We start from the raw sequence: 115,343 nt of genomic DNA on the forward strand, positions 1-115,343 counted from the left end.
GACGACGCCGATCAGAGTCGAGGCCAGCTGGGTTCGAATCTGGTCTTGAAGGTTGCCGGGGAACGCATCGATGATCCGGTTGACGGTTCCTTGAGCGCTGTTGGTGTGCAGGGTGCCGAACACCACGTGACCGGTTTCCGCAGCACTGATCGCCGCTTCAATGGTTTCGAGATCCCGCAGCTCGCCAACGAGGATCACATCGGGATCCTGACGCAGGGCCCGGCGGATCGCCTCAGAGAAGCTGGGGACGTCGACACCCACCTCCCGCTGGTTGATCGTCGACTCTTTGTGTTCATGGTAAAACTCGATCGGATCCTCGATCGTGATGATGTGGTGATCGACCGTCTCATTGAGCAGATTGATCAGGCTGGCGAGCGTCGTCGATTTCCCCGATCCAGTAGGTCCCGTGACCAAGAACAGCCCGCGGGGGCGGTGGACCAGCTTGACGACCACCTCGGGCAGGCCGAGCTGCTCGGGGGTGAGTTTGTCATTGGGAATCTGACGCAGCACCATCGAGATGAAACCACGCTGTTTAAACACTGACACTCGGAATCGGGCCAATTCGCCGAACGCGAACCCAAAGTCAGTTGATCCTGTCTCCTGTAGTTCCCGCTGGCAACGCTCGGGCGTGATGCTCTTCATCAGCCCCACGGCGTCTTCGGCATCGAGTGTTTTGGTATCGAGCTTCCGCATCCGGCCGCTCAAACGGAACACGGGCGGCTGTCCGACGACAATATGGATATCGCTCACGCCCTGCTTCACAGCAGCTTGCAGCAGTTTGTCGATCAGAACTTGAGCCATGGTGCGGAGCTTTTAGCGTCTAGCGATTAGCGGATAGCTACTCGAGGGGGGATGGGACAGTACACATACAACGGGCACGCAACAGCGCAGCCAGTGGGCATGCTCGCGAAACATGAAAGCTGGCGGTCACAGAAGTTGTCAGTGATCATCAGCATCAGGCCGATCGGAAGATAAGGATGAAAGGTTCGATCGAGCACTGAAGATAAATGTCGGCTCGCGTGCCAACTGCAAGCATTATCGTGAAACACAAGTGAAAAGGCAACGATTTTCCCGCTAAAGCGATCGCTACCTGCCGCGATTCCCCTCAGCGGGTTCCGATTTCGCAGGCTCTGACGTGTGAATTCCGCCATTGGAGGGGGGTTGAGGCGGCAGTGCTGGCGAGACGAAAGGGATCGAGGCGTGGAATGACGGCCCATGGGTCGCGCCGCTGGCCGGCCTATCGGTTGGCGGGCCAGTCGGTTGCGACCGCGATCCTGCTCGCCCGCCGGCCTCTACGATGACCTGGGCGTGCAAGTGGCCTGGCCCGGCAGCGAGAGGTGCGTGAGCCCTGCGAGGCGCTCTATAGCGACGCCAGTTCCTTGGTGATATGAGCGAGTGCGACGTGCTCTTGCTCGGTCTGCTTGGCGACGCGGTAAACCTCGTCAAACGTGGTGATTCCGCGGATAACCTTGAGCATCCCATCGGCGTAAAGCGTTGACATGCCGTTTTTGATCGCCTCTTCGCGGATCGTGTTCGTGGTCGTTCCTTTGAACATGAGTTCACGTAATCGGTTGTTGATCAGCATCAGTTCATAGATCCCGATCCGGCCGCGATACCCCGAACGACCGCAATAGGTGCAGCCCTTGCCCTTGCTGAACTCGGCCTGGGCGAGCATCTCGGGCGGGATCATGGAGTCCTTGATCACGCTCTCGGGTGGCTGGTAACGGACCTTGCAGCGAGGGCAAATCGTCCGCACCAGACGCTGGGCCAAGACCGCGATGACGGAACTCGCCACCATATAGGATGGTACACCAATGTCCACCATTCGTGATATGGCGCTGGGCGCATCGTTCGTGTGTAGGGTGCTGAATACCAAGTGTCCAGTTAATGAGGCCTGGATTCCCATCGATGCTGTCTCGTGATCTCGCATTTCACCGACGAGAATGATGTTCGGGGCCTGGCGGAGCATGGCTCGAATGATGCGTGAGAAGTCGAGGCCGATATTGTGTCGCACCTCGACTTGGTTGATCCCCGGCAGGTAGTACTCGACCGGGTCTTCGGCGGTAATGATCTTGCGGTCGGGTCGGTTCAGCGCGTTCAGGGAGGCGTAGAGGGTGGTGGTCTTGCCGGAACCTGTGGGGCCGGTGACGAGGATGATGCCGTTGGGCCGTTTGATTAGCGAGTTGAAGTTTCGGAAATCGCGTTCGGAGAGACCGAGCTGGCGGGTGCCGACCTTGATATTGTCCTTGTCGAGCAACCGCATCACGCAGGATTGACCGTGATTGGTGGGGATGATGCTGACCCGCAGGTCGAGCTGTTTGTCCCCCACGGTGATCTTGATCCGCCCATCGGTGGGGCGTCGCTTTTCGGAGATATCGATCTTTGAGAGGATTTTGATACGGGCGATGAGCGCGGCGAGCATCCGTCGGGGGGCTGCCTCCCGCTCGACGCAGACACCATCGATGCGATAGCGGATCCGCACGCGGTCCTCAAACGGCTCGACATGGATATCGCTGGCCCGCAACTGGACCGCTTCGGCGATCATCAGATTGACCAGGCGGATGACGGGAGCGGAATCGTCATCGTCGCCGCCGTCGTCGATACCGTCGCTGCCGCCATCGGTCTCGGTGAAGTCGATGGCCGTGTCGGTGAACTCTTGCAGCATCGAGTCAGCCGATTCCCCTTCGACCTGCCCATAGTATTGGTTGATGGCCCCATTGATGGCTTCTTTAGGGGCTAGGGCGGTTTCGATCTTGCGGTTGAGGATAAACCGCAGCTTTTCGATGGTTTCGAGGTCAAAGGGGTTAGCGATGAGGATCGTCAGGGCCCCATCTTCGTCTTTGTAGGGCAGGACCATGTTTTCGCGGGCGACCGATTCAGGCACCAGTTCGATGACGGATTCGTTGATCCGGATGCTCCGCAGGTCCACGTAGGGGATTTTGTGGAACTTGGCCGTCGCCTGGGCCACTTCCTCGGGGGTCGCGTATTCGAGCTTGATCAGCACATCGCCGATTTCGGCTTTTGTATTGCGGGCGATCTCTTCGGCTTCGGAGAGTTGATCGAGACCGATGACGCCGTCTTGGAGCAGGAGGTCGGTGAAGTCTTGGATGGTTTTGCTCATGGCGAGCTCCTTCGTCAGAAAAGATGCGGATACGCTTGCATGCAGTAGGATATCACGCCGAAACACAGAAAGGGCGAGAATCAGATATTTCCACCTATTGGTTTAGAAAAAATGCGGGACTTGCGTCGAGATGGCACAGAAATATTTCAAGCCAGCATTGAGGCGGTGCGAGGCGACGCGCTGATTGCCAGTGCGGTGAGTATTGACCGTCACTGCCTACGGCTCGGCCCGATCAGTGTGGACCGGTCCACGTTCGACCGCGTGGTGGTCGTTGGCGCGGGCAAGGCGTCCGGTGCGATGGCCGTGGGGCTGGTGCGAGCCCTTGGTCGCGGCAGAGACGGTAGCAACCCCTGCTGCGAGATAGCCGGCCAGGTCAACGTGCCCGAGGGCAGTGCGGCGGTGCCGAGTGACATCGCCTGGCCCGCCGATCTAGCGCTGGTTGCTGCTCGGCCTGCTGCGGTCAATGAGCCCACGCCGCAAGCGATCGCAGCGACCGAGCAGATCCTGCAGCACGTGCGGGCCTCGGGGGAGCGTGACCTGATCGTGGTACTGATCTCCGGCGGGGGCAGCGCGCTGTTATGCCAACCCGTTTCGGGCGTGTCTCTCGATGAGAAGCTCGCCGTGACCCGGCACCTCAGCGGCAGTGGCGCTGACATCACGCAGCTCAATACGGTCCGCAAGCACCTCAGTGAGGTCAAAGGCAATGGACTGGCACGCGCCGTCAAGGATGCGGCGATGGTGACGCTGGTGCTCTCAGACGTGCTGGGCGATCCACTCGATTTGATCGCATCGGGGCCGACGGTCCCCGACCGCTCCACACCCGACGAGGCGCTGCAGGTGCTCGCGGAATTCGATCCCGAGCGGCAGTTGCCCGCTTCGATCTATCGCGCGATTGCCGCATCGGCATCGAAATCGAAAGAACCGACGTTTCCGATTGCCGTTCTCGGTAACAATGCGGTGGCCGTCGAAGCTGCGGGCGCCGCAGCGGTGTCACTTGGCTACCACGCGGAGCTGCATTCGGCGGCCCGCAGCGAGGGGTTGGCCGACGCGGTAGGTCGGGAACTGGCTGAGCGGACGCTGTCGATGCTGCGTGTTCCACATGTCGACGCTCAGCAGAACGCATGGGTCAGCGGGGGGGAGCCGGTCGTGCGATTGGCAGACGCAGCGGTGCGCGGACGCGGCGGTCGCAACCAACAGCTTGTACTGGCTGCCTACCAGCGATTGCTCGATGCAGACTTGTCGGACGCCGAGTGGCAGCAGCTGCTGGTTCTCTCCGGTGGCACTGACGGCGAGGATGGCCCGACCGATGCTGCCGGCGCGTTTGTCGACGGGGGCGTCCACGACCGCGCTACCCGGGCCGGGCTGGCGCCCGACGACTTTCTGCGGCGAAACGATGCCTACACTTTCTTTGAGCAGACCGGAGGCTTGCTGGTGACAGGCCCGACAGGCACGAACGTATGCGATGTTCGCGTGGCGCTGGTCAAGGACTAGTGCTGGGCTGCTAGGCAGTTCGTGTTGACGCCCATTTGGTGGCAGCTGCGATTGCTCTGCACCTTCAGCCTGGAGGCTGACACATCCTCTGCCGTTGGCGTCACGGGCTGTCGATTGATTGAGCTGAGACGCGTAAGCGGCCAGGTGGGCGGCGCTACCTGGTGTCTTACCGGCACTCGGCTCACTATTGCAGCGCCAACATCGAACAGATCGACAGCCCGGTCAGCCAACGGCAAGCCGCACGACCCAGCTTTTAGCAGCCCAAGATCAGGCTTAGCGAGTGCGTCTCCGAGAGAGCACCACGGGGGGAGGCACTGGGCGGAGCAATGCGCATGAAAAAAGCCACGATTATCCGTTTCCGGAATCACGTGGCTCTGCAGTGGCATTCTGAGACGTCCCTCTGCGATCAGAGGAGACCAAGAATGGTGTTTAGCGACGCTTTTTCTTAGCTGCCTTCTTTTTGGCTGCCTTCTTCTTGGTCGCTTTCTTGCGAGTGGACTTCTTAGCGGCCTTCTTCTTCGTCGCCTTCTTCTTGGTCGCTTTTTTCTTCGTCGCCTTCTTCTTGGTTGCCTTCTTCTTCGTCGCCTTCTTCTTAGCCGCCTTCTTCGTTGCAGCGCGTTTCTTCACTGACTTCTTGGCTGACTTTTTGGCTGTCCGTTTCTTGGCGCTCTTCTTGACGCCAGTCGCTTTTTTCTTGGCCATGTTTTCCTCCGCGAGAAAGAAAATGGTTGCTGAGTCATTGTGGCTTTCCAAAACACATGACGTGATTTGAAAGCCACCGGCCACGGCTCATCAACACAAATTTGAATGATCACTTCCACGTGCTTCGATGATCCACATCGACCATGCATGCAAAAGCAACCGTTAACACACTTGCGCGTAACTGTACGCGCTTCCTCAGATTCCGCAACATCTTTTTTTGAAAAAAGCGGTTGCGTTAACAAAGATTTTTGCTAAGTCGAGAACGAATTGCAACCATGTGTGTGCGTTTTGAACTCGTCAAAGAGCAACTTTCAACCGTCGATGATGTGAGCATCGACGCAGCGTTGATCAGCACGTCGTTGATCCACAACATCGTTGATCAGCGCGTAGTTGATCAGCACGTTGTTGATCTCCGCATCTTTGCTCAGCACATCGTTGAACTGTGTACCGGCAAATCGTGCGTCGACCAATTATGCACCGATGAAATGCACACCGATCAACTGCACATCGTTCAACCGCGCATCGATCAACCGCATTGGGTGTATGCGGTGTTCCTTACCGATACGGTGTCTGCATCATCTGGTAGTTGCCGAAGGCGAGTGACAAGAACAGCAGTCCCATGATCGGTTGGCCTCCCTGTGTGAGTGCATAGAAGGCCATGCCTCCAGCGCTGATCATGCTGATCCATAGCCAGGTGTCACTGCGATCACCGCTAAGCAACACAAGTGAGCGCATCACGCGACCGCCATCGAGCGGGAACACGGGAACTAAATTCAGTAGCGCCCAGAGGACACTTGGGAAGACATAGAAGAAAACCATGGTCATCAGGGCGATACTCTCGATCGGTTCGCCATCGAAAAAGCGACCGAGTCCGTTCAGCGGCCATGGCATGCTGGCGAAGGCACTGATTCGATACCCGAACGCGTGCACTACGCCCGCCAACACCATGGCCGATCCGAGCTGCGCGACTGGGCCGGCCAGGGCGATCAGAAGGTCGGCGAGATCACTCAATCGCGGTGGCGAGAAAGCGTTCTCAAAGCCATTGCTTCCGCGACTGCGCATACTCGATGGGATAGCCAAGCCTCCGAAGTGATACAGGACGATCGAGCTCTCGGTACCGTAGTAGCGAAACGCAAACGCATGCCCGAGTTCGTGAATCAAGATCGATACGAACAGACAGGCTGTCCATAGAATCAGCAGTGGGAAGATGCCGGGGCTAAGGTCTCGCAATCCTGCATCGAACATCGACGCAAATTGGTGGCCGATCACCACTGCACCGATCCAAAACGTCCAGGCGATGCGGACCGGAAAGCCAAAGATCATGAAATTCAGGTCGTACGGCGATTCGTCGGGTGCTTGCAGGAACATGGAAGAGCAAGATGTCAGTGGGGTGAGGGGCTGATAAGTGCCTGCCCAAGAAGAGGCTGACGCTCTTCAGGCAGGCGTGGAGGAAAATCGAGAAGCGCGGCTCATAGGTTTTCAATGAGGAAGGACCACAGGTCCGCGTACTCATCGATTTTCTTGCTCGTCGGCGTGCCGGCGCCGTGGCCGGCCCGCGTCTCAATCCGGATCAGCACGGGCTGGTCACAGCTTTGAGATGCCTGCAGCGCCGCAGCAAATTTGAAACTGTGTCCAGGGACCACACGGTCATCGCGATCGGCCGTCGTGATCAGGGTGGCGGGATAGCAGGTGCCCGACGCCAAATTGTGCAGTGGGCTGTAGGACAACAGATTATCGATCTGGTCTTCTTCATCGCTGCTGCCAAACTCGTTCGCCCACGCCCAACCGATTGTGAACTTGTGATAGCGGAGCATGTCCATCACGCCCACGGCGGGCAAGCAGGCGGCGAATAGTTCAGGACGCTGGGTCATGACGGCGCCCACCAGCAGACCACCGTTGCTGCCACCGCGGATAGCGAGCTTCTCACGGCGCGTGATCCCGATCTCGATCAAGTGTTCGGCGGCTGCGATAAAGTCATCGAACACATTCTGCTTGTTCAGTCGCATGCCTGCTTCATGCCATGCGCTGCCGTACTCACCACCTCCGCGCAGATTAGCAACGGCGTACACACCGCCATTGTCTAGCCACGCCGCAATGGCTGGCGAGTACGACGGTGTCAACGAGATATTGAAACCACCGTAGGCATAGAGCAGAGTGCGATTGTTCCCGTCGCGAGGTTGGTCGCGATGACGTGTGATCAGGATCGGTACGCGAGTGCCATCCTTGCTCGTGCAGAATACTTGTTCGGTGACGTACTCACTGACATCGAAGGGCACAGCGGGCTGCAGCCATCGTTCGCTCTTTCCGCTCGCGAGATCAACTCGATGCAGACTCGGTGGCGTCACGTAGTTGCTAAAGGAGAAGAACGTTTCGGTCGCGTCTTGCCGCCCGCCGAAGCCGCCGACCGATCCTTGCCCAGGCAACTCGAGATCGCCAATGCGTTGTCCTTCGCGGGTGTACCGTACGACTTTGCTGAGTGCGTCACTGAGGTAGCTGGCGTAAACCGTCTCACCGAGCAGTGAGACACTCTCGAGCGTGTCGTCGGTTTGCCCGATGGTCGCTTGCCACTGCGATCGGTCGCCCTGTTCTTCTTGCTCCGCGACACGGCCGAGGTCTTGCACATCGATGGCGATCACTCGTCGCCGGGGCGCATCGAGATCCGTGAGGAAGTACAACGTTGAGTCGAGCGACGCGAAGAATCGATAATCGGCATCGAACCCGGAGATGATCTTGTGAACCTCCGCATCCTCTTGCTGCAGATCGCGAACGAAGACCTGCGTTTTCGGCTGGGTGCCCTTCCAGTTCTCGATGATCAGATAGCGGCCATCTTCAGTGACCGTCGGTGCAAAGCCCCATTGGGGTTCATCAGGACGCGCATAGACGAGCACATCATCGCTCTGCGGAGTACCCAGTCGGTGCAGATAGAGCATTTGGTTTTCGTTGGTGCCCGTTAGTTCTTCACCTTCGCTCGGTTGAGCGTAGCGGGCGTAGTAAAAACCGTTCCCCTCGGGAGTCCAAGCGATGCCACTGAATTTGGACCAGCGGACCACATCATCGGTGTCTTCGCCGGTGGCGACATCTCGTACTCGCCAGGTTCGCCAATCGCTTCCGCCGTCGGCGATCGAGTACGCGAGCAGGTGACCATCTTCGCTGGGGTGCCACGAACCGAGCGCAATCGTTCCGTCTTCACTCAAGGTGTTTGGGTCGATCAGCACAGAGCGGTTCGACATCACCTCTTCCGCTGAACCGGCAACTGGCGAGGCATACAGAACGCTTTGGTTTTGCAAACCATCGTTGTGGGTGAAGAAGTAGTGCTCGCCGCGTCGCACTGGCAAACCGGTTCGCGTGTAGTCCCAGAGTTCTTCGAGCCGCTCGCGAATCGGTCCGCGGGAGGGCAGTTGGCTGAGGTAGTCCTGCGTCACTTTGTTCTGGGCAGCAACCCAGGCTTCCGTTTCCTCGCTTTCGACGTCCTCAAGCCATCGATAGGGATCGGCAACGATGCGGCCGTGATAGTCGTCGACTGTCTCGCCAGCGTGGCTGGGCGGGTAGGTGATCTTCGAAGTGATAGGCATGGTGTCTGACGAAGGAGTTTGTGCAGTGACAGGATGAGAGAGTCGCCCCACTCCGCACGTCGTGATGAGCAAAGGGAGGATCCGAATCAAGGCAAGTCTGAGCAAGAACGGTTCGCGATGTGTCATGTGGAAGTTGCTCGCAGTGGGAGTGAAACAGTACGCGGACGTTGGGAGCATAAGCGCCAACCCGCCCAGTCGCAACGCGAGTAGCGGCGGAGCAAAGTAGCCAGACGGCTCCGCCCGTCTGAGCTGGGGGAGAGAGTGCGCTCGTACTCGCGACGGTCGGAGCCGTCGGTCGACAAAGTAGCCAGACGGCTCCGCCCGTCTGAGCTGGGGGAGAGAGTGCGCTCGTACTCGCGACGGTCGGAGCCGTCGGTCGACAAAGTAGCCAGACGGCTCCGCCCGTCTGAGCTGGGGGAGAGAGTGCGCTCGTACTCGCGACGGTCGGAGCCGTCGGTCGACAAAGTAGCCAGACGGCTCCGTCCGTCTGAGCTGGAGGAGAGAGTGCGCTCGTACTCGCGACGGTCGGAGCCGTCGGTCGACTATGAAACTACTGCTCCACCAAGCAGCCGTTTTCGATTCGCAGGCAGCGATCGGCCAGCCTCGCGGCTTCGCCTGAGTGGTGGGTCACGTGTAGCGTGGTGACATGTGTGGCATCTTTGACTGACAACAGCAGTGCTAGCATCTCGTCACGGGTCTGCTCATCGAGTGCGCTGAGTGGTTCGTCGAGCAGCAGTACCGCGGGTTCCAAGGCGAGTGCTCGTCCCAATGCTACCCGTTGGGCTTCGCCACCACTGAGCCCGTGCACGGGGCGATCGAGCAGGTGAGTGATCGCGAGCATCTCGGCAGTACGCTCGCGTTGTGCGGTGATGTGTTTCCGCGAAGCGCCACGTACCTTCCACGCAAACTCAAGATGCTCCGCTACGCTCATCGTGGGAAACAGGGCCAAGTCTTGGGGGACGTAACCGATCTGTCGATCGCCGGGGGAGTAATGCGTGACATCGGTACCGCCGATCCATACCGAACCCGACGTCGGCTTACGCAGACCACAGAGTATCTCCAAAAGAGAAGTCTTGCCGCATCCCGTCTTGCCCATCAAAACCACATACTCGCGCGGCTGGATCTCGAGAGACAAGTTAGCCAGCGAAAAGTCGCCAGCCTCGATCGTGATCTCCGATAGCCGAATCATCTGGAACGGGCTCCCGGTGACGCGGCGACTCCGAGTCGCAACGTTCCCAATCCTCGTAGCGCCAACAGAACAGCGATGGCGATCAATACCATCAACAGGGAAATGGCCACAGCGGAATCCAAGTCACCGACGCTGAACTCCAACCACACGGAGGTGGACAGGACCTCCGTCCGCATCCGAGTGGCCCCGGCGAAGACGAGGATCGGGCCAAACTCACCGAGCGCTCGCGCCCACGCGATGGTGAAGGCCGCGACCACGCCACGACCGGCTTGCGGCAACGCGACCTGTGTGAACGCTTGCATGCGTGTGCACCCGAGCGTCCGGGCGACGTCCTCACTGCGTGGGTTGATCTGGTCAAAGGTGACCCCCATCGTCCGGATCGCGAAGGCGCAGGCGACCGTGAATTGTGCCAGGACGATGGCGGGCCAGCGATAGGTGACGGGGAACCCGACGTCCTCACGGAGCCAGGACTCCAGCTCCCATTGGGAGTGACCCAGGGGAAGATGGAACAAAATCAGCAAGCTCAACCCCAGCACCAAGGGTGGCAAGACCAACGGGATGTCCACGAGCGTATCGATAATCACGCGGCCGGGAAAGCGAAACCTTGATAGCAGGTAGGCGAGCGGCACAGCAACGAGGACTGCGAGGATCGCGGACACGCTGCAGGAGAGCACCGTTAGACGGATCGACGATTGAATTTCTGGCTTGGCCATCGCACTGCGGAAATCAGCGAACGAGGTAAACGCGATGTCCGCAGCGAGCAACAGGACGATCAATATCACGAAACAGGAAGAGATCCCACCCATGACTAGGAAGAACGGAACATCGCTGCGGCGCTGGATCGGGGTCATCGATGAGACGGATGCTCGGAGAGAAGACCCCGATGCGGCGTCTTATGGGTTAGTCAACGGACGGTCGTTCGGCAATTCATGGAAACCGTACTCACGGTATCGCACCAACCCATGTTCGGGCGAGGTCACATAGTCCACAAACTGCTTTGCGGCGGCGGGATGGCGAGAAGTCGATAGCAGGCCCACACCGAACTGGGAAACCGCGGTCTTGAGTTCAGGCAGTTCGACGATATCGAGACCAGGATAGTTGTGCTCCATGCAATCGTAAACAATGGCAGCGTCGGCCGACCCTATCACCACATCGGCTGCGGCCTCGGTGACGTTGCCGCGGTAAGCCGCCGTTGCTGCTTCGGCGGCCTTCGATAACCCTAACCGCTGCCAGGTCAGTTCAGTGATTCTGCCGATCGCAGCCGCCTCCGGGTTGGCCTGCACCCAGCGTACGTCGTCTCGCAACAAATCATCAAAAGAGTGAATCGCCTTAGGGTTGCCTCGTTGCACGATCACGACCGCACGCATGGTACCGATGGGAAACATCTCCGAGATGAGTCCTCGGCGCTGCGCCATATGGAGATAGCTGTCGTCGGCCGGCAAAAACAGATCGCCGGTTCGGGAGACTTCGATCTGAGATAGCAAGCCTTGCGAGGGCCCGTAGTTCACAAAAACGTTCCCACCTCGTTGACGCCGATAATCGGCCACGATCGCTTCCATAACAGCCTGGTTGCTGGCGGCGCAATAGATAGTGATTGGCGAGTTGCCCGTCCCCAGTCCGCTCGGGGTGTGGTCTCGGGCTGATTCCGAGCGAGCGAGTAAGTAGAAGAGCACCGGCACAGCGGCGAGCAATCCGGCGAGCAGAATGATGGTACGATTCATATCCGCGAGTTTATCGAGAACCTCCGATGGGCCATAGGTCCATGTCACCTCCAACGGCGGCGGGACACATGCAAACGTGCCGCCTGGATCCAGCAACTTTGAAAGAAGGACATGACATTGCTTTCACGCCGAAAATTTGTCGCCGCATCGGCATCGACCTTGATAGCGTCTCCCCTGACCCGTGCTGAGGATGCCCCCGCCCCGTTCACCCTGACGGGTATCGAGACCATCAGTTTGCAGGAAGATCGGTACCATGGTTGGCCGACGCTATGCCGGCGGGCCAACGGTGAATTGCTGGTCGTTTGTTCGGGCGGTCGCGAATCTCATATCTGTCCGTTCGGCCGCGTCGACTTGATTCGTTCGAGCGACGAGGGAGAGTCATGGAGTTATGAGCGGACCATTCTCGACGGTCCGATTGACGATCGGGATGCAGGGATCTTGGAGACCGACCGTGGCACGTTATTGGTAACAACATTCACTTCGCTAGCGTATGAGCCGCAACTGCGCAAGGCCATCGCGACGGCCGCGACGGACAAGCCGTCGATGTCACCGCCGCAGTTCGCCAAATGGCAGGCAGCTCGCCGCCGGATTCCCGAGGGGCAGCATTCGCAGCACTTGGGATGCTGGATGTTGCGATCGGAGGACGGCGGCCTCCATTGGTCAGCCGCTTATCGTGTGCCGCTGAACAGTCCGCACGGCCCTATCCAGCTCAGTGACGGCAGTCTCTTTTATGCCGGTGTGGCACTCTGGCAACCTGGTCGGGCCGTCGGCACGACCCGCTCCGAAGATGACGGACGCACCTGGTCCGCCCTGAAGAAACTACCTGTGCGTGAAGGCGATGACCCCATGCAGTATCACGAACTGCACGCTGTCGAGGCTGCCGATGGTCGCCTGATCGTTCAAATTCGCAACCATAATTCAGCCAATGCGAGAGAGACTCTGCAAACGCATAGCAGCGATGGTGGCGAGACCTGGGCGACGCCGTATTCGATTGGCGTGTGGGGGCTGCCGTCGCATCTGCTGCGGTTATCCGATGATCGACTTGTGATGACCTATGGACACCGACGCGACCCATTGGGCAATCAAGCTCGAGTTAGCAACGACCACGGTCGCACCTGGTCGGCGCCAATGATCATCGATGGAGACGCCACGTCGGGAGATCTCGGTTACCCGTCCACCGTGGAAGTATCTCCGGGCAAGCTGGTCACGGTTTGGTACGAACGGCTCGCGGGCAATGCCAACGCCCAGCTGCGGATGGCGAAATGGGAACTGTGAAACGCTCCAGGGCCGCGATCAGCGAGGCGCCGTCGATGGAGCCGACGCTTGATGGGTTAGCGGAGATCCTTCCAGCGGCGTGAACTCGGCATAGACAGGCAGGTAACTCGAAACCGTCTGGGCTTGAGCCACGCTGAGATTGTAGATGCGAAGGAAATCGTACACGCCGCCGCGCCCGATCGCTTCGGCAGTCGTGCTCCGATCATAGAGCACATTGCTGGTTTGATGGCGGCCAAAGACATCCGTTGGCGTGCTGGTCACGGAAGCTTGGATGTTGTCGCGAGCGATGACTGGCAATAGGTAGGCGTCGTCGGCTTGGAACAACCCGGCCACGACGACGTCATCTTCACCCCGGCCGTCATCACGGACCGACTTGAGTAGTTGTCCGAGCAACGCGACCTCTTGAGGTGCGTGTGACAAGTCGATGCGCACATTGACCAAGCTAAACGTCCAGGCCTTTTCCACCGCGGGTTCGGCAGCCCGAAACCATGCGACCAGTGGGTCGTAGGTGAGTTGATTGTCGGGGTCAGCCACCGTGTAGGTTTCGGTCCGGTCAACGCGCACGCGAGACGGGTTGAATAAAATCACGAGCAACTCGCTGCGACCGTCGGGGCCCTGGGGGGGGCCGAGCACGTAATCATAGAGCGGAGCCCCGCCACCAAGCGAGCTTTCGTTGAGGGCGTCGACCAACCGTGGTACCAAGTCCATGTGGGTTGAAGAGACCTGTTGCAGGGCGATCACATCGAACTGGCGGATGACCCGCAAGAGGTTGGTACGCGCCAGCTCGCTGGCGAATTTCGTCGGCCCGTATCCGTCGAGGGCCCAGGAAGCGATACGCAATTGATCAGGGGTATGACGCGATCGCCCAAACGCTCCCGCCGGTGGGGCGGGGGCATGCTGGTCGCTGGGGCTGGAGATAATCGGATCCACCTCGTAGCCCATCTTCCCCTTGGCCGTGGAGACCAAGGACTTGATGGAATCGCTAAACCAGCTCCCCTCGCCGCCCGATGCTGGGGTGTCGCCTTGTGCGTCCTTGGGTGCGTTATCTGCATCGACCGAGGAGGCGAACGTGAACGGGGCGCCCATCTCCTCGATGGGCGAGGACGTTTGCTGCGCCTGTTTGCGATTCACGGAGATACCGTCGAGTCCGGAGACATCGTAATTTCGTAGGAAATACCACCCACCGCCCGCCAGGCACAGCACGATCAGCCCGGCCTGTATTGGGTGGCCTCCACTGGATTCACTGGACATGAGATTGGATAGGTGGTTAGATCGATGGGGCGAGACCGAGAAGGAAACAGGCTCTTTTCGGTGGAGACGCGACGGGCACATCGCTTTTATCGGCTCAATCGGCCCAGTCCGTGCATCCGAATTTCCGCAAAATACCTCCTTTCGGTCCGGTACACTGGCAGGTCGGGGCGGGATCGTTATCCTAGAGGCGTACCCAAGATCCATCGCAAGTTCCTTATTGGCAAAAGACGATTCTGTGAGCGAAATCATTCCAGTCGAAGTCCCGACCGTCGGCGAATCCATTAGCGAAGTTCAAATTGGAACCTGGCTCAAGAACGACGGCGAGTGGATCGACAGCGGCGAGGATCTCGTCGAGATCGAGACCGAGAAAGCATCCGTGCAGATCCCTGCCCCCGCGAGCGGCTATCTGACGGACATCCTCAAGCAGACCGAAGAGTTTGCCGCCGTCGGCGACCAGATCGCCAGCATCCGTGTGGCTGAGCGTCCGGATTCCGCCGGAGGTGGCTCAGGGGCCTCGCCCTCAGGCTCTTCCCAAGCCACGGGCGAATCCTCCGGCTCCGAAGCCGCCTCGGCCGCTCCGCAATCTTCCCAAACAGGTGGCTCAGCTCCAGCACGCGGGGCATCGGCATCGCGTCCCAGTTCAGGTGGGTTTGTCATGCCAGCGGCTCAGCGACTCCTCGATGAGCATGAACTCAATGCTGCCGACGTGCCCGCGACCGGTCCCGGTGGCCGCTTGCTCAAGGAAGACGTGCTCGCCTTCATCCGCAGTGGCGCATCCCGGCCACAACAGCCCGCGCCGCAACCGCAGCAACCTGCTCCGGCGCAACAACCCGCACGCCAAGAGGTCTCCGCGCCCACTCCCTCCTACGAATCGCACTCGCTCGTTACCGAAGGTGCCTATCGTAGCGAAGAGGTGAAGCCAATGAGCATGCTGCGGCGAACGATCGCCTCACGGCTCGTCCAGGCCCAGCAGACGGCTGCGTTGTTGACCACGTTCAACGAAATCAACATGCAGCCGGTGATGCAGATCCGCAGCAAGTACAAAGAAGCGTTCGCGAAGAAGCACGGTGTCAAACTCGGCTTCATGTCGTTCTTCGCCAAAGCTGCCGTGGAAGCCCTCCGCCGCTTCCCCGCCGTCAATGCCGAGATCCGTGGCGATGCGATGGTCTACCGGAACTATCAAGACGTCGGCATCGCGATCGGCGGCGGCAAGGGACTCGTTGTCCCCGTTCTCCGTAACGTCGAAAGGATGTCGTTCTCGCAAATCGAAGGCTCGATCGCTGAGTACGCTCGTCTGGCCGGTGAAAATCGACTGCAACCGAGCGACCTGATGGGTGGCACGTTCACGATCAGTAACGGTGGCATCTACGGATCGCTGTTGAGCACCCCGATCGTCAACCCACCGCAAAGCGGCATCCTGGGGCTGCACTCCATTCAGGAGCGGCCCGTCGCCGAAGATGGTCAAGTCGTGATTCGGCCGATGATGTACATCGCCCTGACCTACGACCACCGGATCGTCGATGGCCGGGAGGCCGTTGGGTTCTTGGTCGCGATCAAAGAGATGGTCGAAGACCCCTCGCGGTTGTTCCTGGAGGTCTAACCCCGGGCTGCTCAAATTCTGACGTTGCCTCGTCATCGACGACATTCATTACTCCCGCGTTCCTAACTGGAACACCGACTCTTTCAGCGGTCTCCTGCGTCGCTCAGGCCAACGCAATCGCTGCCAGCCACGAGGCGGCGATCAGCAACATCGCGGCGAACCCGGCCGCGAACTGCGCGTTCTCGCTAGCGAGCAGCCGCGAAGGCAGTGCACTGCACAGGCCGCCGACCAGGAGGCCTGCGATGAATCCGGTGACGTGGGCGAGCACATCGGTTCGCTCGCCCTCCAAGCCGAGAGTCGCCAACAGTAAAACGCCTCCGATCAGCGGGCTCCAACGCTTCATCGCGGTTTCCGCTCGCTGAGCCGCGGGGGGCCGCAGGGCCAGTGCGACGAGCACACCGAGGGCAGCAAACACAGCTGTCGATGCGCCGATGGACAAATGAGCTGGATCACGGAGGGCGGCATTGAGGAAGTTGCCCAACCCGCCACCGATGATAATCGCTAGCCAGGCGAAACCGCCGCCGAGAATCCGCCCGGCCAACAATCCAAACACGCTGCCGAAGGCAAGATTGGACAGCAGGTGTTGTAGGTCAGCATGCAGCGTCAGTGCGGTGATCGTTCGCCACAGTTGGCCCGACATCACCCCGCCAGCACGCATTTCGCCCACTGCCATCCAGTCCACGCCGTACGCCGAAACTTGGTTGAGCACTGCTACTGCAATCAAGATCGACACGTAGAACAAGATGCCCACGAATGCGCCACCGAGCCGGGGCGACCCTGTGCCCGGCTCGGGCGGTTCGGCGGCTTTGTCCTGGCCGTATTCGTGAATCTCTGCGTCCGCTGCAGCGGCGTCGCTTTCACGGACGACCACGGCCCAGCCGTGTTCGCTGCGAACCAACTCAGAGCTGATGCCCACGGCTTCGAGCACCATGCTGATCTCTTGGCTCGCAGGACGGCCTGGCGATTGAAAGATGATGACACGCATGTCGGGGGCTTATTTTTCCCAGTCAGCGAGTTTTTGTTCGAGTGCTTCGAGGCGGGTGGAGACGTCTTCGAGCCGTTGTTGGATTTTGTCGATGCGGCTCTCATTGGCAGCTGATGCCGGGGCGGGCGAGGGGGCCGCAGCCGGCGTAGAGGCCGGGGGGCTCGCGGTCGAACCTGTCTGTTTTTCGACCTTCGCCGCCAAGTGCTGTCGCTCGCTGGGGGTGTAGAGAGTGTGAGCAAAGGTTTGACCGCGACCCGGTGGTGTGACTGCGAACACGAGTCCTTGTGAGACAAGTGAATCCACTTCGGCCTGCGTGGCCGATAGGTCGACGAAGGGATGCATCCGCGAGGCGCGTGTCCGCAGCTCGCCGACGGTTTGCGGACCACGCAGCATCAGCTCTGTCATGAGGGCTGCACCGGGGCTGTCGCAATCGAACCATTCGTAGGCGGCATGGCGATACTTCGTCACCCGACCGCTGCCTTGGATCTCACGCACCGCACCGACCTCGCGAAGTTCATCGAGTGCCAGCAGCGCGTCATCCTCGCTGACATTCATCTGCGGGTCGCGATTGGATTTTTGATTACTGCCGGTAACGATCCCCGCGAGGCTGAGCGGATACGAATCCGGTGTTGTCTTGGCTTTCTCGATCAGCACACCGAGACAACGGCGGGCGGTTGCGGATACCGGTTTGGCGAGTGGTTCGGAGCCGGGGGCGGATTCGTCGCTCATGCTAGACAATCGGGCTGGCGGGAAGGAAAGGAAACACGCACAGAAAGATCAGAATCCTATCATTCCAGCCAGCCAAGCGTAGCCCGGGGATGAAAAGCCCAGCCGAACGCGGATCAGTCCAGCGTCACGTCGATCGGTTCGCCGCCGACCTGAGCTTGCTCGGCGATCACGCGTTGGGGAGCGTCCTCGCCAACCTTGATCACAAATGATTTGCCCTTGGGGGCACCAGGCGTGAAGGACTTGCCCGCGACGCGAACGGTGTAGAGCACGTCGTTGCTATCCGCATCGATCAGTTGGACAACAGGGGACTCGACATCAAAGCTGAGTTCACCGAGTTTGCCCCAGGACGGTGGGTTGTAGTTGTCAAACTGTGAGATCGTGCGTGGCCACCCCGGGTACTGTTTCGCGTCTGGATCGGTCACATCCACGTTACGCGGCCAGCACTCCATGGTGATCTCGCGAGTTTTCGTGTTGAAACGGACGATCCCAAATCCAGCTGCACGAGTGTTGAGCAGATTGCCCGCGGGCCGTTTTTCTGGGTTGGCAGCAGCGTAGTTGGTGACTTTGTTGGCGAATCCATCGAGCTGATCGCCGGTGTACTCTGGACTGCCGGGCTCACGATTCGCTCCTGGTTCGATCGGTTCCCACCAACGCAGATAGAGGTTCGCGATCGATGGCACGCAGAACGACCAGACGGCGTCGCGGTACTCATCGATGCCGTGATGAAAGAGGGTGGCCAAGTGTTGGTCCCCGGCATAGTGAAACGCGAAGGCTTTGCGAAGAGCGGCGAGCGCCCGATTGCGGCCCGTTTGCGGCCAACCATTGGAATCCATGTCCGCGTGCAGACGACCGTTAGCACTACCGTGAATGTGGGCGCCCCCACAGAAAATTGTCTGCGAGAGAGCGACCTTCATGTCGGCAGCATGCCAATCTTGAGCCCATGCGTCGAGAAACGCAAGCTGTCGATCACCGAGCAGCACTGCGCCCTCGACATCGACGCTCTTGGGATCATATTCGGGGTTGCGAATGTGGTCGGGACGCGGTCCCTGTTTCGGCACACGGCCAGCAGGACCGGTTTTGAATTTACGGTCTTCGAGAATGGCAAAGTCAATATTGCCCCAATTCAAATTGGTGAAGTAGACACCGATTCCCTGGTCGACTTTACGGGGATCGACCGGATCGGGAAGGTGGCTGGTCTGGGCTCGCTCGACTTCTTTGACGTACACAGCCGGTTTGGAATAGCCACCGTCGGAGGCACCGCTGAGCGTGGAGATTTTGCCGCTCTCACCCCACAGGTTGGGTTGGCCCACGTCATGATCGTCGGGTAGGCAAATGGTGGGGCGATCCTTGATGATGTCGCCAAAATCACGGCCAAACTTCAGCCAAGCGGCGTAGTGTCGATTGTGATCGTAAACCTGGTCACCGGAGAAGTACAGCACGTCCGCGTCGACCTTGTTGACATTGTCAATCAGGTCCTGGCGAGAGATGTCACCACCATGGGCGGGCTGGATCGAATTGCCGGTGAACCCTGCGACGATGATGACATCTTGGTCGGTCGGGTTCTTCCGAATCGTGCCCTCGTAGAATGCGGTATCGCCGTGGGCCACACGGTATCGGTGCTGCTGGGAATCGTCCCAGTCCTTGACTCGAAAGGGGGCAGTCCAGCCAGGTTCGATCACCTTCGTCTGGGCAACCTCCACCCACTCCCCGTCCTTCTCGATCTGCAGTCGAACGATTTTGGGGTCGCCCGCGGACAGCGGATAGAGCTGCGCGGTGAGTTTCAAGGTGTGATCGTTCACCGTGTACAGGGCGAAACAAATCACGTCCTTCTTGGCCACTTTGGGAATGCTCAGGTCGGCGCGTTTCCTCGCTCGCGAACCATTCTGCTGAGCCAGAACGGGGCCGCCGAGCAAGAGTACGGCCAAGCAGCCCAGGACGGTATAGTGCAATGATCTCATGATGTTGTCTCAGTTGAGCATGGGTTCGTGTCGGTACCCGAAGCGGTGTGGGCGATGGCAGGTTCGTCCTCCTGCCGAGGCCTCCATAGGATAACAAGATACAGCGGCAGGAGGAAATGTGGCGCTCGCAGGATGGCTTCGTGGACGAATTGGTCGGCTCCCCAGTAGTTCAAGCTCATCGACATACCGGCGACCGGCCGCGCCAAGGCCGTGAGTAATCCCCAGACAACCGCGTACATCGCGGCCGGTTGACGCAGCCCAGGAATGAACAACGCAAAGCAGACCGCAAAGTCCAGGATACCGAACCCACGCAACAGGATATTCGCGGTCTCGTAGGAGACACCCAAGCAAACGCAGGTCATCCCATAGAAAATACCGGGCGTCGGCCACCATCCGATCGCGTAGCTGCCGTGGCCGGCAAACGTCATCACCACCGCGAGGATGGCCGTGCCAATGGTGATGCGGTGGCGAGGGCCAAGAACCAGGGCCAAAACGAGCACGATCGGGCTGAGGATCTGGCCACCATGCTCGACAAACATCGGCAGTTGACGTTGAGACGCAACGTACTTGGCATAGCTGAGCACGCACAGCAGCAGACTGCCTCCGACCAGGCCCGCCATCTGAACGTAGGATCGAGGGCGGACCGTCACCGTCAACAGGGTGCACGCGAGAAAGAGCCAGCGGATGCGGGCAATCCATTTCTGGAGCCAGCCCTCGTCGTTGTCCGTGCCGACAAACTCGTCCCAGCTAATCCCCAATCGATTTGCGAAATCATACGTGCCGTCTTGCCAGAGCAGGATCCCGTAGGGACCTTCCCAGTAAAAGTGCACCCAGGTCCAGCCTGCAAAGCACAGAAACGCAGCCGCGCGAAGCACAGCGACTAAGCAGGTCGGGAAAAGTTTTTCGGTGGCATGAGCCGACGGCGCTAGCCGCGGGTTCCCGCTGTTACCCGCGGCTAGCGCCGTCGGCTCACAAGAGTTGTGCGGAATCATTTCTCCCGATGTGCTTGAAACATGGTCCATCGCAGCCCGACTACGCGTTGCCGGAGCACCGATATCCTCTTCGCTGTCATGGTTAATCATCGTGGAATCGTTCCAAACGGCCTGGCGACTGACGGGGGTTTTATCATAGTCGGGTTTCTGGCGCACCGACCTCTGCGCCGCGGGCACTCAATTGCTATCATCATGCATCCGACCGATTGTCGCGATTTTTCTGCGCTCGCCCGGATTGGCGAGCACGGGAAGGCCGCTGTGGAGATTTTTCTTTGAACACCTTATTGATTGTCCTGATCGTACTCGCGGTTCTCGTTGCGATTCTTGGCTTGATTGCATGGAAGTTCCCACGGCGATTTGTGCGAGGACTGTTCCGACCCTTCTTGGAGATTTTCTATCGCGGCCGAACCGTCGGTTTAGAAAACTTACCCGCCGAGGGCGGCGTGATGCTAGTCAGCAACCATGTTTCGTGGATCGATGGTATTTTGATTCTGTGGTTGCTGCCACGAAACGTTCGATTTGTCGTCGACGGCGGGAACTTCCACTCGCCGCTGGCAAAATATTTGTCGGGAGCCTTCGATACGATTCTGATGATGGGTGGTCCCAAGTCAATCGGACGGGCACTGCGGTCTGCTCGCGAGGGACTCAATAACGGCGAGGTGATCGGGATTTTCGCAGAGGGGACAATCACGAGAACGGGCCAGCTTCAAGCGTTCAAACCGGGGATGACGAAGATTCTCCAGAGGACCGACGCTCAGGTCCTGCCCGTTCATATCGAAGGGATTTGGGGCAGTATTTTCAGTTTTTCAGGAGGCCGGTTTTTTAAGAAATGGCCCACCCAGTTCCGACGCACGATCACCCTATACATCGGGGAGCCACTGCCGCCGGAAACTCCGATCTCAACCATTCGCTCACGCGTGCAAGCCCTGGGATCACGCGCTCAGATTGACAACCGAGATCAGTTCCCCGTTCTCGCCCAACGCGTCCTGCGATGCTGGCGGCGGCGTGGAAAACGGCTGCAAGCTGCCGATTCCCTGGGCGTCGAAGCGGGCGGCCGGACCCTGTTGATCCGTACTCTGGCGCTGCGCCGATGCCTGCGCCGCGAAGTCTTTTCGGCTGATGAGCAGTTCGTAGGCGTGCTCCTGCCGCCGAGCGTTGGCGCCGTTGCGGTCAACGTCGCATTGGCAGCGGATCGGCGGGTCAGTGCGAATTTGAACTATACCGTCAGCAGCGACGTGATGAATCACTGCATCCGGACCACGGGGGTCAAGCACGTTTTGACAAGCGATCGGTTCCTGGAAAAACTTGACCTCGACCTCGATGCCGAGATCGTTTCTCTCGATGAGCTCAAGGAAAAAGTGTCCCTGGGTGACAAGATCGTTGCCACGTTGCAATCAACGATCGTGCCCGCTTGGTTAACCGATCGTATTCTCGGGCTGCACAAGATCGTCAGCGATGATTTACTCACGGTGATTTTTACGAGCGGTTCGACGGGGATGCCCAAAGGCGTGTTATTGTCTAACGCCAATGTCAGTCACAATGTCGATGCCGTGGGCCGCGCTGTGCGGCTCGATCGAGACGATACCATTCTCGGCGTGCTGCCGTTTTTCCACTCCTTTGGTTACGCCGTCACCCTGTGGGCAGCCCAGACCCTCGGGCCAGCTGGCGTGTATCACTTCAATCCGCTCGACGCCAAACAGATCGGCAAGCTGGTCGAAAAGTACAAAGCCACCGTCTTGCTGGCCACGCCAACGTTCTTGCGTGGTTACCTGCGACGTGTCCCGCCGGAACAGTTCCAAACGCTTGATGTCGTCGTCGTCGGTGCGGAGAAAATGCCGCTGGATCTGTTCGAGAGCTTTGAGAAGAAATTCGGTGTGCGCCCTGTCGAAGGCTACGGCTTGACGGAGATGAGCCCTCTCGTCAGCGTGAATATTCCCATCTCACGATCGATGGCAAAGCATCAACCCGATCGCGCCGAAGGCAGCGTGGGGCGACCGCTGCCGGGGATCTCTGCGAAAGTCCTATCTCCCGACGACCACAGCGAACTCTCGACCGGAGAGGATGGGTTGCTGATGGTGACCGGACCCAACGTGATGTGTGGTTACGCCGGGCAAGATGAGCTAACACGGAAAGCCATTCTGGACGGTTGGTACAGCACCGGAGACATCGCTCACGTCGATGCAGATGGATTCCTGTACATCACAGGACGCTTGAGCCGCTTCTCGAAGATCGGTGGTGAGATGGTGCCGCATCTCAAGGTGGAAGAAGAGATCGCGAAGATTCTCGTCGAGGGCGAAGAAGATGATCAATTGCGAGCCTGCGTCACGGCCGTTCCCGACGAAAAGAAAGGTGAGCGATTGATCGTTCTCTACACAGAAACCGCCAAGACCGTCGACGAGATCCGGGAGAGTCTCCGGGCAGCGGGATTGGCGAACCTGTTCATTCCCGGAAACGATGGGTTCGTCCAAGTGGATGAGATTCCGCTCCTAGGCACCGGCAAACTCGACCTCAAAGCTGCCAAGGATCTGGCGTTAGCGAAAACGTCGACCAAGACGAGTGCGCCCGTGGTTGACTAGCCCAACCACGTCCTCGGTCGTCGCCGCGGAAGTGCCGGAGCAGTCATTCGCGAAAGTGGAGTGGGCGGTGAGTTGTTGATTACCCACGAGTATCCCGAAGGGATACTTCTGGATATGGAGCAGCTCGTTGGTTCGTCCAATACGACACGTATTCCTCCCCCATTCCTAAGCCGTCGCAGCCGACAGGTCGTCAGCCACGAGCGGGTGAATGCGAAGCAACTCAGCCATCGACATGCCGCCACATTTCGTCGCGATCAATCGCGATGGACGGATCGGCCTTCAGCTCTGCGCTGCGGCGTTGGGCTTCTTCTCGCTGCCAAGGCTGGAGCACAATTGGCTCATCGGACGCACCGATGTCGGATGAGCCGATTTTTCTCACAGATGCGGCTGTGCAAGATGCTGTGATTGCAGGCGACGCACCCAGCGATCGAATGATCGACATCTGGGACGAGCCCGCATGGGAGCGGGCTGAATGCTCTATTTTGCTATTCGCAAAACGCGGATTCCCGTTGGACGAGCGGGCAGTCGGTTGAAGCCGAGGCGCGCAAACGAGCGGGTGGGCGGCGCTACCCGGTGCCTTACGGCACTCCGCTCGAGTTTGCTGCAAGCCGACTGGGGCTCCCGTTTCGTGGCTAGCCATCAGGACTGACGTCCTGGGCTAAACCTCGTAACGATGCAAGAAGGGCTGTTCCCAAAGGAGGCCAGTGCCCTTGCTCAGACAGGCTCTCAGTCGTCCAGGCCCGCGTCGGTGGCGGGGAGTTCGTGAGCTTTGATCTTGGCGCCGAAGGCGCGGCCGTCGGTGCTCTTGAGCTCATTGGCCTTTTGGAAGCCGGCGAGAATCTTGGCTTTGGCTTCCTCGGGGTTACTCTTGATGTATTCCTTGGGGAAATCCTCGGCGCTGAGGAATTTTTTGACGGCCTTGCCGTACTCGTTGCGGACATCGTCCTTCTTTTCACCCTTGACGTGGCAAATGTAGCAATTCGCCTTCCTCACGGTTTTCTTGTATTCGTCGGGGAGTTCGGATTCCATGATCTTGGCCTTGAATTGCTTGCCGAATTCGCTAATTGCGAAAGAGGGCGTGGCAAACAAAGCGACGAGTCCGAACATCAGAGCCAAACGTTTCATTGAGGTTTCCTGGGTAACTGGGTGGGATGTTGAAGGTGGGAAGATGAACAGCGGAGCTGATCACGGCACTATTAAAGTCACAGGACGGGGGAAAAGTCAAATGGCAATTTTCAAGAAGCGGCCAATCCGACCGTCCCGCTAGCGTGATTCGGAATCGCGCGTGTCTGGAATAGGCTCCTGGAATGTTCGCTGCATCGGCAGATTGGGCAAGTTCTTTTCACGAAAACCGGCAAATAAAGAGCCGTCTTGTCGAAAATCGGCCGGAATCAGCTGGCTGACGGGAATTGATTCTGGCAAAGGCTCAGACCAACGCACGACCCAGCGTGGTGTTTGGTCATCGGCCCAGTTCGGTGAATTGGCGATATCTGCCAAGGCATTCATGGTTGTCGTGGCGGTTTGCCCTGTTTCATCACGCAGCAGTAGCAAGGGGTCGCTGAGGGTGGTGTCTGTCTCATAGGCGTTCGACGCCCCGCGAATTCGCAGCCAGGATTGGTCGCGATCTTCGCGAGAAATGCCACTGATCTCTACTTGTGGCACGCCGCGATCAATGACGAAGACACTTTCTTCGGCCTGCCGCTCGATCGACACCGGATAGGGGGCGCTGACGCCCAATCGCATCTGCAATAGCCCCCGCGGGATGTCAGCGGTGAGACGTTGCAATGACAGCCGAATCGACCCCGATTTGGGTTGCGGTGGGAAGATCGATCCACCGGTTTCAATCATCCGACCGGACACGGCCAAGAGCCCGTTCTCCCAGAGCAACTGCAATTCAGCGGCGACGTCCATTCTCAGCATCGAGATTTGGCCGCGGATGATCACGTTATACAGTTCGAGGGAAACCAGCGGCATGGATTCGACCCTCTCGCTGGAGGCTCTCGATGGCCGCGGTTCCGTTGCGGGCACGGATTCGGGGTCGGTGATCACACTAAAGGCGTGGATGTCTTCGCGGCGCGACGGATTATCGATTGTGATGGAACAATCGGTCAAGCGAACTCGTCGGTTGTCGTTCATGGCGATCATTGCGCCGCCGTCGGTCTCGCTGGCGGGGACGGTCCAGTACATATGGAGATCGACCAATTCAATCCGGTTGGAGCCAATGGTCAGCATGTCGCTGCGCTGCATATTGATCTCACCTTGGGAGGCAAACACGATGGCAGTGCCTCCAGGTGCAGACGAGGAGATCACTAAGTCGTCCTCGGCAACGATGACAGGGCCCGTGGTGAGGATCGGGGTATCAATTTCGATTCTCCCGACATGGTGTCGCTGCGCCAAATCCAGTGCTTCTTGCAGGGTCGTCGCCAGCACCACGCCTTCCACTTCGGCTTGCCCGGAAAGTGCTGGCACGGATTCAGCCGCAATGATTCGGATCTGATGCGGCGGATCGAGGATGGTCGTGCGATTGAGGCCTTCGGGACCGGTCGGGAGCGACCCCATTTCCATCGACGACGGACTGGACCGAGCCAGGTCGGTGAAGGCTGGGAAAGGCGTCGGAATGGTCAGTGGGACGCCCACCTCTCCGCTGGCCGGGAGTGGGAAGCTACCTAGGCTCGGCGGATCGCTCGGCAAGTGGCTTTGCTCGCTCACGTCAACAGCAGCACTGGTCGCAGAGGGGCTCGTGCTGCTCGCCTCTGGGTCAGCGGTTGTCGAGCCCGGGTCGTGCGTGAACGTGGGCGAAAAATTTTGTTCAGCCAGCGCCCGGCCTGTTGCCGCTCCGACGGCGACCATGGGGAATGTCGACCCCGGCGAGGCACCACCGAGGGCTTCCAAGCCTGCTCTCGAATTGATTTCTGCGAGCGTGGGGCGGGCGGAGTCGCTCAGCGCCTGGCCCGGCACCATGAACTCGGTCGAGTCCGTCTCCGATGCTGCTGCCGAGCTGTCGCTGCTCGGCGTGAGTGGGGCCGATGCCACGGCACGATTCGCGGGCGAACCCGAGCGAAGTGTCGAGGCGTCCGGACGGCTGGCGTCTCCTTCGGCAGTCGCCGATCCCGATGATGTCGATGGTTGAAGGGGGCGAACGGTCGGCGCAAAGAGTGGGGCCGTATCCGGTTCGCTGGCGACGTCGGGCGTTTCAGCAGGTTGGCTCACGGGCGGCGATTCGAATGCCGTTTCGGAAACAGTCGCGGCAACTTGTGAGCTGAACTCACGCCGTTGTTGCGAGGAGAGCACTTCCAGGGCCAGAGCGCTGCTGACCAGTACGACGGCGGCCACGACCCACGGCAGGTGACGCAGGAGTCGCCACAGGAGCGGGTTGTCCCCCGCCACGGTGACCACGTCGACGCCCCGGCTGCGGCGAAGGTTCTCGTGGCGGGCCAATTCCCGTAGGTCCGCGATCAATTGCTGTGAATTCTGGTAGCGTTGCTTCGGCTTTTTAGCCAGCATTTTGCGAATGATCGCCGCGAGCTCGTCACTGGCATCTTCGCGATGGTCGCGCACGTCGGGGATCGCCGCGTTGCCGTGGCTGAGCAGTTTCTGCAACATCGTGCCACCGGGATAGGGTGGCGACCCGGTGAGCATGTAGTAGAAGGTGCAGCCGAGCGAGTACAGGTCGCTGCGGATGTCGGCCAGTCTCGGATCGTGGGCCTGTTCAGGTGAGATGTAGTCGAACGTGCCGAGCGTCACACCGCTCGCCGTCATGTCTTCGCTGGTCTCAAAATTGTCCGAGCGGGCCAAACCCATATCGACGAGCTTGATCGAACTCTCTTCGGTAACGACGACATTGGACGGCTTGATATCGCGATGCACGATCCCTCGCCGCGACGCGTGACCGATCGCTTCAGCGACCTGGGCGGTGTAGAAAACCGCATCGTCGAGCGACAGGGGGCCGTTCTGCGAGACGATATCGCGAATGTTGCGACCATCGATGTATTCGAAAACAATGTAATACCACGGCCCGTCGTTGCCGACTTCGAAGACGCGAGCGATGAGCGGGTGATCCAGCTTCGCGGCGCTTTGAGCTTCATTGCGAAACCGCCGCTGCAAATCGGGGTCACCCTCAGCAAAGGGGACCACTTTCACTGCCACGGTACGTCCCAGCCGATCATCGACGGCGCGGAATACCGCGCCCATTCCGCCGCCACCGATCTGATCGAGCAGCTCGAAATGATTCAAGCGTTGGCCCTGCAGCTCCCGGGTGAGCGAGGCGGGGGTGTGATGTGTCGGTCCACGCAGCGATCCGCTGCCAGAGCCCTCGGCTACCGATCGGCTCGAACCCTGCCCGCCCTGCGGCGCAGCGGATTGACGACGAGAGGAGCCACCGGACAAAGCTCCAAGCGGATCCTGGCGGATGACCGTTTCAGCGGCTTCCAACTGCTCCGCAGCACTGTCAAAATCATCGTTCTGGACGCGCAAACCTTCACCAGTCGATGCGGCGCGATGCACCGTCGAACCGTTAGGTCGGATGATAGACGAGGAATCCATGCAGCCGTGCATCGAGCAAAAGAGTAGAAAAGACGCGGTCCTTCACCACCAGGTAGCCTAATTGGTCCATGGGTCGATGGCAACAATTTTCGGCTCCCAGCAACTATAGAACGCGTAACCCTGGCCGACGTTCTTGCGGGCCTTTCTCTTTTTTCGACAATTGCGCCATTTCTTCCAGTGCATGCCTTCCAGTGTCGCCTAGGTTCACCGTCCAGTCATTGACATAAAGATCAACGTGCTGCATGAGGACTCCGTCGTCCATCGATTGAGCGTACCGCCGCATCGCGGGGAGGGCCGTCTCGGGGGCTTGGCGAGCGACCGCCAGCGAGCGAGAGATCACCTGGCTGACTCGCTGCATCGTCTCGTCGTCGTGCTGCTGACGCATGACGATTCCCCCGAGCGGCAGCGGGCATCCCGTCTCGCGTTCCCAACGCTCGCCCAGGTCGGCGACGCGGTGCAGGCCAGCGGTCTCGTAGGTGAATCGTCCCTCATGGATGCAGACGCCGAAGTCTGCCGTCGCGTCCACCAATCGCGGCATGATGTCCGAAAACACCACGTGTTCGACCGGCGTCGTGTTGGGATAGAACAGATCGAACAACCACTTGGCGGTTGTATGTTCGCCGGGGCAAAGAGTCAGCATGTGGGGCTGGCCAGGAACACATTGCTCGGGCGAGGTGTCCGGCTGGCTGGCTAGCAACAAGGGACCGACGCCGAATCCGAGCGCCGAACCGACCGGTAGCACCACGACTTGGTCCGCCAGCGAGAGGGCCGCGTGGAAACTTGCTTTGGCGAGATCGAATTGCCCCTCGAGCAACCCCCTGTTGAGCTGGTCGATATCGAGTAGCTCGATCTCAAAGGCGAGGCCATCGGTATCGACACGTCCCTCCAGCAGCGCGGCGAACGCAAAGGTATCGTTGGGACAGGTGGAGATACCGAGATGCAGTGCGGATTCGCCGTCGCCGCCCCGAGCGGGGCCGACGCGAACGCGCTGGGGTGCCGGTTCACTCATTTCGCGGCGTCGGCCATGCCGAGGACGTCGAACATGTTGTAGAGCCCGGCGGGCATGGGCTTGCCGTCTTGTCCACGCATCAACCATTTCGCAGCGGCGAGTGCTCCGGCGGCGTAGCAATCGCGATTGCTCGCGGCGACATTCAGTTCGATCCGTTCGCCGAGCATGCCGAAGACGATCGTATGTTCGCCGGGGTTATCGCCCACGCGGATGGCATGGTATCCGATCTCATTTCGCGTTCGTTGGCCGGTATGCCCCTCGCGTCCGTGAACGTGCATGACGGGCGGGGCCTCGTCCATGGCCTCGCCGATCAATTCGCCAAATTTCAGCGCCGTGCCGCTCGGTGCATCGGCTTTGAAACGGTGGTGGCGTTCGAGGATTTCGATGTCCACGCCGCCGGCGACGTCGCGGAGCGCCGACGTGATTTGCTGGGCCATCCGCATCGACAGATTGACTGCCAGAGACATACTCGGTGCCCACACAATTGGAATGGATTGCGCTGCATTGGCGAGCGATTGCTTTTGCGATTCACTCAGACCCGTGGTGGCGACGACGAGTGGGCTGGCGTGGGCGACACAGTGAGCCACGCAGCCGTCGATCGCTTCGGGTAGTGAGAAATCGATGACGATGTCGACATCGCTCGGCCAGTCCGGAGAAATCGAGGCGTCGACAGGAGCGATGCCGGCAACAGTCCCGGCGTCTTGGCCGACTTTGGGGTGGTGGGCATGATCAATTGCCCCCACCACGGTGAAATTTTCACCGTCCTCGGCCGCCAACGCGACTACCCGTTGACCCATCCGTCCGGCAGCCCCATGGACTGCGAGTTTGATTGTATTGCTCATGCCTGACAATCTAACCGGAACCGGTTCAGCCGCCCAGGATGCGTGGCTGTTAATAGCGGGTCGTGTACTGGAAGTAGAAGAAGTCGGCGTCGTTCTTCCCGTCGGCTGGCCCGATCGTCGGCGCGTCGTAGTAGTCGCCCGCGTTGAAGTGCGAGTAGCCCAACACGACGTTGTTGCGTGGATTGATGTTGTAGTTCAGCAACACGTCGATTTCGTGGCCGAGGTCCTTCGATGCCGCGGGTGTCGTGGTGTTGTAGGGGGTCATGACGACGCTGTACGGTGTGGTCGCTTCGACAAGCCGAAAGTAGTGATACCACAAGATCAACGAAACCTTTTCGGTCAACGGTGTTTGCGTGAACACGTTGAAGTCATCCAGGTTGCGGCGACCGAACAAGTCCATGAACCCGAGATACTTGTGAGCGAGCGGATAGAGGTGATCGTAACCACCATCGCCCTGGCCGACTTCGTTGAAGTCCTTTTCGCCCGATGCTCGGTCCCAGCGGCACCACACCACGGGGCTGAAGAAGTCTGTCTCGATGTTGCGACCCAATCCAGCCGAGAAGAAGCCTGCCGAGTGTCGGTCGTCGGTGGCATCGGAACCAAACTGATAGGCGCCTTCGAAATCGTACAGTGTTCCGTTGTCGGTCGCTCCGCTGACGCGGCTGCCGAGGGTTTGTTCGCTAAAGCCGATAAAATGATTGTCCGAACCGAGGTAGTAGGACTCCAGTGTTCCCAGCGACGTGTTTTGCTGGGTCAGGTAGGTTCCATAGAACTGAATGTCGGAACTGACGTCATCGGAACCTTTGGGATCCACCCGCACCAACTCCGTCCAGAACGCATCGATCGACGTGTCGCCCTGTTGATAGTTACCGCGGACACCCTGGAAGGTCCGTCGCGTGTTGGCCCAGTCCAGTGGCGAGACGGTGCGTTGGGCACCGAAGAGTAACTCTTGACGGCCCAGCCGGGCGGTCAAGGTTCCGTCGGGCCCGTCGAGTAGCTTGACGTCCACAAACAGGTTCTGGATGTCGAAATCATTCTCTTCGATCGGCCGGGGGGCGTAGATTTCACCACCCGAGTTCGCGTCGAGCGCTTCTGCGTAGATTCGAAAAGTGTCGTTAATGTGCCAGTCCGCGTACAGGCGGTTCCGGGTCAGCCAGAAGGTGTCATCGTTGCCGGTAATGCCCAGGCCTCGCATGTTGCGTTCGTCGTGATACCGATAGCGAGATTCGCCCCCGAGACTCAACGTGCCGTAGCGAGTCTGGATGTTCTTGAAGCAATCTGAAAAGTAACGAGGCCCGTTGTAGTAAGGGTCATCGAGGTACGAGAAGTTGTTTGCGTAGAACACTCCCGCATAGGCACCTTTCATCTTGGCCATCGCGGCGGCTCGCTTCTCCTGGACGCTTTGGGACGAGGAGGCGGCTTGGGTGCGGGCGGTGGCCGGTGGTGGTGCGGTTGCTGGAGCTACCGGTTCGGTGGATGGGCTCGCGGGCTCAGCACCGTCGTCTCGCCCAGGCTCCTGTAGCTCGGACGGGTTCGCAGACGAATCGGGGTTGGATGATTCGGCAACGCTGTCCACATCCTGTGCATTGGTCTGCACGAAGACGGTTTCCAAGCCGTGGTCGCTAATCGCTTGTGCGTTGACATCCGTGGCCGACCAGGTAATCAGCACAAGCGATGGTATCGTCACCGAAATCCATTGAGTGCAGCGGGGCAATGCGACTTTCATGGGTGCGTCCTTACAGGAGAGCGTATCGTGGCTTAGAAATCTCGCCGCTCAGTAGTAAACACGTCGTCGTTTCGCATCCTGCAAGACGATCCGCTGGTTTTCACTCGAGATAGAATCGCTATCGGCGCATTCGACCCGATAGCAGAGTGAATCTCTCGGTAGCCGATGGCGATCGCCGATAATGCGACGGCGATATCGCGCAAGCCGTGAGAACCGGCAAACTCAATCACCGGTCGAGGGCGAGATGTTCAGAAGCCGTCGGTACACCGCATTCCCGTTGGTAACGTAGAGATACTCATGGTCCGGGCCAGCGAGAATGCAGCTCGTTATGGGCCGGGACGGATTCGGGCTCGGCAATATTCCGCACAATCGCCCGGTGGGATCGAAGATCGCGACACCGACGGCACTGGTAACATAGTATCGCCCGGCCTTGTCCACGGCCGACCCATCGCCGCGTGATGCGGTTTTGTACGGTGGCGGCTCGTTGAAAGCAAATGTGCCGTCTGGATCGATTGGCAGTCGCATGGTCATCGTCGGCATCTTGGCGTCGAGCGTCGCGTCCTGAGCGACTCGAAAAGTCCACGTCCACGGACCGCCATAGTCCGAAACCGCAAGCGTTCCCCCATCGGGTGAGATCACGATGCCGTTGGGCCGCGTGATGCCAGTATCGACCACCGTGGTCTGTCCGGTTTGAGGATCGATACGGGTCACCTGTTGAGCGTTTGTCTCGGTAATCAGGATGTCCCCGTTCGCGGTGATCGCGAGGTCATTGGGGGTGACATTTTCAGCCACGCTGCGGACCTTGCCAGTGGCGGGATCGATCGCAATCACGCGTTTCGATGCACCCTGGCAGCCATAGAGCGTCCCATCGGGACCGAATTCGAGACCGCTGACGGCCAGGGGAGCGATCGATTCCGGTTCGCCTTGATTGTCGGCTCGATGACGGTAGATCGCCGGTGCCCGCATGTCGGAGAAGTAGAAGTTCCCATCCTGATCGCTGCAGGCCGCGTCGGCGAACCCGACTTCCTCGGCAACAACTTCCCAGGATTGCCCGGGGATCAGGAGATTGAGTAGCGTTAAGTCGCCGCGCAAGTCGTCCGACGTATCGATTGGAGGCTCGTGCGTTTGCTCACGCCACAACCATCGCATGGCGTCGGGGAAGCGGGCGCTGCCGTAATCCGCATTGTGCGCATAGCCTTCGGCCCAATCAAAACGCACGTCATACCCCATGTACTTGAGGCTCGATGCCATCCGGCGGTTTGCCCATGGCCAACTGCCAAAGGCATTGTCGATATCGCCGCTCGTATCGGCCATGTACACGCGGATTGGCTTCGGTTCGGTCTTTCGCACCAGGCCAGGATACGCGTTGCCACCGCGGAGGTGGGTGAAGCTGCCGACGCTTGAGTAAACCTTGGAGAACTGTTCGGGCTGTTCCCAAGCGGCGGTGAAGGCGCAGATCGCACCCGAACTCGATCCTCCGATGGCCCGCATCGCCGGGTCTGGTGAGACGTTGTATTGCGATTCGACCGCCGGCAGGATTTCTTCGAGGAGGAATCGCGAGTAGCGATCCCCCAAGCTGTCGTACTCGAAACTGCGGTTGGATGATTTGTTTCGCACTCGCTCGCGATTCTTGTCGTGTCCCGGGTTGATCAGGACGGCGATCGTGGGTGGCATCTCGCCGCGTGCAATGAGGTTGTCAAAGACGATGGGAACACGCCAACGTCCGTCTTTATCGGCAAACCGCTTGCCATCCTGGAACACCATCAACGCCGCTGGATCGCCGGCGTCATACTGCGCCGGCACATACACCCACCAATCGCGCACGGTGTTTTCAAAGATCTCGGATTCCCAGACTGGCATCTTGATCAGTTTGCCTTGCGGGACCCCTTCGCGGGCGACCGCGTCGGCAGCGGGTTCCCAGGCTGGTTTCGTTTCCAGGTTTTCGCGTGGGTCGCTCTCGGCACTATCGTCCCACAACCACCGCAGCGCCGCGGGGAATTCTTCGCCAGCGTATCGGCCGGTATGGCCGCCCTCGGTGATCACGAGTTTGCTGCGGTAGCCCGCGAATCGCAACGCGGCCGCCATGTCCTGATTGGCCAGGGGCCAGTTCCCGAATAGATTATTGAGGTCATCTTCGCCATCCTGCAGATAGACTTTGATGGGTTTCGGGTTGTCTTTCGTTTTTCGGATCAAGCCGGGGTAGGCCCAGCCACCGCGGATATTGGTGAAGCTGCCGATATTGCTGAGCACCTTGCCGAATTGATCTGGTTTCTCCCACGCGGTTGTCCAGGCACAGATGCCGCCTGATGAAATGCCACACACGGCTCGCTGTTTGGGATCGTCTGAAACATGGATGTCTCGGATCGCCACCGGTAAAAGCTCATCGACCAAGAATCGGGCATAGCGATCCGACAGTGAATCGTATTCAAAGGATCGGTTGCTGCGTTTGCGGGCGCCGGGTTGGGTGGCGGGGATCGAGCCAGGATTGACGAACACCGCGACGGTGACCGGCATCGCGCCCTCAGCGATCAGGTTGTCGAAGACGGTGGGAACCCGAAACGCTCCATTGGGTTTGGCATAGTTCAGGCCGTCCATGAACACCATCAAGCTGGCAGGCTTTTCGGGGTCGTATTGAGCGGGTACGTAGACCCGGTAGTCACGCGTCGTGCCCGGAAACACTTCGCTCTGGTCGAAAACTCCCGATGTGACCTCGCCGTGAGGCACGTCGGGCTGCACCCTTCGATCGGCTGCGTCCGGATGCTCGGCGGCAACCAAGTAGCCGGTAGCAGCGAACTGGAGGACGAAGGCGAAGGCGAGCGAAAGCGGTATTTTCATCATGTGACCTGGTGGAGGAAAATCGTATCATCGTCGCTGCAACGGTGACAATCAACAGTCCACCAACGTTTCGATTCTCTAGGGATAACGAACCTGATCGGGTGACAATTGCGACCACTCCAATCTCGCGATCATTTCGGCGTGCCAGCGAGAGAGATTCCAGTCCGCGGTCTCCCCGGGACTGGGGAGGCTATTGAGATCGCTCATCGCGGAGCGGGCAGCCCAGCTGACGATGCTCTCCGGGGCAACGCCTTGATCACGATAATGCGACAAGCGGGTGTCGCCATGACGTTTGGCCAATCGTCGTCCGTCTGCGCCGACAACCAGGGGAACATGGGCGTAGCGTGGTGTCGGTCGATCGAGGTATTCGTAGATTTGCATCTGACGGAACGTGCTCAGTAGCAAGTCATCGCCGCGAACGACTTCGCTCACGCCCGCTTGGATGTCGTCGACAACGACGGCGAGTTGATAGGCGGCTGGGCCTTCTTTCCGCGTCACGGGGAAGTCGCCGATTGCGGTGGCGGGCTGACAGCCTACTGTCCCGACGACCAGGTCAGTGAACGATTGATGCGATGGGTTCGAGCGGAATCGCCAACAGTAGGTGACCTCCTCGGGCAGCGGATCGCCAAGCTGCCACCCGCTGCAGGTGCCCGGGTAGATCGTAGATTCCGCCGGGAGCGATCGCTGGGGCGGGGCTTGGGCGGAGGTGGCATCGCCGGCGGGCGAGTTTGCCTGCGAAGTAGGCCGAGCGGTGGCGCGTCTTTGAGGACCTGAGGATTCGTGAGGCGCCGAGGAGGCGGTTTCGATATCGCTGCGGGAACAGGTGCAGGGGTACACCCGATCGTCGGCGATCATGCGGTCGAGCACGTTTCGATAGAGTTCGGTGCGTTCGGTTTGGATGAGGGGGTCGCCGTCGTACTCGATCCCCAGCCACGTCAGGTCCTCGATGACCTGGTCGGTAGCCCACGGTTTGACTCGCGGCGAATCGATGTCCTCGATGCGGAGAATCAGTTCGGCAGCTTGGGCCCGAGCGCTCCAGTACGCCAGCAAGAAGGTTCGAGCGTTGCCGAGATGTTGGGCTCCGGTCGGTGAGGGGGCCAAGCGGCACACCGGTTTTCTCTTTGCGGGTGTTGTCATGTTGGCAGGGGACCAGCTTCTCGGGAGCAGCGGATTTTAACAATCTACCAGATTTCTCCTAATATAATTGTGCCGGGCGAGTCTTCATGGGTGTGAGGATGGTTATGGCCACAATAACGACGAATATCATGTTGGAACCGACTCCTGAGGTCAATCAGACGAATTGCGAGGATGGGTGCACCCTCAGCCTGCGTGATTTGTTTGATGCTGAGGAGACACCGCTGCTGCGGTATGCGTTTTCGCTGACCGGACGCCGGGCGGTGGCCGAGGAGATTGTGCAGGAAGTGTTCTTGCTGCTGCACGGTCGCTTTGACGAGGTCGAATCCCCCCGGTCGTGGCTATACCGCTGCGTCCGCAACAAAGCATTCGACCATCTTCGCAATCATCGCCGCGAAGTGATGGGGGACACGGCACCCGACCCGCCGGTCGCCAATGAGTCGCCCGAGGTACTGCTCGAACGCATGGAAGCGACGGGGTTGCTGCGTCAGGTCTTGCAGGAACTCAGCGAGCCGGATCAGCGGCTGATACAGCTGAAGTATTTTGAAAATCTCAAGTATAGCGAGATCAGTGCGCAAACAGGATTGGGCATAGGCAATGTCGGTTATCGATTGCATCACATTTTGAAAGAACTATCTCAGAGACTCCAGCACATGGGGGTCGACGCAGCGCTATGAACGAACCATCACTCAAGCCGTCATCCGACAAGGACCTCGAGACACGCATCACTGCGGTCGTCTTGGGGGAAGCGTCCGATTTTGAGCGTGATCAGATCGAACGATTGATCGAGCAACGCCCGGACCTCGTGGCGATGAAAACACGCTTTGAGAGCGTGCACCGACTGCTGCATGGCATCGGCCAGGAACAATGGCCCGGCGATGGCGATAGCGAATGGAAATTGCCGGATCGAAAACGCGAGGCGTTGCTAGCGAAGCTCTCAGCGAAATCCGGCCAAGTCGCAACCGACGAATCGGTATCGGATAGCGGATCGCAAGACGCGAATTCCTCCATGGGGATGCTCAGTAATTTGCATGCTGCCGTTCCGGTTTCGCGTTTTACCAAGATAGCGAGTTTGGTTTGCGCTGCCTGTCTGCTGGTCGCCTTCGGGCTGTGGAAGTTCGCTGTCCCTCCTCAGATGGCAATGGTGGTATCGACACAGCAAGCCGCGAGGGAACGGACAAGCGACTTTCGGAGTGGATACGACATCGCGATTGCGGAACAGCTTTCTGCACCGGAGAGGAGTCGGCCCATGGGCCCTGAGGGCGAAGGCATCTCCAGCGGCATCGCGATGGGCAGCGGCGGCATGAGCGGCAGTGGCGGTATGGGTGGCATGGGGGGCGGCATGGGGATCAGCAGTTCCGCGCGTGATCACGACGAGATGGTTTGGGGAGTGCCAGGGCTGCCGAAAGCTCGCACGGCCACCCGATTCGGCGCCCCCAATGGACGTGTCGCTGGCAGGAAGGCCGTCTCCGCTGGCGAAGTTGACGGGCTTGGAACCGAGCAGGCCGCGCAGCTTCACTGGGGCGAGCCAGCTGATGCAGCGGCGAATCCTAACTTCGCCTACCAGGAGATTGAAGAGCAGTTGGCGGTCCCCCCGGTCGCTGCCGAGCCTCGCGCTGAGGCGGAACTTCGCCTCTTGGAAGAACAAGTGGAGTACGCTCGTGGCGCATCGCCGGAGGATAGCTCCGTGAGGTCGGATGCCTTCGGTGTTCCGACCGATGCCCCGACCAATGCCCCGACCGCGCCCGCCGATGAGGAAGCACTTTTTTCAACCTCCGGGACGGTGCGTTCGAGAGGAGCCCAAACACTGCAGCGAGAAAAATCCCAGTTTTTGAAGGACAGAATGGACATTTCAGCGGCCCAGCCGCAGTTGGGTTTGAGCGAACGGGAGCAGATTGGACTCGCCTTTGGTGATGCTTCGTCGTGGGAGAGTTTGTCGCGGCGCCGGGCCAGCGAATTGGGGCAGCGAATCGAGAACGCGCCCGGTCAGACTGCGGCGACGATGGCGCAGCCTGCGACCGATTCGCGCTTCGAAGGCGCCGAAGTAAAAGGCGTCGATAGCTTTTTCAAACACGAACGGTTCAGTGAGTTAGCGCCTCAGGAGAAACAGCTCAAAGCGAAACCGAGGAAACCCTCCTCGGACCCGCAGCCAAGCAAGCCACAGGCGGATCGGGAGAGCATTGCGCCTGAATCCAACGCAGCAGAGGATCCGTTTTCAACCTTCTCGTTGCACGTCGGTGACGTGTCCTTCAAGCTCGCTGCGGCGGCACTGGCCCAAGGCCAATGGCCCGATGCGGACAAGGTTCGCATGGAAGAATTCGTTAACGCGTTGGACTATGGCGATCCCCTGCCCCGCCAGTCCGAGAAGGTGGCATGCCAGATCGAGCAATGCATCGATCCGTTTGTCCAACAGCGGAATCTGCTGCGTGTTTCGCTGCGAACCGCTGCGGCGGGACGCGCCCCAGCGACCCCTTTGCGACTGACCTTGCTGCTCGATAACTCCGGATCGATGTCGCGAATCGATCGCCAGCAAACGGTTGTCCGCGCCTGGGAAACATTGCTGCAACAGCTTCAACCGGGCGACCTGGTTTCTCTGATCAGTTTCGCTCGAACGCCGCGTCTGCTCGCCGATCGACTCAGCGGCGAGCAAGCGAAAGAGCTCACCCGGCTGGTGGAGAATCTGCCCAGTGAAGGGGGCACCAATATCGAGGCGGCAGTGCAATTGGCCTGGGAGAAGGCTCGCGAGCAATGGTTGGAAGGTGCCCAGAATCGAATCATTCTGCTGACTGATGGAGCGGTCAATCTCGGTGATGCCAACCCCCAGCGGTTGTCAGGTCTCGTTCAATCGATTCGCGACACAGGGATCGCCTTTGACGCCGCAGGCATCAGCGCCAACGGGCTCAATGATGAAGTCCTCGAGGCGCTCACTCGCAAGGGCGATGGACGTTACTACCTGCTCGATTCCGCGGAGTCGGCCGACGCCGGTTTCGCTCGCCAGATCGCTGGTGCGCTGCGACCGGCGGCGATGAATGTGAAGGTTCAGGTCGAGTTCAATCCAGAGCGTGTGGGCAACTACCGTTTGCTGGGGTTTGATAAACATCGGCTCAAGCAAGAGGACTTCCACAACGACAAGGTCGATGCCGCCGAAATGGCGGCAGCGGAAGCGGGTGTGGCGCTCTATCAGTTCCAAGCCAAACCGGAGGGCCAGGGAGACGTCGGATCGGTTTCGGTGCGGTTTCGTGACATCTCCACGGGCCAAATGCTCGAACGTCGCTGGCCCATTCCTTACCAACCCAATGCACCGCGAGCGGACCAGGCACCGCAGTCCATGCGTCTTGCCACTGCGGCGGCGCTGTTGGCGGCGAAGCTCGGGGGGCATCCACTCGGGGCAACCGTCGAGCTGAAATCGCTCGCCGAACTGATCGCGGGGCTGCCACCGCAGCACCGCGTAGCCAACCGAGTCAACCAGCTCGAGCAAATGATTCAACAAGCCCGCCAGATTGGTGGGGAGTGATCCCTGTCACCCCGCATGCCTTGTCGTCGAAATGTCCTGTTTTGGAATGCTTTGTCCTATGAATACCCTGCTGTCATCTACCACGCTTCGGCTGTTTGCGGTGCTCGCGATTTCGCCCTTCATTGGCGGAGCGGTTCGCGGGCAAGACGAGGCTCAGCAAACGAGTCCTGCCAAACCGATTGATATCGATAGTTCCGCTGGCGACAAAGCGATGGCAACGATTCTAGTCGAGGCCCATGGCAAACTACCCGAGCCGCCCGTCTTCTATACAACCCAGTCCCATGCCGAGGCGAACGTGACTGCCCGGCGCGTCGAGCAATCCATCGATGTGGACATCCGGGTCATCCAAGGCCATGCCGAGACATTGATTTTGGGCATTCATGGTGACGGTGAGATTGTCGACGTCACCGATACCGGGCAGGCATTGCGGTCGTGGTCAGTCCGGCAGGCCGATGGGAAGCGGTACCTGGATCTTCAGGTAGCCGAAGAGACGACAGAGATTCAGGTGAACGTTCAAGCTCGTTCCTCTGATTTTGAACTGCCCGCAGACACCGATCTGTTGCATCTTACGGCGGGCGAGTCCGTGGGGTTTGATTCGAACATCCAGATCGACGATGCAGAGGGCGTGCAGGTAGTGGTTACGGAAGCGGATGGCTTTGTCCCTGTTTCAACGGACGACGGGGTGAGACGTTTTCAAACGACGGTTGGAGGTCGGCTGCGTCTATCGGTCAGTCGCAGCGGCACGTCGCCTGGGCCTGTGGAGTGGATCGATACGCAGTTGCATGGCGTTCTCGACGCTGAGAGTGATTCGATGCAGTTCGAACTTCGTGGTACCGCAGAGGTCTCTCAGGCTGGCGAAGAGGTTGTTGTGCTCGGTGGGCGGGCGGCGATCAGTGAGGTGCCCGACGATCCCAATTACCGAGTGCGATTGGCAAACGAGGACGGGCAGCCGGTCTACAAGCTGTTCTTTCCTGAAAGCGGTAGCTTCCCCATCACGATCCACTTTGTCGCCGGTCTGGCCAAAGCGGAGGACGCCAATCGCGGTCTCGATTTCACCGTTGCCGCAGGGAGTGTTGTGCCATTGACCTTGGAGGGGCTGGGGGCGGATATCGAGTTCGCTCGTAGCCGGGAGTTCGTTTCGCCCGAGCGCCGTGAGGATGCCTGGATCGGTTTTTTGCCAGCGACTGGACACGCTCACTTGCGGTGGAATCCGGCGAGTCAGGCGGGCGAGGGCAAGCTCTTCTTCACGACCTCCGGACAGATCGAAGCGAAACTCAGCGCGGGTCTGCTGCGTCAGGACCACCAGCTCAGCTACCATGTTCTACAGGGCGAAATCAAATCGCTGCAGCTCCGTCTGCACGGGCCTGGAGAAGTTCTCGACGTCCGAGGTAGCAATATCGTCCGCTGGGAGGTGACCGGCGAGGGCGAACAAAGAGAGCTGCACGTCACGCTCAGCCAGCCCATGACGGGCGAGAGTTCAATCCATGTGCGCAGCCAGACCCCGCTCGGTGCGTTCCCCATTCGCGTTGCCGGGTTGCGACTCGAGCCCGTCGGTGCGATTCGATACTCGGGTCTGCTCCGGATTATCAATTCCGGATCGGTGCGACTCGAACCGATTGAACTCGTTGGCTTGACCCAGTTGTCACCGGATCAATTCCCCGGTGACGCGGCCGATGCGCGACAGGTTTTCGTGTATCGATATCCGGCTGCCGAGTATGCCTTTGCGGTGTCTGCTGACCGCATCCAACCGGAGGTTGACGTCTCCGAACTGGTGGTCTATGAGCTGTCCGAATCCGACCGGACGATGCATGCCAACATTGAGATGGACATCCGCGAGGCCCCGATTCGAGAGTGGGACTTTGCCATCCCGCCGGACTATTCCGTTGTCGCTGTCACGGGCGCGAGTGTGGCTGACTACGTGACAGCATCGGAAGTCGAAGGGGAACGCCGCAACTTGAAAGTTCTCTTTTCGGAAGACGTCAGCGGTCGTCAGCTCGTCGTGTTGCATTTGGAGAAAAGCGAAGCCGCTGTGGAAGCCGATTGGGTGTTGCCCCGGATGGAGTACCCAGGAACGAAAACGGTTCGTGGCGACATTGGTATCAGCGTTGCCGCTGGATTTCGTATCTCCGTCGCCGAGAGCGAGCAACTGACAGAGAAACCGCTGGCGTACTTCCCTCAACCCTCGCCACGACTGCAGCATGCATTTCGAATTCGCCAGCCCGATTGGTCGGCGACGCTGCATGTCGAAATGCTGCAGCGGAGCGTGCAATCGGATGTATTCCATCTGTACTCGTTGAGCGACGAAACGATCTATGGCAGTGCGCTGATCAACTACTTCGTGACCGGTTCGCCGGTGTCCCAGTGGAAGATCACGGTGCCTGAAAAGCTCGGGAATCTGACCGTTGACGGGGAAGATGTCCGGACCTGGCGGCGAGACGGTGACACCCTCGTCATCACGCTGCACCAGGCCGTGATGGGAGCGAGCACGGTGTTGGTGACGTTTGAGGAAAAAACGAGTCCACCCGATGGCTCATTTCGCGCCGGCGTGATCACTCCGCTCGACGTGCAAAGCGAACGTGGGTACATCCAGGTCGTCAGCCCCATGCAGGTGAAGATTGAGAGCGAATCGGTCTCCGATGATCTGTTGAAACTCGACCCGCTCGAATTGCCTGCCGAGCTGCGACTTCTAACAACGGCGCCGCCGTTGGGAACGTGGCAATACACGGCGCGACCGTTCGATTTGAATCTTCTCGTCGAGTGGTTCCAGCCGGGCACGATGGTCTCTCAAGTGGTGGAGTTTGCTGACGCCGACAGTCACGTTTCCGCCGACGGGGAATTGGTGACCAATGTGACTTATTTCGTGAAGTCTCGCGGCCAGCGGACGTTGAGGGTGCGATTGCCCGAGGCCCCGGTGCGTCTGTGGGAGGTGTCTGTCGATGGTACCCCGGTGACCGCCCGACAGGCGGACGAGTTCACTCTGATCCCGTTGCCAGGCGGCGCGGACCCGAATGTCCCCGTCGAAGTTCGCTTGCGATTGGGCAAGCCGAGTGTGAGTGAATCCACGCCCGAGTTGATGTTGCCGAGCGTCGATGCACCGCTATTGAAAGTGCAGTGGAGCATTGTCGGAGATGAGAACCGTGTGTTGGCGCCGGGGCGTGGGACGGTGTCGCCGCCACGGCCGGTTTTGCCGGCATCCGGTTTGGAATGGACAGCGCGTCATGGATTGGCATCCATGCTGCTGATCACGTTGTTAACGGGAATTGGTATTTGGGGGCGTGAGCAATCGCAGTGGATGCAGGCCGCGTCGCTGGTCTCGCTGGCGATCGCGATCGGTATCACGCTGGTCACTGCTTTGGCGGCCGTCGCCAGCATCCGAGCTCCGCTGCCCCTGCAATTAAGCCTGCCGATTTTATCTGCCGGGGCGCCGATCGAATTGAATGTGTTCAATATTCCACGCTGGCGTGCCAACCTGTCATGGCTCGGTTTGGCGGCAATCGTCGCTGGCGTCGGGTGTTTGGTGTGGTCGTTTCTTCGCCAGGCTTGGAACAAGCGAATTCGCTGGATTGCTCTGCTCGTTATGGCGCTAGGACTGCTGTGGCAAGGTGACACCGCCGGATGGTTCTTCGCACTGCTTGCTGTGGCGATCTTCCTGTTTCTGTTTCTCTCACCGGCCTGGCAGATGATGCGTCGTATATCGGATCGCTGGGGTGAGCACCGCCGCTCGCGACAGGCGGGCCCCGACGGTGTCTCCGCGTCGCCACCGGCAACGGCCATCCTGTTGCTCGCCTTGCTGACACTTCCCGCTGCGACCTGTTTCGCCGTCGTGCCAGACGGCTTCGTAGCTGCCGATTCGATGACGCAGGAGTGGCACGTGACCGATCACGATAAACGGCTCAGTGCCACCGGCACGATGAAAGTGTCCGGGAGCACGGGCGATCAGTTTGTGCTGCTCAACGCACCAGCGGTTTTGACGCAGTTCGACGGTGGAGGTTTGCGGTTAAGCAAACGTGAGATTCCGGGCCAGGGACTCGCCTATATTGTCAGTATCCCAGGCGGTGAGGACGCCGCTGAATCGCGTCGCTACGAAGCCTCGTTTGAATACCAGCTTGAGGATGTCGGTCCGCAAGGGAGCATTCCCATCCTCAGTGGTGACGCGGCATTCGCCGAGATCCGTTTTCACTTCGACCAATCCGGTTGGCAGGTGCACAGTCCCAATGCGGTGCGCATCGAAGCGGTGGCGTCGGAAGGCTCGACCCAGGCCGTTGTCTTGCTCGGCCCGGGAGAAGCGAGTTTATCGCTGAGCCCTCAAGACCGCGATGTGGCGACCGAGCAAACTCAGTTTTACGTCGAAGCATCGCAACTGTATCTGCCCGCCCCCGGCGTGGTCGATGGGCGGCATCGGCTGCATATTCGTCCGTCGCAGGGACAGGTCCGGAGCCTGCGTGTGATCATCCCGGAAGGGGTGACCGTCAGCAGCGTTGCGGGCCCGATTGCGGCCTGGCAATTTGATGCCGATCGCGGCAATTTGCTGATGGAGATCTCACCACCTCAGTCCGAGGCGTTCGATATCATGGTCGAGACCCAACGCGGCCTCGATCCTTTGCCCAGCGATGTCACATTGGCACCGCTACGTGTCGCCGATGCGGTCGGCGAGGTTGGCTTTCTCGCGGTGGCGTTCGGCTCCGACGCTCAGCCTGAGAAGTTGACACCGCACGGTCTGTCCGTTGTCAATTTAAGTGATTTCGACACCAGTTTATTGCCGAGCAAGGACGCCGTCTTGCACCGCGTGCTGCGTTACGGCAGCGATGGAGGTGATGTCGTTGCACGAATCGCACCGGTGGCTCCCGAGGTTCGCGTGACCAGCCAACAGGTGTTGTCGCTGGGCGAAGAACGGATGGTAATCGGAGTGAATTTCCATGCCGAGATCACACGAGCTGGTCTGTTTCAGCTCAGCTTCCCGCTACCTGCTGGGTTGGAGGTGGAGTCGCTTTCAGGGCCTGCTCTGCATCACTGGTCCGAACGCAGTGAAACGGATCAGCGAGAGATTGTGCTCCATCTCAATGGGAAAACCATCGGGATGCAGAGTTTCTCGCTGACTTTGACGGGCCCCTCGCCCGCCGACGTGCCGCAGTGGCAGGTGCCGCGCTTTGAATTGAATGAGGCGGCCCGTCAAAGCGGCGGGTTGGTCGTCCGTCCGGCTACCGGAATTCGTCTCCGCACGATCTCACGGCAAAACGTTTCCGAGGCCGATGTAGAGTCGATGACAGAGCGAGCAACGGTCGCCCCAACGCCCGGCGGACTCGCCTATCGCTTGTTGCAGCGTGACTGGACGCTGGTTCTCGGCATCGAACAGCTTGCCCCTTGGGTGACCGGTCAAGTCATGCAGGATGTGACCCTGCGGGAAGGCCAAACACGCACTGCCTTGGTAGGCACCTTCGAAGTACAAAACGCATCGATTCAATCACTGCAAGTCAGGCTGCCGCTTACCGATGAAGACGAGATCAAGACCTTGAGAGCGAGCGGCCGTGCGGTCAGTGATCTCGTTCGCACAGCGCCCGATTCCGATATCTGGGAGATCCAGTTCAAACGCCGCGTGATTGGTGACATCGACTTCCGCATCGAATACGAACGACGCGGTGATCGGGAGGGCGAAATCGAAACGGTGAGGCCAGCAGCTTTCCCGCAAACACGCCAACTATCCTACTACGTTGCCGTCCGAGCCGGCGGCCGCTTGGAACTTCGCCACGACGAGTTACCCGACGGTTGGCAGCGCGTCGACTGGAACAGCGTCCCCCCGTCACTGGTTGACGCGGGCACACGGTCCGCCCCTGTGTTTACACTCCGCAGTGTCTCAGCGAGTGGGAAACTCATCGTGCACGCGGAGCGGCATGCGCTCGCTGATGCCCTGAAACTACGTGTTGCCAAAGGTTCGTTGACGACCGTTCTCTCGCCAACCGGTGATCAACTGACTGCGGTTGAATTGACAGTTGATGTGATCCAACGCAGTAGTCTGCAGGTGGGGCTTCCCGCAGGCGGGGAACTGTTCAGCATTTTCGTCAACGGCGAGAGCGTCCACTCCATCCGTCAGAGCGGTGACACGCCGCTGTGGCAGTTCACAATCTTACCCGGGATGGATGACCGCACCGCAGATGTGCGTTTTGTCTATTCGGCTAACGGCGATGACATCCGTGATCTGGTGCTGATCAGCCCTGAATTGAACGTACCTTTAGAAAACATCCAGTGGAGCGTTGTGGCGCCGCAGGGATTTGAACTCGTTGACCAGGATGGCAACCTCGAGTTGGTGCGGCAGAGTAAGCAAAACGACTACGACCGGCGTTCGTATATCGCGTCGGCCAGCAGTGCGAGGCGAGCCCAAGCGGAAAGAGCCGCCGCGTTGTTCGCAAAAGCCAATCAGTTGCTGCGAACCGGCGAGCAATCCAAAGCGAGTTGGGCACTCCAAAGTGTGACCAATCAACATGCCCTTGACGCAGCCTCCAATGAGGACGCGCGGATCCAACTGGAAAATCTGCAGACGCGGCAGGCCATTGTTGGTCTCAATACCCGTCGCCAAAGGATTTACCTTGACAACAACCACGAGGAGCCCGGAGGGGGCGAGGATCAGCAACTCCGTGCTGCTGCCGGAGGGAACCCTGTGCTGCAGCAGAACAGTCTCGATATACGGCCGGGGCAGTTCAGTGACCTACTCAGTGGCAATACCACGCAGGACAACGCTTTTCTGCAACGGATTGCGGCGAAATTGGTCCAGCATCAGCGGACGGCAGAACTGCCGCCTCAAGCGATCTTGATCAGTTTGCCTCGAGAAGGTGCGATCTCGACGTTCACACGGAGCGTGCAAGTCGCCGAAGGTCTGCCAATGGAACTGGATCTTGACTTCGCTTGGAAATATAGGTTTCCCATCTGGCGATCGCTCTTGGCGATCGCGTTGCTGACAGTATTGGCCGCTGCATTCGTCGCGTTAAGGCCGCGGCAGGCTGCCTAACTGGTGCCAGTCGGACGTCCACCATCGGTTGACGACTGCTTTGCCACGAGGAAACTCGCGGCGTGAGCGTGCGGCCTGTCGGAGGTGGGCGTGACCTTCTCCGCTGAGGCCGTGGGGAAATGTATCGAGTGACTCGCCGATAGACGGGAGTCTCCCGTTCCTGCGAGCTTTTAGTTATCGACTTCTTCGAGGGCGTCAGCTTTGTTCTCGCCCACTTCCTCTGTGCGATCGGCCTTCTCTTCGCCGAGTTCTTCGATCGCATCGGCCTTGTTCTCAACCTGATCGGTCACCGTGCCGGCGCGATCGCGGACATTTTCGGCAGTCTCTTGCGAAGCATCGCGAATTTGGTCAGCTTGCTCTTGCGTGTTTTCACGGACCTCATCGGCTCGCTGGTCCATCGCGGATTCGTCGCAACCGACGAGAGCAAACGTACTGACGGCCAAAAATAGGGTGGCTAGCATCTTCATCTTGTTTTCCTTTGATCTTGAATTTGGGCGACGCCCTTGAAATGTCAGAGCGTCGGTATGAAGGAAACCGAATGCAAGCAGTGTGCCAAAGACCCAGGCGCGGGACCGAGCATGCACCACGAGGCTGGTGAAATTCTCGTGAAAGGCAGCCGAATCTCTATTTGAGCTATCAATTTATTCGTCGACAGTGAAATAACGTGAAGTTTGAATCTGAAGCATGAGCGAGGGATCACATCGAGAACCGCGCTCACGCGGACGGTCATCAAATCGACAGTCCGTATCGCTGGCGGGCGATTACGGCGTTGCTTTGAGCGTGGTTGACCGTAATGGAAGCATCGTGATCGGTTGGCGGTCAATGTCGTCGGCTTACTCCAACGCCGCCAGGACTTCGTCGGTTTGTGAGAAGTTGGCAAACGTCTCGGTGGGGTTTTCTGCCGCGAGGGTTTCGAGGGAAAATTCCCCGGTAGCGACCGCGATGGTTTTCGCACCGATCGCGTGCCCACAGCGAATATCGGCGGGCGTGTCCCCCACCACGACGACTTCGGTGACGGAGTCGCCGTAGCGTCGGGCGATGATTTCCGCGGTTCGTCGTGCCAGATCGTCTCGCTCGGGGTGGAGGTTGCCCCCTGAGATCCACGCAAACCACTGGCGAAGATCAAAATGGACGAGTTTTTGTGTTGCCGTCTCCGGTAGATTTCCGGTCATGATAGCGAGCACGAGTGCCTCTCGGCGGGCTAACCTTGTCAGCAGGGCTCGAATGCCCGGCAGCACGACCCCGCCCTGACGTGCGAGGTGCCCGCCCATTAAACTAACGTATCGGTCTCGAAGCCGGCGGCAGTGCTCGTCGGTCACCTCCACCCCGTTTCGCTGCAGTATTTCGGTCAACAGCCCACAGTCGGTCCGGCCGGAGAAGGAGAGGTTGCAGTCCGGTTGCGAGACGCCGAATTCGTGCCGCAACGCCTGGGTGATCGCTCCACTGCCGACGCCCTTGGTCGTCAATAACGTTCCATCGATATCAAATAGAAAGACTCGCACGTCGCTTTTGGCCTGCGTCAACTGAGAGAGAAATCAAAAACACGCCCATGAGTGTCCACCCGCCCAGTGTCCCAGAGCCTCGTTCGAGCGACCAGCCCCACCTCGACAAGAGCGGCCAGCGGGTGCGAGAAATGTTTCGGCAGATCGCCCCCCGCTACGACGCGATGAATCATTTGCTGTCGTTGAACATCGATCGTCGCTGGCGGCGAAAAGCCGTTGATCGATTGCGGATCGAGTCCGAGTCGCCGGTCTTGGATATCTGTTGCGGTACCGGTGATCTGGCGATTGCGATCGCGGACCGTGCAGGAAGTGGGGTGCAGGTCATCGGCAGCGATTTCTGTCACGCCATGCTCGAGATCGCCCGCGACAAGGAGACCGCGAGAGTCCGCAGCGCCGCAGGCGGCAATGGTCGGCCGACGATCCCGTTCTTCGAAGCCGATTCGATGAGCCTGCCGTTTGTCAACGAGCGCTTTCAATGCGTTACTGTCGCGTTTGGGCTGCGGAATATTGCCGATACCGATCAAGGTCTAAGTGAGATGGTTCGGGTTTGCCGGCCCGGCGGTCAGGTCATGGTTTTGGAATTCTCCCAGCCATCCTTGCCGATTTTGAAACAGCTCTACGGGTTCTATTTTCGTTCGGTTCTGCCCCGGGTCGGTCAATTGCTAGCGAGCAACGATAAATCCGCCTACTCCTATCTGCCCGCTTCGGTGGGCCAATTCCCCTGTGGGGAAAAACTTGCTGAGCGGATGCGCGCCGCGGGTTTGAGGGAGGTCGAGTTCCATCCGCTGACCCTCGGGGTGGCTACGATTTATGTGGGCAACAAGCCGCCTGACGAGCGGCCCGCAGGCGACGATGAGGCAACGAGCCGACAGCCTGAGGCAGTCCACGCATGACGATCCCGGAGAAACGTCCTCGCCGGATCGTCGTGGCGATCACCGGTGCCAGTGGTGCTCCGTACGCCGTGCGATTGTTGCAGGCACTGCGAAGTGCGCGTGTCGAGGTGCATCTCACGATCAGTCCCAGTGGGGCTGCTGTGATCGATCAGGAACTTGGTCTCACGCTCGATCTCCGCCATCCCGATTTGAACGCGTTGATCGATTGCACACCGACCTGGGCTACTGCCTCGGGGCCGGACGTCCACGCGGCCCCGGAAGATGTTGAGCCAGAGAATTTTGTCTATCATCGATACGATGATTTTTTCACGCCGATCGCCAGTGGCTCGTTTGTCACCGATGCGATGGTGATCTGTCCCTGTAGTGGCAGCACGCTGTCGGGTGTGGCCCGGGCCGCGGCGTCAAATTTGATCCAGCGGGCCGCTGAAGTCCACTTAAAAGAGCACCGCAAGCTCGTGTTGGTCCCGCGTGAGACCCCGCTGAGCGTGATGCAGCTCGAAAATATGCAGCGACTCGCCTCGGCGGGCGCGGTGATCTTGCCCGCCATGCCCGGTTGGTACCACGGCGTCAGCCGGCTCGAGGACCTCGTCGATTTTGTCGTCGCTCGGATCCTCGATCAAATCGGCGTTGAAAACACACTGATTTCGCGTTGGAAAGACACGTCCAGCGAGGCGACATCATGACGAAGCAATCCTCGCTTCCCGATTGGCTGGGCCTGATTCGATTCTCGCACACGGTTTTTGCGTTGCCGTTCGCCGTGCTTGCTGCGTTCTTAGCTTGGGCGACCCCGCTGAACTCGGCATCGACAGCGACGCCCCCGGTTCGGGCGACCGACATCCTCGGGGTGCTGTTGTGCATGGTCACGGCGCGGAGTGCGGCGATGGCGTTCAACCGGTTGGTAGATCATCGCATCGATGCGGCGAACCCACGAACGGCCACCCGGCATCTACCCGCAGGACGTTTGTCGCGGCGGGGCGTGTTGGTTTTCACGATCCTGTGCGCGATCGGATTTGTCGCCTCGACGCTGCTGTTCCTCCCCAATCGCTTGCCGCTCTACGGATCGATTCCTGTGCTCGCGTTTTTGTGTGGTTATTCGCTAGCCAAACGCTTTACCGCGTCGGCGCACCTGTGGCTCGGCGTGGCACTGAGTTTGTCGCCCATCTGTGTTTGGATCGCGATCCGGGGGCCTGAGTTTTCGTGGGAGTATTTTCATATCCCGTTACTGTTGGCTGGCGCGATCGCCTTTTGGGTGGCTGGATTTGACATCCTTTACGCTTGCCAAGACGCCGATTTTGATCGTGTGGCCGGGCTACACAGCGTGCCGAGCCGATTTGGGATTGCGGGCGCGCTGCGAATCGCGATGGGGATGCATGTGATCATGCTCGGATTCCTCGTCGCACTTGTTCGCACCGGTCAAGCTGCTGGGCTGGGATGGCTGTTTGCTGCCGCGGTCGGCTTGACAGCGATCTTGGTCATGGTCCAGCATTGGTTGGTCCGACCAAATGACCTCAGCCGGGTCAATGCTGCATTTTTTCAAACCAATGCCATCATCAGCATGGTGCTCCTGATGGCGGGAGCCATCGACACGTTTTTTTAGATCGGATTTTCGAGGGCGAAACGGCCGGGGGCCCCAAGTGGATTTGGAGCCCTGTACCTGTTTATCTCTTGGAGCCGGATCCCCACCGAACCCTTTATTCTCGTTGAACCCTCCCCATGATTTCTTCTGAACTGAACGCTCGGTTTCGTGAAATTCGCGACAAGGTCGAAGCCAGCGAACGATTGTCACTCGAAGACGGCTTGTTCTTGTATGAGCCCGAGGTTTCACTTCAAGCCGTTGGCGAGTTGGCTAACTACATGCGTGAGCGACTCAACGGAAACGTCGCTTACTACAATATCAACACTCACCTCAATCCAACAAACGTGTGCGTGTATCGCTGCCGGTTCTGTGCGTTTCGCAAAGACTTGCGCGACGAGAGCGGCTATGCGATGACCGATGAACAGGTCCTCGAGCGAGGTCGTGAGGCAACCGCCAACGGCTGCACCGAGATGCACATTGTCGGCGGGCTGCACCATCAGCGAAAGTATGAGTGGTATCGCGATCTGATCTCATTGCTGAAGACGAATTTTCCTCAGATTCACCTCAAAGCTTGGACAGCGGTCGAGATTGATTGGTTTCGGTTCCAGACCAAAAAGTCCTTTCGCTGGGTCCTCGAGGACATGCAAGCGGCTGGCCAGGGCAGCATGCCGGGCGGCGGGGCGGAGATCTTTCATCCCGAGGTGCGTGACCAGTTGTGCGAACACAAAGCCAACACGCCCTCGTGGATCGAGATTCACAAAACCGCTCATGAGATCGGCATGAAGACGAACTGCACGATGCTCTACGGACACGTCGAAAAGGCGTATCACCGGATCGATCACCTGATGCGGTTGCGGGAGCTGCAGGATAAAACGGGAGGCTTCCAAGTCTGCATCCCGCTGGCGTTTCACCCCGATAACACGCAACTGTCTGACTTGAAAAAGCCATCCGGACTGATGGACCTGCGAACCGTAGCGATCAGCCGGCTCATGCTCGACAATATCCGGCACATCAAAGCCTATTGGATTATGCTCGGTATTGAGACCGCGCAGACCGCGCTGGCCTACGGCGCCGACGATCTCGATGGTACCGTCCGGCACGAACTGATCTATCACGATGCGGGAGCTCAGACCCCTGAGTTTCTGTCCGTGGAACAGATTAAACAGTTGATCCGCGAAGCCGGTCGCGAGCCAATCGAACGCGACACGACGTACAATCGAGTGATCCGAGATGCCAACGATTTTACCCAGTGGCACTCGGGCGAAAGCGTCGACGCCGAATTGGTGACAGCGTAGGTTCCCATCCGTTGATAGGCAACGCATTGGTAGCGGGCGAAGTACAGCGTCGCCTGTTTCCAGGATTCATCGCCTCGCCTGCATTTCCCACCTTTTACATACCGCAGCCCCATGAACACAACTCTTTCATCCGCTCTCACCGCGATTGCCGCGTGCTTTTTTGTTTCGCTGATCGCATCACCTGCTGATGTGGACGCTGCCGAGCGTCCCAACATCATTGTGATCATGGCCGATGACCTGGGCTACGGCGATGTGTCTTGTAACGGTGCCACCGCACTTCAGACCCCGAACATCGACAAACTTGCCGCGGAGGGCATTCGGTTCACCGATGGTTACTGCTCGGCCTCAACGTGCACGCCCACCCGCTTCTCATTTTTGACTGGCGAGTTCGCCTTCCGCAGCAAAGGAACTGGGATTGCTCCACCGAACTCCCCCGCGATCATTCAGCCGGGTATGGAGACGGTGGCATCGTTGTTGGGCAAGGCGGGTTACACGACCGGCGTGGTCGGCAAGTGGCACTTGGGACTCGGCGGCGAGGGCGGGCCGGATTGGAATGGCGAACTGAAACCCGGGCCCCTGGAGATTGGATTTGATTCCTGCTTCCTGCTGCCGACGACGAACGACCGTGTGCCCCAGGTCTACGTGGAGAATCACCGCGTGGCGAATCTGGATCCCGCCGATCCGTTGTGGGTTGGACGGAAGAAACCGAGCAAGGATCATCCCACGGGGATCTCTGAGCGGGAGTCGTTGAAGATGGACTGGTCGCATGGGCATAACGGCACCATCCACAATGGGATCAGCCGCATTGGATTCTATACGGGTGGCAACGCTGCGAGATTTCGCGATGAGGATTTGGCCGACAAGTGGGTCGAAAAGTCCAATGAGTTTATGGAACAGAACCAAGACAAACCCTTTTTCTTGTTCTTCTCGGGGCACGATATCCATGTCCCCCGCATGCCGCATGAGCGTTTTCAAGGCAAGACGACCCTGGGGTATCGCGGCGATGCGATCATCGAATTCGATTGGTGCGTCGGCGAGATTATGAAAACACTCGATCGTCTCGACCTCGCTGAGAACACACTTGTGGTCTTGACCAGTGACAATGGTCCGGTGCTCGATGATGGTTACAAGGACGGCGCCATCGAGAAGAATGGCGACCATCGCGCCGCAGGTATCTACACCGGCGGCAAGTACAGCGTGCACGAGGGCGGCACACGTATCCCATTCATCACGCGTTGGAAGGGACATGTCGAACCGGGCGAGAGTGATGCCGTCGTGTGCACGATCGATCTCGCCGCCAGTCTCTCGGCGATCGCTGGGCAAGAGATCCCCGAACAGGCCTGCCAAGACAGCGTCGACGTATCCAAGGCGTTGCTCGGACGCGAGGGCGGAGAGGGACGCCAATGGTTGGTCCAACAAGACAATGGCAGGCGAGGCAACTACGGCTTTCGCAAAGGCAAATGGAAACTGCATCGCTACGATTCAGGTCGCACTCAAAATGTGGTTGTCGAAGAGTCGTTGCGGGTCAGCAAGGTGCCCGAATTTATGCTTTTCGATCTCGAGAAGGATCCCGAAGAACAGCACGATGTGTTGGATGACTATCCCGAGGTCGCCGCCCAGTTGAAAGCGGAACTCGTTGAGATCGTGCAGGGGAAATCGCCGTAGCCGCGCGGTCCAGGCAATCGATGGATCTAGCGAAACCTTTGCGTGTCCGTCTGGTTAGATGTCTTGTAGGAAACAAACTATTCTCCTCTCATCTTTCCAAGGCAAAACCGATATGCGTATGAAATCACTGGGTCTATTGATGGTCACGGGGGCAGCCGTGACATTTGCACCGCTCGCTTGGGCGGCACCTCCCGAGAAGAAGGGGGCCCACGAAGATGGTCCACGTGGTGGACGCGATTCAGGTCGCATGATGTCGATGCTGCCCGTCCTGTCTGCGCTCGATGCGGACAAAGATGGCACGATCTCGAGCGACGAGATTGAGAACGCTTCCGCGGCCCTCGGGGAGCTGGATAAGAACGACGACGGCAAACTCGACCGGAGCGAGTTGCGACCGGATTTCGCCGGTCGCTCCGGACCACCCCGCGGTTCGCGGCACGCGAGCCGGGATTCCGGTCGCCGATGGGACCGTGATGGCGACCGCAACGGACGCAGCCGAGATGCCCGCCGGGGTGATGCTCGCCGTCACGATTCTCGTGGACGAGATGGCGTCGGCCGGCGTGATCGCGGCCGAAATTCGTTTGACCGAGACGCTCATCATCGCAGTGCTCGCGGTCGCCGCGCACCCGAGCAGACTGATCAACGCCATGATGCCCGCGGACGCGGTGGACGTGATGCCCATGGTCACGCTGGCGATGGTCGCGATGCCGAGCGAGGTCCAGAGAGCCGAAAGGACGATGCAAAGCAAAGGGTTTCACGGGAGAAAGATAAAGCCAAACAGGCAGACAAACCGCGTGATTCGAAACCGAGCAAGCCCGCCGCTGGACCACGCCAAGGGTCTCCGATCATGGAGCGTTTGCTGAGCTTAGACAAGGACGGTGATGGCGAACTGTCGAAGGACGAGTTGGCAGATCTGCCTGTGGGCGGCCAGCGACTGCTCAAGGCCGGTGATGGCAACGAGGACGGAGCCCTTTCAAGCGACGAACTCTCAACGCTAAAAGAACGTGGCCAAGACTTTTGGAAGCAACGTCGAGAGCGTGCAGAGCAGAGCGAGTGATCCGACTTTAGATCGCAGCGACACTGAGGTGCCATTATGAAGCGTCGTGTGATTCAGTCTCTGACTGCTTCGCTTCGGTAGTCGTTTGCGATTCTCGTGACCCCGTCGATCACTTTGACTTCGTGGAAATTGATGAGCAGGCCGACCGACAGGCCTGCCAGTCGCAGGTGTGACAATAGTTGAGCCTTGTCGATCGGATGAATGGTCGATTTTGCTTTGAGTTCCAGGATAACACTGCTGTCAATGATCAGGTCGGCTCGGAATCCACATTCCATTCGTACTTTGTCATAGATGACTGGGATGGGTTTTTCTTCAATCGCATCGTGGCCTCGCTTGCGTAGTTCGTAAGCTAAGCATTTTCGATAGGCGGTTTCGAGTAGGCCGGGGCCGAGTTGTCGATGCACCTCGATTGCTGCACCGATGATTGACTGGGTGAGTGGGTCTTTGTTCATCGGGATGCTGTGGTGATGGGGATTTTGAATCGCAGAGGCGCAAAGAACGCAGAGTCCAGTGCTGAAATCTACTTGTTTTTACCTCTGCGCCTCTGCGTTGAAAACTGAATCTGTAAGGCTTCAGCGCAGAGCGTGTCGGTCTGAATCATTCTGCGATTCATTTTATCCTCGGTTCGGTTCCGTTGTCGTCGACGATTCTTTTCACCCCGCTTACCCGTCCGGTCTGACTGTACCGATGATTGACTGGGTGAGTGGATCCGCCATCATTGGGATGTTGTGGTGACGGGAATTTTGAATCGCAGAGGCGCAGAGGACGCAGAGTCCCTTACTGAAATTTCCTTGTTTTTACCTCTGCGTCCTCTGCGCCTCTGCGTTGAAAACCGACACTGAAAGAAGTCAGCGCAGAGCGTGTCGGTCCGAATCATTCTGCGATTCTTTTCACCCCGCTTACCCGTCCGGTCTGACTGTACCGATGATTGACTGGGTGAGTGGATCCGCCTTCATTGGGATGTTGTGGTGACGGGAATTTTGAATCGCAGAGGCGCAGAGGACGCAGAGTCCCTTACTGAAATTTCCTTGTTTTTACCTCTGCGTCCTCTGCGCCTCTGCGTTGAAAACCGAAACTGAAAGAAGTCAGCGCAGAGCGTGTCGGTCCGAATCATTCTGCGATTCTTTTCACCCCACTTACCCGTCCGGTCTGACTGTACCGATGATTGACTGGGTGAGTGGATCCGCCATCATTGGGATGTTGTGGAGATGGGGATTTTGAATCGCAGAGGCGCAGAGGACGCAGAGTCCAGTGCTCAAATTTACTTGTTTTTACCTCTGCGTTGAAAAGAGAACTCAGCGCAGAGTGTGCCGGCCTGGAGCATTCAGCGATTCATTCCGCCTTCGTCGACGTGGTGAGAGGGCGGATCACAGCAGCCAAGATGTTCGGGGTGATCAGGCGTTGGCATCGCGAATCGCATCGATTAATTCTTGCTTGCTCATGTCGCTCCGGCCCCGGATCGACAGTTCAGCGGCTCGGTTACGAAGTTCTTCGACGGTTCGATCGTCGAGTGAGGTGTTCGGGTTCCCGGTGCCCTGTGTCGTCTTGTTAGGGGTGCGGTCTTCGTTCCTGCGCTGTTTGTTTACCGTCCGCGCAGCAATTTCTTCGGCCTCGTCTTCGGACTTGCCGCGATCGAGCTCGCTGTCTTTGACGTGCTCGTACTGCCGCTCGTCTTTATCGCTCCACTTGGCCATCGTTCCGCTCCTCTTTTGCGTTGTAAAATGATCTGATGTTGCCTCGCGTCACCAATCGGTGCACTGGGGCCGTTGCACTGGGGCCACTACACTGGAGTTCGTCCACCAGTACAGCCGAAGACCTCGGCCGTGACGTAGCTGGCCTCGGGGCTCGCCAGCCAGACATACAGGGGTGCCAACTCAGCCGGCTGGGCGGGGCGTTTGAGGATCGTGTTCTCGCCAAAACCCTCAACTTTATCGGAGGGCATGGAACCTGGGATCAGCGGCGTCCACACCGGCCCTGGAGCGACCGCGTTGACGCGAACGCCGTGCTCCATTGCCAATTCTGCCAGTGCTTTCGTCATTCCTAACAATGATGACTTGGTCGCGGAGTAGGGAAGCAGATACGCCGATGGGTCGTAACCTTGAATCGAAGCGGTATTGATGATGCTCCCTCCCGCGGGCAGTCGCTGCATCGCTGCCCGGCAGAGCCAGAAGGGGGCGTAAACGTTCGTCTTGAAAATGCGATCGAACAGCTCCGTCGACCACTGATCAATTTCGTCTCGTGTCTCTTGGTAAGCCGCGTTGTTGACCAGAATGTCGAGAGATCCGAAGGCATCAAAGGAATGGTCGATTAGTTGCTGGCAGAACGCCTCCTCCCGCAGGTCGCCGGGCAGCATGACCGCTTGCACGCCAGCCTCCTCGACCAGTTTGGCCGTTTGCTGAGCATCGTCATTCTCTGACAAGTAGTTGATGGCGACGTTGGCACCTTCGCGAGCGTAGGCAATCGCGATCGCTCGCCCGATCCCGCTATCACCACCAGTGACCAGGGCGGATAGGCCGCGTAATTTACCTGTCCCGCGATACGACTTTTCGCCGTGATCGGGTGCAGGCGTCATCTGGGAGGTTTTACCAGGCATTTCGATTGCCGGTTGGTCGTCGAAAGGCGGCTGAGGGTAGGCAGCTCGAGGATCGCGAAGCTGGACTCGCTCTGGCGTCTGAGTAGCATTCACTTGGCATTCTCCGTGTTAGTCAGGACGGGACAGAAAGTTGTCGAGTCGCCGGTCCTGGACGAAGTTCCGAGCTGACTCTCTGCGAGGTGCGGGTCGCAAATCGCGTTCCAAGGATCTTCCAATGCATCCGGGCAGCCACCTACCTGGCGGCTTTACTCCAACGGGTGTTTCGCGACGCCTTCGTTGGTGATGCGGATCGGTAGGATATGTCCGTTCTCGTCGAACTCCATGCGATCAATGCATGTGACCCGTGAGTTCCCATCGGTCTCAGTGAGTGGGCGGCGGTGATAGACGGCGTAGTAGTCGTCGGTGTCCGGGACGTGGATCACAGAATGGTGGCCTGCACCGGTGGCGATTTTGGGGTCTTGTTGCAATACCTTGTTGATTCGTTTAAACGGTCCGAGCGGCGAGTCGGCGATGCCGTAGGCGACACTGTAGTCGGGCCCGGTCCAGCCACCTTCTGACCACATGAAGTAATATTTGCCACCGCGTTGGAACATGAAGGGGCCTTCGACATATCCTTCGGGAGTGATCTCTCGGAAAATTTCACCGTTGGCAAACGGAATGAATCCAGTGAAATCGCTGTTCAGTTTGGCGATGTTGCAATGGCGCCAACCTCCGTAGATGAGATAGTAGGTGCCGTCCTGATCCCGGAAGGCAAACTGGTCAATGGGCTGGGCGCCGTTGTGGAACTTATCGATCAAGGGTTTGCCAAGGTAGTCTTCGAACGGCCCCGCGGGGTTCTCGGCAACGGCGATGCCGATTCCGCCTTCCGCATCGTCGCTCTGAATGTCATTGGCCCCAAAAAAGAAGAAGTACCTGCCATCCTTTTCAATGATCGAGGGCGCCCACATCGCTCGGTTGGCCCACTTCACCCGCTCGGTATCGAGGATCCGCGAATGCTTCTCCCACGTAAGGAGATCTTTTGATGAGAAACAGTCAAAAAAGGTCTGCTCGTGATAGGGGGCCGAATAGGTGGGGTAGATCCAGTAGGTGTCATCAAAAATGATTCCCTCGGGATCAGCGTACCAGCCATCGAAGACAGGGTTCCCTGAAAGGGTTTCGGGCGCGGTGGGGGCGCCGTCTTCCGCCGCGAGTGTCGCGAGGCAGGAGGAAGCCAGTAGGGCGATAGCAGTGAGTCGATGCAAAGTTGTTAACACAATAACGAGGCCGAGACGGGGAGAGAGCAGGGGAATCCAAGATTCGCATCATAGCCACTTCCCCGATCGCCTGTGCTGTACGCTGTCCAGCGACGGAACTGGGCTTGCACTCGCTTGCCAATTTGAGGGATATGCTAGTACGCGACGACACCGAACCGATCGAGAAATGAGAACCCCAGGACCGGGCCATGAGCATGACGGACAGCCCCCGCGGCACGAACGACTCGCTCAACATGGACGACTTGGAAGCCTTGTTTGACGAGGCATCGGAGTCACTTTCGGATGCAGTTGGCGAGACCGCTGGCGAACATCCTGAAGGGATGCGTCCCTTTTCCCTCGGTGACCTCTCGCCATCAGTGCTCGACGCGACAGCCAATCCGATTGGTATGCTCGACGAAGTCGAAATGGATCTACGCATTGAACTGGGGCGGACCCAGATGCGGCTCGAAGATGTCTTGCGGTTGCGGCCCGGTAGCGTCGTGATGTTGGATAAACTCGCCAGTGATCCAGTCGATATTTTCGCCAACGGACAACTGATTGCTCGAGGTGAGGTATTAGTCATGAACGATCACTTTTGCGTCCGTGTCACCGAGTTGTTGGGATCTCCAGAGTGAGTCACATCCAATTGCCGCTATTGACCCAAACATGTTCGATGGCAATCCGCCGCATGGTGGTCTCGTCAGTGTGCGTGGCGTTGCTAGCGCCGGGGTCTCAGATCTTTGCCAGCGACATCTCGGGGCACGCCGGCAGCCCAGCAGTCGTCGCACGCAGTGGTGGCTTTCCCGCTCTTCAGCCCCGGGCGGCGGAGACGCGAGATCGACTTCAGGCTGGTCCGATCGAACAACCCACCTACCGCGTTCGCGGTTCTGTCGAGAAACCTGTCCACGCCGCCGACGAGCAGCCCGCTGAGTCACGATCAGAGATCCCTGGTGGCGGGTTGGCCTTGCAATCCAACCCGGAGTCGTCGCGATCGAAGATGATGGCGCCACTGGTGACGGTCACTTCGAGTCTGGCGATCGTTTTGGCGTTGTTCAGCGCTCTGGTATGGGCGGGACGCAAGTTCGGCGGCCGCGCGACAGCTTCGAAACCGCTGCCGGCGGCGGCTCTGGCACCGCTCGGTCACGTGATGCTGGACCCACGCACCAAGCTACTGTTGGTCAAATGTGGCCGGCGGATACTCGTGCTCAGTCAAACCGCGAGTGGGATCACGCCGCTAACGGAGGTGAGCCATCCCGATGAAGTTCAGGAGCTGATCGCAAGTTGTTCCGCTGAGGCACGCCAGGCGTTCGAGCAAACACTCCGAGAGGTAGAGCTCGAGTCCACCCGTGGCATTCCCGAAACTCAGCCGTCCCCACCGACGGCGCGGCAATCGGGTCGATTATTCGCCACAGCCTGAGCTCGACGCGATTCAGCATCGCGTGATGAATAAGTGGCGAATTTTGCGAGCTCTTTTTGTAGTGGACGAGGCGACGAGTCCTGCGGCCTTGGACTCGTCGCCTCGTTCACTACGACAGAAATTGATCCCGCGTTCCTTAGCGGTCCTTGAGCTGCAAGACCGACTGTCGTGCCCGCCGCAAAAAATCGGTCTTGGGTTCGCCTGCTTCGAGGAAAATTGGTGGTCCGATCGTGATGCACGACAGCAGCGGTACGGGCAATATCTCGCCGCGAGGCAGAATGCGGTTGAGGTTTTCCATGTAGACGGGGACGAGTTCCAAATCGGGACGCTTCTTGCCGAGGTAGTACAGTCCACTTTTGAAACTGCTCATCTCCTCACCGCCACTCCGCCCGCCCTCGGGAAAGAGGATCAGCGAGTAGATATCGCCCATCTGCCGGATCATGCTGTCGATCGGGCTCTTATGGACCTTGATCTCCTGGCGATCGATTAGCAGCGCATTGAAGCTTTGGGCGATATGGGGTTTGAACCAACCGCCGCTCCAGTAGTCCTTCGCGGCGACGGGGCGAGTCAGGGCTCGGATTTCGCGAGGCAGCGCCGACCACAGCACCACGGCATCGAGGTGGCTAGTGTGATTGGCGAAGTAAATTCGCTGGCAGGTGTCTGGCTGGCAATCGATCCAGCGGACAGTGAAACCGCTGAATAACTTGGCCAACAGCACAATCGCGTGGCTGGTGAGGGTCATGGCGAAGAGTTTAGTCGTCCCGGGGTCGCCTGCACAATCCACGGTGTGGTCAATCGCTGCCTAGATCGATCGCCCTGGCTAATCCGGTGCTATCGAAAGAGGGAACGGATCTCGGGCGGTCGGGCCATGACCGTCAACGAGTGAGCACCTTGGAGTGCAGGGCCGAGGAATAGTCGTGTGGAAATCGGTTTCTGGCTGGATGTTCCCAGCCTCACTCTTCTGTGTTGTCAATTGCCGTTGTCGTGGCGTCAGTGAATTAGGTAGCGTCGACAAGCTACGGGCTTTTCCATGGGCCCGCACCAGTCTTTGTCGCGACATTATTCGCAAGGTTTCCTCATGCACGCGATCCTATCTCGCCCCCGAATTCGACGCTTTTTCTGCTCGCTTTCACGCAGTCGACTGATGGTGCGAGCACGATTTCGAGAGGGAGTGGGCCCCATTTCGATGCACGCCGTTGCGATGCTCGTGCTCGCTGGGCTCGTCGGATGCCAGCCCGGGCGGTTGATGACGCCGCTGGCCCGTCACCGGGCGATGGACAATTCGCCGCCTTCGATCCATGGTCCATCCATGGCTGGACCTGCCTCAGGGAAGACAGTGGGCGCCGATGCGGCGCAGTCGTCAGGTTCACAGGTCCAGGTCACTAGCGAGACCGCCGTCCCGGAAACCGATCTCGAACCGGTCGACCAGCGGCTGGCGAAGACCCGCCAGATCGCCCGCCGCAGTTCCTCAGCGAACACAGTAGCGACGCGGAGAACCTTGAGCGAGCTCGCCGCTGAGCCGGCTTCGTCTCCTGCGGCGGCACCGCTAGCCCAAACCGTAACACCGATCGCCAGCCATCCGCCCCATCGCGCTGCTTCACAGAACGTGGCCGCTACGGAGATCGCTCAGGTCTCGGCGAACATGCCCATCGAACCCGAGAGGGCACCGGCGTTCGAACTGCCGGAAAACTACAGTGGCGTCGATATCAGTGATCTAGTGGACGCCCTGCAAGGGGCGCCACCGGAGATCCAAAAAGCCGCACTTACCAAATTAATTGCAAGCTCCCATCGCCGCGCCCGCAAAACGTCTCAGCCCGCGGCAATCGATGACGCCCTTGCGGCTTCGTTCGGCCAGCTGCCAGAACTTCCTCGCGTCGTGCCCGACCGCGATGTCAGCCCGTCGCGGATCGGTCTCTCTCGACCACCGACTCCCCGTTGGAACGTTGCCGAGTCCGCTGGCCCTCCGGCCGAGGGTAGCGTCGCCAACGCAGTCGCCCAAGCCTCCAGCCCAACGGGACCGACGATCCAGCGAGCATCACTGGAGACGACCGGGGAACCCAAACTCAACGCGGTCGCCGATCTCCCCACGAGCGAACTGGCTCCGGCTAGCGAATTGGCTCCGTCGAGCGAGCTGGCGGTTGTCGCGCCAACACCCGACCCCATTCCCCCACCACCATCGACTCCCCAGAGCATGTCGCTTAGCGATCAGGTTGAGCCCAGTGAGAGCGTCTCGCTTAGCTTCAGTGACACGCCGGCGGAAAAAAATGTCTCTGCAGAGGTCTCGCTTACCGACAGGGTAGCCGATGCCAATCGAGCACCTGCCTCCGCGACCGCCGCCACGCTCAGTGATGCTGATTTATTTGATGCCCTCGTCGCTCGGCTGGGCAAAGAGGTTCCCGGCGAAAGTGACTCCGAACGGCATCGCCGCGAAGTCGTTGCCCGTCACCTGATGGTGCTCTCGGGAGATCCCGACCGAGCTGTCGATGACTTGGATGATCTTTCGGAAGAACAGACGCAGTACCTCCGCCATCAATTGCTCGGCTTGTGGAAGATTGTTGATCCTCAAGGTCACCCGGTGCCGTCGCATCGTTTCAGTTCGGCATTGCCCGAGATCCGCAAAGCCACCGGTTATTTGGCGGTCGCCAGTAATTCGCTCGAAGTTCGGGCGTTAGAGTTCTGCACCGAGATCGAAGCCTACGGCCAGATCAAACCGTTTCCCAACCGTCGCTTCGACGCCGGCCAGGAAGTGATCCTGTACTGCGAAATTGATAATTTCGTGTCTCATTCCGTCGAGGGCGGATTCGAGACCCGGCTGCGAGGCAGCTATGACCTGCTCAATGCCAACGGCGAACGCATCGCCAGTCAAGCGCTGCCCGAGGATCATCAGATTTCCCGGAACCATCTGCGTGATTACTTCATCGCCTACCAGATGTACCTCCCCGACGCGATTGAGCCGGGTCGCTACCAACTGCGTTTGACCATGGAAGACATCCATGGAAAGAAATACGGTCAAGCCACTGTCGACTTTGAAATCAAACGGTAGCCTGTTGGCAGTGGGTCTCCCCATCGGCTGTGCCTATCGGGAGACGGCGGCTTTGCTAGAATGGACGATGGCGATGGTTTGATCCATTTTCGCTATCTCTCTTCACGCCCCGCCTTCTCTGAAAACCGTCGACCGCATGGCCAAAGCTCGCCCCACATCGAAACCTGACGATCAGATGATGTTCAGTGGGTTCGAGACGCAGTCCTCGCCCCCGGAGACTCCCACACCGCGTCAAACGGGCCGCAGCGTCAATTCGAAAACGCGAAAACCGAACCCAGTGACAGCCGCCTCGTCCACCGCGAAGGCTGAGGCCGATGTGGACCCCGCCCCGTCCCGGGTCCGCGAGGATGCGGCGCGGCAACAGCGCAATGATGCCGTGGGCATCGCCGAGGGATCGCTGCCGGAAGTCTTGCGGCGAACGATCGCGCCGTCGCTCGACGAGCCCACCCCCGATCTTTCGGGAAAGCTCGTCGTCGTCATCGATTCTCACTCGTTGATCTATCAGGTCTTCCACGCCCTGCCGCCGATGACGAGCACGGGCGGACTCCCCGTGGCGGCCGTCTATGGGTTTGTCGGCGATATGTTGGAACTGATCGTTCGCAAGAACCCGGATTATTTGATCGCTGCCTTTGACAAGGGAGCCATCACATTTCGCAATGACCTCTATCCCGACTACAAGGCCAACCGGGACTCGATGCCCGACGAGCTGCGACAACAGATCCCATTGATCCGGCAGATCGTCGACGCCATGGGAATCGGGATTATGGAGCAAGCCGGGTACGAAGCCGATGACCTGCTCGCCACGGTGGCAGCGAAGGTGCAAGCCGCCGGTGGCGATTGCCTCGTCGTTACCAGCGACAAGGATTGTCGCCAACTGATCACGCCGCAGACGCAGATTTATAACCTTCGAAAAGACGAGTTGATCGACGCCGCTCGGTTGTGGGAGCTATGGGGAATTCGCCCCGACCAAGTCGTGGACTATCAATCTCTCGTTGGTGATCCAGTCGACAACGTGCCCGGCATCTCACTGATCGGTCCGAAGCTGGCCAAGACCTTGCTCGAACAATACGACACGTTGGAGGGAGTGCTCGACAACGCGGAAAAGTTGACGGGCAAGAAACGCAAGCAGAACCTGATGGAAGGTCGTGAGCAGGCGATGCTCAGCCGCTCATTGGTGGAACTACGCAGTGACGTCGACTCGCCGATTCCATGGAGTCGCTCGGTTCGCTCGGCAGCTGATTTGCCCCGCGTCGATGCATTGTTGCAGGAATTCGGTTTTCGCCGACTCCGAAACCGAGCCCCCGAAGTCCTCAGTGGTGAGGGGGACGGTAGCGGTGTAGGCGAACCGAGTGAAGCGGAGTGGGTTGCCGATTATCAAATAATCACCACCGAATCGGAACTCCGTGAGCTCGCCACGATGTTGGCGGGCCAGTCGCGCATCGCGATCGATACGGAAACAACCAGCACCCATGCGCGCGGATGTGACTTGGTCGGTATCTCGATCGCTTGGGATGTGGGCGCTGCCGCCTACATACCGATCCGCGCCCCGCTTGGCGACGTGACGCTCGATGAAACAATGGTCATCGAGACACTGCGTGAAGTCTTGGAGTCCGACACGATTGCTAAGGTGGGGCACAACATCAAATTCGACGCGATCGTCCTGCGATCGGCCCGGGGGCAGACATCCCTCGGTGGCGCTGATGATGACGCTGACGTCGTCGGCGAACGGGTCTCCGGCGTCCAGCTCGGTGGGATCACGACCGATACGATGATCGCCGACTACTTACTCAATCCAGGCCGGCGTAATCATACGCTCGACGATCTCTCTCGCCGACGCCTCGATCACACCACGACACCGATCAAGGATTTGATCGGGACGGGCAAGAAGCAGATTCGCATGGACCAGGTGCCCGTTGATGTGGTGGCGCCCTATGCCTGCGAAGATGTTGATGTGCCATTGCGGGTGGCCGACGATTCCGATCGTGAACTCGCTGAGTCGCAGCTCGCGGATCTGTATGAGACTATCGAGATGCCGCTCGTCGAGGTGCTCGTTGAGATGGAATCCAACGGCATTCGAGTCGATGCGGAGTCACTCGCTGAAATGAGCGGTCGGTTCGAAGCGGAGATTGCCGATTTGAAAGCCGTCGTGTTTGCGGCAGCCGGCCATTCTTTCAATCTCGACAGTCCCAAACAGCTAGCTGGCGTTCTGTTCGACGAATTGGGACTGCCCGTCATCAAGAAAACGAAAACCGGTATCAGTACCGATGCCGATGTTTTGTCGCAACTCGCTGTTAATCACGAGATCGCAAAGCATTTGTTGCAGTATCGGCAGGCGACCAAGCTGAAGAACACGTACATCGACACTCTGCCGCAGTTAATCTGCGAGAAAACAGGGCGTGTGCATACGTCCTACCGTCAGGATGTCGCGGCAACGGGGCGGCTGAGCAGCAGTGAGCCTAACCTGCAAAACATCCCGATTCGTACCGAGCAGGGCAAAGCGATCCGCGGCGCCTTCACAGCCGGTAAGTCCGATTGGGTGCTCCTCGGGGCTGACTATTCGCAGATTGAACTCCGTGTCTTGGCGCATTATAGCGGCGACGAAGCCCTGCTGCAGGCATACCGTGATGACGCGGACATCCACACCCGGGTGGCTGCCGAGGTCAACGGCATCGCCGAAGCCGACGTGACCAGCGAATTACGACGGATCGCGAAAACCATCAACTTTGGGATCGTCTACGGCCAGAGTCCCTTTGGTCTGGCCAAGACCCTGGGGATCCCCAAAGAGGAGGCGCGGGACTATATCGAAGAATATTTTCAGCGGTATTCTGGGGTGGAGCAGTTCATGTTGGAGACGCTCGCCCGCTGTCGGAGCGAGGGGTACGTGTCGACCATGCTGGGTCGGCGACGTGAGTTACAGGGTGTTCGCGATTTATCGAAGTTGCCGCCTGAGAAACGTCGTAGTCTCACCGAGGTCGAGCGGATTGCGATCAACATGCCGATCCAGGGCACTGCCGCTGACTTGATCAAGCTCGCCATGCTGCGCGTGCACGATCAATTGAAGCAGAGTTCGCTGCAAGCCAGGCTGCTGCTGCAGATTCACGATGAGCTAGTGTTAGAGACCCCAGCGGACGAAGTTGAAGAGCTAACGCAGTTGGTAGTCGAAGCGATGACGAGCGTCATGGATCTCGACGTGCCACTGAAAGTCGACGTAGCCTGGGGCCCCACCTGGGCAGACTGCTGATCAGTAGCCAGACGGCTCCGCCCGTCTGAGCTGTGGGAGAGTGCTCGTTCTCGCGACGGTCGGAGCCGTCGGTCGACAAAGTAGCCAGACGGCTCCGCCCGTCTGAGCTATGAGAGAGTGCCCGTTCTCGCGACGGTCGGAGCCGTCGGTCGACATAGTAGCCAGACGGCTCCGCCCGTCTGAGCTGTGAGAGAGTGCCCGTTCTCGCGACGGTCGGAGCCGTCGGTTGACATAGTAGCCAGACGGCTCCGCCCGTCTGAGCTATGAGAGAGTGCCCGTTCTCGCGACGGTCGGAGCCGTCGGTCGACATAGTAGCCAGACGGCTCCGCCCGTCTGAGCTGTGAGAGAGTGCCCGTTCTCGCGACGGTCGGAGCCGTCGGTTGACATAGTAGCCAGACGGCTCCGCCCGTCTGAGCTGTGAGAGAGTGCCCGTTCTCGCGACGGACGGAGCCGTCGGTCGACATAGTAGCCAGACGGCTCCGCCCGTCTGAGCTGTGAGAGAGTGCCCGTTCTCGCGACGGTCGGAGCCGTCGGTCGACATAGTAGCCAGACGGCTCCGCCCGTCTGAGCTGTGAGAGAGTGCTCGTTTCTCGCGACGGTCGGAGCCGTTGGTCGACAATCCACCGCCATTGCGACTGTCTGCTGCGGATGGATAATGAGTGGATCAGGTATTCCAGATAGTCAGGTTGCCTGATCCCTTATCCACCCCCATTGGAATTGCTGCTATGAGTTGGCCAAAGCTGAAGTTGATTCGTTCCCGTACTGCTGTGGGGCCGATCGCGGCGATCGCTTGCAGCGTGATGCTGCTGATGACTACTGGTTGCCGGGTGGAGTCGCCACCTGAGACCGCTGAATCCACCCAGTCCTCTTCCGGATCCACAGAGACAGTCGCGAGCGACTCGTCGCCAGCGAGTACGGCTACTGTCGTGGTTGAAATCGATAAGCCGGGGGGTGACGGCGAAGCCGAATTTCGACAGTCCTTCGATGTCGCCGCCGGCACGACTCTCGAAGAGGTCATGCGGAAGATCGATGAGCCCGAAGTCGTCATCACCGGAAGTGGCGTGACCGCGTTCGTGCAGAGTATGGATGGCATTGAGACTGACGCATCGCGGGGTTGGACATTCAAGGTCGACGATGAGTTCTCCAGTGTGGGAATCGGTTCGGTGAATCTGACTCCGCCGCAAACGGTGCGTTGGCAGTTCACGACATTGGAGGAAGCGACCCAGTAATTCCCGGATAACTGGACGACCGCATGAACCGATCGAGTCGACGCCAACGAATCCCGTGGCTGGCCTGGCCGAGTATGTTGTCACTCGACGCAGTGTTGGTCTCTGTCGTTTGGCAGCAACTGTTGATGCGCGGCTATTGCCAGCGGGGATCGACTTGGACCGAGTCGGTATCGCTTGGGGCCACGGTCTGGTTGATCTACGTCGCCGACCGTCTGCTCGATGCGGCGCGGTTGGACCTGGGCGCGCCTCACACCCTTCGGCACGCGTTCTACCGGCAGCACCGACGCTTCTTTCACGCGGTGTGGATCATCGTGCTGGCTATCGATACCTTTGTCGTGATTCACTTTCTGCCTCACGAGTTGTTGCGAGCTGGCGTGCTGCTCTCTTCGGCAGTGCTGATCTACGGGGCGAGCGTGCATTTTTCACATCGACGCTCTGATGTCGATGCCGGTCGTTGCTCGAATCCACTCCGCAGGCGACCGCTTCCGAAGGAGGCTCAGGTGGGTTTGCTATTTGCTGTGGGAGTCTCACTGAGCGTCTGGACCGAGATGTCTGTCGCAGGCGATCGCGGCTCCGAATTGGTGTCGCTAGCCGCCACTACCTGCTTTTTGGCGGTTTTGTTCGGTAGCAATTGTGTGCTGGTGGCTAGGTTCGAGCGTGACCTGGACCGGGCGCAATCCTTCCCCTCGATCGTGGCTGGGGATTCGCGTGCTCGCGATGGTCGCGTCCCCGCCATGATTCCAAACGCGGTCGCGTCAACGATGGGGCTGCCGGTGCTGTTGTTGCTATTGCCGATGCCCGTTTCTGTACTCTTCACCGCGGTGCTCAGTGCCGTGGGTTTAGCCGCTATGGCATTGAAGTCGCAGCCGGTTCGACCGCAACCGGAGGGGCCTCTCTACCGAGCGACTTTTGATGTGCGTGGAGCTGGGGTGGACGCCGCTGTGTGGATTCCACCGTTGGTGATCCTCTTGTTGGGGCTGTTTTGACAGCCGGGCAAACCTCGCGATCACAGCGTGGTTACGACCGCTTGGCCGTCCACTATCGCTGGTTGGAAAGGCTCGCGTTCGGCGGTCAGTTGCAGCGTGCGCGAATCGCCCTGATCGATGAACTGCCCAGCTGGAACCGGATGCTCATTCTCGGTGATGGGGATGGGCGGTTGCTCGATCGAATGGCCGCTAGAGAGCACCACGGTGCTGGAGACCCGTCTCCACGTCGAGACACCGTGAGAATCACTAGCGTGGACCAGAGCGCCAAGATGCTGCGGCGACAGCGGATGGGCGTCCCTTTGCATGGGGCAAAGACTGAGCCAGAGGTCGAATTCATCCAGTCCGACGCACGATCATTTCAGCCCGACGCGGGCGTATTCGACGTGATCGTCACGCCGTTTTTCCTTGACTGTTTCACAGCGGCGGAGTTGGATGTTCTCGTGCCACGTTGGCTGCGAGGCCTGCGGCCCGGCGGACGCTGGTACCATGTCGATTTCATCATGCCTGAATCCGGGTGGAAGCGCCGGCGAGCATGTTCCTGGTCGTGGGCGATGCACGTTTTTTTTCGCTGGCAGACAGGCCTTGAGAACCAGCGGCTGGTCGATACCGAGGCCGCTATTGAACGCTGCGGGCTGGCCAAGGAAGCCGAGCGAATCAGTGGTGGCGGGATGATCGCCACCCAGATCTGGCGGTTCGACGGCGGGAGCGGAGAGTCTCCGTTGGATTGAAAACCTCCGCTCCTTTGCAAGTTGTTCTGTAGTGGACGAGGCATTGATGGATCCTGCGTCCCGCAGAGCATCAGGTGTCGATCAGATCTTCGGGCGATAGGATTGGAAGTTGGTTTTCTTCGGTTTCCTGTTTCTCTCGCCAAGGCTCGTTCTTGCGGTAGGATTCGAGTTCTTGCTCGAGTTGGTCGATCTGGTCGTTTTCTTCCTTTTGGCCCTGCTCGACGGCTTTCTTGCTCCACTGGATCGCTTTGTCAAAGTCACCTGACTCGGCATACCCGGCGGCCAGGGTGCTGAGCACGTGGGCTTCGGATTCGTCGGTGAGTTCGACGGCTCGCTCCCCCAGTTCAACGGCGCGTTGCCCGTCACGAACATCGTCCTGCGGCGAGGTTGCCAGCACCCAAGCAAGGTTGTTCAGGATGCCGGACAGGATCGCAGTGTTTTCCTCGTCATCCTGGTCGCCGATCTCATCAAGTGCTCGCTCGTAGTCAGCGATGGCTTCGCTGTGTTCGCCCACAGCGAGATAGGCGTCGGCCCGCGAGCGGAGCACGGCTGAGTTACCGGGTTCTTTCTCGAGGACACTGGTGAGCGTCTCGATCGCTTGGCGTGGACGATCGTCTTGCAAATAGAGGCTGGCCAATTGCAGTTGGCGGAAAGTATCGTTGGGATTCCGTTCGATTAGGATTTGCATGTCGCTGATCGCATCGGCCATCCGTCCTTCTTCGATCGCGATGAAGCAGCGGACCACGATCGCTTGGTCGATCTGTTCGACTTGGGGCGCGATTTCGGTAGCAGATTTTAGGTCTTGTTTCGCGGATTTGACGTCGTCGCGGCCCAATGCTAATTCAGCTCGCTGGAGTAGAGCCAAAGGGTCCTTGGGCTGCATCGCGAGTGCCTTGTTGAGGTCGGCAAACGCTTCATCCTCTTTTTCGAGCATGCGATACAAGATGGCACGAAGTCGATAAAGCCCTTCGCTGGGGCTGGCTGCGATCGCCTTGCTCAGCAGGGCAACGGCATCGTCGGCGCGATCGAGATCGACGAGTTGTTGCACTGTCTCTTGTGCGATCTGTTGGTTGGTGGGGTCGAGTTCGAGCACTCGTTGGAGGTCCTCGACGGCCCTTTCGACGTCGCCAGCCTGTAGTTGAGCTCCGGCGCGTTGGCGGAGGGCATCCGCATTTCCCGGATTGGCTTCGATTGCCGCGTTCAGGTCAGCGAGTTTCTTATCGGCGTCTTCTTGGGTCACCGCCCGCAACAGATACGCTTTGCTTTGCTCGATCGGGTTGTCAGCGTAGAGTCCGATGGCGGCTGTGGTGGATTCCCGGATGACATCGGTATCCCCATCGGGCAGCAGATTGAGCTGGGCGATCAACATGTGGGCTTCCGCCAAATCAGGATCATTGTCAATCGCATCCTGCAGTGCTCGAGTCGCCTCGGTGCGCGCCAGGAGTTGTTGTCGGCCGCGAAGCCGAACCATCGCGCCGGCGAGTCCTTGGCCTCGTTGGAGCTGGACGCTGCCGAGCATCTTGCGAGCAAAGGTATCGTTCTCCTCGCTGAGCCCTTTCGCGAGTGCGGATTCGATAAGCGCCGCGACAGCTTCGAGGTCGCCGTTGGATTCCGCATCGATTCGTTTCAGAACCGCTTCGTCCAAGTCGGCCTGTCCAGGATCAATCTCCGCATTGACAGGCGGTGGCGACAGAGGTGGCGCAGGCGTTGATTCCATAGGCGCGGCGTCGGCGGCCGCGTCTGGCGACTCTTCATCCGTTTCTGCCGGAGTAGCGGTTTCGACTTCCTGGGCCGTGGCGATTGAGGTTCCGCAAGGATGTACGAAGCCGGCCACCAAGACCAAGCAAACGATCAGATGAAGCCTGCGTGATCGGTCGTCGATGGTGGCGGATTCCGCTATGATTGAAATTCGATTCATCCTGTATTCTCGCATGGGGTATCGTGGTGATTCATCTTCGTGCTCATCCGGCATGTGGACATCGAATTTGTCTGTTGACTACCGGGATCACGCGGAGCTTCTCCTGTTGATTATGGCGAACGCGGCAACTGCAGCGAAGGCCAATCTTGACTAAATTAGCGCTTTGTTCGCGGCAATCCATTCCCCTTTTCCCCATACGATCCGATGCCAGAATCTTCCCGGCGCCAAATTTTTGTGACTCGCGAGCTTCCTGGTAGCGCCTTGGAGCGGCTGGGGCAGGCCCACGATGTCTCGGTTTGGCCGCATCGTTCGCCGCCCACGGCCGCGGAGCTGCTCGAGAATGTGGCTGGCTGCGATGGGTTGTTGACATTGCTGAGCGACGGGATTGATGAGGAGGTGATGCAGGCTGCTGGGGCCGGCCTGAAGGTGATCAGCAATTACGCGGTTGGCTACAACAACATTGACCTCGAGGCAGCGAGCCGGCGCGGAATTCGAGTGGGCAATACGCCAGATGTGCTTACCGACGCAACCGCCGATCTGGCAGTCACACTTCTGCTCGGGGCGGCCCGGCGGGTTCGGGAAGCCTCCCAGGAAGTCAGCAGTGGCGATTGGCAGACCTGGGAACCAGCCGGACTGCTCGGGCGGGAGTTGAGCGGTCGCACACTCGGTGTGATTGGCATGGGACGGATCGGAACCGCAATGGCGAAGCGGATGGTCGGCGGATGGAACATGAAGCTACTTTACACGGCGCGATCGGATCGACCGAAGGTTGACGAGTCACTCGGCGGTCGCCGGGTCGAGTTGGCGGAACTGCTCCGACAGAGTGATTTCGTTTCCATCCATGTGGCGTTGTGTGACGAGACCCGCCACCTAATCGATGAGGCTGCTTTGGCAGAAATGAAATCGACTGCGGTCCTCGTCAATACGGCTCGCGGTGAGATCATCGATCAGGACGCCTTGGTGCGATCACTGCGTGATGGAGGAATCTTTGCAGCGGGACTCGATGTCACGACACCTGAGCCGTTGCCACCATCGCATCCCTTGGTGAAGTCTCCCAACGCGTTGATTCTGCCGCATATCGGAAGTGCCACGGACACCGCCCGTCATGAGATGGCTGAGATCGCCGTCGACAACGTTTTGGCTGGTTTGAACGGCCAAGACCTGCGATGCGAGGTGAACCTTGCCTAAATGGCTCAGCTACTTCCACGACGCGATTCGCCAGCCGCGTGAGGAATTGTCGAAGCGGCAACACCAATTGCGGTATGGTTGGGACCTGATGGTTTATTGTGGCCGCCAGCTCCAGCGTCATCGAGCGGAGGGCATGGCCGCGGAACTGACCTACCGCACAATCTTTTCGCTGATCCCCGTCGTCGTTTTGGGCTTGGTCATGTTTCGGATCGTCGGTGGACTCGACGATGTGCAAGCACGGGTTGAGAACCAGCTGTACTCGTTCTTCGGCGTTCCTGAAATTCCAACGCAGTATATGCAGGAGCAGGCGGAGGAGGTGAAGGAACAATCTGAAGAGGCAGAGCAGGAGTCCAAGGAACAGATTGCCAAGGTGCTCTCTGAAGATGACAGCACCGATCCTCCCAAGCCGCTAGTGACGCGGCCCCCGCTCGAGTCACCAGAACCTGCCGAGGGCGTGGTCCCTGACTACAGCGGGAAAGAAGGGCCCGAAGAGCGGGTCGACGAGGCCTTGGTGGATGCTGTTGCCGAGAAGGCCGATGATGCGGCCACAGCAATGGAGGCGCGTGCGAGTATCCGGCGGACGCTGCACAACGTGACGTCTCAGATTGCCTCGCTCGATTTCGCATCGATCGGTGTGATCGGTTTGGTGTTGTTTCTTTACGCCGCTGTCGCGTTGGCCGATTCCACCGAATACCTGTTCAATATCATCTACGAGGCACCCAAGCAGCGTCCGATCCACCTGCGACTGGCTATTCATTGGTCGATTATCACGCTCGGCAGCGGCCTGCTGGCTCTGAGCTTGTATCTGTCGGGTGAGTTTGTCGATTGGTTTGGGACGATGGGAGCGGGCTCGAGTCCCACGTGGTTCCTGCGTCACCTGCTGTCGTTTTTGGCAGGCTGGGTGTTGTTATTCCTGCTGTACTCGATGATGCCCAATACCCACGTGTCGCTGCGGGCTGCGGCGATCGGTTCGGGCGTTGGCGCTGTGCTTTGGGGGTTTGCTAAATTTGGTTTTCAAATCTATGTCAGCAAGGCGGTGCCGTACTCGGCTCTTTACGGATCGCTCGGCTTGATTCCGTTGTTCTTGTTTTGGATATACGTGACCTGGCTGATCGTGCTGTTCGGGTTGATTCTAACCTACACGACCCAGACCATGCGTGGTCGCCGTCTGCGAAGCAGTTTCATTGAGCCCGATGCGGTGCCGTCGGGTGATCCAGACTGGATGTTGCCGATCATGACCGAAGTGGCGATGGCGTTTCAACGCGGCGATGTGACCGGTCGACAAGATCTCGCTGAGGAATTGGGATTGAGCAGTCGGGTGGTCCACGACTTGGAAGATCAATTGATCAGCGGAGGGTGTTTGCGGCGCGTCCCCGGCGAGGACGACGACGTTCACCTCACCCTGGCGCGGCCAGCGGAGCGGATTTTGATCGCTGACATCTTACGTTTGGCGCATCAATCACGCCCGATGAACTCGCATCCGGCGTGGAAAGCGTTGGTCAATCTGAAATTGGCTGAACGCAACGCTGCGGGTGAGCAAACACTCGCCGATGTAATTAAGCGTTAGTGAAACCGGGCCCGCAGGCTGATCGGCAACTCGCCGGGCGGCTCAGCGAGGTTGTTGCTGCCAAGGCGGGGGAGATCGCGTCGAGGTTGGGTAGGTCGTGCCGTATCCGCTCGAGGCGGGTTGTTTGTTGTAAGCTGGCGCGTCGTGCGGTTGGTTGTCATACGACTGGTTGTCATACGGTTGGCCACCGTAATTCTGATTTCCGTAGGCAGGCTGGTTGCCGTAGGAGGCAGGCCTCGCGTATCCGTCGTTGGCTGCGGGCGCCGACGGTTGGGGCGGTGGCCAGCTTTGTTCTGCTGGCGGGTAGCCGTCGGCCGATGTGGCGGTCTGCCGACCCTGATTGTGATTATCGAGTATCTCGCGGCCGCGATCGATCGCCTGTTTGGTATCGTTGCGAATTTCTTTCTTATTGATATCGATTCGCGTGCTATCACCGTCACGCTCGATCGTGAACCAATTGGCCATGAAAGCGGCCCCGATGGCCAATCCAAGAAATAGTAGTGTCCGCATCGCTCGTCCTTGAGTGCAACGACTATTTGATCTCATTGCAACGACCATTCGATCGGAGTGCAATGACGATTTACTTCAACGACGCGCCTCTTCGGGCGGGCCGCGTCAACGCGATCATAGGAAAATCGCTCGATAAAGAAAGGTCAATTTGCGTCCTTTTTCGGATCCGAGACTTTTCCTGATTGTCCCGTTTTCTCCCAAGGGAGCCGGGCCTCTGCTTCGATTTCCGCATCGATTTCGAGCATCCGCTGATGCAGCTTTTCAACGATGTCGGGGTGTTTTTTGGCAAGATTGTTCTGCTCGCCGAGGTCATTGGCCAAGTCGAATAGGGAAAATTTCGGAGCTGGGGCGGTCGAATTGGAGGAATTCGACGTCTGTTTCTTCGCCGGTTGCTTGGCCAGGAGCTTCCAGTCGCCCTGCCGAATTCCTTCGATTTTGCCATGCGAGGTGTAGTGCACAAATTCACGCCGCGGTGACTGCGTTGCCTCACCGGTGACCAACCCGGAGAGGTCCATGCCATCAATTTTCTGGTCCGGTGAAAGCATCGAGTTTGTCAGTGAGGCGATGGTTGGCAGGATGTCGATCGTTCCCATCAATTCATCGCACTGCGTGTTGGCGGGAATGCGCCCTGGACCCCACATCACACAGGGGACACGCTGGCCGCCTTCAAACGTCGTGCCCTTGCCGGCACGCAGAGGCCCAGCCGAGCCTCCATGATTCTTAAATTGCAACCACGGTCCGTTGTCCGATGTGTAGATGACGATGGTGTTCTCGGCGAGATCGAGTTCTTTAATCGTATCCATCACCCGCCCCACTTCGCTGTCGATATGCTCGATCACGCAGGTGTAGGCATTTTTGGGGTCGGGATCATAGGCATCTTCGGGGACGTACAACGGAATGTGGGGCATCGAGTGTGCCAAGTAGACAAAGAAAGGTTCGTCCTGGTGGTCCGTGATAAACTCGACGGCGTGGTCGGTATAGCGCCGCGTGATCGTGCGCTGGTCTGCCGGTAGCTCAACAATCGTCTCGTTCTCGATCAGTGGTGCCTTCCAGTGCGTGAGCGTTGTTGCCGGATCGAGCCACAACTCGTCTGAGGACATCCGCGGTTTGCGTTTGTTGTCAGGATGGTTCATGTCGTTGGAGTAGGGGATGCCAAAGTATTCATCGAAACCATTTTGGCGTGGCAGCGTTTCCGGATGATGACCGAGATGCCACTTTCCATAGCAGGCTGTTGCATAGCCCAATCCCTTGAGGTGATCGGCGACGGTGACCTCATCGGGGTTCAGGCCGATTTTAGATTGGGGGAACAGGACATGGCGATGCAGGCCGACCCGTTTCGGGTAGCAGCCCGTCATCAGAGCAGCTCGCGAAGGGGTACAGACGGGTGAGGCGACCATGAAGCTGGTGAAGCGTCGCCCCTCAGTCGCCATTTGATCGATGCGGGGCGTTTCGATCTTGGTCGAGCCAAAGCATCCCAAATCTCCGTAGCCCTGGTCATCGGTGAAGATAATCACGAAATTCGGACGCTCCTTGACCTCGGCATGCAGTGAATTCGAGGTACTGATCTGGTAGCTCAGTAGCATCAAGACGGCCACCGCAAAGGTGGCGTGTTTCGCTTGCCAGCGACCGAGGACCGCCGCAGGGCACCCACTGGATTGCGTCGGATGGGTTGGTGGCGATGGAATGAATCGATTCATGCTGGGCTCTCCTGGGACGGCATCATGACACGGGGGCGTGCGCCAGAAAGAACAGGGCAGCCACTCCGTCTGTAGAGTAACGCATCACGACACCCGCGTGTGCGGTCAGTCCCAAGAGTCCAGCGTGTTCTCGCTACACCAGCATCGAATGAAAAGAAAGCCAGCGGACGGTCAGTAGCGTCATTGTGAGACAACACCACCACGTCGCTTTTCGTGTCAGCGGCAAACGTCGCAACCAAAAGAACAAACTGATCGACACACCGGTGACAATCAGTTTGAATGCGATCAATTGCGACGTGTCATCGATCAACTTGCTACCCAGCGGATTGAGTTCTCGCATCGACCCGGCGCTGTGCGCCATCACGGTCCAGACCAGATCGATCATCGACATCGACGCCATGATGACGAGCAACCACACCACATTCTTAGAAAGTTCGCTCGTCTCTTGCCGGTCGATCGCAACAGAAAAGATCGTATGCGCGCTAGCCATCAAGTGGCCTAAGCCAACAACGACCAAGATGAGTGCCACCATCGTTAGCGGGTAGCTTATCGATTCGTTCCATTGGACGGACGCAACCTGCGCATCAATTTGATTAACAGCTTGCGTGTATTCATCGATATGCTGTGACGCACGTTCAACAAAGACAGCTGTCGGCTGAAATTGCTCAACCAATAGACGCCACGTTTCGCGATCCTCCATACCGTAAACTGTGTAGGGGATTTCCGCCACCGATGTTGGGCGCTCCGACAGTGCCACCAGTTGCTTGAGCAGTGTGTGGCTATCGTCCATTGACCCCAGCCTCATTGGTTTGGCACCCGAGCGAAGGATCATCAGCACACCTTGATGGAGCAGATCGAATTGTTGATGGAACTGTCGCAGTGCGAACGCGTTCGCGGCGCTCCCGGCTCTCTCATTGTCGGCCTGCCTGTTTGCCGGAGTAGTACTGCCTGGCGAGTTCCTGTTGCCCCTATTGCCTGAAGACCATCCGCCTTCGGCCGGCCTCGGCCCTCCGCCGCGCCGTCCGAAACTGGCTCCAGAGCGGTTCCAGTTGCCGCGATCGTGGCCGGAGGACAGGTCGAAGGCATCGGCGGTGAACGCGCGCCCGTTGATGCTGATTTCGTCCTCGTTCAGCTCAATCTTGTAAGGCGGCGCAAGGTACTGTCCATCGACGAACAAGAATCCTTCTTCGGAGAGGATGGGGGCTGTATCAAATCGATTTCCAGAGAAAGGAATGCGCTGCGCGAATCCCGTCTGGGCGATCAAGGTGATCGCAAAGGTTCCCAGCATCGTGCGAATCAATCGAGACGATTTCATGGCATCCGGTGAATTGAAAGAAGAGAAGGATGGAGTCTGTCTTCGTCAGGCGTGGTTCCCAGCCAGGGCGGCCGCCTGCGTCGTCCGGCGAACCGCCGCAGTAACTGGTGAAATGTGCTTAGGTACCGTGTTTCGCGTTTTAACCCCGAGGAGCGTCCCAGGTGTCGGGCGAATTATGCTAGCCTGTTGGACGGGCGAGGCCAAAGGGGTTAGATTCATCCGTCAGTCCCGTCTAGGGAGGGTGACGCCTCGCAGTGGGGATCGCCCGTGAGCAATGGAAACGCAACGGTTTCCGTCGCAATTCAACGCTGGCGTCCGTATGAATACCTAGGAAAAGGCATCGCTGCTGCGTGAACCGCCGAACTCCTGCGCGACCAACTCCTGCCTCGTTCAGTGGGAATAGGGCTCGCCAGTTTCGGGCTGCAACGCGGCGAGTTAGCAGTGAAATTGTCCGCGGACGATACCAACCTCGCCATGGGTTCCGATGATCGGTTGTTCCGGAATTGACGACCAATCGCCCGAATGACACAGTCGGGATCTGACGGTCAGTGAGGAAGGAATTGCTGCCAGCAGATTCAACACGACTAAGCGAAAACGGCCCACATCTTTACTTCCACGCCGAGGCAGACGGAACGCCTGTCTTACTTTCTAAACTTTTGTATCACAACATGAATCATCGTTTTCTTCGTCCGCTTGTTTGGCTGGCTGCACTGCTCGCGATCACGCCCTTGTTGCTCCAGTCCGCCCATGCAACTGCGGCTACCGGGCAACCGAATATCATCGTGGTTTTGGCTGACGATCTGGGCTACTCGGATTTGGGGTGCTACGGTGGTGAGATCGACACGCCCCACATTGATTCCCTGGCTGCGGGTGGGGCGAAGTTCACTCAGGTTTATAACTCAGCCCGATGTTGCCCCAGCCGCGCGTCGCTGATGACAGGTCTCTATCCCACGCAGGCCGGTATCGGTGATTTCACCACGAACCGACCTGACAAGAACCGAGGGGCCGGGTATCTCGGCCGTCTGCGAGAGGATTGCGTCACGATGGCTGAGGTTCTCAAGCCCGCAGGCTATGGATGCTATTACGTCGGCAAGTGGCACCTGCATCCCGAGACCGGTCCGATTCAACGTGGGTTTGATGAGTTCTATGGTTACACAGAGGGTCATTCACACGATCAATACGACGCCGACTATTACATTCGTTTGCCCGCTGGGAAGACAAAGGAGATCGATCCGTCGGCTGATCAGTACTACGCCACGGATGTTTTCAACGAGTACGCGTTGGAGTTCATTCGCCAGGGGCAGGAATCTGATAGACCTTGGTTCCTATTCCTCGGGCACTCCTCGCCGCATTTCCCGGTCCAGTCGCCCCCTGAGCGAGCGGACAAGTACGATGCGATTTACCAGCGTGGCTGGGATGTTCTCCGCGAAGAACGGTATGAACGCATGCAGAAATTGGGGATTGTCGACGGGGAGAGCTGGACGTTGCCGCCGCGATCGATCGTACCGGTCGATCGCGACGACATCGCGAATGGTTTCCCCGGTGAGCAGAACCCGGCTTGGGACTCCCTCGACGCCGATCGCCAAGCCGACTTGGCTCGCCGCATGGCGGTCTTCGCCGCGATGGTCGAGGGCGTCGATACGGGTGTCGGCCGAATGGTCGATCACCTGAAGCAAACCGGTGAACTCGACAATACGCTGATCCTGTTTCTGAGTGACAACGGCGCATGCTATGAGTGGGGGCCATTCGGTTTTGACGGCGTTTCCCGGCGTGGAGAAACGATTTTGCGAACCGGCGAGGAACTGCGTGAAATCGGCGGCCGCGGGACTCACCAATCCTACGGCAGTGGCTGGGCAAACCTGGGCAACACGCCGCTGCGAATGTACAAACACTTCACCCACGAAGGCGGCATCAGTACTCCGTTCATCGCCCACTGGCCCGCCGGTATTGGCAAGCGAAACGATTGGGTTCGTCAACCGGCACACATGATGGATGTGCTACCGACGCTGATGGACGCCGCAGGTGCGGAGTATCCGGCACGGTACAACGGGAATGAAATCCAGCCCCGTGAGGGGACCAGCTTGCTGCCGGCGATGCGGGGCGAGAAATTGCCTCAGCGGACCATCGGATTTGACCATCAGGCCGCCCATGCACTTCGCGATGGCGATTGGAAGATCGTGTACAGCAAACGCATGCCTGAGGAGCTCACATGGGAACTCTACAATCTCGCCGAAGATCGCTGTGAAACAACCGACCTGGCCGAGCGTGAACCCGAGCGATTGGAAGCCATGATCGACGCCTGGGAAGAGTGGGCGACCCGGGTGGGCGTGACGTGGGCGGATTACGACCAGTCCAAACAGGCGGCATCGACGCAAGCGATCGAGTTCCCCCAGATTGCCCAATGTGTCTTGGAGCTGCACGCCGAGGTGCGGAGTGCCGCACCCGCTGGCGTCGTGATGGCCCAAGGTGGTAACCAGCACGGATACGCGATTCATTTCGTCGACGGACACCCCGCCTTCGACGTTCGTATCGATGGCCAGGTTCAGCGACTGATGTCCGAAATCCAAGTCAAGGGACGCGTGAAGCTGGATGCGACTTTGACAGCCTATGCAATGACTCTCGCGGTCAATGGTGGCGAGCCGATCACGGCGCCGTCACCTGGTTTGATCCCTGCCCAACCCATCGACGGGCTCAGTGTCGGTTGGGACGATCAATCCGCAGCAGGCGATTACCAGTCGCCCAACGCGTTCCGGGGCAAGGTGTTAGCGCATTCTGTCAAGGCAAAAACCGAGGACGCGTCCAACCCACCCGTCGCCAATGATGGCGATCGTTTCAATCCAGCATTCGTGCAAGAGCCCAGCGATCGCACGCCAGGGCCCGTGATGGACGGCGATACGATTCGTCGCGGGCTCAAAAGCCACGACCGCGCCTTGTACATCAAGTCGGGATGGATCCGAGATCCCTACATCACGCTCGGCCCGGACGACTATTACTACCTGACCGGGACACAGCCCAATGAGAACGACCCTCGTGAAGCCAAGGATCCGTACAACATTGGACTGGGCAACGAAAGCATCGTTGGCAATCAGGTTCGCGTGTATCGCAGCAAAGACTTGATTGACTGGGAGTCGCTCGGCGCCGTCTTTACGACCGATGACCTGCATCCGTCCAACCAGCGGACGAAGAAAGCTAAGCGAATTTGGGCTCCGGAGGTCCATTGGATGGGAGATCGCTGGGCGTTGGTTCACTGCCCGGCCTATCTCTCGAGTCTCGCGACGAGCGAGGAGAGTGAACTCGCCGGGCCGTGGGCCCATCCGATGAAATCCAACATGGGGCGACGCCACGACCCGTCCCTGTTCACCGACGACGACGAAACGGTTTATCTGCTGTGGCAGAACACGCTGGTCGCTCCACTGAGCCGAGGGCTCAATGAATATACTGCGGAACCGGTGCGAATTGACCCGGCGGGAACCCGCCCCTCGCCCGCTGGCAAGCCTATCAGTCGCATCGGGCATGAGGGTGCGACGATGATTAAAATCGGCGACAAGTACGTGCACTTTGGTACAGCGTGGTCGACCGACCAAGGACGCCAGGGATCGTACAATCTGTACTACAGCGTGGCCGACGACATCACCGGTCCCTATGGACCACGCCAGTTCGCAGGTCGCTTTCTCGGTCATGGCACGCCATTCCAAACCAAGGACGGCAAGTGGTGGTGTACGGCATTTTTCAATGGCAACGTCCCCCCGCTGCCGCGCGAGGGCATTGAATCTCGCGATCTCAGCGAAAATGCTCAAACGATTAACGAGCAAGGCGTGACGATTGTGCCGCTCGACATTCGAGTACGCGATAATGGTGACGTGTTCATACGTGCCAAAGATCCAGCCTATGCGAATCCCGGGCCTGACGAAGCTCAGGAATTCAGCAGAATCTAAAACGATTTGTGAAGATTATGCATCTATTTCGCATGGGCGCCTCCTTACAGATTGGATAGGATCTTGCGTTCGAATCGACTCCCTTCGGTTTGACAATTTTTTCAATACCAATTTACGCACCCTAAAATCGGGGTGAAGTTGTTCTTAAAACGGAGAATGTCCATGTTGACACGGAAAACTCGCTCGAGCGGTTTCACATTGGTGGAACTGCTGGTGGTGATCGCCATTATTGGGGTCTTGGTCGGGCTATTGCTGCCCGCTGTACAAGCAGCTCGGGAAGCAGCCCGGCGGATGTCCTGCTCCAATAATTTCAAACAGTTGGGATTGGCCCTGCACAACTACCATTCCACGTACGATCAACTGCCTCAACAGGGCGGGGGTACGGGCGAACCCACATCGAGCGCATTGACGACCAACAGGGATCGCCTGTCGGCGATGGTCGGGCTGACTCCATTCTTTGAACAGCAAGCGGTTTGGCAGCAGATCTCGAACCCCTACCAAGGTTCCGATGGCACGCTTTGGCCAGCGATGGGACCCGCGGCGTACCACGCCGGCTACGAACCATGGCGAACTCAGATTCAAACGCTGCTCTGTCCCTCCGATATCGCCCCCAACGGCCAGGTTGCTTTCGGTCAACTGAACTATGGATTCAGCTTCGGAGACTCGTTCTGGAACTGCAACAATGCACGAAACAATGCGGGCAACCCAGTCAACATTGGCCAGCATCGAGGGATGTTCAAGGATCGATTTGTCACACGATTCCGCGATTGCCTCGATGGTTTGAGTAATTCCATCATGATGGGCGAGATCCAACGCAGCAGCGGGAACCGCGAACTGGCCGGTGATGTTTTGGTTCGCAATGGCAGTGGGAACACAATGCGGGATCAACCCAGAGCTGAAATTCTCGAATTCGCCCGTGATCCCGAGCGGCCTCTGTTCTACCGGCCCGATGTGACGTTGGCAGTAGACACAAGTTCGGCGAAAAACCGTTTCCGCGGCTCTAACTGGGCTCAGGGTGAGCCTATGATGAGCGGCATGGGGGAAACTTTCCCGCCCAACTCCGCAAACGCTGTCCGCGGGGGCGGCGACGCCAATGGTCTCGGAGGCGTCTTCTCCGCCGGGAGCCGGCACCAAGGCGGCTGCCACGTGTTGATGGGCGATGGCTCGGTGCAGTTCATCACTGAGAGCGTTGATACCGGTAACACCAACACGGGACCGATTGGAACTACCGCGCCCACTGCTCCGCCAGCGGGTTCTGCCAGCAATTACGGCGTCTGGGGCGCCGCGGGCAGCATCAGCGGCCGCGAAACCGTATCGCTCAACGATTAACCGATTGTCGACTGAGTGAGCTGAGATACGTAAGCGGCCCGGATGGCTGCGCTGCCTGGCGCCGTTACCGTACTCGGCTCACTACGATGTTGGCAACAGCGTCAATCCAATCGACAGCCCGGACTCTCCGGGCTTCTGCCTCGAACGACGAAGACACATTGAAACGGCATCCCGCCAGGTGCGACGGTGCCCTGCTTGCTCCTCTTCTTACGCCCTTGGTTACCGCGAAACCGCGATTGACCTTTTCCTCTGACCACGAATCAAAACCATGAAGATTTTCCTATTTGTTCCCATGCTCCTGCTCGCACTTCTTACCCTCCCGGGTTGCGGGTCGGGTAGTGAGGCTACCGTCAATCCCGCACCTGAAATCACCGACGAAGAGTTCCTCGAGATGGACGCGGAAAGCGATCGGGCGCGTCAAGAAGCGCTTCGCGAAGAGAGCTGATCTAATCGCGAACGCGCCGGGTACACTGTCACGCGAGTCTCGGCGAAATCAATCCAGACGGCGGACGCGAATGTTTCGAAACGCGACTTCGTCGTTGTGATCTTGCAGGCAGATGTATCCGGAGTCGGCTTCGCCGAACCCCTCCCATTTCCCGAATTTGCTTTTGGCAACGCGTTCATTCCAATCGTCGCTGCCTTTGACGAACTCGGCGTATTTCACGCCGTTAAGGTGGCTGACGGACTTTTTAGGTGTGATCCTGATCTTTAACTTATTCCACTGACCGGCTGGTTTCGCCGCATCGGTGTCCGCAGCGTAGAGTTGGTACAGCCAACCACATTTTTGGGGATCGTGACCGCCAACATGATCTTGAATCTGAAATTCGGGACCCGTGTAGTAAGGAGGCTTGTCAGTCTCGAGCACGTGAAAGAGGACACCGCTGTTGGCTGCGGGAGTGACTTTGAACTCCAGTTCGAGTACGAAGGCGCCAAACTTTTCCTTCGTGATGAGGTTTTCATTGCGGGCTCCCTCCCCTTGGTCCTTCTTGGCGATGCAGACCAAGTTGTCGCCGTCAATCTTCCAACCCGTGGTGACCGACGGGTGCCCGTATTCCCGCCACGCATCGAGCGACGAGCCATCGAATAGCGTTTGCCACTCCCCGCGTGGGGACTTCGAGTCGGACGGTTTCGATTCTTCTGCGAATGCGAACGCGGAATGCGTCACCAGCGAGAGGACGACGAGTCCGAGAGTCATGTTCTTCATGTGAGTTTTCCTGAGAGGAATGCGGCTACGAAGGTAAAATTCAAGAGTGCTATCATGGTGTCATCCTGAGCGGAAAGCAAGAATTGGCCGGGGAATTTGAATGACACGCGCTGGCGGTGCTTACTGCTTTTCCGGCACTGCGGGAGCCCCGCCGTCGGAGACCCGCCGCGACAACCACAGCTCCACGGCGATCCGGTTGGATGGAAATGCCATGTTGCCGAGAATTTCCTCGTCAGGGACGCACCAGCGATATTCACACAGTTCGCTTGCGGCGAGTTCCACAGGGTGCGTGGCGACAACGCGGCAGACGAAGAACATGTCCAGCACGTCGGCGGTTGCTCCGGTATGAGTATAGAGGTTGGGGCCGGTCGTCAGCAGTTCGTGGTGACACAGGATGAGTTGTGTTTCCTCTTGAATTTCACGCGCGAGCGCCTCGTAGGCTGTCTCTCCGCGGTCGACAAACCCGCCGGGTAAACCCCATTGATGTTTGCCTGGATCGCGCGCACGACGTACGAGTAGCAGGCGGTTCTGTTCGTCGACCACGAGTCCGCCCACCGCCGCGACGGGTCCGAAGTAGATCGCCAGACCACAGTCGCCGCACTGAAATGGGATCGATCCAGGCGTTGCATTGGGCGTTCCGCAGCGGGGGCAGTATGCGAACGCCTGCTCGATTCGCTGCCCCGATGGGTTATCAGAAGAGGGCATGTTCAGGATCCCTCGCTCGCGGTTTCCGTTCGAGCGATGCATGCGGCCTGGTAATGAGCGGCGCGGAGCATCCCTGCGGCTTGGCAGGTTTGACCGAGTCGGTGCAGTTCCTCCACGGAGCTGATGATGCCGATCCCGAGTGCTTCGACGTCCGCATCGGCGAGTCGACTGTGCAGGAAAACACGATTCGCTGCAATCAATTCGGCGAGCTTCCGCGCCAAGGCGCGATCGGTGCTCCAATCAGAGAAATCGGCACCCGGCTCGGTTATCTCGGTTGCCGGTTCGCGATCGGGATCGTCGCTGGAGGTGCTGAGCGGTCCCTCGCTTCCAGGGCGGTCGCTGAATTCGTGTTGCCACACTGCACTGGGGGGTTCTTGCAGTTGCGACCAGACCACAATGGCTGAATCGCCCTCGGTGTGCCGGTTTGCCGCGATCGCGGCGCGAGCGACGTTGGCCCAGGTCTGTACGTTGGTATCGCCGTCGAGGGCGGCGACAACCATCTCGGCCACAGGGCGGGTTTCGTGCTCGCCCATGTGATCGCGTTCATCGGCATGCAGCGTGTCGAGTTCACTACGAATGGCGTCGGGAGTGCCGGTCAAAATACGTGCCACGCTGCCCGCAGCGTTGGACGACACCATCACCAGCAACTGCACACCGAGCAGCCAGCCGACTTCCTGGGCCATCCGTTCGGACTCTTCGAGCGATACTGTCGTCTGATATCGCTGCATCGTGGAGGCGTCAGCGAACATGGGAAAGACATTGGCCTTGTCCATTCGCTCGGCGGCATCGCAGGCCCGAGCGGCAACGATAGGCAGCGTGAAATCTGCGTCGACCAAATCGCGGGCCAGGTAGACGGCTTCGGCATCTGCGTCGGCAGCGACATATCTCATTTCGCGCCGGTCACGCGGCAGGTGGCGTGTGACGGTAACTGCCGCGTGACCGCCGCTGGTCACCCCGCGATCGGTTTCAGAGTCCTTGGAGATCGCGTCGCTGGGAATGCCCGTCTGAAATCTCTCGGTCAAGGCTTGGTAGCAGGCATCGGAAGCTTCCTGCCAAAGGACGATACTCACTCGCCCGGCTTGGCAGGACTCCAATACCCGTAAAACACCAGCGATGACTTCGGCGACGCGAGGGACGTTCGGGTCAACCGCCAGGGCGACGTGATCGCCAGCCAAAATCGCGTTGCGGATGTCAGGGTAATCCAGTGGCGTGCGCAGCGAGGTTTCCGCCAACTGCCGAGTCGCTTCGACCGAGTCGTCGCGTGGCGCACTGCGGTATGCGATGGGACCTGTGATCGCGACGGGACACAACTCCCAGGGCTCGCCCGCCACCGCATGGCGGTAGTCTTCGGCAGCGACAACTGGTAGCGAAAATCGTGGCTTGGAGATACTCATTTTTTGCCTTTGGGAGGATTCTTGCTGGCAATCTTGGCCCAGGTATCACGCAGACCCACGATGCGGTTGAACACCAAGGCATCGTCGCGAGAATCCGCATCGACGACATAGTATCCGAGCCGCTCGAACTGGACGCGGTCGCCTGCCGCGGCAGCGGCCAGTTCCGGTTCGATCATCGCTGTGGTTGTTGAGAGGGAATCCGGGTTGAGGTAGTCCAGGAATGTTTTCCCCTCAGCGGGACTGTCGGGGTTTTCCGCTGTGAACAGTCGGTCGTAGTTTCGCACAGTGGCTTCGGTTGCATGATCACAGCTGACCCAGTGAATGGTGCCTTTGACCTTCCGCCCCGAGCTGTCTTCGCCGCTCTTGGTTTGCGGGTCGTAGGTGCACAGGATCTCGGTGATGTTTCCCGCGGAGTCTTTGACGACATCGTGACAGTCCACGATGTACCCGGCCCTTAAACGCACGGCGCCGCCTTTCTTAAGTCGGAAGAACTTCCGCGGGGCTTCTTCTTTGAAATCGTCTCGCTCGATCCATAGGCTGCCCGAGAACGGAATCTCGCGGCTGCCGGCCGATTCATCGCCCGGGTTATTGACCGCCGCCATCATCTCGACGTCCGAGCCGTGCTCGGCCCAGTTCGTGATCGTGAGTTTGACGGGGTCGAGTACCGCCATCCGCCGGGGGGCGACTTCATTGAGGTGCTCGCGGACGGCATTCTCGAGTCGAACGACGTCGATCGTGCTGTTGAATTTCGCGACGCCAATGTCGGCGCAGAAGGCACGGATCGACTCGGGCGTGTAGCCTCTGCGGCGGAGCCCCACCAGCGTTGGCATGCGGGGGTCGTCCCAACCCGATACGTAGTTTTCACGCACGAGTTGCAGTAATTTGCGTTTGCTCATCACGGTGTAGGTGATGTTCAAGCGGGCAAACTCAATTTGCCGTGGATGGTGGATGGCAAGTTTATCGCAGTACCAATCGTACAGCGGCCGGTGATGTTCAAATTCGAGTGTGCAGATCGAATGTGTGATCTTCTCGATCGAATCGCTTTGTCCGTGCGCCCAGTCGTACATCGGGTAGATGCACCAAGCATCGCCCGTGCGATGGTGGTTGATATGCGCAATCCGGTACATGACGGGGTCACGAAGATTGATATTGGGCGCCGCCATGTCGATTTTGGCGCGGAGTGTTTTCTCGCCGTCTTGGAACTCGCCGGCCTTCATCCGCCGCAGCAAATCGAGGTTTTCTGCGGGCGTATTGCTCCGCCCGGGGCTGTCTCGTCCCGGTTCGGTGAGCGTGCCACGGTATTCGCGGGTTTGCTCCGCCGTGAGGTCGCACACGTAGGCGTTCCCGTCGGTAACCAGTTTTTCCGCCCAGGCGTAGAGCTGCTCAAAATAATCGCTGGCGAAATGCAGTTCGTCCCACTCAAAGCCGAGCCACCGCACATCCTCTTGGATCGACTCGACGTACTCTGTTTCCTCTTTGCTAGGGTTGGTGTCGTCGAAACGCAGGTTGCAGCTACCACCGAGCTCTTTGGCCAGGCCAAAGTTCAAACAGATGCTTTTGGCGTGTCCAATGTGTAGGTATCCATTCGGTTCGGGTGGAAACCGAGTGCGTACCGCATCAAATCGCTTCGCCTCCAGGTCTGCGTCGATCGCTTGGCGGACGAAGTGCCGGCGAGCGGCGGTTGGGTCAGCAGGGGAGTCATCCTCACCGTTGCGTGCGGCAGGGTTCAGGTCGTCGTTGGGGGGAGGTGCGGTCACGGCGGGGGTCAACGGGTGAATCGGAAACAATGCGAAAGACGAGCCCGAGATTGTGACTGTTTTGGGCCGTTTCGGATAGGTTCCTAGAAATTCGTCCCCGTCGCATCACGCGAAGCTCGTGTTCCCAGGGCACCCCACAATCCGTAGGGGCTCGGTGATCCAGCAACGGTGGGGCTGTTGGCACCGCCGCTGAGTAAATCACAGTAGACACACGGGACACTTGGGTCACCTGCGTCAATCGAATCGGTAACGAACCTCGCTGCACCGTCGGCCATCAGCACGTGCACGCCGCCGGGATGGCGACTGCTCGGTGGGGCCACCCCATAGGTGTCTGAACTGCCGACCAAACAGATATGAGAGTTCGGTCCACGAATCGTATTGAACTGCGATTGCAGGGTGTGGAATGCTGCCCAGCGAAAACCTCGCTGAGAAACCGGTGCATAGGTGGTGACAACGGACAGGTCCCAGAAGTTCGGGCGACTGGGGGCAAAAAAGCCGAGGTCTCGACACTGGTTTGGATTATCCGCGACCGATTGAGCCGCGCTCTTGCCGCTGCTGGCTTTCGATGGCGCGCTCGTTCCGATCGTGCGGTTACTCGAATCGCTCAGTCCGGTCATGACTTCGCCGAGCGCAATGGTGTTGGAGAGGCCATCGAGGCAATCGCGAAAGCGGGTCGAGAGCCGCGGAACGAACAGACCTCGCATGCCGCAGCGGACGCGCCTCATCGCTTGCCCGTTGGACTGGTACTGCCAGCGGCCGCCTGAGGAGGGGCCGAGCCATACCGTCGCTCCATTCTCGGCATCGTAGAAGCTGTCACCGGTGCAGGCGGCGTAGTTAGTGCGGCCCAGCGCTGGCAACCCCACTCCGGGATCGCTGGGGCATCGCAGCGTGGGGATCTCCGTCAGCCACGGTGGGTATCTCACGACCAGCGGACGTGGCCCAAACGCGGGCCAAAGATCACCGTCGGGTTCCACCATCGGATTGCTGATCTGTTCCCATAATGGCTGCTGTTCGATGAACGGCAGCAATCCAACGAGATAGGACAACTCCAAACGGGTGAAACCGGTTCCGTCGTTGTTGTCTGCTGCCGAGGTCAAGCGGGACCGCTCATTGGTCGGCCCTGTGCCGTGCATCGGTAATTGGCCGTAGGTGGCGTGGTAGCTGTGGATCGCCAGACCGAGTTGTTTGACTTGGTTGCTGCAGCTCAACCGCCGGGCGGCTTCGCGGGCCGATTGAACCGCCGGCAGTAGCAAGCCGACTAAGACGCCGATGATGGCAATCACAACGAGTAACTCGACCAGCGTGAAGGCGGTCGGTCGGTGGCGGGCGGTATTCATCGCCCATTCCTCGCACGCTCTGACTCGGAAGCCTCGTCTTCGGCTTGGATCAATGCTTCGACGTCGTCGTAGCTGTACTCGTCGGATTCCCCAACGACGCCTCCATGACGGCTACAGCCATTGCTGGCGGAGAAAAACGACGCCACGACTACTAGCGAAGCGATCGTGAGTAAGGCTTGATCCAAAGATAGCTTTGTCACTTTTCTGTCCCCAAAAATGAGGGTTCGTTTCTCTCTTTGTAGGGGAGGCAAGTGGCTGGGGCAAGAAAAAACTAAGCAAAAAGGTCACGAAACATTTCCGCGACTATCATTCCGGTTCATTGATGCGGCACGTGCGATGTTGCCGACGGATGCCACGCTGCAGAGTCGCTATCCATGAAAAGAGCCCGCTTGAAACCAAGCGGGCTCTCGATCTTTCAGTCAGTCGCGAGAAGAGGTGTTTCTCGGACCGGTGAGGGGCGATGACTACTCATCGGACCCTTCGCTGAACAACTCAGTGGGCTCTTCCGAACTCACGGACTCGTCGAGCGTTTTACTCGAGAGGTTGGCTTTCACTTTGACACTTCCCGAGCCACTGGCTTTGGCGACCAACTTGTAGTCTTCCCGTTGGCCAGCTTTCATGGACTTGATGGCGTCAAAAGTGACTACTCCGCCATCCTGATTGAACTCAGTGGGGCCATTGGCACTGACGAACTCGAGCCCATCGGGGATTTCCATCTCCAACTGAACATTGCTGTCAGCAGCGTCACCTTCGTTCCAAACGCGGGCGGTGTAGGTCACTTCGTCGCCGTTGGCAACGGGGTCATCGCTATCAATGATCATGATTTGGAGGGCGGGCAACCGCACAACCTCAACCGATGCCATGGCAACGGCGGTCGTTTTCGCACTGGCCTGCTCCCGGTCGGTCGCAGCATCCACATCGCAGATATACAACGCTTCTACCTTGGTCGCGAGTTTCTCGACGTCATTCGGTTGGACCGTGTACTGGAACTGAGCCGTTTCTCCTGCAGCGAGAGAATCGATGGTGAAGGACTGCTTCGCCATCTTGGTAGCATTGGACTTCGAGTTGTCTCCCTCGTTAGATCCCTGCTTGTCGCTGTCGCCGGCCGAGTTTCCGTCACCACTCTTAGCGAGTGTAGGCTGTTGTTGGTCGGACTTGGATTCGTCACCCTGCTTGGAGGCTTTCTTCTTCGAGACGTCGCCGAGGTTGGCGAGCGAGGCTTGTTCGGGCCACATCACCGTCACGTCGACATCAGTTGCATCCACATTGCCAGTGTTCCTCACCGTAGCAGTGAATTGAGCCGTTTTCTCTCCTTGGATCTTCTTGGGGCCATTGATTCGGACAGCAAGATCGGCCGCACTGACTTTCGTAGTCGTCTTCTTACTTCGGGATTGAAGATCGCTATCGGTGGCTTTCGCAGTCGCTCGGCTGGAGAAGCTACCGGCTTTGGTCGCAAAAACGCGAGCCTTGAACGAACGGGTGTCACCCGCACTCAACCCATCCACAACGAACTTGAGAGAGTTCTCGCCGTCGATGGTTTCGAGTCCATTGCCGAGCTTGTCGGAGATCGTCATCGCACCCACGTCACCACTGCCGCCATTCTTGATCGAGTAAACGATCTCGATCACGTTGCAGCGGTCGGCCGTTTTAGGCGCCTTTTTCGTTAGCTCGAGTTCGGGCTTGACGACCGTCGTCGTCAAGCAGACCGCAGGGGTATAGCTGGCGATCTCGAGGCAGCTCTTGAGGTCTCCCTCTTTGTCGGCAGTGGCTTTGACCACGAACGTTTGGCTCTCGCCCGGTTTCAAAGCACTAATCTTGAGCTGCTTTGGTTTGTTGTTCTTGCCGTTCTGAGATTCTTTGGCTTTCTGCGATTGATCGCCTGACTTTTCCTGCTCGTCACTTCCGTTTTCTTCTGACTGAGACGAGTTCGTCGCGTTGGATTGCTTCGAGACGGATTCGACGGTCAAGCCTTCCGCCTTGCGATGTTTCAACACAACGTCGTGGAGCGTCATGTTGTCACTGCTGTTGGACACGGTCACGGTGTACTCGAAAGACTCACCAGCATGTGTTTGTTGCGGCATGTCGGCCTGCAATGACAGCAGTCCGTCGCCAGTGCGAGCAGTCGTGGTCGAGGAGGATTGAGGCGTCTCTTGGGATGGCTCCTGCGAGGTGGCGTTCGTCGTGAACGCGCAGACGCCCGCCAGAGCGAGAGGTGCGAGAAAGGTTTGCATGCGTTTCATCGTTTCATCCTTAGTCTTGTTGGCATGTTGTCCGAGACATCAGTGTGGTCTGCGGAAAAAAGATTTGTTGGGGATGAGAAGCAAGCAGGTGACGTGCCAATGTCTTAGAGAAGGGACTCGCAGGCGAAAGCTTTCCGTCCTTAGCTCTCGGGAGGACTTGCAGCGAGTACTCCAGAGTTGCTTAGCAGTCTCGATAGGGTAGGTGAATCGCTTCTGCAGGTTGAGAAGTCCTGCGGAACCACACCTGGAACGGGGCGTTCGTCATCGGCCGCCGAGAGCGACGGCTATCGAATCAGGCTGGTGTTCAATCGACCGATGCAATGTGGATTGCCCGATACTACTGCCATGTCAACGGATGCACCGCGTTGAGGGCGTCCTGCTTCGGTTGAGGGTTGGCAGGCTGAAGGCGCATCGAACCGGGCGTCTCTGACGCTGAGATCTTTTGCACGCGGAGGTAGTTGACGGACGCACACGCACTGCACGCGTGTGCCTCGTTTCATGAGGTATTGGCTCTCGGTGTCTGAACCGCATCACCGGCGAGGGGTACTATGAGCGAACACACTTTTGGATCTCGCGTTGGCCGAGGCGAACGCAGCGGGCCAGCGAAGCTGCATCGGCTACGCCGTCGACTAGTAGAGTCGCAATCGGCTGTCCTCGCTGCACCGGAGTACCGTCAGCGGGGACGTCGGCGATTTGCCATTGGACGGGAACGTCGCCGTCGCGAACTAGCCCACCAGATCCGCTTTTCTGACGAGCCAGTTCCGTCAGATACGCCTGCCCGCTTGAGCGGCTGTAGACGATCCGTTTGACATGAGACGAGGTTGGCGAAAGCGGCGTGCTGGGGAACGCGTGGGACCTGGAAGGGATCGGGAATCTCTGCGGCAGCACCGCAGCGAGGTGCCCACGCATGAGTGAGGTCGTGTCCAGACAGCGGTGGGTATGCTGCATCGACTTCTCGAGCACCTCGCATGAGGCACTGGGGCGTTCATTGATTTCGAGCAGCCACCACTGATTCTCCCGGTCGACGATCCAGTCCAGATTGAAGAGTCCCCGTAAGCGGCGAGTTCGGCTGATTTGCTCGCAGAGCGAATGCATTGCTGACCACGGCACCGCGTCCTTGGGAGCGGTGGTGCGTGAGCCGGCATAGATGAAGGGGCGGTCGCCGATGCGTTGGTAAATCGCCTGCGTCATGCCAAGCAAGGAAACGCCCCACTCATCGGCCAGGGCCACCAGTCCCATGGCGCGACCGGGAATCCAACGCTGTAGGACGGCGGACGCTGGGATCTCTCGATGATGCCAACTCTCGCGGAAGCTCACGCCGAGGCCGCCCGTCGCTTGCGACTCCTTGACGAGCCAGCGTCCGTTGCTGTCGTGGGCAGCGAGGTTGGCCGAGACGCTTTCGGGGACACGAAATCCAGCATCCCGCGCCTGCTCCGCCAGTTCAGTCTGCGCCGGACTGAGAGCAGTGGCGGGGTGCCGTTGGAAGGGCTCATCTAGCCCCGGCGAGACCGACATCAGGCCACCGACTTCAATCACGGCTGCCCGTTGGCGGGCGGCGAGTTGGGAGATGGATTGGACGAGTTGTTGTCGATCGGCTCGTTCAGCACTCGTTATCTTTTGGAAATGGGTGCATGCCGCGCGGGTGTCGAGGTCACCGAAGCAGTCCATGCCGACGACCCGGAATCCGCACGCCGCAGCGGACTGGGCCGCCCAGCGAACCGAGGATCCGACCAGCAAAACACTGCCTTGAGCCGCATTTCTACCCCGCTGCGGGGCGACCTGCTTGGCGGGGCCGGTCGGGTTTGTTACCGTTTTGCTTTGCAAGACCCACCCACCGCTCGATTGGGATTTCCATGTGTGGGGTAAGGACCTCGGGTTCCCCACCGGTCGTTTCCCAAACATCTCATTTACTTGGAGACATCCTGTCATGCATTTTCACATTGGAGAAGCCCTGGTTGGTGACGGCAACGAAGTCGCTCACATTGACCTGATGATCGGTAGCAAGAACGGTCCTGTCGGGACCGCCTTTGCAAACGCGCTGGCTACTCAAAGCGAAGGCCACTCGAATCTGTTGGCCGTGCTGGAGCCCAACGTGGCTGTTAAGCCAGCCACCGTCATGATCACCAAGGTGACGATCAAGGGGATGAAGCAGGCCGTGCAAATGTTCGGTCCCGCCCAAGCGGCTGTCGCCCAAGCGGTTGCTGATGCCGTGAGCCAAGGGGTTATCCCGAAAGACGCCGCGGAAGATCTCGTGTGCGTTTGCGGCGTGTTCATTCACCCTGCCGCCGAAGATGACGAGAAGATCTACAAGTACAATTACGAAGCCACTCTGGAATCGCTCAAGAATGCGATGGGCAGCAAGCCAAGTGTCGACGACATGTTGGCCAAGAAGGACGACGCGAAGCACCCCTTCCGCGGCTTCTAGGCTTGGCGTGAGTTTCTTGCGGGATGTCTGACCCTCAGCGGCGAGGCCGCTGAGTTCGTTGCAAAATGATTCCATCAAAGGGTCAGACCCCTTGTTCGGATAGGCAGGAAAACCGGTGATGTCCCAGAAAATTTTGCTCCAGTTCGACGTTGATTCCCAGCCGAGTTCATTCGACTCGGTCGTTGCCGTTGACGCGGGCGTGGACCATCTATTCCGGTATGACAACGTGGAGGCCTCCGGCGTCGAGTCGTTGGTACATGGCGCGATGTTTACCCGTGGCGGTGACGATCTCGCCAACACCGCGATCTTTGTCGGGGGCACTGATGTGCGAGCGGCGGAGGAGCTTTTCGCTGCCGTGCAGAACGCATTTTTTGGACCCGTGCGTGTCTCGGTAATGCTCGACGCATCGGGCTGCAACACGACGGCTGCCGCTGCGGTCGCGTCGCTGACGAAACACATTTCCTTGCCCGAAGCCACCTGCGTCGTACTCGGAGGTACCGGCCCGGTCGGCCGCCGTGTCGCGCACATGGCGGCGCGGCAGGGTGCCGACGTAATCCTGACGAGCCGTTCGCTCGAGCGAGCCGAGGAAGCCTGCGGCGAGATCACCTCGGGGCTTGGTAAATCCGTCAAGGGAGAGCCCCGCTTGGAAGCGGCGGCGCCCGAGACGCCAGAGGCGAAGATGCGGCTGCTCGGTCGGGCCGATGCAATCATCGCCTGTGGAGCGGCGGGCGTGGAGCTGTTGGCCAGTGACGAACTCAACGCCCTTGAGGGGCTGCGCGTTGCGATCGATCTCAACGCTGTCCCGCCCGCTGGCATCGGCGGGGTCGATTCGTTTGACAAGGCGAAGCGGCTGCGGGAGGACGACGAAAGCTCACCGTTGGTCTATGGACCGATCGGCGTGGGAGGACTGAAAATGCGGACTCACAAAGCAGCGATCGCCAAGCTGTTTGAGGCCAATGATACGGTCCTCGACGCCGACGAGATCTACGACCTGACCCTGGACGGGCTGTCGATTTAATGAGCCGAGACGCGTGGGCGGCGCTACCCGGGGCCTGACGGTGAATGCCACTTACTTTGGCCCCGTTATGGGGCATGGCTAGGTTGGTAACCCGATGCGTCACGGCATCTTGGCGCTCACCATTACCGGTAGAACGCCGACTAAATCAACGCGCCGGTCAGCGAGGAAAATGGGCTCATCCGACGGAAGCGTGCGCCCGAGGTTTTCAAGGCATGGCTCCCGTATCGAAGGATTTATTTGTGGGATGTGATTATCAATGTTAGACTGGCACTGCCGGGAGAGACGGAGCCGAGCTCTGCAGGGGTGCTGGCTTGGCAAGGGATATCTCGGTCGCCAGCGTTTCCCTGCAAAAGCGGTACGCCAATGGTGTTGTCGGTCCCTGGCGAGCGTTTGTTCGTCAGGGACGCATTTTTGAACGAGCATTGGATACTGGAGCCATGCCTGGTATGTCCCCAAGTTAGCCTAAAAAACTACCAGGGGCGCATTCTGAGTGCTTTCATTGAAGGAATTCACTTTCCCTTCAATCAAGGAACTCCGATATGGCAATCGCCACCAAGAAACGTTCGTCAAAATCGTCAAAATCCAATCAGGCCCGTTGCATCGGCAAGCCAGCTGGGGTGATTCAGCAGCGAGTCGAGGCGCAATCGTCTCATCTCCCGCGTCCGACGTCGTTGCCAAAGAACCAAACGCAAGGCAAAACCAGGAACAATGGAGTTGCTCGCCGACCCAAACCTCCTCGAGTACTGCTTAACTTGATGCCTATGAGGTCAGCGCCGCGCCACCTACGGATGTTCGTTGAAGATGGAGCGTCGACTCCGACGTGGGTCGCAGACCTCATCGTGAATGATCTTCAACTCCAATCGGGGTTGGCACGCGTTTTTCTCAGCGTTTCCGGTGGTGTTCGCTGCGCTCGACCACCGGCTATTTTCTTCAACGCCGTCGGCGTAGGAAAACTTGTGGCCAAAGGGACAGCTCGTCGCCTCGTCCGCGACAGAAAAGCTGTCGCAAACTGTGCGTCTGATTGATCACGCGTCTCGGCTCCGTCGATCGACAGCCCATCGATTCGCCGCGATTTTATTCATCAAACGCGGGTTTCGAGTACGATCGGCGCGAAGGGCACGTGTTTGACTGTCGCGCCTCCGTTGTAGAACTCGTAGCCTGCGATCCGGATCCCGCTCAGGCGTCGGTGGGTGTGGCCGAAAGCGATGCGGTGCACTCCCTCGCCCACCCAATCGGGCTGGCGATGCATCCAGTGCAGCAGGCGGAGACAAACATTTTTGCGTCGATGGGCGACGCCGGCTGTTGCCAAATGCAAACGCGCATTGACGGCGACGTTGTACAAACCATTGCGAATGGCGGGTGGCTGTGGCTTTCCGGTGCGCTCATGTTGCCATCGTGAGCGATAGTCGGCGAGTCCTGCGTGCACCCCGCCCGCTTCGATCACGTCGCCGTGGACCAGCAGGCAGTTCCCGATGCGAATGGCGTCGAGTCCCACGTACACTGCGCTCGGTTCGATCGCGAGTGTGGGTTGTTTCTGTGCGATGGGATACGCCCGTTGAGCGTTTCCCGCCCAATCCGCCAGGGCCGCTTGGAATTCGGGCTGGGCATCGTGATTGCCCGTCAGATAAACGAAAGTCTTCTCGGGGAATTCACGCTTCCAATCATCGAGCCATTCGATGGCGAGTCTGCGGGAGGTAGGGCCATCGCCCCTGCAGGACCAACAGAAATCGAACAGATCGCCCCCCCACACGCACAGGTCCGCAGACTCGATCGCTTGGCGAATCGCGAGCCGGTGGTCGGGATAGCTGCAGCGGGAACTCAGCAGATGCAGGTCCGAGATGAATGCGACCGTGCACAGGTCGGCCGATGCCTGATCGCCCAGCGATTCGCCCGGACGCACCAATGTCGCAATGTTGGGCGTTTTGGTATCATCGGATCCGTGGTCGATCGACATTCGCGCGCCTAAGAATATGGATGCAGTGACAAAAATGACCGAATCGAATGAGAGAGATTCCGTTTCGGATCGGCCGGAGACGGAGGTCCGCCCGCGGCAGAAACCATTCTTACGTCGAGCGGCGATTTCTGCCATCACCGGGATCCTGGCGATCGCGGTCGTGCAGTATTTTGCGCCTGACTATGACTACCAGATCGCCTTTATCCTGTGCGTCCTCATTGCGATCATTTCGTTGGGGCTGACGCTGTTCTTTCTGGAACGCGCCGCCTGGCGGGTCGGCCATCCGTGGATCGTACCACTGGCAACCCTTGCGATCGCGGTGTTATTGGTTTCCTTGGTGCGGATTCGAACACTTTCAGGCGAGATGATCCCGCAACTGGAGTGGCGGTTTACGTCGCGTGACGTTCCTGAACTGCAGCGATCGGTCGTGCAGTCGCCAGCCATCACGGACCAGGCCGATCGCAGCGAGATGGACCCTGCCGCCGCGTCCGATGAACCAACCGGAGATGATGACCTCGCAGGCTGGACACAGTTTCTGGGCGAGCACCGGACTGGCATTGTCGCCGATCGCAAGTTTGCGATCCCGCAATCGCCCAGTGACGTCGAGACGCTCTGGAATATCGGCATCGGTGCTGGTTGGTCGTCGTTCGCGATTTCGGGCGAGTATGCGGTGACGCTCGAACAGCGCGATGAGCGCGAGTGTGTAACTGCATACCGGATATCCGATGGAGAACTGCTGTGGATCGTTGATCATGAGGCAGTGCACACCCATCCGCTGGGCGAGACCGGGCCACGGTCGACGCCGACGATCGATGACGGCCGTGTATATGCCCAGGGTGCAACAGGGATGCTGTGGTGCCTCGACCTGGCGAGTGGCGATGTGATCTGGCAAGTGGACCTATTGGAACTGGCCGATTGGGACCAAGCCGAATCCGAGTCCGCGATCACTTGGGGACGCAGCGGATCGCCCCTCCTCGTTGATGGGCTGTGCGTCGTCCCGTTCGGGGCGGACTCGGATCGTGATGGCCGGTCGCTCGTCGCGCTCAGTGCCGAGGATGGTGAAGTCCGGTGGACAGCAGGCGATGATCAAATCAGCTATGCCTCGCCCCAGCTCCTCACGCTGGCGGGCCAGCGACAGATTGTGATTGTCAACGAGAAGACTATCTCAGGGCATGCAATCGACTCCGGTGCGCAGCTTTGGCAGACCAAGTGGTCGGGCCAAAGCAACGGGGCTGCGAACTGTTCCGCAGTCGTCCCCGCCGGTGAGAATCGGTTCTTGATCGGCAAGGGGTATGGCGGAGGCAGCGCCTTGATCGAAGTCCAACGCAGCGAATCCGGGGACGGTTTTGTCGCTGAGGACGTGTGGCACTCCAGCCGCGTTTTGAAAACGAAATTCAATCACGCAGTGACCCGCGATGGTGTCGCCTACGCGTTGAGCAACGGTGCTCTGCAAGCGATCGAGTTGGAATCGGGGCGACGACTATGGGAGCAATCCCGGCGCAGTCGATCGGGCCAGGGACAAGTCATTCTGGCCGGAGACACTTTGATCGTCCAAGAGGAGATGGGCGATATCTTGCTCGTCGCAGCAGACCCGAGCGAGTATCGCGAACAGCTGCGGTTGCCGGCCCTCGACCACAAGACGTGGAACGTGCCGAGCCTCGTGGGCGATGTCTTGTTGATACGTAATTCCGTCCAAGCCATGGCCCTGCAGCTTCCTGCCCAATAACTTTCCCAGCCCCTGAAAAGCGTAATGATCAACACTCTCACGCCGAGCGAATTTCCCAACCCCGACGAGATCGAGCCACTGGATTTTCTCGTCGTTGCGCCGCATCCCGACGATGCCGAACTCGGGATGGGTGGCACGATCATGCGGATGATCGATCAGGGCATGCGAGTGGGCGTGCTCGACCTCACATCGGGTGAGCCGACACCCTATGGCAGCATGGAGACTCGCATTCGCGAAACGGCTGCTGCCACTTCGGTGATGAAGTTAACGTGGCGTGGCAACGCGGGGCTGGTCAACCGCGGACTCGAAAACACGCTCGAAGCCCGAGAGCGGATCGCCAGCTACGTGCGCTGCCTCCGCCCACGCTGGTTGTTCGCTCCCTACTACCATGACGCGCACCCCGACCACATCGCAGCGACCGCACTCACCGAAGCGGCTCGGTTTCATGCGAAGTTAAGCAAAACGGATATGCCGGGGCCGCGACATCATCCCGAGCGGCTGTACTACTATTTCTGCATCCACTTGCGGCTCGCCGTCGAACCCGCGTGGATTGTCGATATCACTGAACAGTGGGAACGCAAGATGGAGGCTGTCCGCGCCTTTGACAGCCAGATGGTGACCGGGCGTCCGACCGCACCGCCGACACTGCTCGACCGCATTCGGCATGAGGGCGAGCACTGGGGCCGGATAATCAATCGGCGCTACGGCGAGCCCTTTGCCACCAAAGAACCGCTCGCCTTGAACAGCCTCCGCGACCTAATCTAAACGTTCCCTCCAATGGCCGAGGTCGCTGATACTCGGACCAGCCCGTGCTCCACAACTCGGACAGCCGCGCCTGCTCATGCAGGCAATGAACTCTCGTTTTTCGCCCCCTCTACCTGAGACTGACTCCTATGAAATCGCTTCGTTTTTCGCTGGCAATCGTTGTCGCGGCCATCGCGACTGTGACTCCGCTGACCCTTCAAGCCGAGGATGCATCGCCGGCCCACCGGGTCGTGTCGTACAACATCAAACACGGGCTCGGAAACGACGGCAAACTGGATTTGGCACGTACGGCAGAAGTCATTCGTAAACTGCAGCCCGACCTGGTCGCTCTGCAAGAAGTCGACAGGGGCACGCAGCGTAGCGAGGGAGTTGATCAACCCGCGGATCTGGCAAAGCGATTAGGCATGCAGAGCGCATTTGGGGCATTCATGGATTACGACGGTGGTCAGTATGGACTCGCCGTGTTGAGCCGGTATCCGATTGTGAAGACCGACGTCGTGCGGCTGCCACAAGGCAATGAGCCTCGTGTAGCGTTAGCCGTTGAGGTGGAGCTGCCCAATGGCGACGCGTTGACGGTGGTCGACGTGCATTTCGATTGGGTCAAAGACGATAGCTTTCGATTGTCGCAAGCTCAGAAGCTGAGCGAGTACCTGGACTCCTTGACGACGTCCTATGTCCTCATGGGCGACTTCAATGATCGGCCACAATCTGCCACCGTCCAACTATTCCGCGATCGCGCACTCGAAGCCCAAAAACCCGCCGATGATCATCTGACGTTTTCATCGAACAAACCCTCGATTGAAATTGATTTCATCTTTGCCGCCCCGAAATCCAAATGGAAATTTGAGAACGTCGACGTGATCGATGAGCCAGTCGCCTCGGACCATCGCCCGATCGTGGCAGAACTGCAATCGCGTTGAAACGCCCGCCGGGCTGTAGGGAATTTTGAGGTATTCGTCGTCGGTGGTTGACACCACCGGCAATGGGTGTGCCGCCCGCTGGGCTGCGGGGTTTTGGGCGAATAGTGCTCTTCAGGCCGGAGGCCGACACATCCCCTGCCGGTGGTGTCAGCCTTTGATTCAGGCGCAGGTCCCTGGATTGCTCGCACTTCACAGAGGACTGTGCCGGTTGGGCGGCAATTGTTAGTTTAGTGGTTTCGGCTCGTTTCCGTCCCAATTGCTAGTACTGACTGCCATGGCATCCGTTTCTTTGAAAAATTCGCTCCCTCAAAATACGCTGGGCCGAGATGGGTTCCCGGTCTCGGTGCTTGGATTCGGTGGCTGGGCGCTGGGCGGCCAGTGGGGTGTTCAAGACGATTCCGAATCGGTTGCTGCGTTGGAAAAAGCGATCGAATCGGGCGTCAACTTTATCGACACCGCGCCGGGCTACGGCGATGGTCGCAGTGAGAATGTGATTGGCACGATGTTGGCCGACTTGCCCGCAGCGGTCCGGGAAACGATTCACGTGGCGACGAAAACACCACCGAGTGCGGGGCCGTGGCCACCGAGCCCCTACTGTCGCTGGCAAGATCGCTATTCGGCGGCCTACATCCGGGCCAACGTCGAAGAACGTCTGCGGAATTTGAAGACCGATTGTCTTGATCTGTTGCAGCTACATACCTGGACACGGGCTTGGAACGACGACCCGCAGCCCTTGCTCGTCCTGCAGAAGCTTCGCGAAGAGGGGAAGATTCGCAAAATCGGGATCTGCACCCCCGAGCAGGACCAAAACTGTGTCGTGCAGCTGATGCGAGATGGCTTGGTCGATGTCGTCCAGATCATCTTCAATTTGTTTGAGCAGGAGCCTGCCGCTCAATTGCTGCCGGTTGCCGCCGAGACAGGGACGGGCGTGATCGTGCGGGTGTCGCTCGATGAGGGTGGATTGACGGGGAAATATGCGGCCGATCACGAGTTTCCTGCCGACGATTTTCGCAGTACCTACTTTGGCGGCGATCGGATGCAGCGGACGGCGGCTCGGGTCAAGGAAATTGCTGCCGATCTCGAGGAACTCGGTGTGGCCGAGGATTACTCTCTGCCCGCAGCGGCGATCAAGTTCGCGGGGTCGCATGAAGCCGTTAGTACCGTGATTGTGGGGATGCGGAACCCACGCCAGGCGGCGGATAACGTGGCCTCGGTGGGGTTGCCCAATTTCACACCGCAGGCATTGCAACGGTTGCGACGGCACCAGTGGTTGCGAGGTGTGTGGTATGGGGGACAATGAGTCTTTCACGTTTCCCGTTGTCCGGTATCATCAATTCCCATGACCAAACATATCTTCGTTACCGGCGGCGTCGTTAGTTCTCTCGGCAAGGGGCTCACCAGCGCCTCGATCGGCATGTTGCTCGAACGCCGAGGCCTTCGCGTCCGCATGCAAAAGCTCGATCCGTACATCAATGTCGACCCCGGCACGATGAGCCCTTACCAACACGGTGAGGTGTACGTGCTCGATGACGGTTCGGAAACCGACCTCGATCTGGGCCATTACGAGCGATTCACCGAGGGGAAACTCGACCGGGATTGCAACTACACCACCGGCCAGATTTACCTGTCGGTGATCGAAAAGGAACGCAAAGGGCAGTTCCTCGGCAAGACCGTTCAAGTCATCCCGCACGTGACTAATGAGATCAAGCGTGTGATCAAACGCATGGGCGGCGACGATGTCGACGTGGTGATCACCGAAATCGGCGGCACCGTCGGCGATATCGAGAGTCTGCCCTTCCTCGAAGCGATCCGGCAATTCTCGCTCGACGTGGGCCGCGAGAACTGCTTGTACATGCACCTGACGTTGGTGCCGTACTTGAAAGCCGCCGACGAGCTGAAGACGAAGCCGACCCAGCACTCCGTCGGCCAGCTTCGCGAGATCGGTATCCAACCAGATATTTTGGTGTGCCGCTGCGAACGCAGCATCAGCCGCGAAGATCGCGAAAAAATCGCCCTGTTCTGCAACGTGAAAACAGAGGCGGTGATCGAGGAGAAGGACAAGGACTTCTCGATTTACGAGGTCCCCATTTCGTTGGTCGACAACAAAATGGACGAACTCGTTGTCGAGAAGCTCGGCCTGACCGCGGGCAACCTCGATATCACGCCGTGGACGGATCTGCTGCACCGCCTGCGGAACCCCAAACACGAGCTGGCTATCGCTGTCGTGGGTAAGTACGCCGAGCACAAGGACGCGTACAAGTCGATCTACGAGTCGATTGACCATGCCGGGATGCAGCACGATGCTCAGATTCGCATTGGCCGCATCCAGAGCGCCGATATCGAGCGCGAAGGAGCCGAGCGATTGCTGTCAGGCTACCACGGCATCGTGGTGCCCGGTGGGTTCGGCGAACGCGGTGTCGAGGGCAAGGTGCAAGCGATCCAGTTCGCTCGCGAGCGAGAGATTCCCTTCTTCGGAATCTGCCTTGGAATGCAGCTCGCCGTGATCGAGTATGCCCGCAATATCATGGGTTACGAGGGTGCCCACTCGTCGGAGTTTGATAAGGATACAATGCACCCGGTAATCTGCTTACTCGACGAGCAACAGAACGTGACGCAGCTCGGTGGCACGATGCGGTTGGGCAGCCAGCCGGCCCGGCTGACACCCGGTTCGCACGCTCACGCGGCCTATGGAGTCGAAGCGGTCGCCGAGCGGCATCGCCATCGCTACGAGTTTAATAATAAATACCGCGAAGCATTCGAAACCGCCGGGATGCAGTTCTCAGGACAGAGCCCCGACGGTAGCTTGGTCGAGATCGTTGAGATTCCCGCCCATCCGTGGTTCCTCGCGGCCCAGTTCCACCCTGAATTCAAGAGTAAACCGTTGGCCGCTCATCCGCTGTTTGCGGATTTCATTGCCGCCGCTATCCATCGGCGTCAAAAACGAGTCGCTGACGAAACCCAAGTACACGCAGCCAAGGTGTCAACTTAAGATGACGGACGAATCCTCCCCTAGGGACAACAAACAAGAGCCTGAATCCGCACCGAAGATCATTGTGGATTCGGACTGGAAAGAGCAAGTCGAGAAAGAGAAAGCAGCGGCTGCCGAGGCAGCAGCTGCGCCGGAGATCGAGGCCGCAACAACCCCGGCCGATGAAACCGCTGACGCCAGCGATGAAACTGGCACGGGCGGAGCGGCAGACGACGTTGCTGTTGGTGAGGCCACCGAGGCCGGTGCTGCAGGGCAACGGGCGATGCCAGAGCCGAGTTTCGAGGTCTTGGTGTCGATGCTCTTCACGCAAGCGATTAGCGCCTTGGGGCAAATGCCCAATCCGATCGATGGCAAGACCAGCGTGGACAAGGCGATGGCCAAGCACAGCATCGACATGCTCGAAATGCTCGACGGGAAAACCAAGGGCAACCTCAGCGACGATGAATCCCAGATGCTCAGCGAAGCCCTGCACGCGTTGCGGATGGCCTATGTCGGCGTGCGTGGATAGCGATTCGCTGGGACTACGCCACCTTGATTAGAAAACACAGCAATCGTTGCGAATTCCTTCGAAATCTCTCAACCGGTGCCAACCTAGCATGAGCCGATCCTGTCCAATTCTGCTCGTCATTTTAATTCTCGCCTCGTTCGCGACGGCGATCGAAGTCGGGGCTCAGGACAGAGGAGATTCCGAGTCGGATGCGGCGGCGGTGGCGATCTACGCCGACGCTGCCAACTTTCAAACCAACGGTGTGACGGAGTTGGCGATCGACAGCTGGAAGGAGTTTCTGAAGAAATTTCCTCAGCACTCACTCGCCCCCAAGGCGGCTCACTACCTCGGTGTGTGCTACATGAGCACCGATCCGCCAGACCTCACCGATGCTGCAAACGCATTTCGGGTCGCTCTCCAAACCGAAAAGTACGAACTGCGTCAAGAAAGTTTGTCCAATCGAGCTTGGTGTCTCTACGCCGAAGCGACGCAAGGCAATACACCGGACAGGGAACTGCTCGGTGAGTCACTGAAGACATATCAGCAACTGTTAGAGGAATCCCCGGACTCGAAGTATCGCGACCGAGCCTTCTTTTATAGTGGTGAGGTCGCCTACACGATGGGCAATTTGAAACAGGCGATCGGGTATTATCGCCAACTGCTACAGATGGACGGTGCCGAGAAATCGTCGCTGCATTGCGATTCGCTCTACGCACTCGGCGTGGCGCAGGAGGAGGCTGGCGAGAACGACGCCGCCGCCAAGTCCTACCAACAGCTCTTGCAGGCCTGCGCCGATTCGGATTTCGTCGTCGATGTGCAGTTGCGGCTCGCTGATTTGAAAATCCTCCACCAGCAATTCCGTGACGCTATCCCGCTATTGCAAACGGTAATCGATGAGTCGGATGGGCTATCGATCGACGACGATAAAGCTTTGGCGATGTTCCGCCTGGCTTTCTGCGAAGCGCGGCTGAGCAAACCGAACGAGGCGGCCCAGGGCTACGAGCGATTGATCGAGACATTTCCCACGTCACGCTTCGTGCCAGCATCGAGGCTCGCGGCGGCCCAGTCTTACTACCAGGCGGGGCAGAGCGACCGGGCGGCCGAGAAGTTTCGCGCTGTGCTCGAAGGTGACGATCGTGTTGCCTCGACCGAAGCGGCTCACTGGCTGGTGCGTATCGCGTTATCCAAGGTCTCACGATCAAGTGCTGGTTCGTCTGAGGCGCAAGCGGCGGCAGAGTCCGCGTTTGAAATCGCGTCGCAGCAGTTGGCACGAGGCACGGAGGGAGAGTACGCCGTCGCGCTGCAGCTCGATGCAGCGGAAGCTCTTTCGTATCAGCAAGACAAGCTCGACGAGGCGCTCTCGTCGTTCGAGGCCGTGGCCAGTGATCATTCCGAATCGCCTCTGGCTCCTCGGGCGGTCTACAACGCCGCCTACACGGCGCTGCAGTTAGGCCGTCACGACCGCGCCCTGGAGCTGGCAAGTGATTTTGCGGATCGCTACGCGAGCAATCCTCTGGCACCCGACGCCGCGTTCATTGGGGCCGAAGCCAATCTGCTCTCGGGAAAACCCACTGCAGCGGTCGATGCCTATCGCGAGTTGATCGAGAACCCAGTCTACCGAGAAAATCGCCAAAGGGCGCAGTGGATAATGCGCAGCGCCATCGCGCTGCAAGCCGCCGACGAGCCGGCGAAGGCCGCCGAGATGATCCAACAGAATCTCGCTGAGTTTGAAGAGCCATCGGAGAAAGCCGATGCCCTGATGTTGGCTGGGCAAGCCGAGTTGAAGACAGGCGACGCAGCGGCGGCGGCGATATCGTTTCAAGCCAGCCGTGATGCGAGCCCCGATGGTGCGCAAGGCGACGAGGCGCTGCTCTTGTCGGGGAAAGCCGAAATGGCAGCGGGCAACCGCGAAGCCGCCACGAAGAAGTGGCGTGAACTGATCAGCACCGCTCCGGAAACCCAGTCAGCCGATCAGGCACGCTACCAGTTGGGGCAACTCGCTAGCGGTGAGGAGAATTATAAAGCCGCGATCAAGCAGTTTGATCCTGTCATCGAGTCTGGTCGTGATCCGGCCCTGCGACCCTTTGCTCTCTATGGCAAGGGTTGGGCCCAAATGTCCTTGCACGAGCATGCCCAGGCGGCCGAAACGCTCAGCCGAGTGATCGATGACTTTCCCCAGCACCCGATTTTCGATGACGCGTTGTTAGCCCGCGGCATCACCTATCGGAGCCTCGAGCGGTATGACCAGGCAGCCAGTGATCTCAAACGCTTTCTCGCAACCATGCCCGAGGGCGAGCGACTCGGCCATGCCCTGTATGAGCTCGCACTCGTCCAGCAAAACCAAAACCTCCCTGGGCCGGCCGCCGCCAGTCTGCGGCGGATCGTGGAGGAAGTCCCCGCCTATCCTGAGATGGGCAACGTGATCTATGAACTCGGTTGGTCGCTCAAAGAAGCCGGTGAAGCCGATGCTGCGATGGAACAGTTCGAGGATCTGATCGCAAGCTATCCTGACAATCCAATGATCAGCGAAGCGGCGTACTTCCTCGGTCAACGACAATACGGCGAAGAACAATGGCAGGCTGCGGCGAAGTCTTTTGCAATTGCCGCTGGTCCGGAATCGCAAGCAGCCACGAGCGACAACGAGCTGCTTGAGAAATCCCTGTACCGCATGGGGTGGTCTCTCTTCAAGTCAGGTGACTATCCCGGCGCCGAAGCCGCCTTTGTCCGGCAGTATCGCAGCGCCTCCGATGGGCCGTTGATTCTCGACGCGATGATGATGGTTGGGGAGTCGCGGTTTAAGCAGAATCAGTTTGAAGAGGCTTTGAAGGCTTACACCAAAGCGCGTGAGAAAATCGTCGCCGACGATGATACTTCGAAGACAGTACGCGACGAAGCTGAGCGGCAGGTGCGGGAACTCACACTCCTGCACGGTGGTCAGAGTGCCGCTCAGATCGAGGATTGGCAAGCCGCGATCCAATGGTATGACGAGCTGCGGGAACGATTCCCGGCAACGACCTATCTCTCACAGGTGTTCTATGAGACCGGTTTTGCCTATCAGCAAACGGGCCAGGACGAGCGGGCCTTGCAGCTCTATGGCGAAGTCGCTGATAACTACCGCAACGCCGTGGCGGCGCGGGCCCGGTTCATGATGGGAGAGATCTATTTTGCCCAAAAGGAATACGCCAAGGCAATTCCCGAATTCCAACGCGTGATGTACGGTTTTGGAGCGGAACAGGCACCCGCGGAGATTAAAAACTGGCAAGGCAAGAGCGCTTTCGAAGCTGGCCGATGCGCCGAGTCATTGTTCGATATTGCCAAGACCGGTTCTGCGAAATCAAAAGCACGCGGTTTTGCCACCCGATTTTACCAATATGTCATCGACAAACATGCGGACCATGAGTTGGCGGTTCAAGCAAAGGAGCGGTTGCAAGCGATCCGAGGCTGATCCATTCCTCAGCATAGGCTCGATGAAGTTTTGCGTGAAAATAGAGGCTTTGGGGTGACTGGCGGCATTGGCTCGGTGAAAACTTTCGAACCGATCGAGAGGTTTCGCGTCGCTGTCGCTTGACCGCGCCCCGTTCGACAGTTTGGCCTGTCCGTTGTTAAAATTGACTCCTCCAACGATCCCGCGTCGCAACTGAAAGTTCGAGTATGCGTTTCTCTCCGCTCAACGACAGCCCCGTTCGGCGATTCTCTGTCGCCCGAGGCTGGACCCACGTGCTCACCCTGGCTTGGGTCGGATGGATCGTCGCCGCCTCATCGCTTCCTCTGTTGCATCTGACCACAGCATCGGCACAATCGGCGAGCGTTGAGAATGGGCCGGAGATGATCGACTCTGCGGAGATTGAATCGATTATCAATGAAGTACCCGAGCCGGTGGCGGGTGACGGGGAAGGACCGTCGGGAATCGATTTGTACTCACTGATCTCGCGAGGTGGTTGGTTCATGGCCCCGATCGGGTTAATGAGCATGCTGGTCGTGACCCTGGCTGTGGAGCGAACGCTATCACTGCGAACGAGCAAGATCATACCGAAGTCGATGTCCAGACAACTCGCCGATCTCGCTCTGACGCCAGATCAATTTTCCCCACCAGTGGCCTGGGGGATCTGTCACCAGAATCGTTCCCCTGCGGCGCGTGTGGTGATGTCCATGTTGATGCGCACCGGTCAACCGCTCGGTGATATCGAGCGAACTGCCAACGAGACGATCCAGCGTGAAGCGGATCGATACGCCGCGCCCGTGCGATGGCTCACACTGGCTGCTGCGGCGACCCCATTAATGGGTTTGCTCGGGACGGTGTGGGGGATGATTGTGGCCTTTCACGAGTCGAGCAATCTGACGGCCGATCGCAGCCGTAGTGAGCAGTTGTCCGAGGGCATCTACACAGCCCTGGTAACGACGCTGGCAGGGCTGATCGTTGCGATTCCCGCCGCCATTCTCGCGCAGTATTTAGAGAACCGAATCGTTAAGCTCTTTCACCGAATCGAAGAACTGGCTTTTGGGATCGCCCCCGGATTGGCGAGATTTACTGGCCGGTCGCGACTGGATTACGACGGGCACCTGCGTGCGATCGAAGGGGCGCCACCGCCCGTCCAATCCAACGAACCCGCGCAGCAAAAATCACGGGGCAGGGGAAACATTCCCACCCCGCCACCCGTCGCCTCTCCCTCCTAGGTGCCGCGTCACCAATCAATGTTTCGTAATGGATCTTGGGAAAGATCCTCCTCAACACAGACCTTTCATCAGATCCACTCCCTCAAAAGATATTCTCTCGAGTCCTGGGAATGGGGCAGGCCTCGTTCTCGAAGGTTCTTAGGTACCAGCCGATGGCTATTGAACTCAAAAAATCAAACATTGCCGGAACGCTCAGCCTGACGCCATTGATCGATGTCGTGTTCTTGCTGCTGATCTTTTTTCTCGTCACGAGCGAGTTTGAGGACGAAGAACGGCAGCTCGATATCGTTCTACCATCAGCGACCAGCGCGGTGCCGATGACGAGCAAGCCGCGAGAAATCGTCGTCGATATCGACGAGGAGGGAAAGATTTACTTGCATGGAGAAGAGACGCCTTTGGCTGAATTCGAAACACTGCTTGAGGAAGCGGTGGCGAGTAATCCAACCAACCAAACCGTTGTGATTCGTGCCGATCAAATGAGCAGCTTCCAGCCTGTCGTCAGCGTGATGGATGTTTGCAATCGCACCGGCGTGAGTGACTATTCCGTGACAACCCAAGATCTGCCTGGCGGCTAGCCGGGCGATAGATTCAATCGACATGGGCGCCGCAATAGTGAGCCGAGTGCTGTGAAGCCCCGGGTAGCGACGCCCACCCGGTCGCTAACGCGTTTCGGCTCACTGCGAAAAGAGTTAAGCCTCGCTTCGATACTGTTCTAGGAACCCCGTGTCTCCCAACGAGCCCAAACCGCACCCCTCCCATCCACCGGCGCCTGCGAATCCGCTCTTCCACATCGATGATGTCGAGGACGAGGTGAGCGAGCCGATGTGGCCGTTGGACGTTGGGATGGCCGCACTGGCGGGACTGGTGCTGTATATCGTCTGGAAGTACCTGTCGTTTGACGACCCGCGTATTCTCCATAATCGCTGGGCTTATCTCATTGCGGTGCCGTTGATCACGATCGTGCTCTCGGTAGGACTGCACTTCGTCGCGTCCCAGTTTGTGAAGAAGTCGATTCAGGTTGGGTTTCTTTTCAGCACGATTGTGCATCTGCTGTTGCTGATCTTAGCGGTGCAGTTGGTCATCTTTCCGCATTATTTCCCCGAAGCCTTTGCAGGCGTCAAACGCGAGCGTTCGCCCATCCGCAAAACCGTTCCCGAGTATCTTTTTGAGAAACCGGAAGAGACCGAAACGGTGACGCCGGATTGGTCTCGACCGGTGGATACCGAGACGACATCGAGAGTCGTGCCGCGGGAGGACCGTCAGATGCCCCCGCTGTCGCGTTCGGCGCCGCAGCTCGAGATGCCCAAGCCGCGAGAGCAGCCCACACCGTCGCCGCAGAAATTCTTGATGCAGCGACCCGAGCCGGAATCGTCCGAGCCCAAACCTGCTGAGGCCCCCTCCAAACTAGCGCGTCAACGGATCCAGCGAGAAACGCCAACGATGCCAACGGAAGCATCCCCAGAGGCTCCCAGAGTCCAGAGCGTTCCGCTGCCGAACGATGAGGTAGCGCAGGCAGATCGAGCTTCGGCCGCTGCGCGATCGGACCGGCCGCGGACCAATCCCACGACATCGATGGCGGCGGCCGCCCCGGATCTGCCGCAGAGAGAGGCTGCTCCTTCGCCCACGCCCGCGATCCGTCAGCTCGCCGATGCGATGCCTCAGGTAGGGACGTCTGGGTTATCACGCCAACGCAGTCAACGCCGCCGCCCCGATCAGGCACCTCCTGCTGGATCGGCGCCTGCTCCTCCTGCGGTCGCGGTCGCGAGGCTTGATGTGAGTGCTGAGCGGATGGTTGCTCCGACCGACACTCCCATCCAACGGCGCAGCGATGCCGTCGGTGCTCAGCTCTCAGCCGCCGCTGCGCAGTCCACCGTGCCTGCCGCGACGGCGCAACCAGAGGTTACCGCAGGCAATCTGCCGCAACGCAGCGAGATGGCGTCGATGGCGGGGCGCCCCGAGCCCTCGCTCGATCCGACCGAGCGAAGCCGGCCCCGTTCGACACGCCGCCGCGGGCGATCCGGACAAGGGCAAGCCGTCGGTGATGCTCCTAGCATCGGCGCGATCGCCGAGATGCTAGCCGACGCCACCGGTGAATCGGAGGCTGCCGGGCCTTCGAGCGACGATCTCGCCGAGCGGTCCATGAGCCAGACACCGCGACAGGGTAAGGCGTCGGGGGAGACCGAGGGAATGCCCGATTTGGCAGTGACATCGGATCCGATCTTGGATCTCATCGCCCCCCAAGGCGAGGTCGGTTTGGCGCGAGAGTTTGCCGAGAATGCAGGTATGTTGCCGTCGGACGAACCCACCGAGATGGCGTCCATGGACCTCTCTCGACAACGGCGGAAACGTCGCCAGGTAGGCGGGCCGATCACGCCCGCGGGAACCGCCATCGCGGCCGTGGAGCAATTCAGTCGCCGTGTCCAACGCACCAAAGGCGGCGCAGCTCCGGCGCCCGCAGGGATGGTGGGGCCAGAAACCGAGGAAGCGATCGAGCTGGGGTTGGCCTACCTCGCGTCCACTCAGCAGGAGGACGGCAGTTGGTCACTCCAAGGCCATGGTGAGGAAGTCGTTCTGCGGAGCGATACCGCCGCCACCGGCATGTGCTTGCTCGCCTTCCAAGGCGCCGGTTACACCCACCGACAGCATCAGTACGCGTCGGTCGTTGCCAAGGGCTTGAAGTTTTTGCTCAAGCATCAAAAGTCCAACGGTGACCTGTATCGCCTCGAAGACCCCACCAGCAATCAGAACGTGGCCCTGTATTCGCACGGGATCGCGTCGTTGGCGCTATGCGAAGCCTATGGGATGACACAGGACCCCGAGCTCAAGGAGCCCGCCCAACAGTGCATCGACTACATCGCTGCGACTCAGCATCGCCGCCGTGGTGGTTGGCGATACACGCCGCAGGTTAGCAGCGACACATCGGTAACCGGATGGATGATGATGGCCGTCAAGAGTGGCGAGCTGTCGGGATTGAATGTTTCACCGGATGTCTACGAAGGCATCGACCGCTGGTTGAGCCTCGCCAAACTCGGCCCCGCGCGACTCGATCGTTACGTCTACAATCCCTTCGCACCGGACACGCCGCAACAAGTTCATGGGCGTCTGCCCACCCCGACAATGACCTCCGTTGGAATTCTGATGCGGATGTACTCGGGATGGAGTCGTGAGAATCCCGACATGCAGTCGGCGGCCGATTATATTCTCGAACATCCTCCGAGAATTGGCACCCGCGAGGAACAGTTACGCGATACCTATTACTGGTATTATGCCACCCAGGTCATGTTTCACATGGGCGGCGATTATTGGAAAACATGGAGCGGGTACCTCACTCCTGTGCTGATTGATAGCCAGATCAAACGTGGTCCCCAAACAGGGAGCTGGGACCCCGAGTTTCCTGTTCCCGATCGCTGGTCTCCGCACGGTGGGCGGCTCTACGTCTCCGCTATGAACCTGCTCAATCTCGAGGTCTACTATCGGCACTTGCCGATTTATGAAGAAACGGCGGGCGATGAATGAAGGACCATCGGGGTGTGCGTCGTTTGCTCGTGATCTCAGCACTCATCGCTGGCATCTGGTTGGTTGTTCTGCCATGGTTGACCCACCGCCCCGGAACCCGTCGTTATATCGCTCGGCTCGATGCTCAAGGCATCGACCCCTCAGCGATGTACTACACCGAGTTGCCCCCTCATCTCTTCGCCGACGCCCTCGCACGCCAGCAACATCCTTGGGCGGGACAGTACTACGAAGGCGACGGTTTGGGGACCAACCGCGTGGTCACGCTCACGGCGAAAGGAGAGCTCAGCGAGAGCAACCAAGGTTGTGTCGGCAAGGCAGCGATTTGGCATGCCGCTTTTCGCCAAGCCAATGGAGTGATCCAGATCACGACACCACTCGCTGAGAATTCCTCTCATTACTCCTTCGCCAGAGATCGACCGTCGAGTTATCTAATTGTGCACTGGGAGGAGCGTGTCTATTTGATCCCGCCTGAGGACATCCTGTCATTCTGTGGAGCATGGGCGTCGGGGGATGAACCTCGCGAAGATGGACACGGGTTCTTTCTGTTGCGGATTGGCGACGAGAAAAAGCCGGCAGAGGGACCGCCGGAGTTGCCCCTGGGTTTTCAACGATATCTCAACATGGAATCGATCACTGCCAAAGTTATTTCGGTGGAACCGCCCCAACAGCAACCACCCGATAGCATCGAAAACCGACGTGTCTACGAGCAATCGGTCGTCATCGATGCAGGAACCGTAGCAGGTGTCATCCCCAAAATGCGGTTTGATATCCGCTCGCCTGCGAAGATTCACATCAATGCGACCGTCGTCAGCGTCCGACCCGCAACGTCCGAGTTGCTGCTGCGACACTACGTTTTTGACGATGATAAAGTCACACCTGCAACCATCGACTGGGAAGTGATTAACCGTGACATCTTTCGCCGGTGACTTCGCCGAAAAGTAGCGAAACCTCGTCATGATTTTTTAGGAACGGGGGAGGAATAAGTGTCGTATTGGACCAAGCAACGAGCTGTTCAATATCCAGAAGTATCCCGTCACGGATGGTAGAAAATGGCCGGTGGTTTGAGTGCAAGCGAACACCACCGGATACGCCAGAAAAGCTCTTGTGAAATTCGCCACTTATTGATCGTGCGATTGTTTAGAGAAACAATCGCTCCAGGTGCAGCATCCAAACCAGTACCATGAGCACGACGGTCAGCAACATCACAAACACGCGTGTGGCCCACTTGCTACTATTGGACTTGGCCTCTGCTTGTCTTGGGGACGTGGAGACAACATGCAAACCTCGCGCGTACAGGACGAGGGAGGTCCCGATCATGATCGTCAACACGTTGACGCTGACGAGCAGGAGGGGACCGAATACTGGCCACCCCTGGTCGGTCTCGTGCCAGATGCCGAATGCGGCTTGCAATCCCGCCGTGGCGATTGGCGGGACGAGCGCCGCGGCAATCGCCGCACCCGCCAGTGCCGATGACAAATGGCTGCGGGTGCGGGCGTACGAGGCAGCCATGCCGCCGACCAGGCCGACGCAAAAATCCAATGGCGACGGATTGCAGCGACTCCACATCTCCGGTGTTACAACGGGGGTTTGCACGAGACGAACCAGCAACCCGAATAGAAAACTCGACGCGAAACCACCGGCAAACCCCAGCCCGATCGTCAAGCAAGATGTCTGAAACAGGGGGCGATTGCCCTGAGCCAACGCCAGTCCCGCGCCCATGATCGGCGTCATCAGTGGCGCGATCAGCATCGCACCGATGATCACTGCGGCTGAATTCTGCAGCAATCCAAAGGCGGATAGCATGGCGGCCGCCGAGATCAATCCGAGAAACTCCCAGTTCGGTTGAGAGCCTTCGGACAACGACTGCGCCAGTTCCAGGCGAGCATCGCGATCCATCGGTTCTGCCACATGGCTGGCCAAGTAGCGCAGTTGGGCGAGGAGGGATCGCTCCCAACCCTGTTTGGAACTGACTAGAGCAACCGATGCTTTGGAGGATTGGTTGAGCAACGCCCGAGACAGCTCATAGTACGGTTCGCGGGAAGGAGCTGAGGCAAAGGGGACGCAGATGAGATCGCCTTCGTCGCAGCGTTTTCGCTCCAATCGCAGAGCATGTTCGGCACCGCCGTCGGACATCTCGGGGGCGTTGAGCAACCATCCGTGATCGAGCTGTAAGCTCGGGGCAATCCCAAGTAGCCTGCGGGCCACCGAGCAAGCCGTCGCGTGCTGGTCATCGTCGAGTGAGAACAGGTGATCCTCACTTTCAGGCGGCGTCGATTTGACGTTCAGCCACACCGTTTCAATGCAGCAGCGTTCGAAGATTGCTGCTTGCAAGCGATCGTCGTCGACATCATCCACCATCACCAGCAGCCGGCACTTACTCGTGCTCAGCTGCGCGACGACCGCATTGGCTTCCGCTGTAACGAGTCCCACCGGAGTGGCGTCACTCCCTTGCCGCTGCATCTCCAATTCGACTTTCCGGGCCAGTGCGCGGTGGTCCGTTCCCAACACAATCGCATTGGGGGTAGCCTTCAAGACTTCGGCGAATCGTTGCAACCAGGGCAACCCGTCGGCAAGCTGTTTCTGCGAGCCGACGAGTAGAGTGACGTTCAAAATCAGTGGATTCCGAGTCTAGCTACAACCCATCGAATTGCCGCAATTGTGGCAGAGATAGCAGTTGCCGTTGCGGACGGTAATGCTACCGCAGTTGTCACAACTCGGTGCATCGGTTTGGAAGCGAGAGAACTGGTCCGCTTGACCACCTCGATGGATCTCTGCGGCGCCATTGCCTTCAACGGCACCGGACTGAGAGCCGTTGGTACCACTCATGCTTGCCATCATGATCGCGCGTTCGGCGATTGCCACGGCAGCGCTGGCGTCGTTTTTCAGTTCCCGCATGACCGCGTTGGTTTCCTGCCCGCCGCCGGAGGCCGTTCGGTTCGCTGGAGCAGCGACGCCATTTTCGACTTTGACGCCGGTCAATACTTCGCTGCCCGTTGCGACTTCCGGTCCGTTGCCTGGCGAGGCCGGAGCGACATGGTCGTGGCCGGACATGAACGTGATACCCAACCATCGGGCGATGTAATCCACCACGCTCTTGGCGATGCGGATGTCTTTGTTCGTGGTGTGTCCCATCGGCTCGAACCGAGTATGGCTGAACTTGTTGACAATCACATCGAGTGGCACACCGTACTGCAGCGCGATCGAGAGTGCGGTACCAAAGCTGTCCATGATCCCGCCGATCGTCGAACCCTCTTTAGCCATCGTGATGAAAATCTCACCTGGGCGGCCGTCGGGATAGAGTCCCACGCAGAGGTAGCCTTCGTGGCCCGCGATGGAGAATTTGTGGGTCAAGCTTTGTCGGGTGTCAGGCAACCGCTCACGACTCGGCTTGTAGACAATTTTCTCGATCGTCTTGGTCTCGATTTTGACAACGGCCGCGCCATCGCTGTCATTCTGTTTCGTATTGAGCGGTTGGGACTGCTTGCTGCCGTCACGGTAAATCGCGATCGCTTTGAGCCCCAGTTCCCAGCCCCAGAAATAGGCATCGGCGATGTCTTGCGGGGTCACGTCGGTCGGCATGTTGACGGTTTTTGAGATGGCACCGGAGAGGAACGGCTGGGCCGCTGCCATCATCGTGATGTGGGCTCGCCAGCTAATACTGCGGATGCCACCGGCCGGTTTGAAAGCGCAATCGAACACGCTGAGATGTTCGTCCTTGAGCCCTGGGGCACCTTCGATCGTGTCGTTCTCGTCGACGTATTGCAGGATTTCGTCGATCGCGATCTGATCGTAGCCGAGAGTCTTCAAGCCGAGTTTGACGGTTTGGTTGACGATCTTAAGCATCCCGCCACCGGCGAGTTGTTTGTACTTCACCAAGGCGATATCCGGCTCGATGCCGGTCGTGTCACAATCCATCATGAAGCTGATCGTGCCCGTCGGTGCCAGCACGGTGGCTTGGGCGTTGCGGAAGCCGTACTTCTCGCCGATCTGAGTCACCTCGTCCCAGAGCTCTGTCGCAGCGGCTTTCAGTTCCGGTGGCCCGTCGTCGTTGATTTCATCACAGGCATCGCGGTGCATCTGCATGACCCGGTTCATCGGCTTTTCGTTGCCCGCATAACCCTCAAACGGCCCCACCACGGCAGCCATTTCGGCGCTGGTGCGGTTGGCTTCGCCATGCAACAGGGCTGTCAATGATCCGCACAAACCCCGGGCCGCATCGCTGTCGTAGGCCAAGCCCGAGGTCATGACCACGCTGCCGAGATTGGAGTATCCGAGGCCGAGTGGGCGGTACAGGTGGCTGTTCCGAGCGATCGGCTCAGTCGGGTAGCTAGCGTGATCGACCAAAATCTCTTGGGCGATAAAGAAAGTCCGAGCGGCGGCGCGGAAACGCTCCACATCGAAGTTCCCGTCGGATCCGACGAACTTCATCAAGTTGATGCTCGACAGATTGCAGGCCGTGTCGTCGAGGAACATGTACTCGCTGCAGGGGTTCGATGCGTTGATCGCGCCGCTGTTGGGGCAGGTATGCCACTTGTTAATCGTGGTGTCGTACTGC

General features: G+C 58.9%; 82 protein-coding genes (2 of these 82 cut by a window edge). 38 read left to right on the top strand and 44 right to left on the bottom strand.

Annotation, left to right across the window (positions count from 1 at the left end; all coding sequences use genetic code 11):
- Positions 1 to 801, bottom strand: the 5' portion of a protein-coding gene (locus CA85_RS05080; RefSeq protein ID WP_146390208.1) for a type IV pilus twitching motility protein PilT. The gene continues 309 nt to the left of window position 1, outside the view; only the first 801 of its 1,110 coding nucleotides appear in the window; its start codon is at positions 799 to 801; the stop codon falls past the left edge of the window.
- 559 nt (positions 802 to 1,360) lie between these two features.
- Positions 1,361 to 3,121 (bottom strand): GspE/PulE family protein, encoded by a 1,761-nt coding sequence (locus CA85_RS05085; protein ID WP_146390209.1) that lies wholly within the window; start codon positions 3,119 to 3,121, stop codon positions 1,361 to 1,363.
- A 111-nt stretch (positions 3,122 to 3,232) separates the two neighbouring features.
- On the opposite strand from CA85_RS05085, the gene CA85_RS05090 reads away from it, so the two are divergent.
- Positions 3,233 to 4,612, top strand: coding sequence for a glycerate kinase type-2 family protein (locus CA85_RS05090; RefSeq protein ID WP_146390210.1), 1,380 nt, complete (start codon positions 3,233 to 3,235; stop codon positions 4,610 to 4,612).
- Between the two features lie 429 nt (positions 4,613 to 5,041).
- On the opposite strand, the gene CA85_RS05095 is transcribed toward CA85_RS05090, so the two are convergent.
- From CA85_RS05095 to modA, 7 genes are all read right to left on the bottom strand, one after another.
- On the bottom strand, positions 5,042 to 5,314 hold the full coding sequence (locus CA85_RS05095) for a hypothetical protein (RefSeq protein ID WP_146390211.1): 273 nt from the start codon (positions 5,312 to 5,314) through the stop codon (positions 5,042 to 5,044).
- A gap of 311 nt (positions 5,315 to 5,625) precedes the next feature.
- On the bottom strand, positions 5,626 to 5,784 hold the full coding sequence (locus tag CA85_RS24735) for a hypothetical protein (RefSeq protein ID WP_186774753.1): 159 nt from the start codon (positions 5,782 to 5,784) through the stop codon (positions 5,626 to 5,628).
- Between the two features lie 85 nt (positions 5,785 to 5,869).
- On the bottom strand, positions 5,870 to 6,682 hold the full coding sequence (locus CA85_RS05100) for a site-2 protease family protein (RefSeq protein ID WP_146390212.1): 813 nt from the start codon (positions 6,680 to 6,682) through the stop codon (positions 5,870 to 5,872).
- Between the two features lie 101 nt (positions 6,683 to 6,783).
- Positions 6,784 to 8,886 (bottom strand): prolyl oligopeptidase family serine peptidase, encoded by a 2,103-nt coding sequence (locus CA85_RS05105; protein ID WP_246112517.1) that lies wholly within the window; start codon positions 8,884 to 8,886, stop codon positions 6,784 to 6,786.
- A gap of 550 nt (positions 8,887 to 9,436) precedes the next feature.
- Positions 9,437 to 10,075 (bottom strand): ATP-binding cassette domain-containing protein, encoded by a 639-nt coding sequence (locus tag CA85_RS05110; protein WP_146390214.1) that lies wholly within the window; start codon positions 10,073 to 10,075, stop codon positions 9,437 to 9,439.
- Entirely contained in the window at positions 10,072 to 10,926 is an 855-nt protein-coding gene (locus tag CA85_RS05115) for an ABC transporter permease (protein WP_146390215.1), read from the bottom strand. The genes CA85_RS05110 and CA85_RS05115 overlap by 4 nt, the downstream gene beginning before the upstream one ends.
- Before the next feature lie 42 nt (positions 10,927 to 10,968).
- Positions 10,969 to 11,796: a molybdate ABC transporter substrate-binding protein gene (gene modA, locus CA85_RS05120; protein ID WP_146390216.1), complete on the bottom strand. Its 828-nt coding sequence runs from the start codon at positions 11,794 to 11,796 to the stop codon at positions 10,969 to 10,971.
- A gap of 111 nt (positions 11,797 to 11,907) precedes the next feature.
- On the opposite strand from modA, the gene CA85_RS05125 reads away from it, so the two are divergent.
- Complete coding sequence (locus CA85_RS05125) at positions 11,908 to 13,071, top strand: sialidase family protein (RefSeq protein WP_146390217.1); 1,164 nt, start codon at positions 11,908 to 11,910, stop codon at positions 13,069 to 13,071.
- 18 nt (positions 13,072 to 13,089) lie between these two features.
- Here CA85_RS05125 and CA85_RS05130 read toward each other — a convergent pair whose 3' ends face one another.
- Entirely contained in the window at positions 13,090 to 14,322 is a 1,233-nt protein-coding gene (locus CA85_RS05130; RefSeq protein ID WP_146390218.1) for an exonuclease/endonuclease/phosphatase family protein, read from the bottom strand.
- A gap of 235 nt (positions 14,323 to 14,557) precedes the next feature.
- On the opposite strand from CA85_RS05130, the gene odhB reads away from it, so the two are divergent.
- Positions 14,558 to 15,922: a 2-oxoglutarate dehydrogenase complex dihydrolipoyllysine-residue succinyltransferase gene (gene odhB, locus CA85_RS05135; RefSeq protein WP_146390219.1), complete on the top strand. Its 1,365-nt coding sequence runs from the start codon at positions 14,558 to 14,560 to the stop codon at positions 15,920 to 15,922.
- A gap of 103 nt (positions 15,923 to 16,025) precedes the next feature.
- Here the strand turns inward: odhB and CA85_RS05140 are convergent, their stop codons facing one another.
- From CA85_RS05140 to CA85_RS05155, 4 genes are all read right to left on the bottom strand, one after another.
- The gene (locus CA85_RS05140; RefSeq protein WP_246112518.1) at positions 16,026 to 16,907 is read right to left on the bottom strand and encodes a rhomboid family intramembrane serine protease; all 882 of its coding nucleotides are present in this window, start codon (positions 16,905 to 16,907) and stop codon (positions 16,026 to 16,028) included.
- Positions 16,908 to 16,916: 9 nt separating this feature from the next.
- Positions 16,917 to 17,636: a YceH family protein gene (locus CA85_RS05145; RefSeq protein ID WP_146390220.1), complete on the bottom strand. Its 720-nt coding sequence runs from the start codon at positions 17,634 to 17,636 to the stop codon at positions 16,917 to 16,919.
- A 113-nt stretch (positions 17,637 to 17,749) separates the two neighbouring features.
- Entirely contained in the window at positions 17,750 to 19,594 is a 1,845-nt protein-coding gene (locus CA85_RS05150; protein WP_146390221.1) for a hypothetical protein, read from the bottom strand.
- The gene (locus tag CA85_RS05155; protein WP_246112519.1) at positions 19,591 to 20,676 is read right to left on the bottom strand and encodes a hypothetical protein; all 1,086 of its coding nucleotides are present in this window, start codon (positions 20,674 to 20,676) and stop codon (positions 19,591 to 19,593) included. Before CA85_RS05155 ends, CA85_RS05150 begins: the two co-directional genes overlap by 4 nt.
- 182 nt (positions 20,677 to 20,858) lie before the next feature.
- Between CA85_RS05155 and CA85_RS05160 the strand changes: the two genes are divergently transcribed.
- Positions 20,859 to 23,162, top strand: coding sequence for an AMP-binding protein (locus CA85_RS05160; protein WP_246112520.1), 2,304 nt, complete (start codon positions 20,859 to 20,861; stop codon positions 23,160 to 23,162).
- Positions 23,163 to 23,382: 220 nt separating this feature from the next.
- Here the strand turns inward: CA85_RS05160 and CA85_RS05165 are convergent, their stop codons facing one another.
- The 8 genes from CA85_RS05165 to CA85_RS05200 all read right to left on the bottom strand — a co-directional run bounded on the left by CA85_RS05165 (position 23,383) and on the right by CA85_RS05200 (position 35,253).
- A complete protein-coding gene (locus CA85_RS05165; RefSeq protein ID WP_146390222.1) occupies positions 23,383 to 23,604 on the bottom strand; it encodes an addiction module protein in 222 nt (73 codons plus the stop codon).
- 284 nt (positions 23,605 to 23,888) lie between these two features.
- Positions 23,889 to 24,287 (bottom strand): hypothetical protein, encoded by a 399-nt coding sequence (locus CA85_RS05170; RefSeq protein ID WP_146390223.1) that lies wholly within the window; start codon positions 24,285 to 24,287, stop codon positions 23,889 to 23,891.
- A 138-nt stretch (positions 24,288 to 24,425) separates the two neighbouring features.
- Positions 24,426 to 27,704, bottom strand: a complete 3,279-nt coding sequence (locus CA85_RS05175) for a serine/threonine-protein kinase (RefSeq protein ID WP_146390224.1) — start codon at positions 27,702 to 27,704, stop codon at positions 24,426 to 24,428.
- Between the two features lie 103 nt (positions 27,705 to 27,807).
- Complete coding sequence (locus tag CA85_RS05180) at positions 27,808 to 28,713, bottom strand: 1,4-dihydroxy-6-naphthoate synthase (protein ID WP_146390225.1); 906 nt, start codon at positions 28,711 to 28,713, stop codon at positions 27,808 to 27,810.
- Positions 28,710 to 29,555: a 4-hydroxy-tetrahydrodipicolinate reductase gene (gene dapB, locus CA85_RS05185; RefSeq protein ID WP_146390226.1), complete on the bottom strand. Its 846-nt coding sequence runs from the start codon at positions 29,553 to 29,555 to the stop codon at positions 28,710 to 28,712. Before dapB ends, CA85_RS05180 begins: the two co-directional genes overlap by 4 nt.
- Before the next feature lie 49 nt (positions 29,556 to 29,604).
- Positions 29,605 to 31,281 carry an alginate export family protein gene (locus CA85_RS05190; protein ID WP_186774754.1) on the bottom strand — a complete coding sequence of 559 codons (1,677 nt, stop codon included), beginning with the start codon at positions 31,279 to 31,281 and terminating at the stop codon, positions 29,605 to 29,607.
- A 222-nt stretch (positions 31,282 to 31,503) separates the two neighbouring features.
- Complete coding sequence (locus CA85_RS05195) at positions 31,504 to 34,119, bottom strand: alpha/beta hydrolase-fold protein (protein ID WP_246112521.1); 2,616 nt, start codon at positions 34,117 to 34,119, stop codon at positions 31,504 to 31,506.
- A gap of 75 nt (positions 34,120 to 34,194) precedes the next feature.
- Positions 34,195 to 35,253, bottom strand: coding sequence for a glutamate--tRNA ligase family protein (locus CA85_RS05200; RefSeq protein ID WP_146390227.1), 1,059 nt, complete (start codon positions 35,251 to 35,253; stop codon positions 34,195 to 34,197).
- 128 nt (positions 35,254 to 35,381) lie between these two features.
- On the opposite strand from CA85_RS05200, the gene CA85_RS05205 reads away from it, so the two are divergent.
- The 3 genes from CA85_RS05205 to CA85_RS05215 are packed head-to-tail and all read left to right on the top strand — an operon-like array spanning position 35,382 to position 45,764.
- Complete coding sequence (locus CA85_RS05205; RefSeq protein WP_186774755.1) at positions 35,382 to 35,927, top strand: RNA polymerase sigma factor; 546 nt, start codon at positions 35,382 to 35,384, stop codon at positions 35,925 to 35,927.
- The gene (locus tag CA85_RS05210; RefSeq protein WP_146390228.1) at positions 35,924 to 38,764 is read left to right on the top strand and encodes a vWA domain-containing protein; all 2,841 of its coding nucleotides are present in this window, start codon (positions 35,924 to 35,926) and stop codon (positions 38,762 to 38,764) included. Before CA85_RS05205 ends, CA85_RS05210 begins: the two co-directional genes overlap by 4 nt.
- A 58-nt stretch (positions 38,765 to 38,822) precedes the next feature.
- Entirely contained in the window at positions 38,823 to 45,764 is a 6,942-nt protein-coding gene (locus CA85_RS05215; protein WP_146390229.1) for a threonine/serine exporter family protein, read from the top strand.
- Between the two features lie 170 nt (positions 45,765 to 45,934).
- Here the strand turns inward: CA85_RS05215 and CA85_RS05220 are convergent, their stop codons facing one another.
- Both CA85_RS05220 and CA85_RS05225 read right to left on the bottom strand, forming a co-directional pair.
- On the bottom strand, positions 45,935 to 46,231 hold the full coding sequence (locus CA85_RS05220) for a hypothetical protein (RefSeq protein WP_146390230.1): 297 nt from the start codon (positions 46,229 to 46,231) through the stop codon (positions 45,935 to 45,937).
- A gap of 366 nt (positions 46,232 to 46,597) precedes the next feature.
- The gene (locus tag CA85_RS05225; RefSeq protein ID WP_146390231.1) at positions 46,598 to 47,287 is read right to left on the bottom strand and encodes an HAD family hydrolase; all 690 of its coding nucleotides are present in this window, start codon (positions 47,285 to 47,287) and stop codon (positions 46,598 to 46,600) included.
- Between the two features lie 26 nt (positions 47,288 to 47,313).
- On the opposite strand from CA85_RS05225, the gene ubiE reads away from it, so the two are divergent.
- The 6 genes from ubiE to CA85_RS05255 all read left to right on the top strand — a co-directional run bounded on the left by ubiE (position 47,314) and on the right by CA85_RS05255 (position 53,749).
- Positions 47,314 to 48,159: a bifunctional demethylmenaquinone methyltransferase/2-methoxy-6-polyprenyl-1,4-benzoquinol methylase UbiE gene (gene ubiE / locus CA85_RS05230; RefSeq protein ID WP_146390232.1), complete on the top strand. Its 846-nt coding sequence runs from the start codon at positions 47,314 to 47,316 to the stop codon at positions 48,157 to 48,159.
- A complete protein-coding gene (locus CA85_RS05235) occupies positions 48,156 to 48,842 on the top strand; it encodes a UbiX family flavin prenyltransferase (protein ID WP_146390233.1) in 687 nt (228 codons plus the stop codon). The genes ubiE and CA85_RS05235 overlap by 4 nt, the downstream gene beginning before the upstream one ends.
- Entirely contained in the window at positions 48,839 to 49,756 is a 918-nt protein-coding gene (locus CA85_RS05240) for a UbiA-like polyprenyltransferase (RefSeq protein WP_146390234.1), read from the top strand. Before CA85_RS05235 ends, CA85_RS05240 begins: the two co-directional genes overlap by 4 nt.
- A 116-nt stretch (positions 49,757 to 49,872) precedes the next feature.
- Positions 49,873 to 51,030 carry an aminofutalosine synthase MqnE gene (mqnE, locus tag CA85_RS05245; RefSeq protein WP_146390235.1) on the top strand — a complete coding sequence of 386 codons (1,158 nt, stop codon included), beginning with the start codon at positions 49,873 to 49,875 and terminating at the stop codon, positions 51,028 to 51,030.
- A 111-nt stretch (positions 51,031 to 51,141) separates the two neighbouring features.
- A complete protein-coding gene (locus CA85_RS05250; RefSeq protein ID WP_146390236.1) occupies positions 51,142 to 52,695 on the top strand; it encodes a sulfatase family protein in 1,554 nt (517 codons plus the stop codon).
- A gap of 112 nt (positions 52,696 to 52,807) precedes the next feature.
- Positions 52,808 to 53,749 (top strand): hypothetical protein, encoded by a 942-nt coding sequence (locus tag CA85_RS05255; protein ID WP_222435405.1) that lies wholly within the window; start codon positions 52,808 to 52,810, stop codon positions 53,747 to 53,749.
- Positions 53,750 to 53,802: 53 nt separating this feature from the next.
- Here the strand turns inward: CA85_RS05255 and CA85_RS05260 are convergent, their stop codons facing one another.
- From CA85_RS05260 to CA85_RS05275, 4 genes are all read right to left on the bottom strand, one after another.
- Positions 53,803 to 54,201, bottom strand: coding sequence for a GxxExxY protein (locus CA85_RS05260; RefSeq protein WP_146390238.1), 399 nt, complete (start codon positions 54,199 to 54,201; stop codon positions 53,803 to 53,805).
- 942 nt (positions 54,202 to 55,143) lie between these two features.
- A complete protein-coding gene (locus CA85_RS05265) occupies positions 55,144 to 55,443 on the bottom strand; it encodes a Rho termination factor N-terminal domain-containing protein (RefSeq protein WP_146390239.1) in 300 nt (99 codons plus the stop codon).
- Positions 55,444 to 55,529: 86 nt separating this feature from the next.
- Positions 55,530 to 56,435, bottom strand: a complete 906-nt coding sequence (locus tag CA85_RS05270) for an SDR family oxidoreductase (RefSeq protein ID WP_246112522.1) — start codon at positions 56,433 to 56,435, stop codon at positions 55,530 to 55,532.
- Between the two features lie 152 nt (positions 56,436 to 56,587).
- Complete coding sequence (locus CA85_RS05275; RefSeq protein WP_222435406.1) at positions 56,588 to 57,583, bottom strand: glycoside hydrolase family 43 protein; 996 nt, start codon at positions 57,581 to 57,583, stop codon at positions 56,588 to 56,590.
- A 200-nt stretch (positions 57,584 to 57,783) separates the two neighbouring features.
- Here CA85_RS05275 and fliN point away from each other — a divergent pair, with 200 nt between their 5' ends.
- Positions 57,784 to 58,209, top strand: coding sequence for a flagellar motor switch protein FliN (gene fliN / locus CA85_RS05280; protein WP_146390240.1), 426 nt, complete (start codon positions 57,784 to 57,786; stop codon positions 58,207 to 58,209).
- Positions 58,206 to 58,991: a FliO/MopB family protein gene (locus tag CA85_RS05285; protein WP_246112523.1), complete on the top strand. Its 786-nt coding sequence runs from the start codon at positions 58,206 to 58,208 to the stop codon at positions 58,989 to 58,991. Before fliN ends, CA85_RS05285 begins: the two co-directional genes overlap by 4 nt.
- A 136-nt stretch (positions 58,992 to 59,127) precedes the next feature.
- Here the strand turns inward: CA85_RS05285 and CA85_RS05290 are convergent, their stop codons facing one another.
- On the bottom strand, positions 59,128 to 59,733 hold the full coding sequence (locus tag CA85_RS05290) for a lysophospholipid acyltransferase family protein (RefSeq protein WP_146390241.1): 606 nt from the start codon (positions 59,731 to 59,733) through the stop codon (positions 59,128 to 59,130).
- Positions 59,734 to 60,162: 429 nt separating this feature from the next.
- Here CA85_RS05290 and CA85_RS05295 point away from each other — a divergent pair, with 429 nt between their 5' ends.
- From CA85_RS05295 to CA85_RS05315, 5 genes are all read left to right on the top strand, one after another.
- Positions 60,163 to 62,034 (top strand): hypothetical protein, encoded by a 1,872-nt coding sequence (locus CA85_RS05295; protein WP_186774757.1) that lies wholly within the window; start codon positions 60,163 to 60,165, stop codon positions 62,032 to 62,034.
- A 136-nt stretch (positions 62,035 to 62,170) separates the two neighbouring features.
- Positions 62,171 to 65,275 carry a DNA polymerase I gene (gene polA / locus CA85_RS05300; RefSeq protein ID WP_146390243.1) on the top strand — a complete coding sequence of 1,035 codons (3,105 nt, stop codon included), beginning with the start codon at positions 62,171 to 62,173 and terminating at the stop codon, positions 65,273 to 65,275.
- A 725-nt stretch (positions 65,276 to 66,000) separates the two neighbouring features.
- Entirely contained in the window at positions 66,001 to 66,504 is a 504-nt protein-coding gene (locus tag CA85_RS05305; protein WP_146390244.1) for a DUF4430 domain-containing protein, read from the top strand.
- 23 nt (positions 66,505 to 66,527) lie between these two features.
- Positions 66,528 to 67,490, top strand: coding sequence for a hypothetical protein (locus tag CA85_RS05310; RefSeq protein WP_146390245.1), 963 nt, complete (start codon positions 66,528 to 66,530; stop codon positions 67,488 to 67,490).
- The gene (locus CA85_RS05315; RefSeq protein WP_246112524.1) at positions 67,448 to 68,218 is read left to right on the top strand and encodes a class I SAM-dependent methyltransferase; all 771 of its coding nucleotides are present in this window, start codon (positions 67,448 to 67,450) and stop codon (positions 68,216 to 68,218) included. The genes CA85_RS05310 and CA85_RS05315 overlap by 43 nt, the downstream gene beginning before the upstream one ends.
- A gap of 70 nt (positions 68,219 to 68,288) precedes the next feature.
- On the opposite strand, the gene CA85_RS05320 is transcribed toward CA85_RS05315, so the two are convergent.
- Entirely contained in the window at positions 68,289 to 70,136 is a 1,848-nt protein-coding gene (locus CA85_RS05320) for a tetratricopeptide repeat protein (RefSeq protein WP_246112525.1), read from the bottom strand.
- Between the two features lie 204 nt (positions 70,137 to 70,340).
- Here CA85_RS05320 and CA85_RS05325 point away from each other — a divergent pair, with 204 nt between their 5' ends.
- A complete protein-coding gene (locus CA85_RS05325; RefSeq protein WP_146390246.1) occupies positions 70,341 to 71,324 on the top strand; it encodes a 2-hydroxyacid dehydrogenase in 984 nt (327 codons plus the stop codon).
- A complete protein-coding gene (locus CA85_RS05330; RefSeq protein ID WP_246112526.1) occupies positions 71,317 to 72,891 on the top strand; it encodes a YihY/virulence factor BrkB family protein in 1,575 nt (524 codons plus the stop codon). Before CA85_RS05325 ends, CA85_RS05330 begins: the two co-directional genes overlap by 8 nt.
- 42 nt (positions 72,892 to 72,933) lie before the next feature.
- On the opposite strand, the gene CA85_RS05335 is transcribed toward CA85_RS05330, so the two are convergent.
- The 3 genes from CA85_RS05335 to CA85_RS05345 form a co-directional block, all read right to left on the bottom strand.
- Complete coding sequence (locus CA85_RS05335; RefSeq protein ID WP_146390247.1) at positions 72,934 to 73,401, bottom strand: hypothetical protein; 468 nt, start codon at positions 73,399 to 73,401, stop codon at positions 72,934 to 72,936.
- Between the two features lie 143 nt (positions 73,402 to 73,544).
- On the bottom strand, positions 73,545 to 75,098 hold the full coding sequence (locus CA85_RS05340) for a sulfatase family protein (RefSeq protein WP_391564839.1): 1,554 nt from the start codon (positions 75,096 to 75,098) through the stop codon (positions 73,545 to 73,547).
- Between the two features lie 133 nt (positions 75,099 to 75,231).
- Entirely contained in the window at positions 75,232 to 76,413 is a 1,182-nt protein-coding gene (locus CA85_RS05345) for a DUF5658 family protein (protein WP_146390248.1), read from the bottom strand.
- 668 nt (positions 76,414 to 77,081) lie between these two features.
- Here CA85_RS05345 and CA85_RS05350 point away from each other — a divergent pair.
- The 3 genes from CA85_RS05350 (at position 77,082) to CA85_RS24740 (ending at position 82,122) form a co-directional block, all read left to right on the top strand.
- Positions 77,082 to 80,348, top strand: coding sequence for a sulfatase-like hydrolase/transferase (locus tag CA85_RS05350; protein WP_146390249.1), 3,267 nt, complete (start codon positions 77,082 to 77,084; stop codon positions 80,346 to 80,348).
- A 162-nt stretch (positions 80,349 to 80,510) separates the two neighbouring features.
- Positions 80,511 to 81,677, top strand: coding sequence for a DUF1559 domain-containing protein (locus tag CA85_RS05355; RefSeq protein WP_391564840.1), 1,167 nt, complete (start codon positions 80,511 to 80,513; stop codon positions 81,675 to 81,677).
- Positions 81,678 to 81,945: 268 nt separating this feature from the next.
- Positions 81,946 to 82,122, top strand: a complete 177-nt coding sequence (locus CA85_RS24740) for a hypothetical protein (protein ID WP_186774776.1) — start codon at positions 81,946 to 81,948, stop codon at positions 82,120 to 82,122.
- 48 nt (positions 82,123 to 82,170) lie between these two features.
- Here the strand turns inward: CA85_RS24740 and CA85_RS05360 are convergent, their stop codons facing one another.
- The 8 genes from CA85_RS05360 to CA85_RS05395 all read right to left on the bottom strand — a co-directional run bounded on the left by CA85_RS05360 (position 82,171) and on the right by CA85_RS05395 (position 92,138).
- Positions 82,171 to 82,881 carry a 3-keto-disaccharide hydrolase gene (locus CA85_RS05360; RefSeq protein ID WP_146390251.1) on the bottom strand — a complete coding sequence of 237 codons (711 nt, stop codon included), beginning with the start codon at positions 82,879 to 82,881 and terminating at the stop codon, positions 82,171 to 82,173.
- A gap of 120 nt (positions 82,882 to 83,001) precedes the next feature.
- On the bottom strand, positions 83,002 to 83,586 hold the full coding sequence (locus CA85_RS05365; RefSeq protein WP_246112527.1) for an NUDIX hydrolase: 585 nt from the start codon (positions 83,584 to 83,586) through the stop codon (positions 83,002 to 83,004).
- 2 nt (positions 83,587 to 83,588) lie between these two features.
- Entirely contained in the window at positions 83,589 to 84,980 is a 1,392-nt protein-coding gene (locus CA85_RS05370) for a transcriptional regulator (RefSeq protein ID WP_146390253.1), read from the bottom strand.
- Positions 84,977 to 86,737, bottom strand: a complete 1,761-nt coding sequence (locus tag CA85_RS05375; protein WP_246112528.1) for a glutamine--tRNA ligase/YqeY domain fusion protein — start codon at positions 86,735 to 86,737, stop codon at positions 84,977 to 84,979. The genes CA85_RS05370 and CA85_RS05375 overlap by 4 nt, the downstream gene beginning before the upstream one ends.
- Positions 86,738 to 86,820: 83 nt before the next feature.
- Positions 86,821 to 88,074, bottom strand: coding sequence for a DUF1559 domain-containing protein (locus CA85_RS05380; protein WP_146390254.1), 1,254 nt, complete (start codon positions 88,072 to 88,074; stop codon positions 86,821 to 86,823).
- Positions 88,071 to 88,274, bottom strand: coding sequence for a hypothetical protein (locus tag CA85_RS05385; protein WP_146390255.1), 204 nt, complete (start codon positions 88,272 to 88,274; stop codon positions 88,071 to 88,073). Before CA85_RS05385 ends, CA85_RS05380 begins: the two co-directional genes overlap by 4 nt.
- Before the next feature lie 264 nt (positions 88,275 to 88,538).
- A complete protein-coding gene (locus CA85_RS05390) occupies positions 88,539 to 90,314 on the bottom strand; it encodes a DUF11 domain-containing protein (RefSeq protein ID WP_246112529.1) in 1,776 nt (591 codons plus the stop codon).
- A gap of 546 nt (positions 90,315 to 90,860) precedes the next feature.
- Positions 90,861 to 92,138 (bottom strand): ATP-grasp domain-containing protein, encoded by a 1,278-nt coding sequence (locus CA85_RS05395; RefSeq protein ID WP_186774758.1) that lies wholly within the window; start codon positions 92,136 to 92,138, stop codon positions 90,861 to 90,863.
- A gap of 103 nt (positions 92,139 to 92,241) precedes the next feature.
- Between CA85_RS05395 and fae the strand changes: the two genes are divergently transcribed.
- Together fae and CA85_RS05405 are read left to right on the top strand one after the other, a co-directional pair.
- Complete coding sequence (gene fae / locus CA85_RS05400) at positions 92,242 to 92,739, top strand: formaldehyde-activating enzyme (RefSeq protein WP_146390257.1); 498 nt, start codon at positions 92,242 to 92,244, stop codon at positions 92,737 to 92,739.
- Between the two features lie 118 nt (positions 92,740 to 92,857).
- Positions 92,858 to 93,757, top strand: coding sequence for an NADP-dependent methylenetetrahydromethanopterin/methylenetetrahydrofolate dehydrogenase (locus tag CA85_RS05405; RefSeq protein WP_146390258.1), 900 nt, complete (start codon positions 92,858 to 92,860; stop codon positions 93,755 to 93,757).
- Between the two features lie 1,081 nt (positions 93,758 to 94,838).
- Here CA85_RS05405 and CA85_RS05410 read toward each other — a convergent pair.
- Positions 94,839 to 95,711 (bottom strand): metallophosphoesterase, encoded by an 873-nt coding sequence (locus CA85_RS05410; protein ID WP_146390259.1) that lies wholly within the window; start codon positions 95,709 to 95,711, stop codon positions 94,839 to 94,841.
- A gap of 34 nt (positions 95,712 to 95,745) precedes the next feature.
- Here CA85_RS05410 and CA85_RS05415 point away from each other — a divergent pair, with 34 nt between their 5' ends.
- The 11 genes from CA85_RS05415 (at position 95,746) to CA85_RS24745 (ending at position 111,714) form a co-directional block, all read left to right on the top strand.
- On the top strand, positions 95,746 to 97,437 hold the full coding sequence (locus tag CA85_RS05415) for an outer membrane protein assembly factor BamB family protein (protein WP_146390260.1): 1,692 nt from the start codon (positions 95,746 to 95,748) through the stop codon (positions 97,435 to 97,437).
- A gap of 24 nt (positions 97,438 to 97,461) precedes the next feature.
- Positions 97,462 to 98,202 carry a bacillithiol biosynthesis deacetylase BshB1 gene (gene bshB1 / locus CA85_RS05420; RefSeq protein ID WP_146390261.1) on the top strand — a complete coding sequence of 247 codons (741 nt, stop codon included), beginning with the start codon at positions 97,462 to 97,464 and terminating at the stop codon, positions 98,200 to 98,202.
- A 128-nt stretch (positions 98,203 to 98,330) separates the two neighbouring features.
- Complete coding sequence (locus CA85_RS05425) at positions 98,331 to 99,122, top strand: endonuclease/exonuclease/phosphatase family protein (protein ID WP_146390262.1); 792 nt, start codon at positions 98,331 to 98,333, stop codon at positions 99,120 to 99,122.
- A gap of 289 nt (positions 99,123 to 99,411) precedes the next feature.
- Entirely contained in the window at positions 99,412 to 100,422 is a 1,011-nt protein-coding gene (locus tag CA85_RS05430; RefSeq protein WP_246112530.1) for an aldo/keto reductase, read from the top strand.
- A 39-nt stretch (positions 100,423 to 100,461) separates the two neighbouring features.
- Positions 100,462 to 102,111: a CTP synthase gene (locus CA85_RS05435; protein ID WP_146390264.1), complete on the top strand. Its 1,650-nt coding sequence runs from the start codon at positions 100,462 to 100,464 to the stop codon at positions 102,109 to 102,111.
- Position 102,112: 1 nt separating this feature from the next.
- Entirely contained in the window at positions 102,113 to 102,619 is a 507-nt protein-coding gene (locus CA85_RS05440) for a DUF1844 domain-containing protein (RefSeq protein ID WP_146390265.1), read from the top strand.
- 88 nt (positions 102,620 to 102,707) lie between these two features.
- A complete protein-coding gene (locus tag CA85_RS05445; RefSeq protein WP_146390266.1) occupies positions 102,708 to 106,043 on the top strand; it encodes a tetratricopeptide repeat protein in 3,336 nt (1,111 codons plus the stop codon).
- Positions 106,044 to 106,249: 206 nt separating this feature from the next.
- Entirely contained in the window at positions 106,250 to 107,272 is a 1,023-nt protein-coding gene (locus CA85_RS05450) for a MotA/TolQ/ExbB proton channel family protein (protein WP_146390267.1), read from the top strand.
- A 152-nt stretch (positions 107,273 to 107,424) separates the two neighbouring features.
- Entirely contained in the window at positions 107,425 to 107,847 is a 423-nt protein-coding gene (locus CA85_RS05455; RefSeq protein WP_146390268.1) for an ExbD/TolR family protein, read from the top strand.
- Between the two features lie 247 nt (positions 107,848 to 108,094).
- Positions 108,095 to 110,788 (top strand): prenyltransferase/squalene oxidase repeat-containing protein, encoded by a 2,694-nt coding sequence (locus tag CA85_RS05460; protein WP_146390454.1) that lies wholly within the window; start codon positions 108,095 to 108,097, stop codon positions 110,786 to 110,788.
- The gene (locus CA85_RS24745) at positions 110,785 to 111,714 is read left to right on the top strand and encodes a hypothetical protein (RefSeq protein ID WP_186774759.1); all 930 of its coding nucleotides are present in this window, start codon (positions 110,785 to 110,787) and stop codon (positions 111,712 to 111,714) included. The genes CA85_RS05460 and CA85_RS24745 overlap by 4 nt, the downstream gene beginning before the upstream one ends.
- Positions 111,715 to 111,925: 211 nt before the next feature.
- Here the strand turns inward: CA85_RS24745 and CA85_RS05470 are convergent, their stop codons facing one another.
- The gene (locus tag CA85_RS05470) at positions 111,926 to 113,398 is read right to left on the bottom strand and encodes a DUF389 domain-containing protein (protein ID WP_146390269.1); all 1,473 of its coding nucleotides are present in this window, start codon (positions 113,396 to 113,398) and stop codon (positions 111,926 to 111,928) included.
- A gap of 18 nt (positions 113,399 to 113,416) precedes the next feature.
- A protein-coding gene (locus CA85_RS05475; RefSeq protein ID WP_146390270.1) for a vitamin B12-dependent ribonucleotide reductase crosses the window boundary here: on the bottom strand, positions 113,417 to 115,343 show its 3' portion. Its footprint extends 1,244 nt past the window's final position; 1,927 of the gene's 3,171 nt are visible here — the last part of the coding sequence; its start codon lies off the right edge, out of view; it ends in the stop codon at positions 113,417 to 113,419.

This window comes from Allorhodopirellula solitaria, assembly GCF_007859855.1.
Classification (GTDB): Bacteria; Planctomycetota; Planctomycetia; order Pirellulales; family Pirellulaceae; genus Rhodopirellula; species Rhodopirellula solitaria.

Bases quoted from the DNA above. Each gene is read 5' to 3' on its own strand.
- CA85_RS05205 (WP_186774755.1), top strand. From the start codon at position 35,382: ATGTTGGAACCGACTCCTGAGGTCAATCAGACGAATTGCGAGGATGGG.
- CA85_RS05310 (WP_146390245.1), top strand. From the start codon at position 66,528: ATGAACCGATCGAGTCGACGCCAACGAATCCCGTGGCTGGCCTGGCCG.
- CA85_RS24740 (WP_186774776.1), top strand. From the start codon at position 81,946: ATGAAGATTTTCCTATTTGTTCCCATGCTCCTGCTCGCACTTCTTACC.
- polA (WP_146390243.1), top strand. From the start codon at position 62,171: ATGGCCAAAGCTCGCCCCACATCGAAACCTGACGATCAGATGATGTTC.
- CA85_RS05260 (WP_146390238.1), bottom strand. From the start codon at position 54,201: ATGAACAAAGACCCACTCACCCAGTCAATCATCGGTGCAGCAATCGAG.
- CA85_RS05290 (WP_146390241.1), bottom strand. From the start codon at position 59,733: ATGACCCTCACCAGCCACGCGATTGTGCTGTTGGCCAAGTTATTCAGC.
- CA85_RS05255 (WP_222435405.1), top strand. From the start codon at position 52,808: ATGCGTATGAAATCACTGGGTCTATTGATGGTCACGGGGGCAGCCGTG.
- CA85_RS05265 (WP_146390239.1), bottom strand. From the start codon at position 55,443: ATGGCCAAGTGGAGCGATAAAGACGAGCGGCAGTACGAGCACGTCAAA.
- CA85_RS05170 (WP_146390223.1), bottom strand. From the start codon at position 24,287: ATGAAACGTTTGGCTCTGATGTTCGGACTCGTCGCTTTGTTTGCCACG.
- ubiE (WP_146390232.1), top strand. From the start codon at position 47,314: ATGAGTGTCCACCCGCCCAGTGTCCCAGAGCCTCGTTCGAGCGACCAG.
- CA85_RS05235 (WP_146390233.1), top strand. From the start codon at position 48,156: ATGACGATCCCGGAGAAACGTCCTCGCCGGATCGTCGTGGCGATCACC.
- CA85_RS05405 (WP_146390258.1), top strand. From the start codon at position 92,858: ATGTCCCAGAAAATTTTGCTCCAGTTCGACGTTGATTCCCAGCCGAGT.
- CA85_RS05440 (WP_146390265.1), top strand. From the start codon at position 102,113: ATGACGGACGAATCCTCCCCTAGGGACAACAAACAAGAGCCTGAATCC.
- fliN (WP_146390240.1), top strand. From the start codon at position 57,784: ATGAGCATGACGGACAGCCCCCGCGGCACGAACGACTCGCTCAACATG.
- CA85_RS05215 (WP_146390229.1), top strand. From the start codon at position 38,823: ATGAATACCCTGCTGTCATCTACCACGCTTCGGCTGTTTGCGGTGCTC.
- CA85_RS05435 (WP_146390264.1), top strand. From the start codon at position 100,462: ATGACCAAACATATCTTCGTTACCGGCGGCGTCGTTAGTTCTCTCGGC.
- dapB (WP_146390226.1), bottom strand. From the start codon at position 29,555: ATGAGCAATACAATCAAACTCGCAGTCCATGGGGCTGCCGGACGGATG.
- mqnE (WP_146390235.1), top strand. From the start codon at position 49,873: ATGATTTCTTCTGAACTGAACGCTCGGTTTCGTGAAATTCGCGACAAG.
- CA85_RS05085 (WP_146390209.1), bottom strand. From the start codon at position 3,121: ATGAGCAAAACCATCCAAGACTTCACCGACCTCCTGCTCCAAGACGGC.
- CA85_RS05175 (WP_146390224.1), bottom strand. From the start codon at position 27,704: ATGGATTCCTCGTCTATCATCCGACCTAACGGTTCGACGGTGCATCGC.
- CA85_RS05355 (WP_391564840.1), top strand. From the start codon at position 80,511: ATGTTGACACGGAAAACTCGCTCGAGCGGTTTCACATTGGTGGAACTG.
- CA85_RS05410 (WP_146390259.1), bottom strand. From the start codon at position 95,711: ATGTCGATCGACCACGGATCCGATGATACCAAAACGCCCAACATTGCG.
- bshB1 (WP_146390261.1), top strand. From the start codon at position 97,462: ATGATCAACACTCTCACGCCGAGCGAATTTCCCAACCCCGACGAGATC.
- CA85_RS05340 (WP_391564839.1), bottom strand. From the start codon at position 75,098: ATGAATCGATTCATTCCATCGCCACCAACCCATCCGACGCAATCCAGT.
- CA85_RS05455 (WP_146390268.1), top strand. From the start codon at position 107,425: ATGGCTATTGAACTCAAAAAATCAAACATTGCCGGAACGCTCAGCCTG.
- modA (WP_146390216.1), bottom strand. From the start codon at position 11,796: ATGAATCGTACCATCATTCTGCTCGCCGGATTGCTCGCCGCTGTGCCG.
- CA85_RS05460 (WP_146390454.1), top strand. From the start codon at position 108,095: ATGTGGCCGTTGGACGTTGGGATGGCCGCACTGGCGGGACTGGTGCTG.
- CA85_RS24745 (WP_186774759.1), top strand. From the start codon at position 110,785: ATGAAGGACCATCGGGGTGTGCGTCGTTTGCTCGTGATCTCAGCACTC.
- CA85_RS05190 (WP_186774754.1), bottom strand. From the start codon at position 31,281: ATGAAAGTCGCATTGCCCCGCTGCACTCAATGGATTTCGGTGACGATA.
- CA85_RS05195 (WP_246112521.1), bottom strand. From the start codon at position 34,119: ATGATGAAAATACCGCTTTCGCTCGCCTTCGCCTTCGTCCTCCAGTTC.
- CA85_RS05130 (WP_146390218.1), bottom strand. From the start codon at position 14,322: ATGTCCAGTGAATCCAGTGGAGGCCACCCAATACAGGCCGGGCTGATC.
- CA85_RS05100 (WP_146390212.1), bottom strand. From the start codon at position 6,682: ATGTTCCTGCAAGCACCCGACGAATCGCCGTACGACCTGAATTTCATG.
- CA85_RS05165 (WP_146390222.1), bottom strand. From the start codon at position 23,604: ATGTCGATCATTCGATCGCTGGGTGCGTCGCCTGCAATCACAGCATCT.
- CA85_RS05180 (WP_146390225.1), bottom strand. From the start codon at position 28,713: ATGAGTGAACCGGCACCCCAGCGCGTTCGCGTCGGCCCCGCTCGGGGC.
- CA85_RS05425 (WP_146390262.1), top strand. From the start codon at position 98,331: ATGAAATCGCTTCGTTTTTCGCTGGCAATCGTTGTCGCGGCCATCGCG.
- CA85_RS05155 (WP_246112519.1), bottom strand. From the start codon at position 20,676: ATGATTAACCATGACAGCGAAGAGGATATCGGTGCTCCGGCAACGCGT.
- CA85_RS05415 (WP_146390260.1), top strand. From the start codon at position 95,746: ATGACCGAATCGAATGAGAGAGATTCCGTTTCGGATCGGCCGGAGACG.
- CA85_RS05320 (WP_246112525.1), bottom strand. From the start codon at position 70,136: ATGAATCGAATTTCAATCATAGCGGAATCCGCCACCATCGACGACCGA.
- CA85_RS05365 (WP_246112527.1), bottom strand. From the start codon at position 83,586: ATGCCCTCTTCTGATAACCCATCGGGGCAGCGAATCGAGCAGGCGTTC.
- CA85_RS05325 (WP_146390246.1), top strand. From the start codon at position 70,341: ATGCCAGAATCTTCCCGGCGCCAAATTTTTGTGACTCGCGAGCTTCCT.
- CA85_RS05345 (WP_146390248.1), bottom strand. From the start codon at position 76,413: ATGAAATCGTCTCGATTGATTCGCACGATGCTGGGAACCTTTGCGATC.
- CA85_RS05140 (WP_246112518.1), bottom strand. From the start codon at position 16,907: ATGCGTGTCATCATCTTTCAATCGCCAGGCCGTCCTGCGAGCCAAGAG.
- fae (WP_146390257.1), top strand. From the start codon at position 92,242: ATGCATTTTCACATTGGAGAAGCCCTGGTTGGTGACGGCAACGAAGTC.
- CA85_RS05210 (WP_146390228.1), top strand. From the start codon at position 35,924: ATGAACGAACCATCACTCAAGCCGTCATCCGACAAGGACCTCGAGACA.
- CA85_RS05450 (WP_146390267.1), top strand. From the start codon at position 106,250: ATGCGTTTCTCTCCGCTCAACGACAGCCCCGTTCGGCGATTCTCTGTC.
- CA85_RS05150 (WP_146390221.1), bottom strand. From the start codon at position 19,594: ATGAGATCATTGCACTATACCGTCCTGGGCTGCTTGGCCGTACTCTTG.
- CA85_RS05360 (WP_146390251.1), bottom strand. From the start codon at position 82,881: ATGAAGAACATGACTCTCGGACTCGTCGTCCTCTCGCTGGTGACGCAT.
- CA85_RS05380 (WP_146390254.1), bottom strand. From the start codon at position 88,074: ATGAATACCGCCCGCCACCGACCGACCGCCTTCACGCTGGTCGAGTTA.
- CA85_RS05105 (WP_246112517.1), bottom strand. From the start codon at position 8,886: ATGCCTATCACTTCGAAGATCACCTACCCGCCCAGCCACGCTGGCGAG.
- CA85_RS05240 (WP_146390234.1), top strand. From the start codon at position 48,839: ATGACGAAGCAATCCTCGCTTCCCGATTGGCTGGGCCTGATTCGATTC.
- CA85_RS05350 (WP_146390249.1), top strand. From the start codon at position 77,082: ATGAATCATCGTTTTCTTCGTCCGCTTGTTTGGCTGGCTGCACTGCTC.
- CA85_RS05220 (WP_146390230.1), bottom strand. From the start codon at position 46,231: ATGAAGATGCTAGCCACCCTATTTTTGGCCGTCAGTACGTTTGCTCTC.
- CA85_RS05110 (WP_146390214.1), bottom strand. From the start codon at position 10,075: ATGATTCGGCTATCGGAGATCACGATCGAGGCTGGCGACTTTTCGCTG.
- CA85_RS05090 (WP_146390210.1), top strand. From the start codon at position 3,233: ATGCGGGACTTGCGTCGAGATGGCACAGAAATATTTCAAGCCAGCATT.
- CA85_RS05250 (WP_146390236.1), top strand. From the start codon at position 51,142: ATGAACACAACTCTTTCATCCGCTCTCACCGCGATTGCCGCGTGCTTT.
- CA85_RS05445 (WP_146390266.1), top strand. From the start codon at position 102,708: ATGAGCCGATCCTGTCCAATTCTGCTCGTCATTTTAATTCTCGCCTCG.
- CA85_RS05125 (WP_146390217.1), top strand. From the start codon at position 11,908: ATGACATTGCTTTCACGCCGAAAATTTGTCGCCGCATCGGCATCGACC.
- CA85_RS05200 (WP_146390227.1), bottom strand. From the start codon at position 35,253: ATGACAACACCCGCAAAGAGAAAACCGGTGTGCCGCTTGGCCCCCTCA.
- CA85_RS05390 (WP_246112529.1), bottom strand. From the start codon at position 90,314: ATGAAACGCATGCAAACCTTTCTCGCACCTCTCGCTCTGGCGGGCGTC.
- CA85_RS05335 (WP_146390247.1), bottom strand. From the start codon at position 73,401: ATGCGGACACTACTATTTCTTGGATTGGCCATCGGGGCCGCTTTCATG.
- CA85_RS05370 (WP_146390253.1), bottom strand. From the start codon at position 84,980: ATGAGTATCTCCAAGCCACGATTTTCGCTACCAGTTGTCGCTGCCGAA.
- CA85_RS05095 (WP_146390211.1), bottom strand. From the start codon at position 5,314: ATGGCCAAGAAAAAAGCGACTGGCGTCAAGAAGAGCGCCAAGAAACGG.
- CA85_RS05145 (WP_146390220.1), bottom strand. From the start codon at position 17,636: ATGAGCGACGAATCCGCCCCCGGCTCCGAACCACTCGCCAAACCGGTA.
- CA85_RS05305 (WP_146390244.1), top strand. From the start codon at position 66,001: ATGAGTTGGCCAAAGCTGAAGTTGATTCGTTCCCGTACTGCTGTGGGG.
- CA85_RS05115 (WP_146390215.1), bottom strand. From the start codon at position 10,926: ATGACCCCGATCCAGCGCCGCAGCGATGTTCCGTTCTTCCTAGTCATG.